Annotated in this window: 114 protein-coding genes, 2 tRNA genes, 1 other RNA gene and 1 pseudogene (2 of these 118 only partly in view); 60 read left to right on the forward strand and 58 right to left on the reverse strand. The window is 67.4% G+C overall.

Translation table 11 applies throughout. The features are described 5' to 3' along the window. On the forward strand, nt 1-1,578 hold the 3' portion of the coding sequence (locus EV138_RS14355; RefSeq protein ID WP_133979449.1) for a monocarboxylic acid transporter. Its footprint begins 63 nt before the window's first position; only the last 1,578 of its 1,641 coding nucleotides appear in the window; the start codon falls outside the window, past its left edge; the stop codon is at nt 1,576-1,578. A gap of 53 nt (nt 1,579-1,631) precedes the next feature. On the opposite strand, the gene EV138_RS14360 is transcribed toward EV138_RS14355, so the two are convergent. Beyond that, nucleotides 1,632-2,276: a winged helix-turn-helix transcriptional regulator gene (locus EV138_RS14360; RefSeq protein ID WP_133979450.1), complete on the reverse strand. Its 645-nt coding sequence runs from the start codon at nt 2,274-2,276 to the stop codon at nt 1,632-1,634. 55 nt (nt 2,277-2,331) lie between these two features. On the opposite strand from EV138_RS14360, the gene EV138_RS14365 reads away from it, so the two are divergent. From EV138_RS14365 to EV138_RS14375, 3 genes are all read left to right on the forward strand, one after another. After that, nucleotides 2,332-2,769, forward strand: a complete 438-nt coding sequence (locus tag EV138_RS14365; protein WP_133979451.1) for a pyridoxamine 5-phosphate oxidase — start codon at nt 2,332-2,334, stop codon at nt 2,767-2,769. Between the two features lie 148 nt (nt 2,770-2,917). Beyond that, on the forward strand, nt 2,918-6,523 hold the full coding sequence (locus tag EV138_RS14370) for a discoidin domain-containing protein (protein WP_133979452.1): 3,606 nt from the start codon (nt 2,918-2,920) through the stop codon (nt 6,521-6,523). Nucleotides 6,524-6,678: 155 nt separating this feature from the next. Next, nucleotides 6,679-7,191 (forward strand): hypothetical protein, encoded by a 513-nt coding sequence (locus tag EV138_RS14375; protein ID WP_133979453.1) that lies wholly within the window; start codon nt 6,679-6,681, stop codon nt 7,189-7,191. Nucleotides 7,192-7,340: 149 nt separating this feature from the next. On the opposite strand, the gene EV138_RS14380 is transcribed toward EV138_RS14375, so the two are convergent. After that, on the reverse strand, nt 7,341-8,339 hold the full coding sequence (locus tag EV138_RS14380; protein WP_238158136.1) for a winged helix-turn-helix domain-containing protein: 999 nt from the start codon (nt 8,337-8,339) through the stop codon (nt 7,341-7,343). Nucleotides 8,340-8,478: 139 nt separating this feature from the next. On the opposite strand from EV138_RS14380, the gene EV138_RS14385 reads away from it, so the two are divergent. Beyond that, on the forward strand, nt 8,479-9,474 hold the full coding sequence (locus tag EV138_RS14385; RefSeq protein WP_238158137.1) for an SMP-30/gluconolactonase/LRE family protein: 996 nt from the start codon (nt 8,479-8,481) through the stop codon (nt 9,472-9,474). Nucleotides 9,475-9,477: 3 nt separating this feature from the next. Here EV138_RS14385 and EV138_RS14390 read toward each other — a convergent pair whose 3' ends face one another. Beyond that, entirely contained in the window at nt 9,478-10,098 is a 621-nt protein-coding gene (locus tag EV138_RS14390; RefSeq protein WP_133979454.1) for an NAD(P)-dependent oxidoreductase, read from the reverse strand. Between the two features lie 79 nt (nt 10,099-10,177). Between EV138_RS14390 and EV138_RS14395 the strand changes: the two genes are divergently transcribed. Next, nucleotides 10,178-10,552: a winged helix-turn-helix transcriptional regulator gene (locus tag EV138_RS14395; RefSeq protein WP_133979455.1), complete on the forward strand. Its 375-nt coding sequence runs from the start codon at nt 10,178-10,180 to the stop codon at nt 10,550-10,552. 32 nt (nt 10,553-10,584) lie between these two features. Here the strand turns inward: EV138_RS14395 and EV138_RS37275 are convergent, their stop codons facing one another. Continuing rightward, on the reverse strand, nt 10,585-10,731 hold the full coding sequence (locus EV138_RS37275) for a hypothetical protein (RefSeq protein ID WP_166678592.1): 147 nt from the start codon (nt 10,729-10,731) through the stop codon (nt 10,585-10,587). Nucleotides 10,732-10,834: 103 nt separating this feature from the next. Here EV138_RS37275 and EV138_RS14400 point away from each other — a divergent pair, with 103 nt between their 5' ends. The 3 genes from EV138_RS14400 to acs all read left to right on the forward strand — a co-directional run bounded on the left by EV138_RS14400 (nt 10,835) and on the right by acs (nt 13,935). Continuing rightward, nucleotides 10,835-11,272: a MarR family winged helix-turn-helix transcriptional regulator gene (locus EV138_RS14400; protein WP_202866714.1), complete on the forward strand. Its 438-nt coding sequence runs from the start codon at nt 10,835-10,837 to the stop codon at nt 11,270-11,272. Between the two features lie 76 nt (nt 11,273-11,348). After that, nucleotides 11,349-11,771 carry a hypothetical protein gene (locus EV138_RS14405; RefSeq protein WP_133979456.1) on the forward strand — a complete coding sequence of 141 codons (423 nt, stop codon included), beginning with the start codon at nt 11,349-11,351 and terminating at the stop codon, nt 11,769-11,771. Between the two features lie 229 nt (nt 11,772-12,000). Continuing rightward, nucleotides 12,001-13,935 carry an acetate--CoA ligase gene (gene acs, locus EV138_RS14410; RefSeq protein WP_133981908.1) on the forward strand — a complete coding sequence of 645 codons (1,935 nt, stop codon included), beginning with the start codon at nt 12,001-12,003 and terminating at the stop codon, nt 13,933-13,935. Nucleotides 13,936-14,101: 166 nt separating this feature from the next. On the opposite strand, the gene EV138_RS14415 is transcribed toward acs, so the two are convergent. Together EV138_RS14415 and EV138_RS14420 are read right to left on the reverse strand one after the other, a co-directional pair. Beyond that, nucleotides 14,102-14,923 (reverse strand): hypothetical protein, encoded by an 822-nt coding sequence (locus EV138_RS14415; protein ID WP_133979457.1) that lies wholly within the window; start codon nt 14,921-14,923, stop codon nt 14,102-14,104. Nucleotides 14,924-14,933: 10 nt separating this feature from the next. Further along, a complete protein-coding gene (locus EV138_RS14420; RefSeq protein WP_238158138.1) occupies nt 14,934-16,352 on the reverse strand; it encodes a hypothetical protein in 1,419 nt (472 codons plus the stop codon). 141 nt (nt 16,353-16,493) lie between these two features. Between EV138_RS14420 and EV138_RS14425 the strand changes: the two genes are divergently transcribed. Further along, entirely contained in the window at nt 16,494-16,934 is a 441-nt protein-coding gene (locus EV138_RS14425; protein ID WP_133979458.1) for a hypothetical protein, read from the forward strand. 57 nt (nt 16,935-16,991) lie between these two features. Continuing rightward, nucleotides 16,992-17,660: a sugar isomerase domain-containing protein gene (locus EV138_RS14430; RefSeq protein ID WP_133979459.1), complete on the forward strand. Its 669-nt coding sequence runs from the start codon at nt 16,992-16,994 to the stop codon at nt 17,658-17,660. 15 nt (nt 17,661-17,675) lie between these two features. Here EV138_RS14430 and EV138_RS14435 read toward each other — a convergent pair whose 3' ends face one another. Beyond that, nucleotides 17,676-18,434: a GntR family transcriptional regulator gene (locus EV138_RS14435; RefSeq protein ID WP_133979460.1), complete on the reverse strand. Its 759-nt coding sequence runs from the start codon at nt 18,432-18,434 to the stop codon at nt 17,676-17,678. Between the two features lie 333 nt (nt 18,435-18,767). Here EV138_RS14435 and nhaA point away from each other — a divergent pair, with 333 nt between their 5' ends. The 5 genes from nhaA (at nt 18,768) to EV138_RS14460 (ending at nt 23,131) form a co-directional block, all read left to right on the forward strand. Further along, a complete protein-coding gene (gene nhaA / locus EV138_RS14440) occupies nt 18,768-19,985 on the forward strand; it encodes a Na+/H+ antiporter NhaA (protein ID WP_133979461.1) in 1,218 nt (405 codons plus the stop codon). Nucleotides 19,986-20,041: 56 nt separating this feature from the next. Then, nucleotides 20,042-20,440, forward strand: a complete 399-nt coding sequence (locus EV138_RS14445) for a phage holin family protein (RefSeq protein WP_369410787.1) — start codon at nt 20,042-20,044, stop codon at nt 20,438-20,440. 110 nt (nt 20,441-20,550) lie between these two features. Beyond that, entirely contained in the window at nt 20,551-21,348 is a 798-nt protein-coding gene (locus tag EV138_RS14450; protein ID WP_238158422.1) for an alpha/beta fold hydrolase, read from the forward strand. A 36-nt stretch (nt 21,349-21,384) separates the two neighbouring features. Further along, nucleotides 21,385-21,954, forward strand: a complete 570-nt coding sequence (locus tag EV138_RS14455) for a YbhB/YbcL family Raf kinase inhibitor-like protein (RefSeq protein WP_133979464.1) — start codon at nt 21,385-21,387, stop codon at nt 21,952-21,954. 37 nt (nt 21,955-21,991) lie between these two features. Beyond that, entirely contained in the window at nt 21,992-23,131 is a 1,140-nt protein-coding gene (locus tag EV138_RS14460; RefSeq protein ID WP_133979465.1) for a hypothetical protein, read from the forward strand. A 56-nt stretch (nt 23,132-23,187) separates the two neighbouring features. Here EV138_RS14460 and EV138_RS14465 read toward each other — a convergent pair whose 3' ends face one another. The 6 genes from EV138_RS14465 to EV138_RS14490 all read right to left on the reverse strand — a co-directional run bounded on the left by EV138_RS14465 (nt 23,188) and on the right by EV138_RS14490 (nt 27,992). Further along, nucleotides 23,188-24,360, reverse strand: coding sequence for a MarP family serine protease (locus tag EV138_RS14465; RefSeq protein ID WP_133979466.1), 1,173 nt, complete (start codon nt 24,358-24,360; stop codon nt 23,188-23,190). Further along, complete coding sequence (locus tag EV138_RS14470; RefSeq protein ID WP_133979467.1) at nt 24,357-25,139, reverse strand: NUDIX hydrolase; 783 nt, start codon at nt 25,137-25,139, stop codon at nt 24,357-24,359. Before EV138_RS14470 ends, EV138_RS14465 begins: the two co-directional genes overlap by 4 nt. Continuing rightward, complete coding sequence (locus tag EV138_RS37630) at nt 25,136-25,747, reverse strand: TlpA family protein disulfide reductase (RefSeq protein ID WP_238158139.1); 612 nt, start codon at nt 25,745-25,747, stop codon at nt 25,136-25,138. Before EV138_RS37630 ends, EV138_RS14470 begins: the two co-directional genes overlap by 4 nt. Continuing rightward, nucleotides 25,744-26,511, reverse strand: a complete 768-nt coding sequence (gene nth / locus EV138_RS14480; protein WP_133979468.1) for an endonuclease III — start codon at nt 26,509-26,511, stop codon at nt 25,744-25,746. Before nth ends, EV138_RS37630 begins: the two co-directional genes overlap by 4 nt. Before the next feature lie 55 nt (nt 26,512-26,566). Then, nucleotides 26,567-27,172, reverse strand: a complete 606-nt coding sequence (locus EV138_RS14485) for a response regulator transcription factor (RefSeq protein ID WP_133979469.1) — start codon at nt 27,170-27,172, stop codon at nt 26,567-26,569. Between the two features lie 151 nt (nt 27,173-27,323). After that, nucleotides 27,324-27,992 carry a TetR/AcrR family transcriptional regulator gene (locus tag EV138_RS14490; protein ID WP_133979470.1) on the reverse strand — a complete coding sequence of 223 codons (669 nt, stop codon included), beginning with the start codon at nt 27,990-27,992 and terminating at the stop codon, nt 27,324-27,326. Between the two features lie 243 nt (nt 27,993-28,235). Between EV138_RS14490 and EV138_RS14495 the strand changes: the two genes are divergently transcribed. The 3 genes from EV138_RS14495 to EV138_RS14505 all read left to right on the forward strand — a co-directional run bounded on the left by EV138_RS14495 (nt 28,236) and on the right by EV138_RS14505 (nt 29,531). Then, on the forward strand, nt 28,236-29,066 hold the full coding sequence (locus EV138_RS14495; protein WP_202866716.1) for an NAD(P)H-binding protein: 831 nt from the start codon (nt 28,236-28,238) through the stop codon (nt 29,064-29,066). Between the two features lie 12 nt (nt 29,067-29,078). Next, nucleotides 29,079-29,279 (forward strand): hypothetical protein, encoded by a 201-nt coding sequence (locus tag EV138_RS14500; RefSeq protein WP_133979472.1) that lies wholly within the window; start codon nt 29,079-29,081, stop codon nt 29,277-29,279. Nucleotides 29,280-29,348: 69 nt separating this feature from the next. Continuing rightward, nucleotides 29,349-29,531 carry a hypothetical protein gene (locus tag EV138_RS14505; RefSeq protein ID WP_133979473.1) on the forward strand — a complete coding sequence of 61 codons (183 nt, stop codon included), beginning with the start codon at nt 29,349-29,351 and terminating at the stop codon, nt 29,529-29,531. Between the two features lie 13 nt (nt 29,532-29,544). Here EV138_RS14505 and EV138_RS14510 read toward each other — a convergent pair whose 3' ends face one another. Beyond that, nucleotides 29,545-30,063 carry a PadR family transcriptional regulator gene (locus EV138_RS14510; RefSeq protein WP_133979474.1) on the reverse strand — a complete coding sequence of 173 codons (519 nt, stop codon included), beginning with the start codon at nt 30,061-30,063 and terminating at the stop codon, nt 29,545-29,547. 107 nt (nt 30,064-30,170) lie between these two features. On the opposite strand from EV138_RS14510, the gene EV138_RS14515 reads away from it, so the two are divergent. The 4 genes from EV138_RS14515 to EV138_RS14530 all read left to right on the forward strand — a co-directional run bounded on the left by EV138_RS14515 (nt 30,171) and on the right by EV138_RS14530 (nt 33,417). Continuing rightward, nucleotides 30,171-30,725 (forward strand): DUF3159 domain-containing protein, encoded by a 555-nt coding sequence (locus EV138_RS14515; RefSeq protein ID WP_133979475.1) that lies wholly within the window; start codon nt 30,171-30,173, stop codon nt 30,723-30,725. A 28-nt stretch (nt 30,726-30,753) separates the two neighbouring features. Then, the gene (locus EV138_RS14520; protein WP_202866717.1) at nt 30,754-32,115 is read left to right on the forward strand and encodes a carotenoid oxygenase family protein; all 1,362 of its coding nucleotides are present in this window, start codon (nt 30,754-30,756) and stop codon (nt 32,113-32,115) included. Continuing rightward, entirely contained in the window at nt 32,112-32,579 is a 468-nt protein-coding gene (locus EV138_RS14525) for a pyridoxamine 5'-phosphate oxidase family protein (protein ID WP_133979477.1), read from the forward strand. The genes EV138_RS14520 and EV138_RS14525 overlap by 4 nt, the downstream gene beginning before the upstream one ends. Before the next feature lie 160 nt (nt 32,580-32,739). After that, nucleotides 32,740-33,417, forward strand: coding sequence for a Crp/Fnr family transcriptional regulator (locus tag EV138_RS14530; protein ID WP_112241576.1), 678 nt, complete (start codon nt 32,740-32,742; stop codon nt 33,415-33,417). A 1-nt stretch (nt 33,418) separates the two neighbouring features. Here the strand turns inward: EV138_RS14530 and EV138_RS14535 are convergent, their stop codons facing one another. From EV138_RS14535 to sp36, 4 genes are all read right to left on the reverse strand, one after another. Further along, a complete protein-coding gene (locus EV138_RS14535) occupies nt 33,419-34,201 on the reverse strand; it encodes an MBL fold metallo-hydrolase (RefSeq protein ID WP_133979478.1) in 783 nt (260 codons plus the stop codon). Further along, nucleotides 34,198-35,031, reverse strand: coding sequence for an NUDIX hydrolase (locus tag EV138_RS14540; RefSeq protein WP_133979479.1), 834 nt, complete (start codon nt 35,029-35,031; stop codon nt 34,198-34,200). The genes EV138_RS14535 and EV138_RS14540 overlap by 4 nt, the downstream gene beginning before the upstream one ends. Before the next feature lie 73 nt (nt 35,032-35,104). Then, the gene (locus EV138_RS14545) at nt 35,105-35,566 is read right to left on the reverse strand and encodes a RidA family protein (protein WP_133979480.1); all 462 of its coding nucleotides are present in this window, start codon (nt 35,564-35,566) and stop codon (nt 35,105-35,107) included. Next, nucleotides 35,563-35,724, reverse strand: a complete 162-nt coding sequence (gene sp36 / locus EV138_RS37280) for a Sp36 family protein (protein ID WP_012918129.1) — start codon at nt 35,722-35,724, stop codon at nt 35,563-35,565. The genes EV138_RS14545 and sp36 overlap by 4 nt, the downstream gene beginning before the upstream one ends. Nucleotides 35,725-35,798: 74 nt before the next feature. Between sp36 and bagA the strand changes: the two genes are divergently transcribed. The 4 genes from bagA (at nt 35,799) to EV138_RS14565 (ending at nt 43,047) form a co-directional block, all read left to right on the forward strand. Next, nucleotides 35,799-36,749: an ATPase BagA gene (gene bagA, locus EV138_RS14550; RefSeq protein ID WP_133979481.1), complete on the forward strand. Its 951-nt coding sequence runs from the start codon at nt 35,799-35,801 to the stop codon at nt 36,747-36,749. After that, entirely contained in the window at nt 36,746-37,870 is a 1,125-nt protein-coding gene (gene bagB / locus EV138_RS14555; protein WP_133979482.1) for an ArsA family ATPase, read from the forward strand. Before bagA ends, bagB begins: the two co-directional genes overlap by 4 nt. Nucleotides 37,871-38,006: 136 nt before the next feature. Continuing rightward, complete coding sequence (lon, locus tag EV138_RS14560) at nt 38,007-40,358, forward strand: endopeptidase La (protein ID WP_133979483.1); 2,352 nt, start codon at nt 38,007-38,009, stop codon at nt 40,356-40,358. A 304-nt stretch (nt 40,359-40,662) separates the two neighbouring features. Beyond that, nucleotides 40,663-43,047 carry a penicillin-binding protein gene (locus tag EV138_RS14565; protein WP_133979484.1) on the forward strand — a complete coding sequence of 795 codons (2,385 nt, stop codon included), beginning with the start codon at nt 40,663-40,665 and terminating at the stop codon, nt 43,045-43,047. Between the two features lie 563 nt (nt 43,048-43,610). Here EV138_RS14565 and EV138_RS14570 read toward each other — a convergent pair. Continuing rightward, nucleotides 43,611-44,078, reverse strand: coding sequence for a GatB/YqeY domain-containing protein (locus EV138_RS14570; RefSeq protein WP_133979485.1), 468 nt, complete (start codon nt 44,076-44,078; stop codon nt 43,611-43,613). 26 nt (nt 44,079-44,104) lie between these two features. On the opposite strand from EV138_RS14570, the gene EV138_RS14575 reads away from it, so the two are divergent. From EV138_RS14575 to EV138_RS14595, 5 genes are all read left to right on the forward strand, one after another. Continuing rightward, the gene (locus EV138_RS14575; protein ID WP_133979486.1) at nt 44,105-45,049 is read left to right on the forward strand and encodes a metallophosphoesterase; all 945 of its coding nucleotides are present in this window, start codon (nt 44,105-44,107) and stop codon (nt 45,047-45,049) included. Between the two features lie 24 nt (nt 45,050-45,073). Then, nucleotides 45,074-45,147 (forward strand) — tRNA-Pro (locus tag EV138_RS14580). A 67-nt stretch (nt 45,148-45,214) separates the two neighbouring features. Then, nucleotides 45,215-45,853 carry a lipoyl(octanoyl) transferase LipB gene (gene lipB, locus EV138_RS14585; protein ID WP_133979487.1) on the forward strand — a complete coding sequence of 213 codons (639 nt, stop codon included), beginning with the start codon at nt 45,215-45,217 and terminating at the stop codon, nt 45,851-45,853. Between the two features lie 139 nt (nt 45,854-45,992). Further along, nucleotides 45,993-46,496 carry a hypothetical protein gene (locus EV138_RS14590; RefSeq protein ID WP_202866718.1) on the forward strand — a complete coding sequence of 168 codons (504 nt, stop codon included), beginning with the start codon at nt 45,993-45,995 and terminating at the stop codon, nt 46,494-46,496. Continuing rightward, entirely contained in the window at nt 46,489-47,190 is a 702-nt protein-coding gene (locus EV138_RS14595) for a carbohydrate-binding family 9-like protein (RefSeq protein ID WP_133979488.1), read from the forward strand. The genes EV138_RS14590 and EV138_RS14595 overlap by 8 nt, the downstream gene beginning before the upstream one ends. A gap of 63 nt (nt 47,191-47,253) precedes the next feature. Here EV138_RS14595 and EV138_RS14600 read toward each other — a convergent pair whose 3' ends face one another. The 3 genes from EV138_RS14600 to EV138_RS14610 all read right to left on the reverse strand — a co-directional run bounded on the left by EV138_RS14600 (nt 47,254) and on the right by EV138_RS14610 (nt 50,318). Beyond that, a complete protein-coding gene (locus tag EV138_RS14600; RefSeq protein WP_133979489.1) occupies nt 47,254-48,009 on the reverse strand; it encodes a class I SAM-dependent methyltransferase in 756 nt (251 codons plus the stop codon). A gap of 154 nt (nt 48,010-48,163) precedes the next feature. Continuing rightward, entirely contained in the window at nt 48,164-48,955 is a 792-nt protein-coding gene (locus EV138_RS14605; RefSeq protein WP_133979490.1) for a class I SAM-dependent methyltransferase, read from the reverse strand. Between the two features lie 172 nt (nt 48,956-49,127). Then, nucleotides 49,128-50,318 carry a hypothetical protein gene (locus EV138_RS14610; RefSeq protein WP_238158140.1) on the reverse strand — a complete coding sequence of 397 codons (1,191 nt, stop codon included), beginning with the start codon at nt 50,316-50,318 and terminating at the stop codon, nt 49,128-49,130. Nucleotides 50,319-50,600: 282 nt separating this feature from the next. On the opposite strand from EV138_RS14610, the gene EV138_RS14615 reads away from it, so the two are divergent. From EV138_RS14615 to EV138_RS14630, 4 genes are all read left to right on the forward strand, one after another. After that, complete coding sequence (locus EV138_RS14615; RefSeq protein ID WP_133979491.1) at nt 50,601-51,098, forward strand: hypothetical protein; 498 nt, start codon at nt 50,601-50,603, stop codon at nt 51,096-51,098. 283 nt (nt 51,099-51,381) lie between these two features. Then, nucleotides 51,382-52,170, forward strand: a complete 789-nt coding sequence (locus tag EV138_RS14620; RefSeq protein ID WP_133979492.1) for a CoA transferase subunit A — start codon at nt 51,382-51,384, stop codon at nt 52,168-52,170. Between the two features lies 1 nt (nt 52,171). After that, on the forward strand, nt 52,172-52,801 hold the full coding sequence (locus tag EV138_RS14625) for a CoA transferase subunit B (protein WP_133979493.1): 630 nt from the start codon (nt 52,172-52,174) through the stop codon (nt 52,799-52,801). A 206-nt stretch (nt 52,802-53,007) separates the two neighbouring features. Next, a complete protein-coding gene (locus tag EV138_RS14630) occupies nt 53,008-53,910 on the forward strand; it encodes a carbohydrate kinase family protein (RefSeq protein ID WP_238158141.1) in 903 nt (300 codons plus the stop codon). Nucleotides 53,911-53,917: 7 nt separating this feature from the next. On the opposite strand, the gene EV138_RS14635 is transcribed toward EV138_RS14630, so the two are convergent. Beyond that, nucleotides 53,918-54,601 (reverse strand): NUDIX hydrolase, encoded by a 684-nt coding sequence (locus tag EV138_RS14635; protein ID WP_238158142.1) that lies wholly within the window; start codon nt 54,599-54,601, stop codon nt 53,918-53,920. 83 nt (nt 54,602-54,684) lie between these two features. On the opposite strand from EV138_RS14635, the gene EV138_RS14640 reads away from it, so the two are divergent. The 5 genes from EV138_RS14640 (at nt 54,685) to EV138_RS14655 (ending at nt 59,580) form a co-directional block, all read left to right on the forward strand. Beyond that, the gene (locus EV138_RS14640; protein ID WP_133979495.1) at nt 54,685-55,677 is read left to right on the forward strand and encodes an SPFH domain-containing protein; all 993 of its coding nucleotides are present in this window, start codon (nt 54,685-54,687) and stop codon (nt 55,675-55,677) included. After that, complete coding sequence (locus EV138_RS14645; protein ID WP_133979496.1) at nt 55,674-56,549, forward strand: NAD(+)/NADH kinase; 876 nt, start codon at nt 55,674-55,676, stop codon at nt 56,547-56,549. The genes EV138_RS14640 and EV138_RS14645 overlap by 4 nt, the downstream gene beginning before the upstream one ends. A gap of 75 nt (nt 56,550-56,624) precedes the next feature. Then, nucleotides 56,625-57,431: a hypothetical protein gene (locus EV138_RS37285; protein ID WP_166678593.1), complete on the forward strand. Its 807-nt coding sequence runs from the start codon at nt 56,625-56,627 to the stop codon at nt 57,429-57,431. Between the two features lie 126 nt (nt 57,432-57,557). Further along, nucleotides 57,558-58,130: a TetR/AcrR family transcriptional regulator gene (locus EV138_RS14650; RefSeq protein WP_166678594.1), complete on the forward strand. Its 573-nt coding sequence runs from the start codon at nt 57,558-57,560 to the stop codon at nt 58,128-58,130. Then, nucleotides 58,114-59,580 (forward strand): apolipoprotein N-acyltransferase, encoded by a 1,467-nt coding sequence (locus tag EV138_RS14655; RefSeq protein WP_133979498.1) that lies wholly within the window; start codon nt 58,114-58,116, stop codon nt 59,578-59,580. The genes EV138_RS14650 and EV138_RS14655 overlap by 17 nt, the downstream gene beginning before the upstream one ends. On the opposite strand, the gene EV138_RS14660 is transcribed toward EV138_RS14655, so the two are convergent. Together EV138_RS14660 and EV138_RS37995 are read right to left on the reverse strand one after the other, a co-directional pair. Next, nucleotides 59,507-60,451, reverse strand: a complete 945-nt coding sequence (locus EV138_RS14660; protein ID WP_133979499.1) for a phosphotransferase family protein — start codon at nt 60,449-60,451, stop codon at nt 59,507-59,509. The two genes, EV138_RS14655 and EV138_RS14660, sit on opposite strands and share 74 nt — an antisense overlap. Before the next feature lie 17 nt (nt 60,452-60,468). After that, nucleotides 60,469-60,774 carry a trypsin-like serine protease gene (locus EV138_RS37995; RefSeq protein ID WP_238158143.1) on the reverse strand — a complete coding sequence of 102 codons (306 nt, stop codon included), beginning with the start codon at nt 60,772-60,774 and terminating at the stop codon, nt 60,469-60,471. Between the two features lie 398 nt (nt 60,775-61,172). Between EV138_RS37995 and EV138_RS14670 the strand changes: the two genes are divergently transcribed. Further along, on the forward strand, nt 61,173-62,165 hold the full coding sequence (locus tag EV138_RS14670; RefSeq protein WP_133979500.1) for a helix-turn-helix domain-containing protein: 993 nt from the start codon (nt 61,173-61,175) through the stop codon (nt 62,163-62,165). 48 nt (nt 62,166-62,213) lie between these two features. On the opposite strand, the gene EV138_RS14675 is transcribed toward EV138_RS14670, so the two are convergent. Together EV138_RS14675 and EV138_RS14680 are read right to left on the reverse strand one after the other, a co-directional pair. Further along, the gene (locus EV138_RS14675) at nt 62,214-63,317 is read right to left on the reverse strand and encodes an aspartate-semialdehyde dehydrogenase (protein ID WP_133979501.1); all 1,104 of its coding nucleotides are present in this window, start codon (nt 63,315-63,317) and stop codon (nt 62,214-62,216) included. Beyond that, nucleotides 63,314-64,582: an aspartate kinase gene (locus EV138_RS14680; protein WP_133979502.1), complete on the reverse strand. Its 1,269-nt coding sequence runs from the start codon at nt 64,580-64,582 to the stop codon at nt 63,314-63,316. The genes EV138_RS14675 and EV138_RS14680 overlap by 4 nt, the downstream gene beginning before the upstream one ends. A 190-nt stretch (nt 64,583-64,772) precedes the next feature. Here EV138_RS14680 and EV138_RS14685 point away from each other — a divergent pair, with 190 nt between their 5' ends. Both EV138_RS14685 and EV138_RS14690 read left to right on the forward strand, forming a co-directional pair. Next, on the forward strand, nt 64,773-65,108 hold the full coding sequence (locus EV138_RS14685; protein ID WP_133979503.1) for an ArsR/SmtB family transcription factor: 336 nt from the start codon (nt 64,773-64,775) through the stop codon (nt 65,106-65,108). Between the two features lie 99 nt (nt 65,109-65,207). Continuing rightward, nucleotides 65,208-65,750 (forward strand): dihydrofolate reductase family protein, encoded by a 543-nt coding sequence (locus EV138_RS14690; protein ID WP_133979504.1) that lies wholly within the window; start codon nt 65,208-65,210, stop codon nt 65,748-65,750. Nucleotides 65,751-65,754: 4 nt separating this feature from the next. On the opposite strand, the gene EV138_RS14695 is transcribed toward EV138_RS14690, so the two are convergent. Beyond that, a complete protein-coding gene (locus EV138_RS14695) occupies nt 65,755-66,972 on the reverse strand; it encodes an MFS transporter (RefSeq protein ID WP_238158144.1) in 1,218 nt (405 codons plus the stop codon). Nucleotides 66,973-67,073: 101 nt separating this feature from the next. Between EV138_RS14695 and dinB the strand changes: the two genes are divergently transcribed. Together dinB and add are read left to right on the forward strand one after the other, a co-directional pair. Continuing rightward, nucleotides 67,074-68,276, forward strand: coding sequence for a DNA polymerase IV (gene dinB / locus EV138_RS14700; protein WP_133979506.1), 1,203 nt, complete (start codon nt 67,074-67,076; stop codon nt 68,274-68,276). Nucleotides 68,277-68,318: 42 nt separating this feature from the next. Beyond that, nucleotides 68,319-69,329, forward strand: a complete 1,011-nt coding sequence (gene add / locus EV138_RS14705) for an adenosine deaminase (protein WP_133979507.1) — start codon at nt 68,319-68,321, stop codon at nt 69,327-69,329. Here the strand turns inward: add and EV138_RS14710 are convergent. The 7 genes and pseudogenes from EV138_RS14710 to EV138_RS14740 all read right to left on the reverse strand — a co-directional run bounded on the left by EV138_RS14710 (nt 69,314) and on the right by EV138_RS14740 (nt 77,782). After that, nucleotides 69,314-69,970, reverse strand: a complete 657-nt coding sequence (locus tag EV138_RS14710) for a hypothetical protein (RefSeq protein WP_133979508.1) — start codon at nt 69,968-69,970, stop codon at nt 69,314-69,316. The genes add and EV138_RS14710 overlap by 16 nt on opposite strands. Before the next feature lie 10 nt (nt 69,971-69,980). Then, the gene (locus EV138_RS14715) at nt 69,981-70,625 is read right to left on the reverse strand and encodes a DUF5063 domain-containing protein (RefSeq protein ID WP_112241637.1); all 645 of its coding nucleotides are present in this window, start codon (nt 70,623-70,625) and stop codon (nt 69,981-69,983) included. Further along, nucleotides 70,618-71,217: a recombination mediator RecR gene (recR, locus tag EV138_RS14720; RefSeq protein ID WP_112241639.1), complete on the reverse strand. Its 600-nt coding sequence runs from the start codon at nt 71,215-71,217 to the stop codon at nt 70,618-70,620. The genes EV138_RS14715 and recR overlap by 8 nt, the downstream gene beginning before the upstream one ends. A gap of 133 nt (nt 71,218-71,350) precedes the next feature. Beyond that, a pseudogene (locus EV138_RS38660) lies at nt 71,351-71,635 on the reverse strand (YbaB/EbfC family nucleoid-associated protein); the annotation flags it as partial. Nucleotides 71,636-72,006: 371 nt separating this feature from the next. Beyond that, entirely contained in the window at nt 72,007-75,189 is a 3,183-nt protein-coding gene (locus EV138_RS14730) for a DNA polymerase III subunit gamma and tau (protein WP_439648985.1), read from the reverse strand. 50 nt (nt 75,190-75,239) lie between these two features. Continuing rightward, the gene (gene rfbA / locus EV138_RS14735; RefSeq protein ID WP_112241643.1) at nt 75,240-76,118 is read right to left on the reverse strand and encodes a glucose-1-phosphate thymidylyltransferase RfbA; all 879 of its coding nucleotides are present in this window, start codon (nt 76,116-76,118) and stop codon (nt 75,240-75,242) included. A 38-nt stretch (nt 76,119-76,156) separates the two neighbouring features. Beyond that, nucleotides 76,157-77,782, reverse strand: a complete 1,626-nt coding sequence (locus tag EV138_RS14740) for a long-chain fatty acid--CoA ligase (protein WP_166678595.1) — start codon at nt 77,780-77,782, stop codon at nt 76,157-76,159. A gap of 150 nt (nt 77,783-77,932) precedes the next feature. Between EV138_RS14740 and EV138_RS14745 the strand changes: the two genes are divergently transcribed. Together EV138_RS14745 and EV138_RS14750 are read left to right on the forward strand one after the other, a co-directional pair. Continuing rightward, nucleotides 77,933-78,391: a MarR family winged helix-turn-helix transcriptional regulator gene (locus EV138_RS14745; protein WP_133979511.1), complete on the forward strand. Its 459-nt coding sequence runs from the start codon at nt 77,933-77,935 to the stop codon at nt 78,389-78,391. A 12-nt stretch (nt 78,392-78,403) separates the two neighbouring features. After that, on the forward strand, nt 78,404-78,802 hold the full coding sequence (locus EV138_RS14750; RefSeq protein ID WP_133979512.1) for an SRPBCC family protein: 399 nt from the start codon (nt 78,404-78,406) through the stop codon (nt 78,800-78,802). Nucleotides 78,803-78,959: 157 nt separating this feature from the next. Here EV138_RS14750 and EV138_RS14755 read toward each other — a convergent pair whose 3' ends face one another. Then, nucleotides 78,960-80,132, reverse strand: a complete 1,173-nt coding sequence (locus EV138_RS14755; RefSeq protein ID WP_133979513.1) for an acyl-CoA dehydrogenase family protein — start codon at nt 80,130-80,132, stop codon at nt 78,960-78,962. Between the two features lie 55 nt (nt 80,133-80,187). On the opposite strand from EV138_RS14755, the gene EV138_RS14760 reads away from it, so the two are divergent. Both EV138_RS14760 and cpt read left to right on the forward strand, forming a co-directional pair. Further along, nucleotides 80,188-81,057, forward strand: a complete 870-nt coding sequence (locus EV138_RS14760) for an alpha/beta fold hydrolase (protein ID WP_133979514.1) — start codon at nt 80,188-80,190, stop codon at nt 81,055-81,057. Nucleotides 81,058-81,115: 58 nt separating this feature from the next. After that, entirely contained in the window at nt 81,116-81,649 is a 534-nt protein-coding gene (gene cpt / locus EV138_RS14765) for a chloramphenicol phosphotransferase CPT (protein WP_202866719.1), read from the forward strand. 168 nt (nt 81,650-81,817) lie between these two features. Here cpt and nadE read toward each other — a convergent pair whose 3' ends face one another. After that, entirely contained in the window at nt 81,818-82,633 is an 816-nt protein-coding gene (gene nadE, locus EV138_RS14770) for an NAD(+) synthase (RefSeq protein ID WP_133979515.1), read from the reverse strand. 125 nt (nt 82,634-82,758) lie between these two features. Continuing rightward, nucleotides 82,759-82,855: signal recognition particle sRNA small type (gene ffs, locus EV138_RS14775), an RNA gene on the reverse strand. Nucleotides 82,856-83,010: 155 nt separating this feature from the next. On the opposite strand from ffs, the gene EV138_RS14780 reads away from it, so the two are divergent. Beyond that, on the forward strand, nt 83,011-83,832 hold the full coding sequence (locus EV138_RS14780) for a TIGR03620 family F420-dependent LLM class oxidoreductase (protein ID WP_202866720.1): 822 nt from the start codon (nt 83,011-83,013) through the stop codon (nt 83,830-83,832). On the opposite strand, the gene EV138_RS14785 is transcribed toward EV138_RS14780, so the two are convergent. Beyond that, complete coding sequence (locus tag EV138_RS14785; protein ID WP_133979516.1) at nt 83,821-84,807, reverse strand: GNAT family N-acetyltransferase; 987 nt, start codon at nt 84,805-84,807, stop codon at nt 83,821-83,823. The genes EV138_RS14780 and EV138_RS14785 overlap by 12 nt on opposite strands. After that, nucleotides 84,804-85,439, reverse strand: a complete 636-nt coding sequence (locus EV138_RS14790) for a CatB-related O-acetyltransferase (protein ID WP_133979517.1) — start codon at nt 85,437-85,439, stop codon at nt 84,804-84,806. Before EV138_RS14790 ends, EV138_RS14785 begins: the two co-directional genes overlap by 4 nt. A 229-nt stretch (nt 85,440-85,668) precedes the next feature. Here EV138_RS14790 and EV138_RS14795 point away from each other — a divergent pair. After that, nucleotides 85,669-85,756, forward strand: a tRNA-Ser gene (locus EV138_RS14795). Nucleotides 85,757-85,902: 146 nt separating this feature from the next. Here EV138_RS14795 and EV138_RS14800 read toward each other — a convergent pair. From EV138_RS14800 to EV138_RS14840, 9 genes are all read right to left on the reverse strand, one after another. Then, entirely contained in the window at nt 85,903-87,225 is a 1,323-nt protein-coding gene (locus EV138_RS14800; RefSeq protein WP_133979518.1) for a tyrosine-type recombinase/integrase, read from the reverse strand. Between the two features lie 13 nt (nt 87,226-87,238). Beyond that, nucleotides 87,239-87,466, reverse strand: a complete 228-nt coding sequence (locus EV138_RS14805) for a helix-turn-helix domain-containing protein (RefSeq protein ID WP_133979519.1) — start codon at nt 87,464-87,466, stop codon at nt 87,239-87,241. 56 nt (nt 87,467-87,522) lie between these two features. Then, complete coding sequence (locus EV138_RS14810) at nt 87,523-88,866, reverse strand: DUF3631 domain-containing protein (protein ID WP_202866721.1); 1,344 nt, start codon at nt 88,864-88,866, stop codon at nt 87,523-87,525. After that, nucleotides 88,863-89,744, reverse strand: a complete 882-nt coding sequence (locus EV138_RS14815) for a bifunctional DNA primase/polymerase (RefSeq protein ID WP_238158145.1) — start codon at nt 89,742-89,744, stop codon at nt 88,863-88,865. The genes EV138_RS14810 and EV138_RS14815 overlap by 4 nt, the downstream gene beginning before the upstream one ends. After that, a complete protein-coding gene (locus EV138_RS14820; protein WP_133979520.1) occupies nt 89,741-90,112 on the reverse strand; it encodes a hypothetical protein in 372 nt (123 codons plus the stop codon). The genes EV138_RS14815 and EV138_RS14820 overlap by 4 nt, the downstream gene beginning before the upstream one ends. Nucleotides 90,113-90,286: 174 nt before the next feature. Then, nucleotides 90,287-92,488, reverse strand: coding sequence for a cell division protein FtsK (locus EV138_RS14825; protein ID WP_133979521.1), 2,202 nt, complete (start codon nt 92,486-92,488; stop codon nt 90,287-90,289). Between the two features lie 2 nt (nt 92,489-92,490). After that, complete coding sequence (locus EV138_RS14830; RefSeq protein WP_133979522.1) at nt 92,491-92,742, reverse strand: hypothetical protein; 252 nt, start codon at nt 92,740-92,742, stop codon at nt 92,491-92,493. A gap of 2 nt (nt 92,743-92,744) precedes the next feature. Beyond that, the gene (locus tag EV138_RS14835; RefSeq protein ID WP_133979523.1) at nt 92,745-93,602 is read right to left on the reverse strand and encodes an ABC transporter permease; all 858 of its coding nucleotides are present in this window, start codon (nt 93,600-93,602) and stop codon (nt 92,745-92,747) included. Then, nucleotides 93,602-93,853, reverse strand: a complete 252-nt coding sequence (locus EV138_RS14840; RefSeq protein ID WP_133979524.1) for a DUF6284 family protein — start codon at nt 93,851-93,853, stop codon at nt 93,602-93,604. Before EV138_RS14840 ends, EV138_RS14835 begins: the two co-directional genes overlap by 1 nt. A 562-nt stretch (nt 93,854-94,415) precedes the next feature. Here EV138_RS14840 and EV138_RS14845 point away from each other — a divergent pair. Then, a complete protein-coding gene (locus EV138_RS14845) occupies nt 94,416-95,261 on the forward strand; it encodes a DUF5919 domain-containing protein (RefSeq protein WP_202866722.1) in 846 nt (281 codons plus the stop codon). Beyond that, nucleotides 95,258-96,061, forward strand: coding sequence for an inositol monophosphatase family protein (locus tag EV138_RS14850; protein ID WP_133979525.1), 804 nt, complete (start codon nt 95,258-95,260; stop codon nt 96,059-96,061). Before EV138_RS14845 ends, EV138_RS14850 begins: the two co-directional genes overlap by 4 nt. A 972-nt stretch (nt 96,062-97,033) precedes the next feature. On the opposite strand, the gene EV138_RS14855 is transcribed toward EV138_RS14850, so the two are convergent. From EV138_RS14855 to EV138_RS14865, 3 genes are all read right to left on the reverse strand, one after another. Continuing rightward, nucleotides 97,034-98,554, reverse strand: coding sequence for a YopA family protein (locus tag EV138_RS14855; RefSeq protein WP_133979526.1), 1,521 nt, complete (start codon nt 98,552-98,554; stop codon nt 97,034-97,036). A 127-nt stretch (nt 98,555-98,681) separates the two neighbouring features. After that, the gene (locus EV138_RS14860; protein WP_133979527.1) at nt 98,682-99,284 is read right to left on the reverse strand and encodes a hypothetical protein; all 603 of its coding nucleotides are present in this window, start codon (nt 99,282-99,284) and stop codon (nt 98,682-98,684) included. A 716-nt stretch (nt 99,285-100,000) separates the two neighbouring features. Beyond that, nucleotides 100,001-101,161: a helix-turn-helix domain-containing protein gene (locus EV138_RS14865; RefSeq protein WP_133979528.1), complete on the reverse strand. Its 1,161-nt coding sequence runs from the start codon at nt 101,159-101,161 to the stop codon at nt 100,001-100,003. 100 nt (nt 101,162-101,261) lie between these two features. On the opposite strand from EV138_RS14865, the gene EV138_RS37290 reads away from it, so the two are divergent. Then, nucleotides 101,262-101,423, forward strand: coding sequence for a hypothetical protein (locus EV138_RS37290; RefSeq protein ID WP_166678596.1), 162 nt, complete (start codon nt 101,262-101,264; stop codon nt 101,421-101,423). Between the two features lie 693 nt (nt 101,424-102,116). After that, nucleotides 102,117-102,668: a dihydrofolate reductase family protein gene (locus EV138_RS14870; protein WP_133979529.1), complete on the forward strand. Its 552-nt coding sequence runs from the start codon at nt 102,117-102,119 to the stop codon at nt 102,666-102,668. A 181-nt stretch (nt 102,669-102,849) separates the two neighbouring features. Here EV138_RS14870 and EV138_RS14875 read toward each other — a convergent pair whose 3' ends face one another. The 5 genes from EV138_RS14875 to EV138_RS14895 all read right to left on the reverse strand — a co-directional run bounded on the left by EV138_RS14875 (nt 102,850) and on the right by EV138_RS14895 (nt 107,067). After that, complete coding sequence (locus EV138_RS14875) at nt 102,850-103,605, reverse strand: hypothetical protein (RefSeq protein ID WP_133979530.1); 756 nt, start codon at nt 103,603-103,605, stop codon at nt 102,850-102,852. 147 nt (nt 103,606-103,752) lie between these two features. Then, nucleotides 103,753-104,445 (reverse strand): 4a-hydroxytetrahydrobiopterin dehydratase family protein, encoded by a 693-nt coding sequence (locus tag EV138_RS14880; RefSeq protein ID WP_133979531.1) that lies wholly within the window; start codon nt 104,443-104,445, stop codon nt 103,753-103,755. A 65-nt stretch (nt 104,446-104,510) separates the two neighbouring features. Beyond that, complete coding sequence (locus tag EV138_RS14885) at nt 104,511-105,494, reverse strand: GlxA family transcriptional regulator (protein ID WP_133979532.1); 984 nt, start codon at nt 105,492-105,494, stop codon at nt 104,511-104,513. Between the two features lie 45 nt (nt 105,495-105,539). Continuing rightward, entirely contained in the window at nt 105,540-106,409 is an 870-nt protein-coding gene (locus EV138_RS14890; RefSeq protein ID WP_133979533.1) for an alpha/beta fold hydrolase, read from the reverse strand. Nucleotides 106,410-106,527: 118 nt separating this feature from the next. Then, complete coding sequence (locus tag EV138_RS14895; protein ID WP_133979534.1) at nt 106,528-107,067, reverse strand: TMEM175 family protein; 540 nt, start codon at nt 107,065-107,067, stop codon at nt 106,528-106,530. Between the two features lie 302 nt (nt 107,068-107,369). On the opposite strand from EV138_RS14895, the gene EV138_RS14905 reads away from it, so the two are divergent. Together EV138_RS14905 and EV138_RS14910 are read left to right on the forward strand one after the other, a co-directional pair. Continuing rightward, nucleotides 107,370-108,002, forward strand: a complete 633-nt coding sequence (locus tag EV138_RS14905; protein WP_133979535.1) for a TetR-like C-terminal domain-containing protein — start codon at nt 107,370-107,372, stop codon at nt 108,000-108,002. Continuing rightward, nucleotides 107,999-108,628 (forward strand): 4a-hydroxytetrahydrobiopterin dehydratase family protein, encoded by a 630-nt coding sequence (locus EV138_RS14910; protein ID WP_133979536.1) that lies wholly within the window; start codon nt 107,999-108,001, stop codon nt 108,626-108,628. The genes EV138_RS14905 and EV138_RS14910 overlap by 4 nt, the downstream gene beginning before the upstream one ends. A gap of 37 nt (nt 108,629-108,665) precedes the next feature. Here the strand turns inward: EV138_RS14910 and EV138_RS14915 are convergent, their stop codons facing one another. Then, nucleotides 108,666-109,337: an aminoglycoside phosphotransferase family protein gene (locus EV138_RS14915; RefSeq protein WP_202866723.1), complete on the reverse strand. Its 672-nt coding sequence runs from the start codon at nt 109,335-109,337 to the stop codon at nt 108,666-108,668. 590 nt (nt 109,338-109,927) lie between these two features. On the opposite strand from EV138_RS14915, the gene EV138_RS38400 reads away from it, so the two are divergent. Both EV138_RS38400 and helR read left to right on the forward strand, forming a co-directional pair. Then, nucleotides 109,928-110,053: a hypothetical protein gene (locus EV138_RS38400; protein ID WP_255513693.1), complete on the forward strand. Its 126-nt coding sequence runs from the start codon at nt 109,928-109,930 to the stop codon at nt 110,051-110,053. 196 nt (nt 110,054-110,249) lie between these two features. Next, nucleotides 110,250-112,129 carry the 5' portion of an RNA polymerase recycling motor ATPase HelR gene (gene helR / locus EV138_RS14920; protein ID WP_133979537.1) on the forward strand. Its footprint extends 283 nt past the window's final position, so the window shows 1,880 of its 2,163 coding nt (coding positions 1-1,880); the start codon lies at nt 110,250-110,252; the stop codon falls past the right edge of the window.

Raw genomic sequence — 112,129 nt, forward strand, 5'->3', positions numbered from 1 at the left:
CTGTTCACCGCGGTCGTCGCCGTGACGCTGTACATCACCTGGTGGGCGTCACGTCAGAACAAGACCACGGCCGACTACTACGCCGGCGGCCGCTCGTTCAGCGGTGCGCAGAACGGCCTGGCCGTGGCCGGCGACTACATGTCGGCGGCCTCGTTCCTGGGCATCTCCGGCCAGATCGCGCTCTACGGGTACGACGGCTTCCTCTACTCGATCGGCTTCCTGGTGGCGTGGCTGGTGGCCCTGCTGCTGGTCGCCGAACTCCTGCGCAACTCCGGCCGGTTCACGATGGCCGACCAACTGGCCTTCCGGATGAAGCAGCGGCCGGTCCGAACTGCCGCGTCCACCTCGACGATCGTCGTGTCGATCTTCTACCTGCTGGCCCAGATGGTCGGCGCGGGCTCCCTGGTCGGCCTGCTCCTCGGCGTCAAGAGCGAAGGCCTGAAGGCCGGCGTGATCGTGCTGGTCGGCGCGCTGATGATCGTCTACGTGACGATCGGCGGCATGAAGGGCACCACCTGGGTGCAGATCGTGAAGGCCGTGCTGCTGATGACCGGCACCGTGCTGATCACGTTCCTGGTGTTGCTGAAGTTCGACTTCAACCCGTCCAAGCTGCTCGGTGCGGCCGCGGCTCACTCGGGCAAGGGCGAGGCGTTCCTGCAACCGGGTCTGCTGTACGGCAAGGACCTCACCGGCCAGATCGACTTCCTGTCGCTGGGCCTGGCACTGGTCCTCGGTACGGCGGGTCTGCCGCACATCCTGATCCGCTTCTACACCGTGCCGGACTCCCGGTCGGCCCGGCGTTCCGTGCAGTGGGCGATCGGCCTGATCGGTGCGTTCTACCTGATGACGCTGGCACTCGGCTTCGGGGCCGCGGCCTTGCTCGACACCGGTAAGGGCAGCGCGGTGGCCGCCTCGAAGGGCAACACCGCTTCGGTCCTGCTGGCCGAGGTCGTCGGTGGCGGATCGGGCTCGGTCGGCGGCGCGATCCTGCTCGCGCTGATCGCGGCCGTTGCCTTCGCCACCATTCTCGCGGTGGTCGCCGGGCTGACGCTGACCTCGGCGTCGTCGTTCGCCCACGACCTGTACGTGAATGTGATTGCCAAGGGCAAGGTCACCGAGCGGGACGAGATCCGGGTGGCCCGCTTCGCGGCGATCGGGATCGGCGCGGTCGCGATCGGGCTGGCGATCCCGGCGCAGAAGCTGAACATCGCGTTCCTGGTCGCACTGGCCTTCGCGGTGGCGGCATCGGCGAACCTGCCGGCGTTGCTGTTCAACCTGTTCTGGAAGAGGTTCAACACCTCCGGCGCGGTCTGGAGCATCTACGGCGGACTCGTCTCCGCCGTAGTACTGGTGGTCTTCTCGCCGGTCGTGTCGGGCAAGCCGACGTCGATGATCACCGGCTCCGACTTCGCCTGGTTCCCGCTGTCGAACCCGGGCATCATCTCGATCCCGCTCGGCTTCATCTTCGGCGTGATCGGCACCTTCGCCGGTCGCGACAGGTCCAGCGAGCTCCGCTACAACGAACTCTCCGTCCGCGCCCTCACCGGCGCCGGCGCAGAAGGCGCCGCCAAGCACTGAGCAGCTCCGCCCGACGCCCGAAGAACCAGCCCGGTTCTTCGGGCGTCGTTCGTTCAGGCCGGTGCCGGGCCGATGCGGAAGAAGTGGGCGAAACGGTCGAGGTCCGCGGCCGTTCCGCTCGTCTTCAGCAGACCCGTCTTCAAGGCCTCGGCGCCGTCGATCGCGCCGGTGAGCAGCGGGCCGATCGGGCCGAACGCCTCCACCACCGTCGCGCCGTCGAGCGGTCCGATCTCGACGGTCAGGTCGTCCCGGTCGACGATCGCGTGCACGACGATCTCACCGAACCGCAGTTCGTACTTCGCCTTCTGCTTGCCGGGCTGGAAAGTACTGCGCAGCGCCATCACCAAGATGTCCGGGGTGACGATCTCGTCCGGCCTCAGTTCGCCCAGCGAACGGGCGCCCCACGCGCCCAGAGCGAGGACGACCGGCTCGAGGTCCGCGCCGTACGGCGTGAGCTCGTAGACGATCGCGCCCGAGGGACGGGCCTGGACCCGGCGTTCGACCAGACCGGCCTGCTCGAACTCCTTCAGCCGGGTGGCCAGGACGTTCGTCGGGATCTTCGGCAGGCCCGCGCGCAGGTCGGTGTAGCGCTTGGGGCCGACCAGTAGGTCGCGGATGATCAGCAGCGCCCAGCGCTCCCCGACGAGTTCGAGGGCGCGGGCGACCCCGCAGTACTGGCCGTAGGTCTTCGTCGTCATGGCCGTAAGCATACTCCACTTGACAGATCATGCTTGTTTTTGTGAAGCTCAGTGCATGGCAAAGATGACTGAGCAAGAGCGCGAAGAGTTCCTGGCCGCCCCCCATGTGGGCGTCCTGAGTGTGGCGGGCGCGCCGGGGCGGCCGCCGACGAGCGTGCCGACGTTCTACGCCTACGAGCCGGGCGGCGAGATCACGATGTTCACCGGCACGCAGCGCCGGGCACCGAAGCGGATCGACCTGATCAAGGCCGCCGGCGTGGTGACGCTCGTGGTGCAGCGCGAGGAGATGCCACCGGCGTACGTGACCGTCGAGGCCGAGCTGGTCTCGGTCGGCAAACCGACGCCGGAGCAGATGCTCACCATCGCCCGGCGGTACATGCCGGAGGAGCACGCGCAGGGGTATGTCCAGACCGAGCTCGGCGACCCGGAGAACATCGTCACCTTCTTCACTTTCCGTCCGACGCGCTGGTTCAGCTCAGACACCTCCCGCTGAACCGTTGACGCCTTCGTAGTGCTGCCGTAACAATGAGCCAGCGCTGCGCAAGAAGTTGACAAACTCTAAGAAACTTTCAGAGCAACGATGCAATTTCTTGGCAGCTGGATCTCCTCACCACCCGCCCACCAGGAGAGGCCCGGATGCCATGAGAACCAAACCCCAGAAGTGGCGGCTGCTGGCCGCGTTGCTCGCCGGCAGCCTGGCGCTGTCGGCCGGCCCGATGATCTCCGCGGCGGGGCTCTCGCCCGGAGCCACCGCCTCGGCCGCCGTGCCGGCCGGGCCCAACCTCGCCGCGGGCAAGGCTGCCTCGGCCAGCAGCAGCACCCAGAACTACACCGCCGGCAACGTCACCGACGGCAACCAGGGCAGCTACTGGGAGAGCGCCAACAACGCCTTCCCGCAGTGGGTCCAGGTCGACCTCGGCTCCGCGGTGAGCACCAACCAGGTCGTGCTGAAGCTCCCCACCTCGGGCTGGGGCTCGCGCAACCAGACCCTGGCCGTCCAGGGCAGCACCGACGGGCAGAACTTCAACGACCTGTCCGCCTCCGCGTCGCGGGCGTTCAACACCCCGAACAACACCGCGACGATCGACTACGGCGCCTCCACCGCGCGGTACATCCGGATCCTGATCACCGCCAACACCGGCTGGCCCGCGGGCCAGTTGTCCGAACTCGAGGTCTACGGTCCCGCGACCGGTGACACCCAGGCTCCCACCGCCCCGGGCAACCTGGCCTTCACCGAACCCGCCGCCGGCCAGATCAAGCTCACCTGGACCGCCTCGACGGACAACGTGGGCGTCACCGGGTACGACGTGTATGCGAACGGCGCGCTCCGGACCACCGTGGCCGGCAACGTGCTGACCTACACCGACACCCAGCCGGCCAGTACCGCGGTCAGCTACTTCGTCCGCGCGAAAGATGCCGCAGGCAACCAATCGCCGAACAGCAGCACGGTCACCCGGCCCGGCAGCGGCGGCCCCGGCACGAACCTCGCGCTGGGCAAGCCGATCACCGCGTCCGGCTCGGTCTTCACCTTCGTCGCCACCAACGCGAACGACGACAACGTGCAGACCTACTGGGAAGGCAATGCCAACCCGGCCACGCTGACCACCCAGCTCGGCGCCAACGCGGACCTCAGCTCGATCGTGATCCGGCTGAACCCGGACTCGGCCTGGGGTAACCGCACCCAGACGTTCTCGATCCTCGGCCGGGAGCAGAGCGCGACCACGTTCACGACGATCGTCGGCTCCGCGTCGTACAACTTCAGCCCGTCGACCGGCAACACCGTCACCATCCCGGTCAGCGCGCGAGTGGCCGACGTACGGCTGAACTTCACCGCCAACACCGGTGCCCCCGCCGGCCAGGTCGCCGAGCTCCAGGTGATGGGCGTCCCCGCCCCGAACCCGGATCTGACCGTCTCCGGTGTCTCCTGGACGCCGACCGCCCCCGTCGAGACCGACAGCATCACGCTGCGCGCGACGGTGAACAACTCCGGCAACGCCGCTTCGCCGGCCTCCGACGTGAACTTCTACCTGGGCACCACCAAGGTCGGCACGGCTGCCGTTCCGACGCTGGCCGCCGGAGCTTCGACGACAGTCACCGCATCGATCGGCTCCCGCGATGCGGGCAGCTACCCGGTCAGCGCGAAGGTCGACGAGGCCAACTCGGTCATCGAGCAGAACGACTCCAACAACACGGCCAACAGCGCATCGCCGCTCGTCGTCACCCAGGTCGCGAGCTCGGACCTGATCGCATCATCGGTGAGCTGGAGCCCGGGCAACCCGGCGGCCGGCAACACCGTGACGTTCTCGGTCGCCCTCAAGAACCAGGGCAGCATCGCCTCGGCGTCCGGGGCGCACGGGATCACGCTCACCGTGCTGAGCGGCAGCACCGCAGTAAAGACTCTGACCGGCTCGTACTCCGGTGCGATTGCCGCAGGCGCCACCGCTCCCGCGGTCAACCTCGGCACCTGGACGGCTGCGAACGGCCGGTACTCCGTCCGGGTCGTGCTCGCGGACGACGCGAACGAACTGCCGGTGAAGCGCACCAACAACACCAGCGAGAAGCCGTTGTTCGTCGGCCGCGGCGCGAACATGCCGTACGACCACCTCGAAGCCGAGGACGCGTCCGTCGGCGGCGGCGCGACCGTGATCGGCCCGAACCGGACCATCGGCGACCTGGCCGGCGAAGCGTCCGGCCGGAAGGCGGTCACGCTGAACTCGAACGGATCGTTCGTCGAGTTCACCACCCGGGCGAGCACGAACACGCTCGTCACCCGGTTCTCCATCCCGGACTCGTCCGGCGGCGGCGGGATCGACTCCACCATCAACGTGTACGTCAACGGCACCTTCCACAAGGCGTTGCCGCTGACCTCGAAGTACAGCTGGCTGTACGGCGCCGAGTCGGGCCCGGGCAACTCGCCGGGCGCGGGCGGACCGCGGCACATCTACGACGAGGCGAGCATCATGCTCGACTCCTCGTTCCCCGCCGGTACGAAGATCAAGCTGCAGAAGGACCCGGCGAACACGACCAACTACGCGATCGACTTCGTCGACACCGAGCAGGTCGCCCCGATCGCCAACCCGGGCGCCGGATACGCCGTACCGGCCGGGTTCTCCCAGCAGGACGTGCAGAACGCGCTCGACAAGGTCCGCCAGGACAGCACGCTGACCGGTGTCTACCTGCCGGCCGGCGACTACCAGACGTCGGGCAAGTTCAACGTCTACGGCAAGCCGATCAAGGTGGTCGGGGCCGGACCTTGGTACACCAAGTTCCACGCGCCGTCGGCGCAGGAGAACAGCGATGTCGGGTTCGACTCGCAGTCGAGCGCCAACGGGTCGACGTTCAGCGGATTCGCGTATTTCGGCAACTACACCTCGCGGATCGACGGGCCCGGCAAGGTGTTCAACTTCGCCGGTACGTCGAACATGACGATCGACAACATCTGGGTCGAGCACATGATCTGCATGTACTGGGGCGCGAACACCGACAACTCCACGATCAGGAACTCGCGGATCCGGGACACCTTTGCCGACGGCATCAACATGACGAACGGGTCGGCCGGCAACACCGTCAGCAACAACGACGCCCGGTCCACCGGGGACGACTCGTTCGCGCTCTTCAACGCCGTCGACAACGGCGGCGGCGAGGTCCGCGACAACGTCTTCGAGAACCTCTCCGCGACCCTGACCTGGCGGGCGGCCGGCTTCGCGGTCTACGGCGGCACCAACAACATCTTCCGCAACCTCTATGTCGCGGACATGCTGGTGTACTCCGGGATCACGATCAGCTCGCTCGACTTCGGCATCCCGATGAACGGCTTCGGCGCCACCCCACCCACGGTCTTCCAGAACGTCTCGGTGGTCCGCGCCGGCGGCCACTTCTGGGGCAACCAGACCTTCCCGGGGATCTGGATCTTCTCGGCCTCGAAGATCTTCCAGGGCATCCGGGTGTCCGACGTGGACATCGTCGACCCGACGTACTCCGGGATCATGTTCCAGACCAACTACGTCGGCGGCCAACCGCAGTTCCCGATCGCCGACACCGTCCTCACCAACATCACCATCTCCGGCGCCCGCAAGAGCGGCGACGCCTTCGACGCCAAGTCCGGCTTCGGCATCTGGGCCAACGAACTCCCCGAACCCAACCAGGGCCCCGCCGCGGGCACCGCCACCTTCAACAACCTCACCCTCACCAACAACGCGGTAGACATCCGCAACACCACAACAACCTTCACCATCACCCGCAACTGATCCCAGGCTGAACAGACGGCGGCCGCCGGAGGTCCACCCCCTCCCGCGACCGCCGTCTTCATCTGCCCCGCCCTGGCCCCCAAATCCCCAACAAAACAACGCATCCCCCATGACACGGTTTCCCTTTGCATTCCGCGCTCCTGGGGGACCCACCAATGCCGATCCACGTCTTCGTCGACGAAACCAAGTCCAAAGGCCTCCTCATGGCCGCGGCCCGCTGTCCCGCCGACGACGTCGCCGTCAACCGCAAAGCCCTCCGTGCCCTCCTACTTCCAGGCCAGGAGCGCCTGCATTTCAACAACGAGAACCCGACCCGCAGGAAGAAGATCCTCGAGTTGATCGCCGGATTCCGAATGTTGGTAGACATCTACCAAACAGATCGCGCTACAGCGGCCAACCGGAGTCGGTGCCTTCAGGCGATAGTGCGAGACAACGCCGAGGTCGCTGAGCGACTGGTGATCGAACGGGACGAGCCGAACGTCGACAGCGATGGCCGCGCTCTCCGCGCAGCCAGCAGCGAGTTCGATTGCCGGAATCTGCGATGGGATCTACTGGCTCCCAAAGCGGATCCGTTGCTCTGGGTGCCGGACGGGGTCGCCTGGGCCTGGATGCGAGGCGGCGACTGGCGGCGCAGAGTGGCGGCGTACTGCGAACAACGGGAGCTATAAAGCGCGAGACCCGGCACGCCCACCGTCCGGTAGGCTTCCGGGTCCACTTCCGGAGGACTCTTGTCCCCAGGCATCGACAACTCTACCTGCTGAACTCTCGGAAGTCTGCTGGGCGGCCGGGGCAGATTGATCTGCCCCCGCATGCCCGCTCAGCGCGGTAGGTGGGTGATGTGGCGGGTTGGGGTGGGGGTGGTCAGGAGGGGGTGGGCGGCGGGGGTGAGGGAGTGGTGGGCTGTGCCGGCGGTGCGGTGAGTGGTGATGAGGCCGGCGTTGCGGAGTACTCGGGCGTGTTCGCTGGCGGATGCCAGGGAGATGCCGGTGCGGCGGGCCAGTTGGGTGGTGCTGGCCGAGGCGGTGAGGGCACGGAGTACGGCGGCTCTGGTGCGGCCGAGTAGGTCGGCAAGCGCGTCTGTGGTGTCGTCGGTTTCGTCGGCGACCGGGAGTTCGGCGCAGGGGTAGACGAGGACGGGTCGGCGATGAGGGAGGTCGAGGACCAGGCACTCGGCGGTGAACGGCGACGGGTAGAGCTGGAGGCCGCGGCCGTCCAGGTGAGCGTCGTAGCGGCGCCCCTCGTCCAGTCCGTACGTCGTCAGTGTCGGGGCGTCCCAGGTGATGTCGGGATGCAGGCTGCCGAGCAGTTCGTCGATACCGCCGTGCAACAGCGACCGCGAGCGGATCGCCAGGTCGGCACCGTGGCGGCGCTCGAGTTCCGCTGCTCCGGGAGCGAGTACGTGCTGATGAAAATCCCGTACCGCGTTGCCGAGGGCGCGCCGTGATCCCGCGCGACCGGCCAGCAGACCCTGCATGAACTGATCGGTTTCAGCCGGCAGCCAAGGCCCGAGCTCGTCCTGCACCAGCTCCGTCGGCGCATCCATCAACACTTCGAGCGCCGCGTCCAGTCCCGGCGAGGAGACCTCAGGCGTCAGGAAGTCCGGGAACTGTCCGCCCGGTGCGATCAGCTTGAACAGCGGCCGCATCGACGGCCGGATCAGCGGTACCGCCTGACGCCGCCAGCGTCGCGCGACCGGCGGGATCGCCCGGTCCCCCAGCGCACGCGCGGCCAGCGCCGCCTCCCACAGCGGCTCCGGCTCGACCGGGAACGTGATCCGGGCGAGATCGGCAGGCGTGAAGTGGATCCGGATGATCACCCGCCCGATTCTGCCCGCCGAGAGGCCGCACCGACAGACCACCCGGGCCGGCTCAAGAACTGAGGAGCTACGAATTGAGCGCTTCGGGTGTGGCCGAAACCGGTCGAGGTGGCCGGCCCGTCGCGTCGACGCTGGTGCGATGAAGCCTCGACGCATCGCGACCGCCGCCGCCCTCAGTGCCGCCATCGCCGTAGCTGTCCAACCCCCAGCCGCCCAGGCCGGCCATCCCCACCGCCCCAGCACGTACGTCGTTTCCACCGTCCCCGGCGATACCCCAGAAGGCATCGCCGTCACCAGCAGCGGCACGATGTACGTCACCAGCGTCGGCACCGGCGCCGTCTACCGCGGCTCGACCAGGCAGCCGAATCTCCGCCCCTGGCTCCCAGCCGGCAGCGACGGCCGTACCTCGGCGACAGGCATCCACGTCGACCGCTGGGGCCGGGTCCTCATCGCGGGCGCCAGCACGTCGAAGCTCTACCTGTACGACGCCCTCGGCCGGCTCCTCGCCGTACGAGCGGCTCAGGAAGGCTCGTTCCTCAACGACTTCGCCATCACTGCCGATGCCGTCTACGTCACCGACTCGGCGCACAACCAGGTCTGGCGAGCCCCTCTCACCGCCCGCGGCCTGGGCGAACTGAAACCCTGGCTGACCCGCGACAAGATCCAGCCCACGCCGTACTTCCTCAACGGCATCGTCACCGACGGCCGTACCCTCCTCGTCGGCGAGCAGGGCCAGGACGTCACCTACCGGATCGACCTGCGCTCCCGCCAGGTCAGCACCCTCACCATCACCGGCGCGAACGGCATCCTCTCCGGCGACGGCTACCTCCTCGAAGGCAGCCGCCTGTACGCCGTCTACAACGCCGGCGGCGGGAAGTACGTCACCCGCCTCGCCTGGCTCAACCGCGACTGGACCGCGGCCCGCATCCTCGCCGACTCCCAGCCCGCCGCGGCCGACACCACTCCCACCACGTTGGCGAGAGATGCCGGCCGCCTGCTGTGGGTGAACAGTCAGCTCGACGCGGCGCCGGGCACCCCGCCGTACACGGTCTCCGTCGTTCCCGAACTCCAGACCGCCACCAAACCGGCCGAAGATGTTGCCTGCAGCAAGAATCTGTGCTCGGTCGGTTGGTGAGCGCTACGAACCGACCCCGAGCTTTCCCCGGTGATGCGCGGGCCGGTCGATCTCGTCGAGCAGCGCGATTGCGAAGTCGGCGTAGGAGATGAGGTTGGTCGCGTCGGCCGGCAGTACGCGGTAGTTGCCGGTGCGGGCCGGGTTCACGTGGTTGAAGTCGCCGGCTGGGGCGATTGACACCCAGTCCAGTGCGGAAACACCGAAAACGTTTGCCGCGGCTGCGTGGGCCAGGTAGAAGGAGCGGTACTCCTGTGGGTAGGACGGGGTGTCCATCAGCAGTGCCCCGGATTCGGTAGGCAGGATCGAAGCCAGACCGACCCAGAGCAGCCGCGGTACGTCGGCCTTGGTCAGCCCGTCGACCAGCGACCCGGCGGCCGAGGTGAAGAACGCGGCCGGATCGGTGCCGGCCCCGTCGTACACGGCCGCGACGACCGCATCGTGGCCCTTGCTCAGTCGCTCCACGTCGGCGGCCGACGTCACATCACCCGCGACCAACCCCGGCAGGTCGGCGTACCGGCTGGGATCGCGGACGACCGCGGTCACCTCATGGCCGCGACTCCGCGCTTCCTCGACGACGGCACGCCCTGCTCTGCCGCCTGCTCCGAAGACCAGCACCCTGCTCATCTGAACCTCCTCGAACGGTTGGTGCTGCGACCGTAGGCGGCGCCCTGGTTACCGATCGGATACTCGCTAGGCTGGTCAGATGGAGCCGTTGCGCGCGGACATGTTCGAAGAGATCTGCCCGTCGACCCTGAATCCGATCCGGTTCGGCGGCGACAAGTGGGCCGGCCTGGTGATCCGCTGCCTCGAGGACGGCCCCCGCCGGTACTCCGAACTCCGCGTCCCCTTGCACCGGGTGACCGCGAAGGTGCTCACCCGGTCACTACGCCTGCTCGAACGCGACGGCCTGATCCGCCGCACGGAGTACGCCACCCCGGTGCGCCGCGTCGAATACGCCCTGACACCTCTCGGCCGCAGCATGCTCGATCCTCTGCGGGTCGCCTGCGAATGGACGGCCGACCACTGGGACGAACTCCTCGACGCGCGCGAGTCGACCGCAGCGGCAGGAAACGAGTAGGCCGCGCTCTCCCCCTCAGAGCGCGACCCGGCTCACCAGCGCGGCTGGGGAAGGAACTGGGTCCTGGTACGGCGTACGCGGCGTTCGCGGGCGTGGACGCGGCGGCGCGCGGCACGGGAAATTCGGCGCTTCGGCTCCGGTGCCGGTTGCGCGGCGACCGGCTCGGTCTGCTGGTACATCGTGGCTCCTTCCTCGAACGGCAACGAGGCTGGGATGCACGAGATGGTCGATCGGTTCCCGCCGATCGGGATCGTGGGGAGCGCCAACGACTAGGGTGAGGGCGTGGACGAGAAGACGCCAAGCGTGTTGTTGACGACGCCGAGTTGGTTGCTCACCCAGACCGCGATGCATGCGCAGCGGATCGTCGCCGAAGCGTTCGCCGCCGAGAACTCCCGGGGCTATCACTTCCGGCTGCTCGCCACCTTGACGGAGTTCGGCCCGTCCAGCCAGGCCGCGCTCGGGCGGCACACCGGGATCGATCGCAGCGACATCGTGGCCACGGTCAACGAACTCGTGGCGGCCGGCTACGTCGAGCGTTCGCCCGATCCCGCTGACGGCCGCCGCAACATCATCACCCTCACCACCGCGGGTAAGCGCCGTCACCGGCACCTCGGCGAGCTGGTCGAGACCGTCCAGGACGAGATCTTCGCGCCGCTGTCCGCCGGCGAACGAGCGACGCTAGCCGGCCTGCTCGCCAAGGTCCTCGCGCATCACAGCTGAGCAATCCTGCTAAGTCATTGGCGTGGCCAACGAATATCTGTATTGTTGGCGTCACCAACGATTTGAGGAGAACCCCATGACCCTGACCTTCGGCCCGCAGCTGGTCGGCCAGACCGAGAAGACCCTGCAAGCACTTCTGCGCCAGGCCCTCGACGGCACCGGCCTCGACGAGCGGCTCTGGGTCACGCTTCGGCTCGCCAACCAGCCGGACGACTCAACGCTTCGCGCTCGCGTCGCGGACCTGGCGCAGTTCGGCGACGCCGACAGGCTCGTCACCACCTTGGAGCAACGAGAGCTCGTCGCGAACGACGCCCCGACCGCCGCCGGACAGGCACTGCTGGACAGCGTCCTCGCCAGATCGGCGGAACTGAGCGGCCCGATCTGGACCGACATCCCCAACGCCGACGCCGCCGCTCAGGCCCTGACCGAACTCCTCACCCGAGCCCGAGCCGCCCTGGCCCGCACCGCTCGCGCCCGTCCGGCCGAGACATCCGACTGACCGGCCCCGCGGCTTGCTCCCCGTGCACCGGTAAGTCATGTGACGCCGTTCACGAATGGACCCGTTCGGCGCAGATCGGGGGCGACTGGGCGACGCACCAGTACCACGGCTGGTCCGGCATTGGTAGAAAGGGGATCGGGCGCGCTTCCGGCGTACCGACAGCTTTCAACGAGGAGTCCGCGACGTGACCAGTTCAGAGTCCCCCCAGTCCGAGGCCCTGTCGAACCTGATGCACGAGGAGCGCCGCTTCGAGCCACCGGCCGACCTGGCCGCGAACGCGAACGTCAAGGCGGACGCGTACGACGCCGCCGCGGCCGACTTCGAGGGGTTCTGGGCAGAGCAGGCCAAGCGGCTGACCTGGGCGGTCGAGCCGACCGAGACCCTCGACTGGAGCAACCCGCCGTTCGCCAAGTGGTACGCCGACGGCAAGCTCAACGCGGCGTACAACTGCGTCGACCGGCACGTGGAGAACGGCCTCGGCGACAAGGTCGCGTACTACTTCGAGGGTGAGCCCGGCGACACCCGCGAGATCACCTACGCCCAGCTCAAGGACGAGGTCAGCAAGGCCGCCAACGCGCTGCTCGAGCTGAACGTCAAGGCCGGCGACGTGGTCGCCATCTACATGCCGATGATTCCCGAGACCGTCGTCGCGATGCTCGCCTGCGCGCGGATCGGCGCTCCGCACACCGTCATCTTCGGCGGCTTCTCGGCCGACGCGCTGAAGGGCCGGATCCTCGACTGCGACGCGCGCGTGGTGATCACCTCCGACGGCGGGTACCGCCGCGGCGCCCCGGCCGCGCTGAAGCCGGCTGTGGACACCGCGCTGGAGGACTGCCCCGACGTACGGAACGTGCTCGTGGTGAAGCGCACCGGCCAGGAGACCGCGATGGTGGACGGTCGCGACCTGTGGTGGGAGGACTTCGTCGCGAAGCAGTCGACCGAGCACAAGCCCGAGGCGTTCGACGCCGAACACCCGCTGTACGTCATGTACACCTCTGGGAGCACGGGCAAGCCGAAGGGCATCCTGCACACGACCGGCGGCTACCTGGTGGGTACGTCGTACACGCAGTGGGCCGTCTTCGACCTCAAGCCCGACACCGACGTCTACTGGACCGCGGCCGACATCGGCTGGGTCACCGGCCACAGCTACATCGTGTACGGCGCGCTCGCCAACGCGACCACGTCGGTGCTCTACGAAGGCACCCCGGACACCCCGCACCAGGGCCGCTGGTGGGAGATCATCCAGAAGTACAAGGTCTCCATCCTGTACTGCGCGCCGACGGCGATCCGGACGTTCATGAAGTGGGGCAAGGAGATCCCGGCGAAGTTCGATCTCTCGACGCTGCGCGTGATCGGGTCGGTCGGTGAGCCGATCAACCCGGAGGCGTACATCTGGTACCGGGAGAACATCGGCGGCAACAAGGCGCCGGTCGTCGACACCTGGTGGCAGACCGAGACCGGGATGCACATGATCTCCCCGCTGCCGGGTGTCACCGCGGGCAAGCCGGGCGCGGCCATGAAGGCGATCCCCGGTGTCAGCGTCGACGTGGTCGACGACGCCGGCAAGTCGGTGCCGGACGGCTCCGGCGGCTACCTGATCATCGACAAGCCGTGGCCGGCCATGCTGCGCACGCTGTGGGGCGACGACGAGCGCTACAAGGACACATACTGGTCGCGCTTTCCGGGTGTGTACTTCGCCGGTGACGGCGCCAAGAAGGACGAGGACGGCGACATCTGGCTGCTCGGCCGGGTGGACGACGTGATGAACGTGTCCGGTCACCGGCTCTCCACCACCGAGATCGAGTCGGCTCTCGTCTCGCACCCGAAGGTGGCCGAGGCGGCCGTCGTCGGCGCGTCCGATCCGACCACGGGTCAGGCGATCGCGGCCTTCGTGATCCTGCGCTCCGAAGCAGGCGACGGCGGACCGGACGTGGTCCAGGAACTCCGCAACCACGTCGCCAAGGAAATCGGACCGATCGCCAAACCGCGCCAGATCATGGTCGTCGCCGAACTCCCCAAGACCCGCTCCGGCAAGATCATGCGCCGCCTCCTCCGCGACGTCGCCGAAAAGCGCGAGGTAGGCGACGTCACCACCCTCGCCGACTCCACAGTCATGGACCTCATCAAGACCAACCTCGAATCCGGCAAGTCGGACGAGGACTGACGTTTCTGGAGCCGCGTGGGAACCTCCCCACGCGGCTCCTTCGTCGCACGAGATGAGGTCACCCGCGAGGTGCGTCACCTCGTGGGTGGGCCGGCTTCGGTCGGAGCTGACCACGTATAGCAATCAGCCTGTACGCCGACCGCTCGGCGTACAGGCTGGTTGTGGGTCAGTAGCGGACGATGCCTTGCGAGCTTGTCTTGTTGCCGTCCCAGTCGCCGACTACCGGGAGGTCGCCGGTGTCGCCGTAGCGGATGGATTCTGTGGTTTCGGTGGGGTCGATACCGCTGACCCGGAAGTAGAAGGTGGCGTTGGCGGGGTTGAAGAGACCTGGTTCGTCGCGGCCGTCGCCGTTCCAGTCGCCGATGAGCGGCTTCCAGTACGGGTCGCCGTAGTGGATCGAGCGGGTGGTGCCGTCGGGTAGGCGGAGGTCGAACGTGGCGGCCGAGGCCCGGTAGACGCCGACGTCGGTGACGCCGTCGCCGTTCCAGTCGCCGGTCAACGGCAGCTGGTACGGCGTACCGAAGGTGACGCTGGTCGTACTTCTATCGGCCGCGCGCTTGGTGAAGGTGCCGGTCGACGGTGTGTAGGCGCCGACCTCGTCGGTGCCGTCGCCGTTCCAGTCGCCGACGAGCGGACGGTCACCAACGTTGCCGAAGGCAATGGTGACCTGGCCGACGCCGCCGGTGAACGAGTTGGTGAGGAAGAACTTGCGCTCGTCAGGGCTGTACGCCGCCGGGCTGTCACCGCCGGCGCCGTCCCAGTTGCCGGCCAGTGGGACCATCGGAGTGTTGCCGTAGGCAAAGGCCGGGATGGTCGCGGTTCCCGAGGTCCTGCTGTTCGACAAATACCAGGTGAACGTGCAGATCGCGGCAGCCTTCTCCGGCTTCGCAGCGACGTGCGAGAAAACATTGGGCGCGGCGATCACGGCAGCGGCGACTGCGCCCGCGACGCCGGCGGTGATCATCTGACTGAAGAGTTGAGTACGCATCTCGTCCCCCTTACGCGTCGAGCCGGTAGAGGGCCGCGGCCCCGGGCGCCAGAGTGGCGACGACCTTGGTCCGGTCCGCCTGCGCGACGTACGCGCGGGTCGCCGGGTCGAAGAGCGAGACCTTGGTGACAGTTGCCTGGTTCAACGTCACCGTCGTGGTCGCGCTGGTGTTGTATTGACGATTGGCGACCAACAGCCATCGGGTGCGAGCTGCATCGGTAGGCCGGAACCGTCCGAGCACGGCCGCGCTTCCCGACGTACCGCTCAGATAGCTGTCCGGTGTGAACCCGGCCGCGCCTGCCGGTGGCGTCTCGTTGGCGTGCACTGCCAACTCGGAGACCAGCGGTTTGAGTTCGACCCCGACCTGGCTGAGCCAGCTGGTGTTGATGGTCTTGGCGGCCGTGTAGAGCGGGGTGAGTGTCCCGTCGGCCGTGGTCAGCGCGCGGCCGAAGCCTTCGCCGCGGGCCGGATCGGGCTGCCAGTAGGTGAAGTACTGAATGCCCTTGCAGCCGTAGGCAAGGCTCGTGTTGATCTGCCAGAGCAACTCGGCGGCGGTCGGGAACCGATGGCCGTTGTACTCGACGCTCTGCACGAACGTCCAGGTCGGGATGTTCGCGCGCAGACCCTCGGAGCGGATGATGGCCCAGTTCGCGAAGTACTGCGTGTCCTCACCCGACGTCAGCAGCGGATACCGGTCGAACGACAGCATCGGCGGATGCACCGTGTCGACGAACTGCCGCACGAAGCTCTGGTACCCGCTGCCACTGCCAGGCACGAGGTTCGAGTACGGCGTGTAGTCCGGCGCCACCTCGCGTGCCACGGCGAATGCCTTCGCCAGCGAGGGAAAGCGGCCGGCCGGCGGCTCGTCGCCGAGGCTGAACCCGGCGAACGAACCGAAACCGCGATACCGGTTCAGCGCATCGGTCGCCAGCTTGCGCGCGTCCGCGGTCGTGATCGACATCGGCACCGACCGGTCGTCGCTGATCGTGAAGCGCGAAGCGAGGTTCTGTACGTCGGGGTCGCTGGCCACCAGCACCTTCAGGCCGACCTGGTCTGCGATCGCCAGCGACTGGCTCAGGATCGCCGAGTCGTCGACGTAGTTGCCGGTGATCAGGAAGGTGAACCCGGCTTCGCGCATCTGGGCGTACCGCTCGACCGTGGTCGCATAGGGATGCGGCGGCCAGTACAAGCCGATCGGGAACTCGGCGCCGCCGACCAGCGGCAGGTCGGCGCAGGACGCGCTCACCGCGGCGGGCGCCTGCGCCGAGGCCGGTGCGGCGGCCGCGTCGGATCCGTCGGTCAGCCGGCGGGCGAACGGGACGGGCGCTGCCGCGAGGGCTCCGATGACGGCGCCCCGCAGTACCGCCCGCCGGCCCACCCCCTGGGCGGCTCGCACACCGTGGAACGGCGATCGATCAGGAATCATCATGCTCCCTCTCTGTCTGGTCACGACGGTCACCAGAACAACTCACCCGCTGACACAGGGCAATGCCTTTCGGCCAGAACGAGTGAACGGTCCCCGGCCAGTTCCGGACACCTGATGAACACTGCGGGCGTTAGGCTGCGCGGCATGACCGTCCTGCTGGTGATCGTGCATGCCGGGTTGGCCGCGGCCTGGGTGGGCGGGATGGCGTATTCGCTGTTCGTCGTCCAGCCGAAGCTGAAGAAGTTCTTCGGCGCCGACGAGGAGGGTCGCGAGGCCCTCACCGCAGTGATTGCCTCAGGCAACCGTTACAAGGTGCTCGGGCTGATCGCCGCGATCGCGCTGACCGGCATCGCCCTGCTCCTGCTGGACCACGACCACTGGTGGATCCACCTGGTCAAGGCCGTCCTGCTGCTGACCGCGACCACCATCTTCTGGTACGTCTCCTGGCGCCACTGGCCGCGCCGCGTCTTCGCCACCGCCGCCGAGCGCCCCGCCCTCCAACGCCAGCTCTACCTCCTCGCCGGCACCATGCTCACCCTCACCGCCACCGCCTTCGCCCTCGGCATCACCGCCGGCCACCTCTGAGGATTGGTCTACTCGGGTTCCTCTCGCTTCAGGGGCCAAGGTGGCTAGGGTGCGGGGATGGGTGGTGCGGAGCGGTTTCTGAGTGGGGCGTTGGAGTTGGCGGCGAAGGCGGCTTCGTCGCAGCTGGACGCCGTACGGGAAGCGGCCGCGCTGGTGGCCGATGCGGTGGTGGAGGGCAAGCAGTTCTGGGTGTTCGGGACCGGGCACAGTCATCTGATCGCCGAGGAGCTGTACGGGCGTGCCGGTGGGCTGGCCGACGTACGGGCTGTGCTCGAGCCGGGCGTGATGCTGCACGAAGGGCTGCTCAAGAGTTCGCTGCTGGAGCGGCTCGGTGGGCTCGCGGACGTGTTGCTGGAGATCCATGACGTGCAGGCCGGCGACGTCGTGCTGATCGCGTCGAACTCCGGGCGCAACGCCGTACCGGTCGAGTTCGCGATCGGTGCGCGGAAGGCCGGTGCGAAGGTGATCGCGGTGACGTCGCTGGCGCACAGTACTGCGGTCAGTTCACGAGCGCCCAGTGGTCAACGGTTGTTCGAGGTCGCCGACGTGGTGATCGACAACTGCGGTGTGCCGGGCGATGCGTTGATCGACGTGGCCGGCACCCGGACCGGCCCGACCTCGACGCTTGTCGGCGCGCTGCTGGCGCAGGCGCTGGTGGTCGAGGTGGTCACCGTTCTGACCGATCGCGGTCAGGCGCCGAACGTGCTCCGCAGCCTGAACGCCTGATACTTGATCACGCGCTCACGTGGCGCGATAGGCGACGGTGATGTCGTAGCGGTCCGACCGGTAGATCGACCGGCCGAACTCGATCACCTCGCCGGACGCGGTCCGGGGCGCCGATGTGATCAGCAGGCACGGAACCGTGGGCTCGATGCCGAGCAGTTCGGAGTCGGCCTGGTCCGGCGGCGCGGCCACGATCGACGCCGACACCATGCCGAGGGTGACTCCCCAGCGGCTCGACAACGAGTCGTAGAGCGAGAGCTCGCCCAGGTCGAGCTCCTCCAGCCCTGGGTAGCGCCGCAGGGAAAGCGCGGTCCGCTCGACGGCCATCGGCTCACCGTCGGCGGTACGCAGCCGCACGAGGTGCAGGACGGGCGTACCGACCGGCTCCTCCAGCTCGCGGGCGAGGTCCTCGTCGGCGGTGGCGACGCGGTGCTCCAGCACCTTGGCGCCGGGCGTGATGCCGCGGGCCCGCATGTCCTGGCTGAACGAGGAGGTGAGCATCCGGGCCGGTCGCGGCTCAGCCACGAAAGTGCCGCCGCCGGGACGACGGGCGGCGAGGCCCTCGGCCACTACCCGGTCCACTTCCTGCCGCACGGTCATCCGGGCGACCCCGAAGCGCTCGGCCAGCACGCGCTCCGACGGCAGCACGGTACCGGCCGCCAAACTGCGGGTGAGGGTCTGCAGGATCTCGCGGATCTGGTCACCCTTCGGCCGGTCCGCGCGGAGCTCCGTGGGGAGTTCGGCGAGGTCACCGGGGTTGTTCCTTGGGCGGGCCATGAGGTCAGTATCCCTGGGAATCTGCCCGGCAAACCGGTTGCCGGGGATCGCGTGCGGCTGGGTGATCGAGACTGTTCACAAATCTGAACCGTTCAGCCCGACACTACTGTCCAGCTCCCCAGCACGGCCAGTGACCATTCTGGCCCTCGGGGCCGGTTCTGACGACAGGACCCGCGGAAAAGTTGCTCTCCGGACAGAATCTCACCAGCCGTGCCTGAGCAGCCGCTGACGGTCAGCGCCAAGACCCGGTAGAGTCTCGGGAGAGCTTCGGCTCGGTGTGCCGGGAAGTCTGGTCGGCGATGTTTCCGACGACCCCGAGCGAAGGGTGCCGTGATGAGCCCCGTCAACCGTCTCCTCCAGAAGCGCCGCGTGTTCCCGCGGGTCCTCGCGAGCGAACGGGCGTTCCTGGCCGGCACGCTGCGCGCCGAGACCACCGGCGGCCTGCTGCTGCTCGGCGCGGCCGTGATCGCGCTGATCTGGGCGAACTCGCCCTGGCAGGACAGCTACCACCACCTGCGCGAGGCCCAGCTCGGCCCGTTGACGGTCGAGGCCTGGGCGGCCGACGGCGCGCTCGCCCTGTTCTTCTACCTGGCCGGCGTCGAGCTCAAGCGCGAACTCGTGGTCGGCACCCTTTCGCGCTTGAGCGAGGCGGTCGTCCCGGTGGTCGCGGCCGTCGCCGGAATGGTGCTGCCGGCAATCATCTACCTGATCGTCAACCTGACCTCGTCGGCCGGCCGGCCGTCGGGCTGGGCGGTGCCGACGGCAACGGACATCGCCTTCGCCCTGGCCGTGCTGGCGATCGTGGGCTCCTCACTGCCGAGCGCGTTGCGGGCCTTCCTGCTGACGCTGGCCGTCGTCGACGACTTCGGCGCGATCCTGATCATCGCGGTGTTCTTCTCGCACGGTTTCCACCTGCTGGCGCTGCTCGCGGCGGTCGCCCTGATCGCGGTGTTCGCCCTGCTGCAGCGGTTCAGGATCCGTACGCCGTTCCTGTACGTGCCGGTCGCCTTGGGTGCCTGGTGGTTCATGCACGAGTCCGGGGTCCACGCCACGATCGCCGGAGTCGCGCTGGGGCTGGCGACCCGCGTGGTGCCCGACCCGGCCGAGAAGAAGTCGCCGGCCGAGCGGGTGGAGCACCGGCTGCGCCCGTGGTCTGCCGGCCTCGCGGTACCGGTGTTCGCGCTCTTCGCCGCAGGGGTCACGTTGAACGGCAACGCCGTACGGACGATGCTGACCGATCCGGTGGCGATCGGCGTGGTCGCCGGGTTGGTGGCCGGCAAGGCGCTCGGTGTGTTCGGCGGCTCCTGGCTGACGGCCCGGTTCACCCGGGCCGAGCTGAACTCCGACCTCGCCTGGCGCGATGTGGCCGCTGTCTCGGTGCTGGCCGGGATCGGGTTCACCGTCGCGCTGCTGATCGCGCAGCTCGCCTTCGGCGACGACACCGCCCAGATCGAGCGGGCGAAGGCGGCGGTGCTGATCGCTTCGCTGCTCGCCGCATTGCTCGCCGCAGCGCTGTTGTTCCGCCGCAACCGCGCGTACGCCGAGGATTGAGCCGGGGGTACCCGCTAGGGTCGGGACACGGACCCTTGGGAAGGAGTGCCATGTCGATGGGGCAGAACGAGGATGAGCCCACGATCGGGCAGCTCGTCGCCGATGCCAGCCGGGATCTGTCCAGCCTGGTCCGCAGCGAGCTGGAGCTGGCCAAGACCGAGCTGAAGAAGACCGCGATCGCCGCCGGAACGGGCGCGGGCCTGTTCGGCGCCGCCGGCTTCCTGGCCCTGCTCGCGATCATCCTGCTGTCCATCGCCGCGGCGTACGGCGTGAGCGCGCTCGGGCTGCACCCGGCGCTGTCGTTCCTGATCGTTGCCGTCGTCTACCTGTTGATCGGGGCCGCGCTGGTGCTGGTCGGCAAGCGGCTGATCGGCAAGGCGAAGGGACCCGAGCGCGCGATCGAGACCTCGAAGGAGTCGGTCGAGGCGCTCAAGTCGATCGGCAAGGGCGACTGAGCCCGGCCGGCGTCTCGGATCTGCTGGTCGACGGACCCTGGTCGCATTCGCTGGTCGCAGCCAACGGGGCCAGGTTCCACGTCGCCGAATGCGGCGCCGCTGACGATCCCCTGGTCCTGTTCCTGCACGGCTTCCCGGAATTCTGGTGGGCGTGGCGCCACCAGCTGCCCACCGTCGCCGCGGCCGGCTACCGCGCTGTCGCGATGGACCTGCGCGGGTACGGCGCCAGTGACAAGACTCCCCGTGGCTACGATCCCTTCACCGCCGCAGCCGACGTCTCGGGCGTCATCAGGTCGCTGGGCGCAACCGATGCGGTCGTTGTCGGCCACGGATGGGGCGGCTTCGTCGGTTGGTCGACCGCCGTACTCGCACCGCGGCAAGTGCGAGCACTGGCGGCAGTGTCGGCCCCCCACCCACTGATGCTGCTGCGGTCGGGGCAGCCGCGAGCTGTCGCCCGGGCCGGCTGGTTCCAGCTCCCGATCCTGCCCGAGCGCCGGTTGCTCGCACAGGGCGGCATCCACATCGAAGAGCTGCTCCGAGACCTGTCCGCTCCCGGCGGCGACTTCCCTGACGCCGAGGCGTCCCGGCGATACCGAGCGGCTCTCCAGGTCTGGCCGGCGCCGCACTGCGCTCTCGAGTACCACCGGTGGTTCGCCCGATCCCGTCTGCGGTCCGACGGTCGCCGGTACTCAGCACAGATGCGTACGCCGATCGCAGTGCCCGTGCTCCAGGTGCACGGGGCCAAGGACGGCGCCGTTGCCGCCACGAGCACCCAGACCCCGGCTGCGCTGATCACCGGGCCGCTGCGCCACGAAGTACTGACTGGTGCTGGACATTTCCCGCACGAGGAGGACCCAGCTCTCTTCACCCGCCTGCTCCTCGACTGGCTCGATGTCCCCGAGCGGTAATCACACTGACCGTCGGTCCGCCGCTAGCTTTGAGGAGTGAATCGCAAAGCGCTTGCTGTCGGTGTCCTGCTGCTCGGGCTGGCCGGCTGCTCGAAAGACCCGAAGACCGACGGCGGCCATCCACCGGCCGTCGCCGACAACGGGCAGTTCGCCGTACTGGCCGGTGACGGCTTCCACTCGGACGGCAGCTTCGATCCGCGGATGACCTGCGACGGCTCGGGTGACTACTCGCCCCCGCTGGTCTTCCGGCATGTCCCGGCCGGTACCGCGGAACTGCTGCTGTCGATGGTCGACGACGACAAGACCAGCCCACAAGGCGATCCGCTGATCCACTGGGTGCAGTGGAAGATCCCCGCCACCGCGACCGGGCTGGCCGAGCACACCGAGCCGCCCGGAGCCCGCGAAGCCCTCAGCGACCTGGGCGAAGCGACGTACAACGGCCCTTGCCCGCCGGCCGGCCAGACGCACCACTACCGCTTCACGTTGCTCGCGCTGTCCAAGCCGATCGACCTGCCGAACGGTACGGCGGCTCGCAAGGTACTGGAGGCCGCCGAGCCACTCGTGACGTCGACCGCTGACTTCGTCGCCACCTACAAGCGCAGCTGAGAACTGCTGCACCGGTCGGCTGCCTAGACTCGGCGGAGTGACTGGCACCAGGTTCCGGCTCGGCTGGGAGATGCGGCTCGATCAACTGACGCTGGCGATCGACCTGGCGTTGCTCGGGCTGGGGCTGGCGCTGACCGGGGCACTCGTGCACTGGCACGGCTGGCTCGCGCACACGTTCGGCATTCTGCTGATCGTCATCGGCGCAGTCCTCTGCCTGGTCGACGGTGTCCGGCTCCTCGGCTGGCGAACCTTGATCTGGCCCCGATCGCTGCGGCTGGACGAGCAGGGGATCTCCGACGACACCAAGAAGGGTCGCGGCTTCCGCGTCGACTGGGCCGACCTCAAAGCCCTCGGCGTGATCGACGACTCCGCTCGTCCCGGCCTGCTGCTGGTGTTCTTTCCCCAGACACGCAGACCGGACCTGAGCCCGTACGCCGGGTTCGCGCCCGCCGATTGGCCACAGCCGGTCGCGTCGCCGATCCCCCGGCGTACCGGCGTCGTCGAGGCGATCGTCGCCGGTACGCCCGCGAACTGGCAGAAACACGAAAACGGTCCCGGCTGGGCTGCCCTGATCGTCGCGCCCGGTGAACGAGCCGAAGCGATCCCGTCGCCGCGGCCGGCGAGACCGCAGCAGCGGATCGACGTGGGCACGGAGCTCGCCTGGCAGGCGCTGGTCGGCGGGGCGCTGGCCGGCCTCCTCGGCGTACTGGCCTATCTCGCCGCGTTCGACGTCCTCGCCGCGACCGGGGCGACCGCGACCTTCCTCTTGGTCGGCACGCCGTTCCTGTTGATCGGACTGGCGACGCTGCTGAGCATTCCGGTCGTCGTACGCCGCCGGTGGGTCGTGATCGACGAGGAGGCCTTCACCTGGGCCGATCCGGCCGGGACCTCGTTCACGATCGGGTGGAACGAGTTGGCGAGTGCCTCCCTCGAGATCGTGACCGTCCCGTCGGCATCACTCAGCCGGCATGCCGTCCACCTCTGTCTGGTGCCGGCGGACGAAACCGAGTTCGCCGCTCGCCATCCTGAGCTGTCGAGGAACGACGGTCGCTATGTACTGCGGCTGGGTGATGTCGTCGGACCGGCCAAGGCCATCGCGGCCGCCTGCCAGAACTCCGCACCCAGCGGCCTCTGGCAAGGCGTCGCCGAGCGCACGGGAACGCTCGGCATCACTTGATCAGCGCGATCGTCTGCGGGGTCGCCTTGATCACGTGCGACTGCGAGGTCACCTGATCATGTGCAACTGCGGGTCGAGACTTCCTGAGTGGCCTTCAACCCCGCGGTCGCGTCGGCGGCGACCTGCCCGGCGGTGAGGACGTAGCCGGTCCGGTTGTCCTCGACCGAGGCGGCGAAGACCACGCCGTACACGGTGCCTCGGGGGGAGAGCAGCGGGCCGCCGGAGTTGCCGGGGCGGACCGAGGCCCAGATGGAGAAGGCCCGCCGGGTGACGGTCTTGTCGCCGTAGATGTCCGGGCCCCGAAGCCGTTCCTCCGAACGGATCCGGGCCGGCTCCGCGTCGAACGGGCCGTTCTCCGGGAAGCCGAGCACGACAGCCGCTGCGTCGGCCTTGCCGGCCTCGTCGAACTTCAGCGGCGTGGCGTTCAGCTTCGGCACGTACAGCACGGCGATGTCCACGCTGGGATCGAACAGCACCACGGTCGCGTCGTACGACTTGTCGCCCACCTCGACCTTGGGATTGCCGACCCCGGCGACCACGTGCGCGTTGGTCATCACCCGCTGCGGCCCGTAGACGAACCCGGACCCTTCGAGCCCGCGCGAGCAGTTCGCGACCCCGGTGATCTTGGCGATCCGGCTGCGCGCATCCCGGACCGCGGGCTGCCGCGCGATCGCCGCGTCCGGCGGCTGCGTGTCGCGAATCCGCTCGGGCACGAACGGGTCGAGGAACCGCGGGAACAGATCGGTGTTGACCACGTCGTTGAACGCCTGCAGCGCCTTGTCGGCGCTGCCCGGCAACGCCTCGTCGACCTTCGCCAGCACCGCCGAGCCGCGGACCGCGGAGGTGACGCTGGGGATCCGGGCACCGCTGACCGCGACGCCGAGCACCCAGGCGACGATCAGCACCGAAACCGCGGCCAGTACGGCGCCGCCGAGCGCGTCGACGGCCTTCACCGGCTTCCAGGAGATCTTGTTGCGCAACTTCGACCCGAGGATCGCGCCGACGGTCCGCCCGATCGAGGCGAACAGCACGACCAGCACCAGGGCGGCGAACGACACCTCGACACTGGGCGAGAACCGGTCCAGTACCCGCGGTACGCCGTACACGCCGATGGCCGCGCCGGCCATCAGCCCGACGGTGGCGCAGGCACCGAGCACGAACCCCTCGACGTACCCCGAGATCGCCACCAGCAGCGTCACCACCAGCAGCGCGTAATCGAGACCGCTCACTCCATGTCCTCCGGATGCCCCAGGTCGTGCTCGATGGCCGTCAGGCGGCGCATGTCTGCCGACCTCCGCCCGTCACTCCGCCAGGCCAACTCGACCAGCCGGTCGGGCAACGGTACGACGTTGGCCGGGTCCCAGTCCCGCGCCCAGCCGCCGAGGGTGAGCATTTTGTCCAGCAGCCCGGCCGTGAACCCCCAGATGTAGAGGTCGCCCACGGTGAACGCGGGCCCGGTGAAGCCGGAGGGGTGCAGGCAGCTGATCCGGTTCGCCGGATCGGCCAGCGCGTCGATCGAGACCCGGTGCACCGAGGCGACCTCGGCCGGGTCGACCACCGCCACCGGTGACGGCTCGCGCCAGTACCCGAGCACGGGCGAGACGCCGAAGTTGCTCACCGGCACCCAGAGTGCCGGCCAGACAGCGAACACGTCGACACCGGCCGGATCCAGCCCGGTCTCCTCCTCGGCCTCCCGCAACGCGGTCCGGATCAACCCCTCCACCCCGGTCCCGTCGGCCTCGTCCACCCGGCCGCCCGGGAAGGACATCTGGCCGGCATGGGATCGCAACGTCCACGCCCGCTCGGTCAGCAGCACGTCGGGCTCGTTGCCCGCGGCATCCGTCTCGTTGCCATCAGCAAGCAAGATCAGAACGGCGGACTGGCGCACGCTCGGGTCGTCGGGCGGGAGGAACCGGGACAACTCCACCGGGTCGACCTGCTTCGAGGCCGCCGCCAACGGCTGAAGCCACCCGGGCAGCGGCACGTCGTACGTCGTACTGGTCTTCACCAGCTCACTCCCAGCTTCTCCTCGACCAGTTGGTCCAGCTCCTGCTGGGACTTGAACGCTCCGTAGTGGATGTGCACCAGCGCGCCCTTGGCGTCGACGAAGGCGGTCAACGGCGGCCCGCCGATCTTGAACGGGACCCGGGTCTGCTTGTCGGAGTCGACCAGATGCGGATAGTCCAGCTTCTGCGCGGTCGCGAATTTGACCGCCTCGTCCGCCCGCGGGTCGTCGTAGTCGATGCCGATCAGCTTCACCTTGCCACCGGCCTTCTTCTGCAGCTCGGCCAGGTACGGCGACTCCTGGCGGCACGGCGGGCACCACTGCGCCCAGACGTTGATCACCAGCGGACCCCGCAGATCCGCGAGCCGGACGTCGGGACCGTTGCCCAGACACGGCAGGCTGACGTCAGGCAGCCCATTGGTCACCGGCGGCCGTGACGGAGTACTGGGACACGACACCAGTTTCTGCGCCCCCGCAACTGTCCTGGCACTGCTGGTCCCGGCCGCACCAGGCCCGGCCGCCTGCTGGTCCCCGCAGCCCGCGAGCACGGCCAGCAGGACGAGCGCCGCGAGCACGGCGTACCGGCGTACGGGAGGGCGGGGGTGGTTCACGCCGGGACCTTGACCAGCTTTGCCGCGAGGTCCGGGTCGGTCGGGCCGGTGCCGAACGAGGGACACCATTGGGCGATCGGGCAGGCGCCGCAAGCAGGCTTCTTGGCGTGGCAGCGGCGGCGGCCGTGGAAGATCAGCCGGTGCGACAGCATGGTCCAGTCCTTCTTCGGGAACAGGTCGCCGATCACGTGCTCGGCCTTGACCGGGTCGGTCTCCTCGGTCCAGCCGAAGCGGCGGATCAGCCGGCCGAAGTGGGTGTCGACGGTGATACCGGGAACCCCGAAAGCGTTGCCCAGGACGACGTTGGCCGTCTTGCGGCCGGTGCCGGGGAGCTTGACCAGCTCCTCGAGCTTGTCCGGCACGACCCCGTCGTAGTCGTCGACGAGCGCCTGGCCGAGCTTCATCAGGCTGTTGGTCTTGGCGCGGAAGAAACCGGTCGGCTTGAGGATGACCTCCAGCTCCTCCCGGTCGGCCTCGGCATACGCCTTGGCGTCCGGGTACTTCGCGAACAGCGTCGGGGTCACCTTGTTGACCATCACATCGGTGGTCTGGGCCGACAGGATGGTGGCGACCAGCAACTCCAGCGGTGTGGTGAAGTCGAGCTCGCAGTGAGCGTCGGGATACGTCTCGGTGAGCACCTTGTGCATCTTCCGCGCCCGCCGCACCAACTGGCTGTGCGTCTCCCCGGCGAACACCGGCGCTTTCCGGGGCAGTTTCAGAGGTACCGCGGAAGTCGTCAGGGCCGCGGCAGGCTGGATCGGCATGCAGGCCAGCCTACGTGCGGGCACCTACAGAAAAATCCTCGTCCACCCGCCGCAGTCAGATCCAGCCCGCGTCGACGGCGATCCGGATCGCGTCGACCTGGGTACGCGCGTGCAGCTTGGCGACGATCGAGCTCAGGTAGTTGCGCACGGTGGCGGTGGAGATGAACAACTCCGCCCCGATCTGCTGCGCCGGGGAGCCGCTCGCCGACAGCCGCAGTACGTCGATCTCGCGCGGCGTCAGCGGGTTCGGCGGGAGTTTCAGTGCGGCGGCCGCCACCTGCGGATCCACCACCTGGATCCCCGCCACCACCTGCCGGATCGCGTCGGCGAGTGCCTGCGGCGAGACGTCCTTGCTGAGAAAGCCGCCGGCCTGCGAGGTCAGCGCCCGGCGCAGGTTGGCGGGACTGCCGAACGCGGTCAGGATCAGCGTCGCGCAACCGGGCAACTGCTCGCGGAGCGCGACAGCCGCGGTCAGACCGTCCTGGCCGGGCATCTCGATGTCGATCACCGCGACGTCCGGGCGCAGGTCGAGCGCGGTCGGCACGATCAGGTCGCCGCAGAAGACCTCGGCCACCACCTCGAAGTCCGGCTGCTGCTCGAGCAGGTTCCGCAGGGCGGCCCGGAAGAGCTTCATGTCGTCGGCCAGCAGTACGCGGATCAAGGCCTCCTCCTGCACGCGGCCCTGGCCTCACCCGGGCGTGACAGATTCACAGCCGAGAAGGTGATCACGTCTCTGTCCCCAGGTCCGCCGGGACCGCAGACTCTGAGCAGACATCGTTCGAGAGCGGGAGACTGCCGGGTGCGCGTACAGATCATCGGTCGGCCGGGGTGTTGAGGATGCCGTTGACGAGGACCTGGATCGCCCAGCGGTCGCGGTCGCCGGCGGAGAACAAGGCGTCGCCCATCGAGGTGAGCAGTGGATAGCGATCGGCCGGCAGTTCGGCGTACAGCTTGCGCACCTCGGCGATGTGGTCGGCCTCGTTCATCTTCTTGGTGTTGTAGGCGGCTTGCTCCGCACCGGCCACGGTGATGTGCAGGTAGAGGAGGTCGACCGCCCAGGCGGCGGTCTTGTCGTCGAGACCACCCTCCTTGAGCAGGGCGAGCATCCGGTCCATCACCAGGAGCGCGTTGAGGCCGGTCGGGATGCCACCGAGGGCGACGAGCGCCAGGCCCTCGTGCCGGCTCATCGCTTCGATCGAATTGGCGACCAGGAGCTGAAGGCGCTCCTGCCAGGAGCCGTCGGTCGGTAACCGGACCCGGCCCAGCGCCTCGTCGAGCATCGCGGCCATCAGGTCGTCGCGGTTCTTCACGTAGACGTAGAGGGACGCGGCGCCGGTGTCGAGGACCTGGGCCACCCGGCGCATGGTCAGCGCATCCAGGCCTTCGCGGTCCAGCACCCGCAGACCGGTCCGGACGATCACGGCACGGCTGAGTGGAGCCTTGGCAGGCCTGGCTCGGCGGCTCACTGGTTCGGCGCTCACGGACCAGAGGCTACTACCGAACACTGTTTGACACGAACGTTGTTCGCTACTTATCGTTGACGAACAGTGTTCGTCACGATCACCGTTCGACTCGCTCATCGCCGGCGCGCTGCACGGCGGCGACTCGCTCGTGCAAGGGCCCGGCTCCAGCTACGCGCTCGCCCTCGGCGTTCCGAGTTGCCGCGTGGCCTGGCTGCTCCCCCGACAACTCCCGCCCAGCACCACTGACTCTCAAGGACCATCATGATTCTCGTCACCGGCGGCCGCGGCGCGGTCGCCACCCACCTGACCACCCAGCTCGTCGAGCACGACCACGCCGTCCGTGTCGCCTCGGCCGATCCCGGCAAGCTCGATCCACCCCCGGGTGTCCCGGCGATCAAGCTCGACCTGACTGATCCGACGACCTTCGCAGCAGCCCTGGCCGGGATCGACTCGGTCTTCCTGTACGCCTCGGCGGCGCACATCACCGAGTTCGTCGCCGAGGCGGAGGCCGCCGGCGTACGGCACATCGTGGTGCTGTCGACCGCGGCGGTCCTCGGCCCCGACGCCGGGACCGACCACCTCGCGAAGTCACACCTGGACGTCGAGAACGCCGTCCGGACATCCTCGATCGCCACGACGATCCTGCGGCCCGGCTCGTTCGCGGCCAACGCCGGCGCCTGGGCCTGGTCGATCAAGTCCGGCCGCCCGGTCAGCCTGCCGTTCCCCAACTCGCACAACGATCCCATCCACGAACGCGACGTCGCCGAGGCTGCCTTCGTAGTGCTGACCGAGCCGCGGTTCCAGCAGCGTGAGTACATCCTGAGCGGTCCCGAATCGCTCACGTTCGCCGAGCAGATCGACCAGCTCGCCGCTGCCACCGGCCGGACCATCAGCATCGAGCAGGTCACTCCCGAGTACTGGAAGAAGGCGATGGCCGACTACGTCCCGGAGCCGTACGCCGACGCGCTGCTCAACTGGTGGAAGTCCAACGACGGCAAGCCCGTCCAACTGACCGGCACCGTCGAAGAACTCACCGGCCACCCCGCCCGTTCCTTCGCCACCTGGGCGCAGGACCACCGCAACGACTTCTGAGATCGGACACCCATGCGAATCCCCCGAAAGATCCTGGCCACCGTCGTGCTGGCGGCGACAGCGGCCGGCTTCACCACCGTCCCGGCCGCCGCGGCCGACAGTGCCTACCTGTCGCAGAACAGCTACCTCGACAACTACGCGCCAGTGGGCTCCGCGCCGATCTGCGTCCAGCGCAAGATCTACCTTGCCAAGGGCAACTACCTCTGGTCGTAATTCGTCGACAGGCTGGTCGAATGGAACTCGCGCACCATCTACCTGAGCGCGGGCACCTACACCTGGACCGTGTGCATCCAGGTGGTCGGGAAGTACGCATACAACGTCTCGCAGTACCAGGAGACCAGCAGGCTGCGGAATCCGGCGGGCGGCGAGGCGACCCCGTTGTCCGCCCTCAACTACCTGGGCAGCAGCACCGGCGCCTCGCGCACGTACAACTGGGGATCGGAACTTCTGCCGCTCGACAGCTGAGCCTCGCGGGCGCTTACTTGCTCTTGACCTGGGTGAGCGCCCAGCGGGCCCAATCCCGTTGCATCGCGGCGAAACGCCGGCCGTACTCCAGTGCGATGCGGCCGTAGACGGACAGATCGTCGTCGTCCCAGTCGATCGAATCGTCCAGAGCTTCCAAGTTGGCGTGCAACTCGGCGGCGTGGGCCGCCTGGCCGTCGAGGTAGTCGCGGGCCTGCCGGGGTGTGAGGACGCCGAGGAAGAACACCCTGAGCAGAACATCGCTCCGAGTGGTGCGCTGCGGCTCGGTCTCGGTCAGCCAGCGGCGCAGTTCGGCCAGGCCGGGATCGGTCAGCGTGTACTCCTTGCGGCCGCGCGGGCCCTGCTCGGAGACCACGATCAGACCGGCGTCGGCGAGCTTCGCCAGTTCGCCGTAGATCTGGCTCTGGGTGGCCGGCCAGACGTTGGCCAGCGAGGTGTCGAACGTTTTCAGCAGGTCGTAGCCGCTGGCGGGATGGTCGACCAGCAGCCCGAGCAGGGCGTGACGCAGGCTCATACCGAGCAGCTTACCTTCCACTCTTGACATGTCCAGAGTTGACCTTCTACTTTTGACATGTCGCGATCGGAATGTCCGATCGGCCGCCACCTAGGGAGCACACCCTCATGTCGTACTTGCGGACCTTCGCCCCGTGGATCGTCTACGCGCTCATCCCGTCCGCGCACTGGAACTGGGCGGCGCTGATCGCCCTGGTCCTCTCGATCGGCCTGGTCGCCCAGCAGACCCGCGCCGGCCGCACCCTCGACGCCCAGATCATCGAGCTCGGGTCGGCCGTCTTCTTCGCCGCCGTCACCGTCCTCGCCTTCACCAGCCCGGACAGCGGACTGCACCCCTACACGCCGGCCCTTTCGTCGGCCACCCTCGCCCTGATCGCCGGCATCTCGCTGGCCGTCCGCAAGCCCTTCACCCTGGGCATCGCCAAGCAGACAACGCCCCGCGAGTTCTGGGACCAGCCGCTGTTCGTCCGAACCAACGTGATCATCACCGCCGTCTGGACCGCCTGCTTCGCCGTGACCGCGGTCGCCCTCGCCGCCCTCGCGGACTCCGGCTCGACAGCCCGGACCCTCGTCCAGGTCGCCGGCTTCGTCGTACCGATGGTCTTCACCCTTCGCTACGTGGCGCACATTCAGGCCAAGGCCGCCCAGCTCCGGACCCACTGAAGCCCTTCCCGAGGAGATCGGACCTGTCGTGCACACCGCTCCCGCACCGCACCTGGCCGGCAACTACGCACCCGTCGAAACCGAACTGACCGCCTACGACCTGCCGGTGACCGGCCGGATCCCGCCCGGGCTGACCGGCTGGTACCTGCGCAACGGTCCCAATCCGCACGATGCTGCCTCCGGCCACTGGTTCTTCGGCGACGGCATGATCCACGGTGTCCGGATCGAGGCGGGCCGGGCGGTGTCGTACCGCAACCGCTGGGTCCGTACGTCGACCTTCACCGACGGCGCCAAGGTCAACGACATCGACGGCACCCTGGATCTGACGGCGGGTACGGCGAACACCCACGTCGTACGGCATGCCGGCCGGACACTGGCCCTGGTCGAGTCCTCCTACCCGTACGAACTGACCTGCGAGCTGGACACCGTCGGTTCGTACGACTTCGGCGGCAAGTTGCACACGGCAATGACCGCGCACCCGAAGACCTGTCCGGCCACGGGTGAGCTGCACTTCTTCGGCTACAGCCTGACCGCGCCGTACCTGACGTACCACCGGGCGGACGCGACGGGCGAGCTGGTGATCAGCCGGCCGGTCGACGTACCGGCCGCCACGATGAACCACGACTTCAACCTCTCCGCGAACCACGTCGTCTTCATGGATCTGCCCGTCGTCTTCGACCTGGAGACGGCCCGCTCGGGCGGCGGCATGCCGTTCCGCTGGAACGACGGGTACGGCGCGCGCCTCGGCGTACTGCGGCGCTCGGACCCGTACGGCGAGGTTCGCTGGTTCTCCATCGATCCCTGCTACGTCTTCCACACCCTCAATGCTCACGACCGGACCAGCCCCGACGGCCACGAGCAGATCGTCCTGCACGTCATGCGCTACCCGGAGCTGTTCCGCAAGGACGGCAAGGATGCGCAGCACGCGACCTTGTGGCGCTGGACCATCGACCTGACGACGGGCACCGTCCGCGAAGAGCAGTTGCACGACCGCCCGGCCGAGTTCCCGCGCATCGACGACCGCCTCGCCGGCCTGGATTCCCGGCACGGCCACGCCACCGTCTCCCGGACTCCCACCGGGGCTGTCTCGCAAGGTGCACTGATCCGGTACGACCTGCACGACGGGGCGGTCACGGCGCACGAGTTCGGCCCGGGCCGTACGCCGGGCGAGGCCGCCTTCGTTCCTGCCGACGACCGTCCCGGTGGTGACGGCTGGCTGATGACCTATGTTTACGACGCCGCCTCCGACACCAGCGATCTGGTGATCGTCGACGCCACCGACCTGGCCGCCCCGCCGGTGGCGACGATCCACCTCCCGGTCCGGGTGCCGTACGGGTTCCACGGCAACTGGCTCGCCGATCAGCCCTTGACCAACGGGAGACTCACATGACCGACGACGAAGGCGGCCCCGCGCCGCGCGTGCTCGCCGACGAGGCGCTGTCCGCTCTGCTCATGGAGCAGCAATTCGGCGTACTGGCCACCAACAAGCGCAGTGGGCACCCGCATCTGACCACGATGCTCTACAACTGGGACCCGGCCGCGCGGATCGTCCGGTTCTCCACCACGGCGGACCGGGTCAAGGTGAAGCAGCTGCGCAACGACCCGCGCGCAGCGTTGCACGTCTCGGCCGCCGATCACTGGTCGTTCGCCGTGGCCGAAGGGGAAGCCGAGATCTCGGACCTGACCACGACACCTGGTGATGCCGTCGGCAAGGAACTGCTCGCCATGCTGCCGGCGGAAGCCCAGGCCGGTCTCGGTCAGGCGTTCTTCGACCAGCTCGTCGCCGAGCGCCGGCTCGTCATCCGGCTGAAGGTCAGCCGCCTGTACGGCACGGCTCTGGACGTCACCGGCTAGCGCCTGACAGTGCCCTCCCGGCGCGTCCCGACAGGCCTACGTGGCGGTTCGGCTACCCGAGGGGCTACGGTTTTGGGGCGACCGGGTGGTGATGACCTGGCGCCGGGCCGGCTCGTAGCTGGTCCGAACGTACGTGGTTTAGGTCCGAGGAGGCCCATTCGTGGACGCCGCAGTGCTCCGACAGGCACCGCTGTTCAGTCAGCTCGACGACGACGCAGCCGAAGCGCTCGCCTCGTCGATGACCGAGAGCCGCCTGCGCCGCGGCCAGGTGCTGTTCCACGAAGGCGACTCCGGTGACCGGCTGTTCGTCGTGGTGGAGGGCAAGGTCAAGCTCGGCCGCACCTCGGCCGACGGCCGGGAGAACCTGATCGCCGTCCTCGGCCCCGGCCAGATGTTCGGCGAGCTGTCCCTGTTCGATCCCGGACCGCGCTCCGCGACCGTCACGGCCGTCACCGACGCGTCGCTGATGTCGCTGACCCACGACGAACTGCTCCGCTGGCTGGACGGTCGCCCGGCAGTAGCGCGAGGTCTGCTGCTGCAGCTGGCGTCCCGGCTCCGCAAGGTCTCCGACGTGGTCGCCGACCTGGTCTTCTCGGACGTACCGGGCCGCGTCGCGAAGGCCCTGCTCGACCTGGCCAGCCGCTTCGGCCGGACCGCCGACGATGGCGTCCACGTCCACCACGACCTCACCCAGGAGGAGCTCGCCCAACTGGTCGGCGCCTCCCGCGAGACCGTCAACAAGGCGCTCGCCGACTTCGCGTCCCGCGGCTGGGTCCGGCTGGAGCCGCGCTCTGTCGTCCTGCTGGACGTCGACCGCCTGCAGCGTCGCGCCCGCTGACCTAGCCGTTCAAGTAGTCGAGCTGGGCGCGCACCGAGCGCTCAGCGGCCGGCCAGAGGATCGGGTCCACGTCGGCGTAGACGTGGGCCACGACGGCTTCGGCCGTCTTGTGGCCGTGGGCAACGGCTTCGCGGACCTGGGCGAGGCGTTCACGGCGGTGGTTGAGATAGAAGGACAGGACCGCGCCCGGATCCTCGATCACCGGGCCGTGGCCGGGCAGCAGGCGCTCCACGCCGGCGGGTGAGTTCGCGAACGCACGAAGGCTTTCGAGCGACTCCAGATAGGGGCCCAGGGCACCATCCGGGTGCGCCACCACCGACGTACCGCGGCCGAGGACCGTGTCGCCGGTCAGCAGGGAACCGTCGTCGGGCAGCCAGAAGCAGACCGAGTCCATCGTGTGCCCGGGCGTCGGCAGTACTTCGATGCGCAGGCCGTCCGCCCCGATCACGTCCCCTTCGGCCAGGCCGTGGGCGTGGTCGGTCGGGATCCGGAAGGCCGGGTCGACCGAACGGACCGGGCAGTTCGCCTGCGCCGCGAACCAGGCAGCGCCTTCGGAGTGATCGAAATGCCCGTGCGTCAACAGCACCAGGTCCACGGTGGCGGGCGCGACCGCTTCCAGTACTGCGCGCAGGTGCTCCTCCAGCATCGGCCCGGGATCCACCACGACGGCCCGCGAGGACTCCGGCGCCCGCAGGATCCAGGTGTTCGTCCCGTCCAGCGTCATCGGACCCGGATTGGCGGCGAGCACGCGGGTCGCGTACGGCGTGACTACTTCGGCGGTCATGTCGTCTCCAGGTAGACCAGGTCGTCGTCCTCGACCCGGATGGTCGGCTGGATCGCCCGGATCTCGCGACCGGCAGCAGCCGCCAGGGCATCCGCGACCGCGGCGTACGGGATCAGGTCGCGGCAGCACAGGTATGTCGGCGGGAGCATCAGCAACTCGCCCGCTTCGACAGCCCGGACGGCGTCGGCCGGGCGCAGCCAGGCGACCTGGTCGGACTCGCTCGTCACGTCGCGGGTGATCTGGCCGGCCGGGAGGGCCGCGACGAAGAAAGCGGTGTCGTAGCGCCGGGGCTCGAACTCAGGGGTGATCCAGTGCGCCCAGGCGCCCAGCAGATCAGCACGCAGTACCAGGCCCCGCCGGTGCAGGAAGTCGGCGAATCCGAGCTCGCGGGACTCCAGGGCGACCCGGTCGGCCTCCCAGTCGTCGCCGGTGGTGTCGGCCACGACGGATTCGGTGGACGGGCCGGCGAGCAGAACGCCGGATTCCTCGAACGTTTCCCGTACTGCGGCGGCCACGTACGCCGCGGCCGTGTCGGGCGGGCAACCGAGTCGCTCACCGAACCAGGCAGGCGGCGGCCCCGACCAGGAGTCGGCGATGCTCGAATCCGTGGGGTCCACCCGGCCGCCGGGGAACACGGTCATCCCGGCGGCGAACGCCATCGACTGCTGGCGCCGCAGTAGATAGACCTCGGGACCGTCGGCGGTGTCGCGCAACAGGATCACCGTCGCAGCCGGACGCGGCCCGGCCGGCGTGCGGCGTTCGCGCGTGAAGGCGAGCGCCTCGGCGGCCATCCGGCCGGAGAGGAGTTGTGATTTCAGGTCCCGGACCATGGCACCTCCGGCTCGGACGGTCGACGCCCTGCCTGGTCCACCTGGTCCAGGCAAGGCGTCGTCGGTACGTCGGTCAGCTGACCTCGACGATCAGTTCGACCTCGACCGGGGCGTCCAAGGGCAGCACCGGTACGCCGACGGCGCTGCGGGCGTGCTGGCCGGCTTCGCCGAAGACCTGGCCGAGCAGCTCGGAGGCGCCGTTGGCGACCTGCGGCTGGCCGGTGAAGTCCGGGGTCGAGGCGACGAAGGCGACGACCTTGACGATCCGGGTGATGTTCGCCAGGTCGCCGATCTCCGCCTTGATCGCGGCCAGGGCGTTCAGCGCGCACTGCTGGGCGCAGTCGACGCCGACGGCGGGATCGACGGAGTCGCCGTTCTTGCCGGTGGCGATCAGGCTGCCCTCGCGCAGCGGGAGCTGACCGGAGGTGTAGACCAGGTTGCCGGTCCGTACCGCGGGCACGTACGCGGCGACCGGCTTGGCCACCTCGGGCAGCTTCAGGCCGAGCTCGGCGAGCTTCTCCTCGGGGTGGCTCATGATTCGGTGATCTCCCGCTTGAAGTAGGCGACCAGGTTCTCCGGGTTGAGGCCCGGGACGACCTGGACCAGCTCCCAGCCGTCCTGACCGAAGTTGTCCAGGATCTCCTTGGTCGAGTGGACCAGCAGTGGCGCGGTGAAGTACTCGAACTTCTTCATGAGATGGACTCTAACCGGCTCCACGGTGAGAGTGCTGTGCGCAGTGGCTACTTCGGGGGTCCTACGCTGGGGGCATGGCGAGGCTGCATGTGGTGACCGGCAAGGGCGGCACCGGGAAGACGACAGTGGCCGCCGCCATGGCGCTCGCGCTGGCCGACGAGGGCAAGCGCGTCCTGCTGGTGGAGGTCGAGGGGCGGCAAGGGCTCGCGCAGCTGTTCGACGTACCGCCGCTGCCGTACGTCGAACGCCGGATCGCGGTCGGCCCGGCCGGTGGCGAGGTGTACGCGCTCGCGGTCGACGCCGAGGCGGCACTGCTGGAGTACCTCGACATGTACTACCACCTCGGCCGCGCCGGGAAGGCACTCGACAAGGTGGGCGCCGTCGACTTCGTCACCACGATCGCCCCGGGACTGCGCGACGTCCTGCTCACCGGCAAGGTCTACGAGGCCACCCGGCGGAAGGCGCACGGACGGCTCGCGTACGACGCGGTCGTGCTGGATGCTCCGCCGACCGGGCGGATCGGCCGCTTCCTCAACGTCAACCACGAGGTGGCCGGGCTGGCCAAGGTCGGCCCGATCCGCAACCAGGCGGACGCGATCATGGGCATGCTCCGCTCCGACGTGACCCGGGTGCACCTGGTGACGCTGCTCGAGGAGATGCCGGTCCAGGAGACACTCGACGCGGTGCAGCAACTGGAGGCGATCGACCTGCGGATCGGGTCGATCGTGGTGAACATGGTCCGGCGGAGTCCGCTCGACGACGAGACGCTTGCCCTTGCGGTGAAGGAGAAACTGCCCGCCGCCGAGTTGACCCGCGGACTGAAGGCCGCCGGCATCACCGCAGGCAAGGAGATGGTGACGACCTTGGCCGCGGAGGCACACGACCACGCCGTACGGGTCGGGCTGGAACGGGAGAACCGCGACCGGATCGATGCCTTGGGCAAGAAAGTGACCGAGCTGGCGTTGCTGCCGGACGGGATCGACCACGGCGCCCTGTTCGACCTCGCCGAGGAGCTGCGGTCATGAGCACGCTGGATCTCGATGCCCTGATCGACGACCCGCAGACCCGGATCATCGTTACCTGCGGTTCGGGCGGCGTCGGCAAGACGACGACCGCGGCCGCGTTGGGACTGCGGGCCGCCGAGCGCGGCCGGAAGGTCGTCGTACTGACGATCGACCCGGCCCGGCGGCTGGCGCAGGCGCTGGGACTGACCGAACTCGACAACACCCCGCGCGCCGTCGCCGAGGTGGACCCGGCGAACGGCGGCCGGCTGGACGCGATGATGCTGGACATGAAGCGCACCTTCGACGAGGTGGTGCTCGCGCATGCCACCCCGGCGAAAGCCGAGCAGATCCTCGCGAATCCCTTCTACATGGCGCTTTCCTCGTCCTTCGCCGGCACCCAGGAGTACATGGCGATGGAGAAGCTCGGGCAGTTGCACAAGCAGGCCGAGCGGACCGGCGAGTGGGACCTGATCGTCGTGGACACCCCGCCGTCGCGGTCGGCGCTGGACTTCCTGGACGCGCCCGAGCGACTGGCGTCGCTGCTGGAGGGGCGGTTCCTGCGGTTGCTGCTGGCGCCGGCTCGTGGGCCGATGCGGTTGATGTCGGCCGGTGTGAATCTGGCGATGTCGGTGATGAACAAGGTGCTCGGCGCGCAGGTGCTCACCGACGTACAGACTTTCGTTGCGGCGTTCGACACGTTGTTCGGCGGGTTCCGGGAGCGAGCCGACAAGACAGTGGCTCTGCTGCGTGAGCCGCACACCGCGTTCCTGGTGGTGGCGGCGCCGCAGAACGACGCGCTGCGGGAGGCGTCGTACTTCACCGAGCGGCTGCGCGCCGAGAAGATGCCGCTGGCCGGCGTAGTACTCAACCGAGTGACCACCACGCACGTGCCGGAGTTGTCGGCCGAGCGTTCGCTGGCTGCGGCCGAGAAGCTCGAAGAAGCCGGCAAGTCGGAACTGACCGCCGCCGTACTGCGGTTGCACGCCGACAAGATGCAGCAGGTCGTCAGCGACCGTAAGCGCGCCGACCGGTTCCACCGCGGCCACAGGTCGATCCCCACCGTCGACGTCCCGGCCCTCCCCGACGACATCCACGACCTCACCGGCCTCCGCACCATCGGCGAGCTCCTCACCGCCTCCTAGATCTCGGGTCACCGGCCCTTTACCGCTGAGAATCGGCTTTTCACCCTCAGCGAACGCCTCGATCGGGCGGGAATGACCAGGTGGGACCGCTGGTTGAGCCTGTCAGACTCAATTTTCGATCTGAGGGTGTGACAGCGTGACTGAGACGTTGAATCTTCCTGTTCTGCCGCTCGACGACGTCGTGGTCCTGCCTGGAATGGTCGTGCCGGTACGGCTGGCCGACACCGAGGCGCGCGCCGCCATCGATGCCGCGCAGGCCTCCGGTCAGGACCAGGTCCTGCTGGTGCCGCGGCTGGACGGGAAATATGCCAAGGCCGGGACGCTCGGTGAAATCGAGCAGATCGGCCGGCTGCCGGGCGGTGCCCAGGCAGCGGTCATCCGGGGTGTCGCCCGGGTCCAGATCGGTGCGGGGACCACTGGTCCCGGTGCTGCTCTCTGGGTCGGCGCGACCGTCCTCGACGAGACCACGAACGACAAGTCGGGCGAACTGGCCCGCGAGTACAAGCAGTTGGTGACCACCGTTCTGCAGCGCCGCGGAGCCTGGCAGGTGATCGACTCCGTCAAGCAGGTGAACGACCCGGCGGAGCTGTCCGACCTGGCCGGCTACGCGTCGTACCTGACGAACGAGCAGAAGAGCTGGCTGCTGGAGACGCCGGACGTGTCCGAGCGGCTGGCCAAGCTGATCGGCTGGGTGAAGGACCACCTCGCCGAGCTCGAGGTCTCCGAGACGATCCAGAAGGACGTCCAGGAGGGCATGGAGAAGCAGCAGCGGGAGTTCCTGCTGCGCCAGCAGATGGCCGCGATCCGCAAGGAGCTGGCCGAGCTGGACGGCAAGGCCGAGTCCGAGGAAGAGGACTACCGCGCCCGCGTCGAGGCGGCCGACCTGCCCGAGCACGTCCGCAAGGCCGCGCTCGCCGAGGTCGACAAGCTGGAGCGGACGGCGGAGCAGTCCCCCGAGGTCGGCTGGATCCGGACCTGGCTGGACACAGTCCTCGAGATGCCGTGGAACGAGCGGACCGAGGACGGCTACGACCTCCGTGAGGCCCGCGCGATCCTGGACGCGGACCACGCCGGTCTGGACGACGTGAAGGAGCGCATCACCGAGTACCTCGCCGTACGGCGCCGCAGGGCGGACCGCGGGCTCGGGGTCGTCGGTGGACGCCGCAGCGGCGCAGTACTGGCCTTGGTCGGTCCTCCTGGCGTGGGTAAGACCTCGCTGGGCGAGTCCGTGGCCCGTGCGATGGGCCGCAAGTTCGTCCGGGTCGCACTGGGTGGTGTGCGGGACGAGGCCGAGATCCGCGGTCACCGGCGGACGTACGTCGGTGCGCTACCGGGCCGGATCGTCCGGGCGATCACCGAGGCCGGTTCGATGAACCCGGTGGTGCTGCTGGACGAGATCGACAAGGTGGGCGCGGACTACCGGGGTGACCCGACGGCCGCCCTGCTGGAGGTGCTCGACCCGGCCCAGAACCACACCTTCCGGGACCACTACCTGGAGGTCGAGCTGGACCTGTCCGACGTGGTCTTCCTGGCCACGGCGAACGTGCTCGACTCGATCCCCGCACCGCTGCTGGACCGGATGGAACTGGTGCAGCTGGACGGGTACACCGAGGACGAGAAGGTCACCATCGCTCGCGACCACCTGCTGCCACGGCAGCTGGACCGGGCCGGGCTGGGTACCGACGAGGTCAGCATCGACGACTCGGCGCTGCGGTTGCTCGCGGGCGAGTACACCCGGGAGGCCGGCGTACGGCAGCTCGAACGGTCGATCGCCCGCGTACTGCGGAAGGTGACCGCCAAGCTCGCCCTGGGCGAGGAGTTGGGGACGCTGGCGATCAGTGCGGGAGACCTGAAGGGCTACCTGGGTACGCCGAAGTTCACGCCGGATTCGGCTGAGCGTACTGCGCTGCCAGGTGTGGCGACCGGTCTTGCGGTCACCGGTGCCGGTGGTGACGTGCTCTTCATCGAGGCGTCACTGGCGGACAAGGAGACCGGTCCGACCGGAGTCACGCTGACGGGTCAGCTCGGCGACGTGATGAAGGAGTCGGCGCAGATCGCACTGTCCTACCTGCGGTCGCACGGTGCCGAGCTCGGGTTGCCGGTCGGGGACCTGGCTGAGCGGAACACGCACATCCACGTTCCGGCGGGCGCTGTCCCGAAGGACGGTCCGTCGGCGGGTGTCACGATGACGACGGCGCTCGCGTCGCTGCTGTCGGGACGGCCGGTCCGCTCGGAGGTCGCGATGACCGGTGAGGTGTCGCTGACCGGACGGGTGCTCCCGATCGGTGGCGTGAAGCAGAAGCTGCTCGCGGCACACCGGGCCGGGCTCACCACGATCCTGATCCCGAAGCGCAACGAGCCGGACCTGGAGGACGTGCCGGAGTCGGTGCTGGCGGAGCTGACGGTTCACCCCGTGAGCGACGTACGCCAGGTGCTGGAGCTGGCGCTCGAACCGGCCCAGGTCGACGCACGCCAGTTCGCCGCCTGAGCAAGTCCGGTACGGCGTTCGCCGGCTGAGCCGGGTCGGTAAGTCCGGCTTCGGCTGAGCCGGGTCGATGAGACAAGACCGGCTTCGGCTGAGCCGGGTTCGTTCGACGGCCGGTCGGGTCCCTTGACGGGGCTCGGCCGGCCGTCGTCCTTTTGGATGAAATTCGGCCGGCCCGGGTGCCGGCAGGCCGTAGTACGGGCCGGTTTTCGGGCGCTCCTGACGCCTGGGAGCGCGCTGGGGTTGACGTGAGGTAGATCACGTTGCCGAATTCGGCGTGGCTCTTAGATCACGTAGTCTTTTGCGCATGCGCGTAAGGGAGAAAGGCGATCGTGGCGTCGTCCAGTCAGTGGTCCTGTTCCTCGGAGTGAGCGTGCTGTCCGGCGCTCTCGCCGCCGGGCTGGCGATCCCGTTCGCGGGGCTGGCCGGGTTCGGCACCGAGAAGACGGCCGAGACCCTGCAGGACCTGCCGGTCGAGCTGAAGACCGACCCGCTCGCGGTGAAGAGCAAGATGGTCGCCGCCGACGGCTCGCTGATCGCCGACCTGTTCGAGCAGAACCGGATCCCGGTGAAGCTGGGCCAGGTGGCGCCGATCATGCGCAAGGCGATCGTCTCGATCGAGGACGACCGGTTCTACCAGCACGGCGCCCTGGACGCGAAGGGCACCTTGCGCGCGCTGATCCGCAACCAGAGCGACGGCGGCGTCTCCCAGGGTGGATCGAGCATCACCCAGCAGTTCGTGAAGCTCAGCCTGATCGAGAAGGCGCGCACCGAGGCTGAGGTGAAGGCCGCCACGGCCGAGACCTACCAGCGCAAGATCGCCGAGCTGCGCTACGCGGTGGCGGTCGAGAAGCAGTTCTCCAAGGACGAGATCCTGGAGAAGTACCTGAACCTGGCGAACTTCGGCGACGGCGCGTACGGCATCGAGGCCGCGTCGCAGCACTACTTCTCCGTGCACGCCTCCCAGCTCAACCTGCAGCAGGCCGCGATGCTGGCCGGCCTGGTGAAGAACCCGACCGGCTACGACCCGACCAACTCGCCCAAGCGCGCGAAGGACCGTCGCGACGTGGTGATCAACCGGATGAAGGAGCTCAACGTCGTCACCGCCAAGCAGGCGGCCGACGCGATCCGCACCCCGGTCATCGACCCGAAGAAGCTGCAGAAGGTCCCGAACGGCTGCGCCAGCGGCAGGTACCCGTTCTACTGCGAATGGGTGATGTCGAAGCTGGTCGACAGCAAACTGTTCGGCAAGACCAAGAAGGACTCCGAGCACTACATCAAGACCGCCGGCCTGACGATCAAGACCGGCCTCGACCCGAGGATCCAGGCCGCGGCGCAGGCGTCCATCAACAAGAACGCCAAGCCGACCGACCAGGCGATCTCGGCGGTCACGATCGTCGAACCGGGCACCGGCATCGTCAAGGCGATGGCCCAGAACCGCAAGTACGGCGGCGGCAAGAACGAGACGGCGTACAACTACAACACCGAGAAGTCGTACGCCGGTGGCTACGGCGGCTTCCAGAACGGTTCGACGATGAAGGCCTTCACGATCGCCGCCGCGATCCAGAAGGGCTTCCCGACCACCCACCGGATCAACTCGCCGGACACGCTGGACCTGAGCAACGCGAGGTTCCCTACCTGTGACGGATACACCCAGGCAGGTGACGACTACCACCCGAAGAACTCGACCAAGGGCGGCGGCGACCTGACCATGGTGCAGGCTGCCCAGCACTCGACCAACACCTACTTCCTGCAGCTGTCCGAGCAGGTCGGGCTCTGTCAGATCGCCAAGGTCGCTGCGGCACTCGGCATGAAGGACGGCCAGACCGGTGACCCGCTGCAGCAGGTGGTGTCGATGACGCTGGGCGTCGGTCTGGTCACCCCACTGATGCTGTCCAACGCCTACGCGACCTTCGCCGCGCGCGGCAAGTACTGCGTACCGGTCAGTGTCACCGCCGTGCTGAACTCCAGCGGCAAGCCGATCGGCAACTTCGGCCCCAACTGCAAGCAGGTGATCGAAGCGAAGGTCGCCGACGGCACCACCTATGTGCTGAACAAGGTGCTGGAGCCGGGCGGTACCGGCGCACACCTGAAGTTCGGCCCCAGCGACCTGGCCGGCAAGACCGGAACGATCAACGACAACAAGGCGGTCTGGTTCTCCGGGTACTCCAGCAGGCTGGCCGCCGCCTCGGTGGTGGCCGACGTGCACCCGACGTCCAGGACGCTGGTCGGCCAGACACACGACGGCAGCGAGCTCAGCTTCTCCGAGGTCTCCGGCTCCGGCGTCGCCGGACCGATCTGGGAGGACGCCATGAGGGGCGCTCTCAAGGGCCTGCCGACCACCCACTTCACCCAGCCCGACGACAAGACCGTCCGCGGCGACGTGAAGGACATCCCCTCCGTCGTCGGCCTGTCTCCCCAGGACGCCACCACCAAGCTCCAGGAAGCCGGCTTCACCGCCCAGGTCGCCCCCGGCCTGGTGAAGTCCGGCGAACAAGCCGGCACCGTGGCGTGGACCAGCCCCCGCCAGAGCGACGGAGCCCCCGAGGGCTCCAACATCACGCTCTACATCTCCGACGGCACCAAGGGCCAGCAACCACCGAACACCCCGATCACCCCCGGTGGCCCAGGCAAACCGAAGCCGAACTGCCCACCTTGGAACCCGAAGTACCCCAACTGCGGCGGCCGCTGACCTCCGCACACCGGTTCGAGTCAGCCGGCGAGTTGGCGCGCCCGCTTCGCGCCTCCTTCGTCGGCACTCGACCCACCCCGGGACGCCGCTTCTCCGTCGCGGCTAGAACGGCATCGCGGCCCGCGCTCGTCGCAGTGCCTCACAGGGTTGGCGCTCGCGCCACCACCGGGCGCTCCGGGACTCCCAACGCGGGAGGCTCGGGTCCTCGACGGCTGGGGTGCTCCGACGCAAGGGTGCGGCGTCTCGGGGCGGGTTGGTCCAGCCCGACGCAGAAGAGGCGAACCGGCGTACGTCCGCGACGAGCCGAGTAGTCGAACACCCCCGCGGCACCCCCGCGCAGTTTCAGCCGCGACGCAGGAGCGGCGTTCCGGGGCGGGTGGGTCGAGCCCCGACGCAGGAGGGGCGAAGCGGGCGGCACCCCACCCGCGCTGAGCTCAGTACCCGAACGACGGGCAGCACCCCGCGCAGTTTCAGCCGCGACGCAGGAGCGGCGTTCCGGGGCGGGTGGATCGAGCCCCGACGCAGGAGGGGCGAAGCGGGCGGCACCCCACACCCGCGCCGAGTCAGCCTGCGAGTTGGCGTTTGACCTCGGCTGAGACGGCGCCCCCATCCGCTTTGCCCTTGACCTTCGGCTGGAGCGCGCCCATCACCTTCCCGATTCCACGAGGACCGAGTTCGGCCGCGCCGGTTTCGGCGATGGTTGCGGTGACGAGGGCGGCGATCTCCTCGGCGGTCAACTGCTCAGGAAGGTACTCGGCCAGGATGTCCGCCTCGGCCTGCTCCTTGTCGGCCAGCTCGGCCCGGCCTGCCTCGCGGTACGCCGTCACGGACTCCCGGCGCTTCTTCGCCTCGGCGGTCAGTACGTCGAGTACCTCCGCGTCGGACAGTTCGCGGGCCTCCTTGCCGGCCACCTCCGCCTTCGTCACGGCCGTCAGCGCCATCCGCAGGGTCGACTTGCGGATCTCGTCGCGCGCCTTGAGGGCGGCGGTCATGTCGTCGTGCAGGCGCTGCTTCAGTTCGGAGTTGGACATGTGCACGATTGTGGCAGGCTGGTGAAATGAGTTTTACGGGGCTTGCCGCCAGGACGTTGAAGACCACGGCCGTCGTCGCGGGCGTCGGCGCGGCCTGCGTCGCGTACGCGGCCGGGGTCGAGGTCCGCTGGTACACCTTGCGCCGCTTCACGGTTCCGGTGCTGCCGGCCGGCTCCGACCCGGTCAAGGTGCTGCACCTGTCCGACCTGCACCTGATGCCGAACCAGGAGCGCAAGATCCGCTGGGTCAACGAGCTCGCCCAGCTGGAGCCCGACCTGGTCGTCAACACCGGCGACAACCTCTCCAGCCCGCACTCGGTGCTGCCGCTGCTCCGCGCGCACGGCGCCCTGCTGGACCTGCCCGGTGTCTTCGTGTTCGGCTCCAACGACTACTGGAAGCCGCACTTCAAGAACCCGGTCAACTACTTGCTCCCGGCCCAGAAGCAGCGGCACAAACCCCACGGCCCGAACCTCCCGTTCGAGGAGATGCGCAAAGCCTTCACCGACGCCGGCTGGGCCGACCTGAACAACGCGAAGACCACCCTCAAGGTGAACGGCCTGCGCCTGGACTTCGCCGGCACCGACGACCCGCACATCAAGCGAGACCGGTACGCCGAGGTCGCGGGCGAGGTGGATCCCACGGCGGACCTGTCGATCGGGGTCACCCACGCGCCGTACCAGCGGGTCCTGAACGGTTTCGTCGGCGACGGGTATCCGCTGGTCCTCGCCGGGCACACCCACGGCGGCCAACTCGCGGTACCGATCTACGGCGCCCTGGTGACGAACTGCGACCTCGACACGTCCCGGGTGAAGGGTCTGACCAGCTGGGGTCACAACGGCCGCCAGGCGGCGTTGCACGTGTCGGCCGGCCTCGGCACCTCGCCGTACGCGCCGGTCCGTTTCGCCTGCCGGCCGGAGGCGACCCTGCTCACTTTGGTGCCGCGGATTAACCCGATTTCGTCCCAGCGGTAGGCGCATGTAAGCTAACGCCGACTTCGGGCTGTGGCGCAGCTTGGTAGCGCGCGTCGTTCGGGACGACGAGGTCGCAGGTTCAAATCCTGTCAGCCCGACAGATGAGGGTGGTGGCCATTCGGTCACCACCCTCGCTTCATTTCGCGGCCGTTCTAGGCTGGCGTCGTGAGTGTGATTCAGCGAGTGGATCTCGGCGAGGTCGAGTACGAGGTTGCGGCCAAGGAGATGACGACGTGGGTCGCCGAGCGGACCGAGGGTGAGGCCGCGGACCGGTTGTTCCTGCTGAGTCATCCGCCGGTGATCACGTACGGCCCGCGCACGTCTCTGGCCGACCTGCCCGCAGAGGCGGCGGCGATCCCGACCGCTGCCGTGGACCGCGGTGGCTTCGCGACGTACCACGGACCTGGGCAGCTCGTCGGCTATCTGGTCATCGACCTCAAGCGCCGCGGTGTGGCGGACGTGGTCCGCTGGGTCGAGAACGGCCTGATCGAGGCGCTCGGGTCGCTGGGGTTCCCACTGATCCGGCGCGAGACGCCCAGAGGCGCGAGCAGTCTGGTCGGCGTCTGGACCGAGGACCACCGCAAGCTGTGTTCGATCGGGATGCGGATCAGGCGGGGCATCACCAGCCACGGGTTCTCGATCAACCGCGACCCCGACATGAGCGTCTTTCACACATTCACGACCTGCGGCCTGCACGACGTGACGATGACGTCGCTGGCCGAACTGGCCGCTGAGACCGGCGTCCCGGTACCGACGGACGAAGCCCTCCGTACGGCGGTCGCCGCGTCCCTGGGCGCCGCCTGACTCGCCGTCCTGCGGTCGCCCGTTACCGCTGCGCTGAACGCCACCTGACTCGCCGTACGCCGGTCGCCGCCTGTGCGCCTGCTGAGCTCGTGACGCGGCCGTCGCGTCGTCGTGGGTCGGATGTCGATAGCCTGCGGACATGGGTGACGACGTGAGCGAGGCCGACGAGGTCGGGCACGGGATGCCGGCCGACCTGGAGGAAGCGCTCGAGGAGGCCGACGCCGAGGCGGCGGAGGAGACGGACGAAGGGCGGTACGACGCTCCGCCGTTGCCGCCGCTGCTGATCCTCGCGGTGGTCGGGCTGCTCGCCGGGTTCGTCACGATCGCCTGCATCTGGCTGAGCGAGCAGGGCTGCGACCGGGTCCGCGATACGCCGAACTGTGGCGCGATGGGGTTCCCGCTGCTGATCCTGACCGTGGTCGTCACGATCGTGCTCGCCGCCCTGGCGCTCACCAAACTCGCGATGCCACATCCGCGGCTGGTCGCGTTCCTCGGCGTGATGTTCATGCTCCTGATCGTGTTGGCCTTCCTCACGGACCACCTGTCGTCGACGTGGAGCCTGCTCGTCCTACCGGTGTTGTCCGCCGTCACCTTCCTTGTCGCACACCTGATCGCCGGACGCTTGGAGCGAGCCGATGCCTGAACTCCCCCGCTACAAATGCCTCCGCACCACCGCAGTACCGAACCTCGACGGCACCCTGACCGACCCCGCCTGGGACACTGCGCCGTGGACCACCGACTTCGTCGACATCCGCGGCGGCGACAGCCCAGCGCCCCGGTTCCGGACCCGCGCGAAGCTGATGTACGACGACGAGTTCCTGTACGTCGGCGGCCAACTCGAGGAGCCGCACGTCTGGTCGACCATGACCGAGCAGAACACCTACTTGTACGAAGAGAACAACTTCGAACTGTTCCTCGACCCCGACGGCGACGGGCTCAACTACTACGAGCTGGAGATCAACCCGCTCAGCACGCTGTGGGAACTCACCCTGCCGAAGCCGTACGACGACGGCGGCGTCGCGGTGAGCCCGACAAACCTCCCCGGCCTGCGTACCGCAGTACACATCGACGGAACCCTCAACGACCCGTCGGACACTGATGCTGGCTGGTCGGTCGAGCTGGCTCTGCCCTGGACCGACCTGGCCCAGTACAACCAAGGCAAGCCCCACCCGGACGCCGGCGACGAGTGGCGAATGAACCTCATGCGCATCGAGTGGAACCACTCAGTTGTGGACGGCGAATACCGCAAGGGGGACGAGCAGGACTTCTGGGTCTGGTCCCCGCAGTACGTCGTCGACATGCACAAACCCAGCCAATGGGGCGTACTGGAGTTCTGAGCGCCCGCCTCGCGCCTCCTGCGAGCAACCGCGCGGTCCGGCCAGGGACTGTGAGCCCGTTGTCTATACCTTGCTCGCCACCACCATGTAGTTCTCGGCCTCAGGGTCGTACGTGCTCCTTTCCGTCCGGAGTCCGACCTGGTGCAACTCGGCTGTGAGTTCGTCGTATCGGTAGGGCCAGCACGACAGCAGTTCCGAGCGGACAAGAACCGGGCCGGCCGCATCAACTTGGGCGACCGCGATCTCGATGTGGTGCTCCTCCTCCCACTGTGACGCAATCTCCCAGCGGTAGACCACGACGGCATTGCGCCCGTTCCGGCGGACAAGACGGTCACTGATGTCCAGCCGGGAACCTCTGGCCCGCACGAGTTCCCAGGTGCGGGAGGTGAGTACCAAGCGCCCCCCACGGCGCAGAAGCCGTGACATCGACTCCAGAGCAGCAACCCTTCCTCTCGCACCCACGGCATGGTGCAGCGAGTTGCCAACGCAGAACACCATGTCGAAGGTGCCGTCAGCGAAATGGTCGGGCAACTCTTCCCAGTCCGCCCGCACTGTCCGGACAGGTGCGCCGAATTCCTCAGCCAACGCCGCAGTCCGGCGAACCATCGCTTCGCTGGCGTCAGTTGCGACCACCTGCAGGCCAAGACCGGCCAGGCCGACCGCCAACTGTCCGGTTCCGCACGAACAATCGAGGACGTGAGCGTTCGACGGCAGGAGACTGAGGACGTCGTCGAACGACGCAGCGAACTCGGCCGGGGCCAGCTTCGCATCCGAGATGAGCCACTCGTACACCTCGGCAAGCGCGTTATAGCTCGTCACAACTACTACCTCCGACACGGGGCAGACTCACGGTTGCACCTCAGTACATCAACGGAGCAAGTCGGTTCACCAATGGTTTTGCCAGGGCAACCCGCCCTGTCATGCCGCTCTGCATGCGGCGCCGCACGCTACTGCCGCGCGGCTGGTTGGTTGCTCACGCGACCTTTGTGCCGAGGAGGGCTCGTACCGGGACCTGCTCGATGTACGGCCGATAGGGACGAAGCACTTCCCGGAGCTCCGCTGCGAGCTGTGGACGCTCCTTGGGCGAGGGAAGGCGGTCGACCGGTAGCGCGCTGTAGATCCCGCCGAGTAGGTGATCGAAGTCGAGCTCGTCGGCATAGTCGAGCTCCACCTTGCTGACCTCGAAGCCATTGGCCGTCAGGCTCTGGCGATAGCGTTGTTGCGTTGCGTTGTCGGTGCCGCAGCTGTTGGCTGGACGCGTGCCGAACCAGTCGGACAGCCATTCGCGTAACGCCCGTGACCAGTCCGAGTCCTGCAGCCACAGCGGGATCCCGTTGGCCACGACCATGACACCGCCTCCAGGACGCAGGAGCGGACCGACCGCGGCAAACAGCGCCTCATGGTCCATCCAGTGCAGTGCTTGTCCGATCGTCACAGCACCAACCGACTGTTCAGCCAACAGCGATCGCAGCAGCGGAAGGTCGGAGTCGCTGCCGACCATCCACGCCACATTCGTGACGCCCTGGTCCTGGGCGGCTGAGCGGGCGCGGGACAGCATGTCCGGTTCGGGATCGACCCCTATCACGGCCCGGACATGCGGGGCGATCGGTGTTGCCAGTTGCCCCGTGCCACAACCGAGATCGATCACGAGATCGTCGCTCTTCAACGAGAACGCATCGACACACGCGCCGATCAACCCTGACGGATAACCGCGGCGGTATCGGTGATACAGATCAGCAATTTCGCCGCCGAACCCCAGATCCATCGTCTCAGAATGCCTTTCCACGTCGATGATCCGGCAGGGCTTCTGCCACCGGCATAACGCCTGTCGGCAGTTCTGGAAGCTGACCGCTGACCGTTCCACCACCGGGTCGGCACCATCAGGCCCGAACTCACACCCATCGGCCGCGTGCAACCCACCTCATGACCGAGGAGAGCTAGCGGCTCAGTTTCGCTCCCAGGAAGAAGATTCCCGGCTGGGTCTCGAAGCCGTCGCTGGGGTTCGACTTCAGCGTCGACCTGGCGATGGTCAGCGTGCCGGTCCGGTCGTTGCTGACGAAGAAGATCGCACCGCCGCCCTCGTTGGCGTGGTTCTCGCGGATCACGGTGCCCGTGACGTTCACGGTGAACGTGTTGCCGTCGGTGTAGATCGCGCCGCCCGAGCCGCCTCCGGGGGTGCCGGCCTTGGCCGGGTTGGCGCCCCGGCCGATCGCCTGGTTGCCGGTGAACACGCTGTTGAGCACCGTCCACGAGACGCCGATGCTGCTCAGCGCGCCGCCGTTGGAGCATCGTCCGCCGGTGAAGGTGCTGTGCACGACGTACACCGGCCGGTTCTCCGACTGCGACAGCACCCGGATCGCCGCGCCGCCCAGGTCGGCGCCCGTACTGTCGCAGCGGTTGTCGGTGAAGCGGGAGTTCACCACCTTCAGCCGCCCGCCGCGGACGAAGATCGCCCCTCCGCCGCCGCCCTCGGCGGTCTGGCCGGTCGCGTTGCCGCGGGTGAACGTCAGGTTCTGCACGGTCAGCCGGGGCGTGGGCTGGTCCTGGCAGTGCGAAGTGGTGAAGCGCTGGGCCTCGTCGCAGGTGTTCTGGTAGAGAATGCGGCGTTTGCCGCCGCCGCTGAGCGTCACCAGGCCACCGCCGTCGAGTACGACGTCCGGACCGTGGTCGTTGCGGACCTTGGCGGTGGCTTCCATGGTGATCGTCACCGGGGCCGGCCCGCAGTTGAAGGTGATCACCCCGCCGGCTGCCACGGCCGAGACCACGGCCGCCGACGTACAGCCGGCCGGCGTGCCTTTGCCGACGACCCGGTCGGGCCGTCTGGTGTCGACGGCCTGCGCCGCGGCGGGGACCGTGGCGTCACCGCCGGGGTTGCCGGGGCTCGGGAGAGCCTGCGGTCCCCTCGATGCAGATGGGCTGGGCGTGGGTGATGAGCGGGGTGTCGGCGGCGCCGAGACCGAGGCGGACACGGGGGCGGGTGACGACGGGGACACAGACGCCGGTGCCGAGGCGACCGGCGTGGACGCATCGGACGCCCGCGGCTTGGCCGTGGCATCGTCGCCGCAACCGGACAGAGCCAGAGCGCAGATCACGGTCACGGTCACGGCGGGGAAACAGGGGGATCGCACCGCGCAATGCTAGGTGCCAACGGGCAATGGCAACAGTGCTTCGACGACAGCCCGTCGGGCCGCGATTGACCTCACCTCATACGTCGCTGGCGAACCTAACGCATATGCCTGCTATCCCTTGATATGAAGGGATAACAGGAGGTCGGTGGCCGCCGTACTCACCGCGGCCGCTGTTCGTCGCGGGCGCTGTTCCACTGCTCCGCGCCGAGGAGCAGGTGCTCGAGGCGATCGTCGGCAGCCGGATACCGCGCAAGTACAGCTACGCCCGGAGGGGATCGACACATGGTGATGGGAAAACAGGACATCGGCGCCTGGGACGCGGAGTTCTATCGTTCCGGCCAAGTGGTCTTCGCGGTCCGGCGCGCGCTGGCCTTCGGCGGGCTGGTCATCGCGCTGACGCTGGCCGGCATTCCGGTCGTCTCGGTCGTCCGGGACCTCGACACCCGCGGCACTTGGTTCACGATCCGGGTGGCGCTCCTCGCCGTACTCCTCGCCGCCTGTAGCGCGCTCGCCGTCCTGGCCCTCCTCGGCCACCCGCGAGTGACCGTCAACGCCAGTGGCATCCGCTTCGCTTGGTGGCGGCAGATCCCGTGGTCCGAGTTCGACGGCACGACTCTCGTCAGGCCCACCAGCAGCAGCCTCGCCGCCCCCTACTTGACCATCACCTCCACTCGCGGCACCAGACTCCACATCCCCCAAAGCAACGTCGAAGACCTCGGCGCCTTCGCCGCCTGGCTCACCAAACTTCACACCCAACACCAGTTGAAGACCAACAGCTGAGCGGCTTGGTTCGGGGCCGAATCCGCAGCTAAGTGGGCACACTTCCCCCGGCGATGAGCTCAGTACGCGAACAACTGGCGGCACCCCCCGCGCGGTTTTCGGCCGCGCCGCAGGAGCGGCGTCCCGGGGCGGGTGGGTCGAGCCCCGGCGCAGGACGGGCGAAGCGGGTGCACTTCCACGCAGTACGAGAAGTTGTGGTTCGGCCCACAGTGGGTGAGTCTCGCCGGATGTGCGGGTGCTGGTTAGAGTCGAGCGGACACTCGAACTGCAATGGAGCAGCCTGATGGACAAGACGTATGAGTCGCCGCGGGCCGCGGTCGACGACATCGGTGACGGCGCGAGCCTCGCGGTCGGCGGCTTCGGGCTGTGCGGCAATCCGATGGAGCTGATCAGCGCGTTGCACGCGAAGGGGGTGAGCGGGCTCAGCGTCGTGTCGAACAACTGCGGCGTCGACGACTGGGGGCTCGGAATCCTGCTCGCGGACAAGCGGATCGCGAAGATGACGTCGTCGTACGTCGGGGAGAACAAGGAGTTCGCCCGGCAGTTCCTCTCCGGCGAACTGGAGGTGGAGCTGACCCCGCAGGGCACGCTGGCGGAGAAGTTGCGCGCCGGTGGTTGCGGGATCGCCGCGTTCTTCACGCTCGCCGGCGTCGGCACCCAGGTGGCCGAGGGCGGCCTGCCGCAGAAGTACAACACCGACGGCACGGTGGCGAAGGCCTCGGAGCCGAAGGAGACCCGCGAGATCAACGGTACGACGTACGTGCTGGAGGACTCCATCACGACGGACTTCGGCCTGGTGCACGCGCTGAAGGGCGACACGCACGGGAATCTCGTCTTCGACCGGAGCGCGCGCAACTTCAACCCGCTGGCCGCGATGGCCGGCCGGATCACGATCGCGCAGGTCGAGGAACTGGTCCAGCCTGGTGAGCTGGACCCCGACGAGATCCACCTGCCGGGCGTCTTCGTCCAGCGAGTGGTTGCCGTCGGCAAGGATATCGAGAAGCGGATCGAGAAGCGCACGGTGCAACCCCGCGAGGCCTACGAGGCCGCCCGCGAGAAGATGGAGGCCTGAGATGCCGCTCACCCGTGAGCAGATGGCCGCCCGGGCCGCGTCGGAGCTGGAGGACGGTTCGTACGTCAATCTCGGCATCGGCCTGCCGACGATGGTCCCGAACTACATCCCCGACGGCGTCACCGTCGTGTTGCAGAGCGAGAACGGCATCCTCGGCGTCGGCCCGTACCCGGTCGAGGGCGACGAGGACCCGGATCTGATCAACGCCGGCAAGGAGACCGTGACGACGTTGCCGGGGGCGTCGTTCTTCGACTCGTCGCTGTCGTTCGGGATGATCCGCGGTGGCGCGATCGACGCGGCGATCCTTGGTGCCATGCAGGTGTCGGCCAAGGGCGACCTGTCGAACTGGATGATCCCGGGCAAGATGGTCAAGGGGATGGGCGGCGCGATGGACCTGGTCCACGGCGCGAAGAAGGTGATCGTGCTGATGGAGCACGTCGCCAAGGACGGTTCGCACAAGATCCTCGAGGAGTGCGACCTGCCCTACACCGGTCGCGGCGTGGTCAACCGGATCATCACCGACCTGGCCGTCCTCGATGTCACCGACGACGGCCTCAGGCTGGTCGAACTGGCCGACGGCGTCACCTTCGAGGAGCTCCAGGAGAAGACCGGCGCCCCCATCAAGCAGTGAGTCCCACTCCGACGGCCGCCCGGTGAGCACCCGGGCGGCCGTCGTACGTCCGCACCACCGCCCGAGCACCCGACGTGTCTGAGAACACGGTGGGGCGATGCCAACCTCAGTGCAGGGTCAAGTCGTCCCACGAACATGGGCGCGGTCTTGTGGTGGACGGTTGACTGTGCGGGAATGAAGCGGGCGAGTGGGGACAGGTGGTAGGCGTGGATGTGTTCGTGATCGGTGGGGTGGGTGTCGACACGATCGTGCGGGTGCCGGAATTGCCGTTGCCGGACCGGGAGACGATCCCGGTGGCACCGATCGAGTCGTACGTCGGGCACACCGGGCACGGTGTCGCGCTGGGCTGCCATCGACTCGGGCTGGACGCGGCGATCGCGGATGTGATCGGTGACGACGACGAGGGCGACCGGATCCGCTGGACCTACCAGAGGCTCGGCATCCCGTTCACCTCGGTCGTCACACCCTGCGGCACCCGGCGGTCCGTGAACCTCGTCTCCCCCGACGGGCGCCGCGTCTCCCTGTACGACCCCCGCCGGCCGCAGTACGACGGATTCAAGGTGCACCCGGATCTTTGGCGCCCGGACCTGACCCGGACCAGGCACGTGCACGTCTCGATCATGGATTTCGCCCGGCAGGCTCTGCCGGATCTTGCGATGGCCGATTGCTCGATGTCCACCGACCTGCACGACTGGGACGGCGTCGACGACTACCACCGGGACTTCGCGACGGCCGCCGACGTGGTGTTCGTGTCGGCCCAGGCGCTCCCGGACGACGCGATCGGCTGGATCTTCACGCACGGCCGGGCCCAGGCCGTGGTCGCGATGGCCGGTGCCGACGGGAGCTATCTGCACGTGGCGACCGAGAAGCCGGTCCACATTCCTCCGGTCGAGATCCCGGATCGGCCGGTCGTCGACACCAACGGCGCCGGGGACGCCTATGTCGCCGCCTTCCTGGCGACCTGGCTCGATGGCCGGAGTTGGCGGGAGGCCGCTGAGGCGGGTTCGATCGCGGGCGCCTGGGCGTGCGGTTCGCACGGCACGCACACCGACCTGATCACCGCCGAACAACTGATGACCCTGATCCTCAAGGAGCTGTCCACCGACTGACGGCTGGTCACCCGCGCGTGAGCGGTGGGTGCAGGAACGTCGCCGGGCCGCGACGGAAGAGTTGCGCGGGCCGCCCTCCGTCGCGGGTGGTGGTCGTGCCGAGCGGTACGACGAAGCCGTCGGTCTTGGTCGCCTTGCGATGGAAGTTTCGCGGGTCGAGCGGCGTACCCCAGACCGCTTCGTAGATCCCGCGCAGTTCCGAGATGGTGAACTCGTCCGCGCAGAACGCCGTCGCCAGCGGCGAGTACTCCAGCTTCGCCCGAGCCCGCTCCACCCCGTCGAGCAGGATCCGGTGATGATCGAACGCGAGCCGTCCCGGATCAGCCAGTACTTCGTCCGCGGGCACCCAGCTCGCCGAGGCGGCGTCGGTGCCGGCGATCGGCGCCGGTAGATCCGGAACCAGCGCCAGGTACGCCACGCTCACCACCCGGCCCCGGGGATCACGGCCGGGTTCGCCGTACGTCGCGACTTGCTCGAGGTGGATCCGGTCGGACACCAGCCCGGTCTCCTCGGCGAGCTCGCGCCGGGCCGCGGCCTCCAGGTCTTCCGCCGGCCGGACGAAGCCACCGGGGAGCGCCCAGCGGTCCTTGTGCGGCTCGATGCCGCGCCGGATCAGCAGCACCTGCAGGGAGCCGTCGCGAACGGTCAGGATCACCAGGTCGGCGGCGACGCCCATCGGCTCGAAGTCCATACCGACGTACCTTAATCGTCACCTTGACGAAAAGCGATCCGGACCCTTATCGTCAAAGTGACGACAAAAGAGGAGACAGCGACATGGCGGACATCACCAGGTTCCGGTTCATCAGCCACCTACGGGCCAACCCGACCACCCACGTGCGGCACCTGCGCAACGGGAAGCTCGCCCACGACGGAGCCGGCCAGGCCTTCTGGTTCCGGGCCCTGAACTCGTCCCTGAGCGAGATCCCGATCGACGACCGGGAGCAGCCGCTGCTGTTCCACGGGCGGACGGTCGACTTCCAGGACGTAGTCGTGCAGGCCACCGTGACCTACCGGGTGATCGACCCGGCCCTCGCCTCGACCAGGCTGGACTTCGGCATCGACCCGGACACCGGGTTGTGGCGAGCGACGCCCCTGGAACAACTCGGCGGCCTGCTGACCGAGCTCGCGCAACAGACCGCGCTGGACCTGCTGGCCCGGATGACACTGACGCAGGCACTGTCCGAGGGCATGGCCTCGCTCCGGCTCGCAGTGAGCACCGGCTTGCGCGAGGACCAGCGGCTGACGGGAATCGGGATCGGCGTCGAGGACGTCCGCGTGGTCGCGGTACGGGCGGAAAGCGATGTGGAGCGGGCGCTGCAGACGCCGACGCGCGAGATGGTGCAGCAGGCGGCCGACAAGGCGACGTACGAGCGGCGCGCGATGGCCGTCGAGCGGGAGCGGTCGATCGCCGAGAACGAACTGCAGAACCAGATCGAACTGGCCCGGCGTGAGGAACAACTGGTCACCCAGAAGGGCCAGAACGAACGCCAACGGGCGACCGAGGCCGCCGCGGCCGGACGGATCGAGACCGAGGCTTCGGCGTCCCGGCGGCGCCAGTTGGCCGAAGCGGATGCGGATGCGAAGCGTGTCCTGGGTGCGGCCGAGGCTGCCGCGGAGAAGGCCCTGCTCGAGGCGTACGCCGACCTGAGCCAGGGCACGATCCTCGCGCTCGCCATCAAGCAGGGCGCGCTGCCGGAGATCGGCACGCTCAACCTGACGCCGGATCTGATCACGCCGCTGCTCGCGAAGCTGGCGAACCAGGAATGAGCCTGCCACCCCGGGCCGTGGTGGTGCACCGGGCGACCGAACTCACCGAGCTGGTCGCCCGGCACGGCACCCGCCAGCAGGCCGGCTTCTTCCTGACCAGCCGCGGCCGCGACCTGGCCGAACTGGATGCGCGGCACCAGGCCCAGCAGCAGGCTCTCGCGACGGTGTCGGCCGCGATTCCGCTGGACTGGCGCCGTGCTGTTGCCGAGCGCAACGACCTGGACCGGTTCGTGTTCGGGCCGGAGGATCTGGTGATCGCGGTCGGCCAGGACGGACTGGTGGCCAACGTGGCGAAGTACCTGGACGGACAGCCGGTGATCGGGGTCAACCCGGAGCCCGCGCGCAACCCCGGCGTACTGGTTCCGCATGAGCCTGACGCCGTACTGGAGTTGCTGCACGGGTTCACCGTCGAGGAGCGCACGATGGTTGCCGCTAGCACCGATGACGGACAGAAGCTGCTGGCTTTGAACGAGGTGTACGTGGGACATCGGACGCATCAGTCGGCGCGCTACCGGCTCGCGTCCCCGGAGGGTCTTCAGGAGCGGCAGTCGTCATCGGGTCTGCTGGTCGGCACCGGCACAGGGTCAACGGGGTGGTGCCGCTCAGCCTGGCAGGAACGGCACTCGACGCTGAGGCTGCCGGGTCCGACCGATCCCGCGCTGTGCTGGTTCGTGCGCGAAGCCTGGCCGTCACCGGCGACCGGGACGGCTTGTACGGAAGGTCTGCTGGCCGCAGCCGACCGGCTGACCGTGACGGCCGAGTCCGACCTGGTCGTCTTCGGCGACGGGATCGAATCCGACACCTTGTCGCTCAGCTGGGGCCAGCGCGCCGAGATCGCGATCGCCGAAACCCGCCTCCGACTGGTCCGCTGAGCAACCACAGCAAATCCACAGCCCGGATGCCGCGAGGTCGGCCGTGGTGACCGCCTGGGCTCTTACCGTGGGCTGATGACTTGGTTACTGGCTGTGCTCGGTGGTGGTGGGGTGGCCCTCGCCGGCCGCTACGTGTGGGACCGGCGCGCCGCCAAGCGAGGTGACGCCGCCGAACTCGAGCAGGTCAAGAAGCTGGCCGACGAGGACGTGACGCTGCTCGGTGAGGAGCTCGCCCGGCTCGGCGCCGTCGTGGACGGCCTGGACCTGGATGCGGAGACCCGGGTCGACTACCAACGCGGACTCGACGCCTATGAGGAGGCCCAGCGTGCGGTGGGCGGGATCAGCTCGGCCGACACCGTCAGTGCGGTGACAGACGCGCTGGCGGCCGGACGGTACGCGATCGTCTGTGTCCGGGCGCGGGTCGCGGGCGAGCCCGTTCCCGAGCGGCGAGTGCCCTGCTTCTTCAATCCCCAGCACGGCCCGTCGACGACCGACGTGATCTGGAACCAGCCTGCTCGCGGCACGCGCAAGGTGCCGGCGTGTGCGCAGGACGCGGCGCGCCTGAAGGAGGGTGACGACCCCGAGGTGCGGTACGTCGTGATCGGCAACCGCCGGGTGCCGTACTGGGAGGCCGGCGCCGCGATCGCGCCGTACGGGCGTGGGTACTTCGGCGCCGGTGCCGGGGCCAGCTATGTCGCGCTCGCCTCGTTCCAGACGCAGACCGACGCCGCCGGAGGCTGGGGCTGGAGCGGCGGACACGGCGGTGGTCATCACGGCGGCGGGCACGGCGGCTTCGACGGCGGTCATGGCGATCACGGCGGCTTCGACGGAGGCGGGCACGGCGGCGGGCATGGTGGCGGGGACGGCGGGGGTCACCACTGACGCGTCGCCGCGCTCCGTTGCACCGATGAGCCCTCCGACCCCGTTCCGGGTCGGGGGGCTTTCTCAGGGGTGAGCCGGGGTTATTCCACCTATACGGCGTATAGGTAATTGCGTTGAATGATGTGCATGACCACGAAGGACCGGATTGTCGCCGCCGCCAGTTGGCTGCTCACCGAGAAAGGCGCCGACGGCGTCAGCATGCGCCGGGTCGCCGCCGCGGTGGGGATCACGCCGATGGCGATCTACCAGTACTTCCCGGACCGGGACGCCTTGCTGCACGAGGTGGCCGACGCCGCGTTCGCGGAACTGATGGCACGCTGGGCGGCGGAGCCGCGCAGTACGGCGGCGGACGCGCGGCTCCGGGAGATGCTCGTCGATCACGTCGACTTCGCGCTCGCGCAGCCGCGGCTCTACGCGTACATGTTCACCGAGCGACGCGACCAGGCCCGGCAGTTCCCGGCCGACTTCAAGGCCCGCAAGTCGCCAACCTTCACGCTGCTCGCCGACGCCGTCGCGGCCGGCGTGGAGCAGCAACTCTTCCGTGACGACGACATCTGGGAGTCCAGCCTGATGATCGCCGCCTTCCTGCACGGCTTGATCCAGCTCTACCACGGCGACCGGATCGGCATGCCCGCCGGCGATTTCCGCGCCCTCTGTCTGAGCCTGGGCGAAAGGATGATCGATGGACTTCGTCGCTGACCACCCCCGCCGGTACGCCGTACTGGCGATCCTGCTCACCGCCACAGCCCTGTACTTCGGGTCCGGGCTGACCACCATTCCCGCCCTCACCTGGCTTGCGCCCCTGCCCGTCTTCCTGCTGGCGCCGCACGTGAGCGGTCGCCTGGCAGCGTTGACCGCCTTCGCCGGCTGGTCACTCGGACTGGCGAACCTCTGGCGTTATCTCCTGCAGGACCTCGAGCTTCCACCGCCGACACTCAGCTTCCTGCTGCTCCTCGCCGGCGTCTTCACTGCAACCGTCCTGTTGTTTCGCGCCTTGGCAGTGCGACGCCGGTTCTTCCTTGCCGCGTTGGCGGGACCGGCTTGCTGGGCGGCCTGCGACTTCGTCGTCGCCACGGTGTCACCCCATGGGACGTTCACCAGCCTTGCTTACACCCAGGCCGAGGTACGGCCAGTCGTTCAGCTCGTTTCGCTGACCGGGCCCTGGGGAATCTCCTTCCTGCTCATGCTTCCCGCCGCCGCGCTGGCGATCCTCTTCGCACCCGGCATCCAGCGACGCGCCGTACTCCAGGTCTCGATCAGTCTCGCGATGGTTGCCCTAGGCACCATCGGGTACGGCGCCTGGCGGCTGAGCGACTCCCCGAGCGCCAACCCGCCGATCCGGATCGCTGTGGTGTCGGCCAACACCGACGACGACTCGAACTGGACGACGCCGGGAGGTCCTTCGATCCTGAGGAACTACACGCGCGCGATCAACGAGGCAGCTCGCCAAGGCGCTCAGGTCGTCCTCCTGCCGGAGAAGATCATCGACCTCCAGGCCTCGGCTCTCCCCGGCTTGTCGGCAACCTTCCAAAAGCTTGCCACAAGCAACAAAGTGACACTCGTCGTCGGCCTGACCGTCTTCGGCGACCAGGGCAACGACTACAACCGCGCACTGGTGTTCTCGCCGGCCGGCGGCGCACCCACGGCGTACGACAAACACCACCTGATCCCCGGGCTTGAGCCGTACGCCTCAGGTGATCAGCTCGGTCTGCTGGACGGTCCGGCCGGCGAGCGGTGGGGCGTGCTGATCTGCAAGGACCTGGACTTCCCTGCTCTTTCCCGCCAGTACGGCAAGGCGGACGTCGACCTGCTCCTGGTTCCCGCCCTCGACTTCGACAACGACGGCTGGCTGCACAGTCGGATGGCCCTGCTCCGCGGCGTCGAGAACGGCATCCCGATGGCCCGCGACGGCAGCAAAGGCCTCCTGACCTTGACCGACCAACACGGCCGCGTCGTCAGCGAACGACCCGCCGCCTCCAACCAGTCAGCCACTCTCATCGGCACCCTGACCCCAGGCATCGCGCAAACGCCGTACACCCGTCTGGGCGACTGGTTCGCCTACCTCTGCGTCCTCCTCACCGTGGGCTGCTGCTGGTCAGCGCGACCACGACGTCGACGTTCGAGCGGACATCCTCCCAGCGCCCTTTGAAGGCGCAGTACGCGATGGCGTCGAGCCCGATGTGGAGGAGGTACGCATGCAGGCGCTCCCGCAGGTTGACCGGGGCTGACCCGGAGGCGGTCCAGTGAGCCGACAGCTCGGACCTGATGTCGACGGCGGCCCACTCCGGGTACCACGGCCACCAGTAGATCAGCCACGCGGCGTCGTAGAGGCTGTCGCCGTACAACGCATTGCCCCAGTCCAGGACCGCAGAGACACCGCCGTCAGCGCAGAGCACGTTGCGGTTCAGCAGGTCGCCATGAATCAGCCGGCGTTCGTCAGGCAGGTAGGGCGCAAGTGCAGCAAGTGCGCTCAGCCCGGCCTCGACCGGCTCGATCCCGAACTCGGAGCGGGCCAGCGCCGCGCGCCACCCAGGAACCCGGTCCGTCTCTGTCCCGATCGCCAGCAACGCCTCGGCCCACGTCCCGTACGGCGCTCGCCCGTCCGGGCTCCATCCCCCGTAGCCCTCCGTCCCAACGAGCTCGACGCCGCCGATCTCGTCGAGCACGGTCAGCAAGCTCGGCAACAGCTGTGCCATCTCAGCGCCGGAAAGGTCGTCGAGAGCGATCCCGTGCGCGCGAGCGGAGACCGCATAGTGCCAGCCCTCGAACTCACCCCTGGCGAGGACTGTCGGCACCGGCAGGTCGGGAGCGGCAAGGCCGGCAACGACCTCGTCCTTGGCGAAGTCCGTTCCGTGCTTGCCGACCCGCACCACCACCTGTGCACCGTCGAGAGTCAGCTCGTACGCCTGCGACCACTCACCGGCTGCCAGCGGCTCGGGTTCGGTCGCTCGTACTCCGAAGGTCTCACGCACCAGCCGTTTCGCGAGTTCGAGCTGCGGGTCGACAGCGTCAGCAGACACAGCAGGATGCTAAAGCGCTACCGCCATTCTTCAACCGGTACGACGGTCTTGTTGCCGGTGGAACCCGCGCAGTGCGCGGCGGTCAGCACTAGCTGATTGGTGGACATCGCACCACCACATCCCATGGACAGCCTCACCATCCACGGAAACTCACCTAGCGCCGCGCGGGTTCCACCGACGACTCGGGGGCTCGGATCACCTTGGGCGGAGGTGGTCCGGGCACTCGCCGAGTGGGCCGGCACGATGACCAGGGCGGCGGTCATCGCACCCAAGAGGGCGGTCTTCACAGCAGCAGTCACAAGCCGGGGCAGACTCAGACGCATCGGGTGTCTCCTCATCGCCTCACGATGGAGTTGCACAGTTTGTACACCCTCCAGCACAGCCGGTGATGGCACTGGAGTGCGAGGGCACCGATGCGCCGGGATTGAGACCCAACCGAAACGGGGGTCGCTGACGGCAAAGAGAACTCACGCCAGAATTGGAACAGCAGCCCGGCGGCGCTCAGGTGGTCCGTCGCCGGGCTGCTGGACCTCAATTCTCGCTCACAACTGCGCAGAAATGGTGGCCAGATGGTGACACGGCACAAGAATGCTGACGGAACAACAATTATCGCTCGGTGCACCTGCCGGGATACGGACAGTGCTCACAAGGTGTTGCAGCCCGTCTTACCCTGGACTGGCGGTAGCCGCCAGTGACCGCAGTGGGGAGGGAGGGAAGAGCCATGAGCTCGACCGACACGGAGCGTGCCGACCACTTACGCGTGCTCGGCCTCAGCGACGACGAGATCCGGGTCTACCAGCATCTGCTCCGGACGGGACCGTCCTCGGTCACGGAGCTGGACGAGGCCGTGCCCGACCAGGCGGCCGGGATCGAGAGCACCCTGGGCGGACTGGTCACCGCCGGCCTGGCCCGGCGCTCCGGAACAGACCACTCGAGGTTCCTGCCGGTGCCACCCGACGCCGGTCTGGAGGCGCTCACCCTGCGCCGCGAGTCCGAGCTCAAGCAGGCCAGGATCGAGGTCCTGAACGCGTACGACGAGTTCCGCCGGACCGTGCACAACGAGTCCACCACCCACCTGATCGAAGTGGTCAGCGGTACGGCGATCGTCGAGCGGATCAACCAGATCAAGGGCAGTGCACAACGCGAGATCCTCGCCATCGACTCCCCGCCGTACTACCTCGGCGCGGGGCCGAACCAGATGGAGATCGAGCAGCTCAACCGCAACGTCGCGTACCGAGTGGTCTACTCGCCCGAGTCCGTCGAGGTGCCCGGCTACCTGACCGAGAACATCCTGCCCTGCGTGGAAGCCGGCGAACAGGCCCGCGTGCTGCCCGACGTACCGGCGAAGCTGACGATCATCGACGGCTCGATCGCGTTCGTGTCGATGTCGGTGCGCGACACCGACGTGAACCGGTCCCTGCTGATCATCCGGCCGAGCAGCCTGCTCACCGCGCTGATCGGCATGTTCGAGCTCTGCTGGCGTAACGCGCTGCCGTTGCACGCGTCCGTCGGCACCGAGGACGACCGGCTGGAACCGATCGAACGCCGGCTACTGGCCCTCCTGGCGACGGGCGCAGCAGACGACACGATCGCCCGCACGCTGGGTATCAGCCGCCGTACGTTCTTCCGTTACCTGGAGCGACTGATGAATCGCACCGGCGCGAGCACCCGCTTTCAATTGGCATTGCACGCGGCCCGGGAGAACTGGCTCTAAAAGAATGGGACCCCGGACAAATAGTCCGGGGTCCCAGCACATTTGTTCTTACTTGGCCGCGGTGAATTCCTTGGCGACGACCTCGGCGATCTGAGCGGTGTTCAGTGCGGCACCCTTGCGCAGGTTGTCACCGCAGACGAACAACTCCAGCGCCTGCGGGTCGTCCAGCGACTTGCGGATCCGGCCGACCCAGGTCGGATCGGTGCCGACGACGTCGGCCGGCGTCGGGAACTCGGCCTCGGCGGGGTTGTCGAACACGAGTACGCCGGGCGCGTCCCGTAGTACCTCGCGGGCCTCTTCCACGTCGACCTCGCGGCCGAACCGGGCGTGCACCGACAGCGAGTGCGTCGTGATCACCGGGACCCGCACGCAGGTCGCCGACACCTTCAGCTCCGGCAGGTTCAGGATCTTGCGGGACTCGTTGCGAACCTTGAGCTCCTCCGACGACCAGCCGTCGTCCTTGAGCGAACCGGCCCACGGTACGACGTTCATCGCCAGCGGCGCCGGGAACGGCCCGAGCGCGTTGCCGATCACCCGGCGTACGTCGCCAGGCGTCGTCCCCAGTTCGCGATTGCCGGCCACCTTCATCAGCTGGTCGTAGAGCGCGTCGATGCCTTCCTGACCGGCACCCGAGGCCGCCTGGTACGACGCGACGATCAGCTGCTCGAGCTCGTACCGGTGGTGCAGCGCGCCCATCGCGACGATCATCGACAGCGTCGTGCAGTTCGGGTTCGAGATGATGCCCTTCGGCCGGTTGCGGGCCGCCTCGGCGTTCACCTCGGGCACCACCAGCGGGACGTCCGGGTCCATCCGGAACGCGCCGGAGTTGTCCACCACGACCGCCCCCTTGGCCGCCGCGATCGGCGCCCAGTGCAGCGACACCTCGTCCGGTACGTCGAACATCGCCACGTCGACGCCGTCGAAGGCGTCCGCGCTGATCGCGACCACTTCGACTTCCTCGCCGCGCACCTTGAGCCGTTTGCCTGCCGAGCGCTCCGACGCGATCAGACGGATCTCACCCCAGACGTTCTCCCGGGTGGAGAGCAGGGTGAGCATCACCGTGCCGACGGCTCCGGTCGCGCCGACCACCGCCAGCGTAGGGAGTCCCGTGCGGTCCTCGGTCCGATCCAGCGTTGCGCTCACAGGGGTCACCGTCCTGTTCCTCCGTAGACGACAGCTTGGGTGTGCTCGTCGTCCAGGTCGAATGCGGTGTGCGCCGCGGTCACGGCGGCGTCCACCAGGTTCTCGTCCACTACCACCGAGATCCGGATCTCCGAGGTGGAGATCATCTCGATGTTCACACCGGCGTCGGCCAGGGCGGAGAAGAACTTCGCCGAGACACCGGGGTGCGAACGCATCCCGACGCCGATCACCGACACCTTGCCGATCTGGTCGTCGTACAGCAGTTGCTCGTAGCCGACCTCGTCCTTCATCCGGGCCAGCGCGGACATCGCCCGGGCGCCGTCGGCGCGGGGCAGCGTGAAGGAGATGTCGGTCCGGTTGGTGGCGACCGCCGAGACGTTCTGCACGATCATGTCGATGTTGGTCTCGGCATTGGCGACCGTCTCGAAGATCCGGGCCGCCTCACCCGGCTTGTCGGGCACGCCGACCACGGTGATCTTGGCCTCGCCACGGTCGTGGGCCACGCCGGAGATGATCGCCTGTTCCATGTTCTGAATATCCTTCGCATCGACGACCCAGGTGCCTTCCTTCTGGGAGAAGGACGAGCGCACGTGGACGGGGACGTTGTAGCGGCGCGCGTACTCCACGCACCGCAGGTGCAGGACTTTCGCACCGCAGGCAGCCATCTCGAGCATCTCCTCGTAGGAGATCTTCGGGATCTGCTTGGCGGCCGGCACGATCCGCGGATCCGCGGTGAAGATGCCGTCCACGTCGGTGTAGATCTCGCAGTAGTCCGCCTCCAGCGCCGCCGCCAGCGCGACCGCGGTGGTGTCGGACGCGCCGCGACCCATCGTGGTGATGTCCTTGGTGTCCTGCGCGACGCCCTGGAAGCCGGCCACGATCGCGACGTGGCCCTCGGCGAGCGCGTCCTCGATCCGGCCCGGCGTGATGTCGATGATCCGCGCGTTCCCGTGCGCCGCGGTGGTGATCACACCGGCCTGCGAGCCGGTGAACGACCGCGCTTCGTAGCCGAGGTTCGCGATCGCCATCGCCAGCAGCGCGGCGGAGATCCGCTCACCCGAGGTGAGCAGCATGTCCAGTTCGCGCGGTGGCGGCAGCGGGGAGACCTGCTTGGCCAGATCCATCAGTTCGTCGGTGGTGTCGCCCATGGCGGAGATGACCACCACCACGTCGTTCCCGGCCTTCTTCGTCGCGACGATCCGTTGGGCCACGCGCTTGATGCAATCGGCGTCAGCGACCGAAGAACCGCCGTACTTGTGCACGACGCGTCCCACAGAGCAGCTCCTCATAGCTTGAATCCCCAGCGGCAACACTGGTTGCGGTACGCCGTGCCGCGCTGCACAAGACGTAGTCGTTCGGGGTCATTCTAGCCGTGAACGCGCGGTTGTCTGCGGGCTGACCAGCACCTGGTCGGTCCCGGGCAGACCACTTGTTCATATAAGTGAAGACTGAAATAGTGAGGTCATGCACGCCTTCGACATCCTCGGCGACCCGGTCCGCCGCCGGATCCTGGAACTGCTGGCCGACTCCGAACTCCCGGCCGGCAGCATCGCGAGCACGATCGGGACCGAGTTCGGCATCAGTCAGCCCGCCGTCTCGCAGCACTTGCGCGTACTGCGTGACAACGGTTTCGCCACCGTCACCGTCGACGGCACCCGCCGCCTGTACGCCGTCGCGCCCGGCCCGCTGCAGGAGATCGACGCGTGGCTGGACCGCTACCGCAAGTTCTGGACGAACCGCCTGGACGCCCTCGACACCGAGCTGCGCCGAGGCCGCCGGGCCGCTCCGAAGGACGCTTGAAGCCGCCCCAAGAAAGTTTTCGCGCAGAATGTCGATCTGCCGGTCGACCGGTCGACGCAGCGGTGAAGGCAACCAGCCGACACCGATGAGGAGACCACCATGAGGAAGATCGTCGCCAGCCTGTTCATCTCACTGGACGGAGTGGTGGAGGCGCCGGAGACCTGGCACTTCCCGTACTTCAACGACGAGATGGGCGCTGTCGTCGGCTCGCTGTCCGAGACCGCGGACGCCATGCTGCTGGGTCGCAAGACCTATCAGATGTTCGCGGGCTACTGGCCGAACGTCGGCCCGGACGAAGAGATGGCCGCACAGATGAACGAGACGCCGAAACTGGTCGTCTCGACCACGCTGGACAAGGTCGACGAGTGGCAGAACTCGACGCTGCTGCAGGGCGACCCGTTCGAAGCCCTGACCGCACTGAAGAACGAACCGGGCAAGAACCTGAACGTGGTCGGCAGCATCACGCTGGTGCGTTCACTGCTCCGTGCGAAGGTGCTGGACGAGCTGCAGCTGCTCGTCCACCCGATCGCCGTCGGACACGGCCAGCGGCTGTTCGACGAGGGCGAGACCCAGCCACTCGAGCTGGTCTCGAGCACCACGTTCAGCACCGGCGTACTGCACACCGTCTACCGCCCGGCCTGACCACTCAGGTCGCGACCGCTGCCGCCGCCTCGGGGACCGATTCCTCCGAGGCGGGGCGGTTGGGCGGGATGCGGATCAGGGTGATGGCGGCCAGGAAGGTCAGGACGCCGGCGAGCACCCAGACATACTCGACGCCGAGCGACTCGACGACCTGCCCGGCGACCGAGGATCCGATCGCGCCGCCGACCATCCCGGCACTCACCATCCAGCCGAAGACCTCCGTACGCACCGAATCCGGCGTGAGCGCGCCGAGCCGCTCGTACAGAGCACCGACGGTCGGCGCCAGCACGCAACCAGCAAGCAGCAGGCCGATGCCGAGAGTCACAGAGGAACGGGTGGCGAAGACGCACGACAGCATGCCTAGCGACACGAGCAGTGCCCGCCGCCAGACGTACGAGTCGCGCTTGCCCGGCAGGGCACCCATCACGAGTCCGCCGAGCAGGCTGCCGATCGCCCAGACGGTCTCCAGGACACCGGCGATCAACCGGTTGCCATGGTCGTCGGCGAACGCCACGATCCCCAGCGAGACCGACGCGAACGAGGTGACCGACAGCCCGAACGCGAGGATCAGTGGCAGGCGGTGCCGATGCCACAGCAGCTGCGGAGCTGTCAGCCGCGCACCTGTCGACTCGTCATGGGCCAGCGCCGGCGGCTGACGCAGTCCGAACCACCAGATCGACCCCGCCGCCAACAGAGCAGCAGCCAGTACTCCGGCGCGCGGGCTGAAGAAGCTGACCGTCACCGCGCCCAGCATCGGCCCGACAGAGAAGAGCACCTCCTGCGCAGTCGCATCCAGCGCGTACACCGTGCGCAGCTGCGACCCTTTGACGAGTCGTGGCCATGCAGCTCGGCAAGTAGCCGTCACGGGCGACACAACGACCCCTGCGATTCCGGAGACCACCGGCATCAGCTTGTACCAGTCGGAGGGCAGCAGTGCGAGCACAGCCATCGCCACGCCCCAGGCGACCCCGGTGCCGATGACAACCCACCGGCCGCCTCGCCGGTCGGCCAGCCTCGACCAGATCGGCCCGCCGACCGCCATACCGATCGAGTAGGAACCCGCGACGACGCCCGCCCAGCCGAAGTTGCCGGCGGCGTCCTTGGCCAGGAAGGAGACCGGGATCAGCGCCGCCATCACGGGGAGCCTCGCCAGCAGCGCCGCGCCCATCAAGGTCACGACAGGCCGGTTCCTCCACAGCAGGCGGTACATCGACAGGTCCATAGCTCGCATTCTGTCCTGTCACACGGACAGTGCGCCTCAGCATTTCTCCCTAGTCGCGGCACTGGTGATCACTAGTGAGACGACTGTGATTATGCGAACATATGTTCGTGTCGTCGGGCCTGGAGGCGGATATCCTGCATGCCGACCTGGACGCGTTCTACGCGTCGGTCGAGCAGCGCGACGACCCGCGCCTGCGCGGCCGGCCCGTGATCGTCGGCGCCGGGGTCGTGCTCGCCTGCAGCTACGAGGCGAAGGCCTACGGCGTCCGTACGGCGATGAACGGCGGCCAGGCGCTCCGCCGATGCCCCGGCGCCATCGTGGTCCCGCCGCGCATGTCGGCGTACTCCGAGGCCAGCAAGGCTGTCTTCAAGGTGTTCGAGGACACCACGCCATTGGTGGAGGGGCTGTCGATCGACGAGGCGTTCCTCGATGTCGGCGGGCTGCGCAAGATCTCCGGCGCCCCGATCGACATCGCGCGGCGGCTGCGCGCCGAAGTACTGGCTCGCGTCGGCCTGCCGATCACGGTCGGCGTGGCCCGGACGAAGTTCCTCGCGAAGGTGGCCAGTGGCGTCGCGAAGCCGGACGGGTTGCTGGTGGTGCCGCCGGACGAGGAACTGGAGTTCCTGCATCCGTTGGCGGTCGAGCGGCTGTGGGGCGTCGGCGAGGTGACCGCGGAGAAGTTGCGCAACCGAGGGCTGCGGACGGTCGGCGACGTGGCGATCCTGCCCGAGGCGGCGTTGATCGCGATGCTCGGCCGGGCCTCCGGGCGGCACCTGCACGCACTGGCACACAACCGGGATCCGCGCCCGATCGAAGTCGGCCGCCGACGGCGCTCGATCGGCTCCCAACGCGCGCTCGGGCGATCGCCCAAGTCCGCGGAGACGCTGGACGCCGTGCTGGCCGGGCTGGTGGATCGGGTCACCCGGCGGATGCGGTCGGCCGAGCGGGCCGGGCGGACGGTCACCCTGCGGTTGCGGTTCGACGACTTCAGCCGGGCGACCCGGTCGCATACGTTGCCGCAGGCAACTGGTCAGACGCGGGCGATCCTGGTCACCGCGCGCTCGCTGATGGCGGCGGCCCGGCCGATGATCGAGAAACAAGGCATCACGATGGTCGGCATCTCGGTCGGCAACCTGGAGAACGAGAAGACCGTGCAACTCGCACTGCCTTTTGACAAGGCCGCCAACGACGAACTGGACTCGGCCCTGGACGGCGTACGGGACAAGTTCGGCTCCAATGCCATCACTCGGGGCACCCTGTTGGGGCGTGATCAAGGGCTCGCCGTACCGATGCTTCCGGACTGAGTTTCCCTTTGTTTTCAAGGGGTTCTGGACTAGAGTGACTCAGTGGAGAGCCGAGATCTGCGACTGCTGCCGAAGGCCGAGCTTCATCTGCATCTGCTGGGGGCACTGCGAGCGACGACGATGGCGGAGCTGGCCGCCGCTGAAGGGATTTCGGTGCGGGATCCGCGGCTCTTTGCGGACTTCGACGAGTTCCAGCAGTGCTTCCAGGACGCCTTCCGGCTGACCGCGGCGCGCCCGGAGAACCTCCGCCGGATGGTCCGCGAGGTGATCGCGGACGCCGCGGCCGACGGCGTGGTCTGGGTCCAGCCGCACTTCGACCCGTTCTTCTACACACCGCTCGGCAGCCCGGACCAGGTGATGGAGATGGTGCTGGACGAGGCCGCCTCGGCCAGCCGCGAGTACGGCGTGGGCTTCGGGCTGACCATGGCAACCTCGCGGCACGCCGAGCCTGAGGTCGCCGAAGAGCGTGCGCGGTTCGCAGCACGCTATGCGGGCCGTGGTGTTCACGCGCTGGGGTTGACCGGCAACGACACCGTCGCACCGGCCGCTGTCTTCGCGAACGCCTTCAAGATCGCGCGCGACGCCGGGCTGACGGCTGCGCCGCACGCGGGTGAGCTGGCCGGGCCGGAAAGCGTGCGGGCCGTCGTCGAGGAGCTGGGCGCCACCCGGGTCGCGCACGGCATCCGAGCCGCCGAAGACCCCGCAGTACTGGCGTTTCTGGTGGAGCGGGAGGCCACGCTCGACGTGTGTCTGACCTCGAATGTCCTCCTCGGCGTGACTGCGTCGATCGAGTCGCATCCGCTGCCGACTCTGTTGGCGGCCGGTGTGCGTTGCTCACTCGGCGCCGACGATCCACTGATGTTCGACAAGGGCCTGTACGACGAGTACTCGCTGGCCCGGACCGAGCTCGGGCTGTCCGACGAGCAGCTGGCCGCAATCGCGCGGACCTCGCTGGAGACCAGCGACGCTCCTGCCGACCTGGTGGCGACCGGGCTGGCCGGCATCACTGACTGGCTGCGGGCGGATGACCAGCTGGTTCAGGAGCGCGGGTAGCCGATCTCGGCGATCTCTTCGGTGAGGTCGGCGAGGCGTCGTTCGGGGTTGAGCGAGGTCACGACGTACTCGCTCAACGGCATCAGCGCGTAGACGTACCGGACTGCTTCGAGATCGAGCGCGCGCTCGTAGTAGTCCTCCGCGAACGTGAGGTAGGCCTCCGGGCGCGAGTCCATCACGAGGTCGAAGAGATCCTCCGCCCCGTCGTCGCTGACGTTCTTCACCGGCCCACAGGACCACTCGGCGTCGTCGGTCCGGCGCCAGAAGCACGTCGTCACCAGCCGCCGCCCGTCCTCGTCGGCGAACGCCGGTTCGTCCATCGCCTGGTGGAACTCCGCCGGCAAGCCGTCGAACATGCCCGGCCAGGTATGCCCGAACTCGTTCCGGTAGGGCGACATCGACGACTCGTGCTCGAACCCGCGCGCGTAAACACCGTCGGGCGAGAAGACGATCGAGTACGCGTCGCCGGACCCGTTGTTCATCAGGGCCGCCTCTTCCGTCTCCGACCAGCGCGCGTCGAACACGTAGTACCGGCTCTGGGGATCCTCACACAACACCAGATCCAGCACCGCCAACGCCCGGCTGACCCGCCGGACGGTGGCGATGTCCGGCAACTGCCGGATCAGGTCGTGAACAGACACAGCCCGCTGCTCAGCGGCGCTGAACGACTTCTTCGGCTACCTCGACCAACTCGCGGTCCGTGGCCTCGGTCTCGGCGTCGTGGGCCGGCTCGAGGCGATCGTGCGCGATCAGGGACTGGATGGCCCGCAGTACCGCGCTGGCCGCGGCGCCCCAGGTCGACACGTACGAGAACTGCCACCACCACAGCGCCTCGACGACCCGGCCGGCTTCGTAGTGCGCGAGGCCGTGCACGAGGTCCGTGGCGATCGCGGTCAGATCGTCGGAGAGCCGGTTAATGGTGATCTCGGGCGGTGCGGCGTACGGGTCGAAGACCTCGGCGTACTCGTCGAGACCCTCGAACAAGATCGCCAGCCGGTCGCGCATCGCGTCCAGATCCGGGTCCGGACCGGCGTCGCTCTCGAACCGCTCCTCGGGTACGAAGTCCTCGAACGCCCCCAGCCGGCCGCCGGCGAGCAGCAACTGGCTCACCTCGAGCAGCAGGTACGGCAGCGAGGCGAGGCCCTCGTCGACGCCGTCCTCGTCCGGCTGCGCCGCGATGTCGCGCACCGAGATCAGGAAGCTCTGCACCTGATCGGCGATCTGTTCGGCGAACTCGGTCAGGTCCTCCGAGTCGGTGGCCAGAGCAATCTCAGCAATATCGGTTGATTCAGTCATCGATCGATCGTCGCCCTTCAAACGCCCGTCCGAGTGTGACCTCGTCGGCGTACTCGAGGTCACCGCCTACTGGAAGTCCACTAGCCAAACGGGTGACGCGCAACCCCATGGGCCGGAGCAACCGGCTCAGGTAGGTCGCTGTCGCCTCACCCTCCAAGTTCGGATCCGTGGCCAGGATGATCTCGGTCACCTCACCGCTGGCGAGCCGCTGCATCAGTTCCCTGATCCGCAACTCGTCCGGTCCGATCCCCTCGATCGGCGAGATCGCACCGCCGAGGACGTGATAGCGGCCGCGGAACTCGCGGGTCCGCTCGATCGCCACGACGTCCTTGGCCTCCTCGACCACGCAGATCAGCGCGAGGTCGCGACGCGGGTCGCGGCAGATCCGGCACAGCGTCTCCTCCGAGACGTTGCCGCAGATCTCACAGAACTTGACCTTCTCCTTCACCTGCACCAGCACGTGCGCGAGCCGGCGTACGTCGGTCTCGTCGGCGGCCAGCAGGTGGAACGCGATCCGCTGCGCGGACTTCGGGCCGACGCCGGGGAGCCGGCCGAGCTCGTCGATCAGGTCCTGGACGGCTCCTTCGTACACGTCAGCCCGGGTTCTGACCGGGCTCGCCCGGACGGGTGAACCCGAGCGGACCGCCGGTGCCGCTGGTGCCGCCCTGCGACGGACCGTCGTCGAGACCCGGCAGGCCACCGCCGAGACCGGGCAGGCCACCGCCGCCGAGACCGCCGGCCAGCGGGCCCATCGCCCGGGCCGCGACCTCCTTGGCGTTCTCCGAGGCGTCCCGGACCGCGGCGACGATCAGGTCGGCCAGCGTCTCGGTGTCGTCCTTGTCGACCGCCTGGGGGTTGATCGTCAGGCTGAGCAGCTCACCGGTGCCGGACACCAGCGCGGTCACCAGGCCGCCACCGGCGGTGCCCTCGACCTCCTGGTTCTCCAGGTTGGCCTGAGCTTCCATCAGCTGGCTCTGCATCGCCTGCGCCTGGGCGAGCAACTCGGACATGTCGAAGCCCCCGCCGCCCTGCGCCCCGCCACCGTCGAACACCGCGATCTCCCTGCTTTCGGTTGACCCGAGCCTATCCGGTCCCGCGGACAACCCCGGCGCGAGCCATCGTACCCGCGGAAACCGATGAGTCTCCCAAGCCTTCTCCACAGGTTGTGGACACCTTTATCCACAACCTGTGCACAACCCCATCTCCCTCAGCGGCCGCCCCTACCCCCACAAGCCCACAGCCCATCCCCACCCCCTGTGGACGACGACCTTCTCCGACCGGCCAGCTCCCCGCGACCTGTCCCCGGGCTTCCCCGACCCCCGCCAGCTCCCCGCGTCCCCTCCCCGGCTTCCCCGACCAGCCCTACGTGATGGAGCTTGGGTCAGTTGGGTTCTTCGGTGATGATCTGGGCGCCGAGGGCATCGCGGAGGAGGTCCGTGTGACTGCGCGAGTCTTCTTCGAGGACGACGTCGTCCTCACCGATCGCCTCGGCTTCTTCCTCAGGGGTGAGCGGCGCCTCGTCCATCGGCCGGGCGGCCGCGCGGCTTGCCAGCTCAGCGGCTACGGCTGCTTCAGCCGCTCGGCGCTTGCTTGCGGCCTGTTCGCGGCGGGTATCCGGAGATTCAGGCGTGGCAGACGGCGCCGGCGGCCCACCCGCCTGCTGACCAGCCTGTACTACGGCAGCATCGCCCGCCCGATCCTCTACTGCCACCCCGCCCCGCGGACCGTCGTACTGATCAGCTCCGGCACCACCCGCCTGGCTCCCGAGCTCGCCGGCCGCCTGCCGCTCACCTGCCGACTGCCCCTGAGGTGCGCCGCCCACGACATCCTGCGACCGACCAGAGGACCCGTTCTGCGGTACGCCGACCGCTCCGTCCCCAGATCCGCCGAGGCCCACCGCGGTTCCCCCAGGTGCGCCATACTGCCCACCCGACACCTGACCCGCCGACCCACCGGCTACACCTGACGCCTGGCCGCCTGGCCCACCGGCAGCACCCGACGCCTGACCGGCCGACCCACCGACCACACCTGACGCCTGGCCGCCTGGCCCACCGGCAGCACCTGACGCCTGGCTCGCTGACCCACCGGCAGCACCCGACGCCTGGCTCGCCGATCCACCGGCTGCACCTGACACCTGGTGGGCCGGCACGCCTGAGGCGCGATTGGGGGCGCCCCCAGGCGCTTGGTTCCCCGAGGCGCCCGCGGCGGGGTTCGCGACGCCGCCAGGCGTTTGGTTGCCGGAGGCACCCGCGGCGGGGTTCGGGGCGCCGCCTGGAGTTTGGCTCGCAGGATCGCCTGCCGGGTAGCCGGAGCCGTCGCCGGCTGATCCACCGTGACCTGCAGCTCCGTGGGTGTCGGGCGCTTGGCCGGTCGGTCCGTCGGCGCCTTGATCAGAACCGGGCGATGAGTAGCCGCCTGCCGAGGAGTGCGCTTGGGGCGCGCTCGGCGGTTGATACTGACCGCCGGACGCGGGTGGAGAGTCCCAGGAAGACGGGCTGCTCGGTGGACCGGGAGGCGGTGAAGCCGGGGAACCGCCGCCTGGATCGGCGGACGGGTCGACGACCGCTTCGACGCGGCGGGTCAGGCCGATGGTGTCGATCATCGCCTGCCGGAGGATCTCGTCGCTTCCGGAGCGGGCGAAGCTCTCCCGCGCCCCGGCGTTGACCAGACCGAGCGTCAACGTCTGTTCGTCGATCGCGATGACCTGGGCGTTCTGGCTGAGCATGATCCAGGCGAACCGCCGCTTGCTCTTCACCGCTTCGAGAATCTCCGGCCACAACCGCCGGACATCAGCAAGCCCGACCGACCCCGACGACGCAGGTACGGCGGCCGCCGCCGGAGCCGCCGCCTGGGCAGCAGGACTCGACGCAACGGGAGCAGCCGGAACAGTCGAAGCCGCCGCCGCAGCATGCCCAGTAGCCTGCTGCGCCGCAGCCGACTCATCCGGCCAAGCCCCCGACCGCCCACGGTCCGCACCGACTGAGGGGGTTTCGCCTGTGCCATCCGCAGGCTCGCCGCCCCCAGCGGTCCCAGCGATCGAAGATCGGCTATCGGGACCGGTAGCCTCCGCCCTGCCTGCCCGCTGCCCCCCGTCCGCCGTCTGACCACTCGCAGTGGACCGACCGCCGTTCGTCTCCTGATCGCCGGCCGCCTCACGACCGCTTGGCTGGGGAACGGCTTGGCTGGAGGCCGCCGGGTTCGCGGCTGGTGCCTGGACCGGCGCGTCGGCGTTGCTCCCAGGGCTGGCTAGTGGCTGCGTCGGCTGAGCAGCTACCGGCGGCGCGGCTGCTGCATGTGCCACCGGCGCCGGAGCGCCCGTAGTACCGGCTGAGGCTGGAGCGCCCGTAGTACCGGTTGGGGGTACGCCGATGGTGAGGCGGCGTTCCATTCGGTCCAGGCGGGCCTGGATACCGTTGGTGGAGTCGTCGGCGCCGGGGAGCAGGACCTTGGCGCAGATCAGTTCGAGTTGGAGGCGCGGTGCTGTGGCGCCACGCATCTCCAGCAAACCGGCGGCGACGATGTCGGCGGCGCGGGTCAGTTCGGCCGGGCCGATCCCGGCTGCCTGGGTCTGCAGTCGCTCGCCCTGGTCCTCCGCCGCCTCGATCAGTCCGGACGCCACGGCGTTCGGTACTGCGGACAGGATCACCAGGTCACGGAGTCGCCGGAGCAGATCCTCGGCGAAGCGCTTCGGGTCCTGACCGGTCTCGATCACCTTCTCGATGGTCTCGAAAACAGCCCGGCTGTCATGCGCCGCGAACCCGTCCACGCAGGCATCCAGCAGCGAATCCGGCGTGAAGCCGAGCAACTGGACCGCGAGCCGGTAGGTGACGCCCTCCGCGTCGGCACCACCGATCAACTGGTCGAGCACGCTCAGCGAGTCCCGCACGGATCCGGCACCGGCGCGAACCACCAGCGGCAGCGCGGCCGGCTCGATCGTCACGCCCTCGGCCGTGCACAGCGTCGCCATGTAATCCGCCAGCGCCTTCGGCGGCACCAGGCGGAACGGATAGTGGTGCGTCCGGGACCGGATCGTCCCGATCACCTTGTCCGGCTCGGTGGTGGCGAAGATGAACTTGAGGTGCGGCGGTGGCTCCTCGACCAGCTTGAGCAGGGCGTTGAAGCCCTGCGTGGTCACCATGTGCGCCTCGTCGATGATGTAGATCTTGTAGCGGCTCTCGACCGGTGCGAAGAACGCCCGCTCGCGCAGGTCGCGCGCGTCGTCGACACCACCGTGCGACGCGGCGTCGATCTCGATCACGTCGATGCTGCCGGGGCCGCCGCGGGCCAGGTCGGTGCAGGACTTGCAGACGCCGCACGGCTCGGCGATCGGGCCCTTCTCGCAGTTGATCGCGCGGGCCAGGATCCGGGCGCTGGTGGTCTTGCCGCAGCCGCGCGGGCCGGAGAAGAGGTAGGCGTGGTTCACCCGGTTGTTGCTCAGAGCGTTCCGCAGGGGAACGGTGACATGGTCCTGCCCGATCACCTCGGAGAACGTCTCCGGGCGGTATCGGCGGTACAACGCTAGGGGTGCTTCCACGACCGCAACCCTAGCGCCGCCCACGGACAAATCGTGCCGAGGCCGTCACGACCCCGGGGCGAGCGGATCCCCGGCCAGGATCAGGGCAGCTGGCCGGGTTCCTCGAGGAGGCCGCGGAGGTAGTTGCCGTAACCCGACTTGGCCAGCGCGTCGGCACGTTGCAGCAGGCCGGCGTCGTCGATGAAGCCGCGGCGCCAGGCGATCTCCTCGGGGCAGCTGATCTTCTGCCCCTGCCGCACCTCGACGGCCCGGACGAACTCACCGGCCGACATCAGCGAGTCGAACGTCCCGGTGTCCAGCCACGCCGTACCGCGCGGAAGCACCTCGACCTGGAGCCGGTTCGCCTTCAGGTACACGTCGTTGATCGACGAGATCTCCAGCTCGCCCCGGGCCGAGGGCTTGATGTCCTTGGCGATCTCGATGACGTCGCTGGAGTAGAAGTACAGCCCCGGTACGGCGTAGTTGCTCTTCGGCTCGGCCGGCTTCTCCTCGATACTGAGCGCGCGTCCTTCCGCGTCGAACTCGACCACGCCGTACGCGCTCGGGTCGGCGACCCGGTACGCGAACACGACTCCGCCGTCGACCTCGTTGAACGTCTGCAGCCGGAGACCGAGCCCAGGGCCGTAGAAGATGTTGTCGCCCAGAGCCAGCGCGACCGGCTCGGAGCCGATGAAGGACTCACCGATCAGGAAGGCCTGCGCGAGTCCGTCCGGGCTCGGCTGAACGGCGTACGAGATGCTCATCCCGAACTGCGACCCGTCGCCGAGCAGACGCTGGAACTGCGCGGCGTCGTCCGGGGTGGTGATGACGAGCACCTCGCGGATGTTCGCCAGCATCAGGGTGGACAGCGGGTAGTAGATCATCGGCTTGTCGTACACCGGCAGCAACTGCTTGCTGGCCGCCATCGTGAGCGGATGCAGTCTGGTGCCGGAACCGCCGGCCAGGATGATGCCTCGCATGCGAACGCACCCTACCGATATCCGGCGGTCAGGCCACATCAGCCCAGGTGATAGTCCGCGAACCGGGTCCGCAGATCTTTCTTCGAGAACTTGCCCACCGACGTCTTCGGCACCTCCTCGATGAACTCCACCGCGTCCGGTAGCCACCACTTGGCGACCAGCGGCTCGAGGTACGCCAGGATCTCCTCCGACGTCGCCGTCGCCCCTTCCACCAGTACTACGCACGCCAGCGGCCGCTCGTCCCACTTGGGATGCGGTACGCCGATGACCGCCGCCTCCTTGATGGCGGGGTGACCCATCAGCAGGTTCTCCAGTTCCACCGAGCTGATCCACTCGCCGCCGGACTTGACCAGATCCTTGGTCCGGTCGACCAGCCGCACCGATCCGAACTTGTCGATCGCCGCCACGTCGCCGGTCTTCATCCAGCCGTCCTCGGTGTTCAGCTCGACCCCGTCGTCCGGCCGGTAGTACTCCGCGGCGATCCACGGCCCGCGGACCTGCAGCTCACCGGTCGCCTCGTCGTTCCACGGCAGCGGCGTGATCGACCCTGGCTCGACGATCCGGACCTCCACGCCGGGCAGGGGAAGGCCCTGCCGCGCCCTGAGATCTGCCTTCTCGTCCTCAGGCAGATCCGCATAGCGAGCCGGCACATGCGCTGCTGTGGCGACCGGACTCGTCTCGGTCATGCCCCACGCCTGCAGGATCGGCCTCCCCAGCTTCTCCCGGAACGCCTCGGACAACGCCTTCGGTACCGCGGAACCGCCGCACGGGATCCGCCGGAGTTTCGGCAACTCGACCCCGTCGAGCAGCGGAAGCAACCCTTGCCAGATCGTCGGCACCCCGGCCGCCAGCGTGACCTCGCGCTCCTGCAGAAGCTTCAGGATGCCCGCCGGGGACATGTCCGGTCCGGGGAACACCAGGCTTGCCCCGGCCATCGGCGCCGCGTGGGCCAGACCCCAGGCGTTCGCGTGGAACATCGGCACCACCGGCATCACCGTGTCGGTCTCGGTCAGCCCGATCCCGGCATTGGTGAGCACCCCGATCGAGTGCAGCCAGGTGGACCGGTGGGAGTAGACGACACCCTTCGGGTTCCCCGTCGTACCGCTCGTGTAGCACATGGCCGCAGCCTGGTTCTCGTCCTCGACGTGGAAATCGACCGGCGCGGCAGCCGCGAGGAGCTCCTCGTAGTCGTGGAACCGGTCGTCCGCCGGCACCTCCACCCCGGCGGCGCCGGGCGGCAGGTCGTCCATCACCACGACGTGCCGGACGAGCGGCAGCCGTTCGAGCAGCGGCAGGAAGAGGCCGAGCAGCGACCGGTCGACGAAGACCACCTCGTCCTCGGCGTGGTTCGCGATGTAGACGACCTGGTCGGGGAACAGCCTGATGTTCAGGGTGTGCAGGACCCGCCCGGTGCACGGCGCCGCGAAGTACAGCTCGAGGTGGCGGCCCGAGTTCCAGGCGAAGGTGCCGACGCGTCCGTCCGCGCTGATACCCAGCGTGTCGAGCACCCCGCCGAGGCGTCTGGTGCGCTCGGCCCATTCGGCGTACGTCGTGAGGGTGGGCGCGGGCCCGCCCGTATAGACCGTCTTGTCCGGGTAGTACTCCTCGGCCCGGCGGAAGATGGTGTCCAGGGACAGCTGGTAGTCCTGCATCAGACCCTTCATGGACCCACAATGCCAGTCCCGGTGTCAGGTTGGCCATGACCGCGTTGTACACCGTGTCTGCACTCAACCCGCCCTGAATCGGCCCTCGTTGCCTCCAACCTCCTTCCACTAATAATTGACACGACATACGTGTCGTGTAATCTATTTCTCATGAAGGCGGCAGAAGAGCTTCGGTACTTGGTGCTGGCGATCCAGCGCGAGGGCAACCGGCTGCTTGCTGCCGAGCTCAAACCGCTCGGGATCACACCATCACAAGCCGAAGTCCTCCGTGTTCTTCGTGATCACGGGCCGCTGACGCTCAACGCCCTCGGCGACCTGCTGGTGTGCGAGACCGGCAACAGTCCCAGCCGGCTCGTCGACCGCCTGGTCGCCCGCGGACTGGTCCAGCGAGACATCGACCGGGTGGATCGTCGGTATCTCGCGTTGAGCCTGACCCGGCAAGGCAGAGCTATGTGCCGCCGGATCGTCGCAGCTGAAGACGTTCTGCACAGAACCATCGACCGACTCGTCCGAGGCCGGCAGGCCGAGGTGACCCTCCAAACGCTGCGAGCTGTCGCCGGCGCCTTTCCGGCCGGCGAAGCACTGGCCCGCCGGCGCGCTGTCGCATAGGAGAAAACAGCCATGGAAGAAGCCGTTTCCCACATCCCCGCCGACCCGGCCGCGATTCGTCATGCGCTGCTGGACGCGCTCTCCCTGCCGGAGTGGAACGAAGCGTTCCTCGCGATCGACGGCCCGGCCGATGCTGCCGTCGGTGTTCGCTACGTACTGCGGGTGAGGCCGGGGCTGACCGGGCATCTCGAGTACACGGTGATCCAGGCGGATCGGATCGACTTCACCTGGCAGGTCCCTGGTTTCCACGAGACCAGCAGTTGGGTCCTGGGCCCGGACGGCACGGTCACGCATTCGTTCGAGCAATCCGGCCCACTGGCCGCAGTACTGCGTCCCGCCTACCGCGGCATCGCTGCCGTCCGGCTCGACCGCCTGGCGAACCGGGTCGCCCAACTGAGCCGGGCCGCCTGACCGCAGAAGCCCGGACCAGTGAAGGTCTGCCGGGACCATGACTCGGACCGCCAGCGCTCATCGATCGCCTCTTGGCCTGCCTTCTGTCGACCTCCGACCGACAGAGGGACGGCCGGGCTCGGCTGATGAGCGTCGGCGGTCCGCTTCCGCTGTCTTGTCAGCCGAAGTGGGCGCCGGGCTTGCGGTAGCCGCGGAGGAGGTCGCGGGAGATGATCAGCCGCTGCATCTCGTCGGTGCCTTCGAAGATCCGCCAGAGCCGGACCTCGCGGAACCACCGCTCGATCGGCAACTCCTTGGTGTAGCCCATCCCGCCATGGATCTGCAGCACCCGGTCCGCCACCCGGTTCACGGTGTTGGTGCCGTAGAGCTTGGCGATCGCGCTGTCGTGCTGGGGATGGCGCCCCTGGTCGACCGTCCACGCGGCGTACAGGACGAGCCAGCGAGCCGCCTCGAGTTCGACCTCGGAGTCGGCGATCATCCACTGGATCGCCTGGTTGTCGCCGATCGCGCTGCCGAAGGTCTGCCGGGTGGTCGCGTGCTCGATCGCCAACTGCAACAGGCGTTCGCAGGCGCCGATCCCACGTGCCGGGATGATGAACCGGCCCTTCATGATCCAGCGCATCGCCAGTTCGTACCCCTGTCCGACCTCGCCGAGCACATGGTCGCCAGGGACCCGCACGTCGTCGAAGTTCAGCGTCGCCGGGACGGCCTGGCCCATCGTGACGATCGGGTCGGAGGTCCAGCCGCGGTCCCGATCGACCAGGAACGCCGTGAAGCCGCCCTTCGACCCCTTGTCGGCATCCGTGACCGCGATGACGATCGCGAAGTCGGCCTCGTTCCCGCCGGTGATGAAGGTCTTCTCGCCCCGGATCACCCAGTCGTCGCCGTCACGGCGGGCCGTCGTACGGATGGCGCGGGTGTCCGAGCCGGCACCCGGTTCGGTGATCGCGAAACAGGACTTCCGCTCACCGGAGATCGTCGGCAGCAGGTACTCCTTGCGCTGCTCCTCGTTGCTCTCGAAGAGGATGTTGTCCGCCTCGCCGCCGAACGAGAACGGCACGAACGTCCGGCCCAGCTCGCTGGTGATCAGCGCCTGGTCGACGGCCGACAGGTCCATCCCGCCGTACTCCTCGGGCGTACTCAATCCCCAGAATCCGAACGACTTCGCCTTCAGCCGCAGATCCCGGATCTGCTCGGGTTCGACACCCGGCAGCCCCTCCCGCTCGCGCCGGAGCACCTCGTTCTCCAGCGGCATCAGCTCGCGGCGGACGAACTCCCGCGTCGTCTCCCGAATCGCCTGCTGTTCCTCACTGAGCGAGAAGTCGACCATCAGCGCTCCAAACAGTTGGGTACCAGTCACCCTAGGCCGATTTACTCTTCGGTACATGCTCCTGGAGATTCGCGGGACCCGCCTGTACGTCGACCGTCGCGGCACCACCGGTTCGCCGCCGTTGCTGTTCCTGCACGGCGGACCGGGCTCCGGCTCGTACGACTTCCTGTCCTTCCAGGGCGACCGGTTGGCCGCGAAGCTGGACCTGGTCGCCGTCGACCAACGCGGGGTCCAGCACTCCGATCCGCTCGAAGGGCCGGTTACCGAGGACGACCTGATCGCAGATTTCGAGGCACTCCGGTCAGCCCTCGGCATCGAGCGGTGGTCGATCCTGGGTCACTCGTACGGCGGCCGGCTGGCGCTGCGGTACGCGGCGACGCATCCCGAAACAGTCAGCAAGGTGATCTTCGAGAATCCGCCGTGGGACATGGTGCTGGCCACCAGGACGCTGGTCCTCGGTGCCCTTCCGCTGCTGCGGGAACTCGGGCTGGACGACGGCGTGGACGACCTGCTCGCGTACGACGGCCCGGCGACGGCTGAGATGTGGGACCAGCGCATCGGCGTACTGCAGCGGCTCGGCGACCGCCGGATGGAGCTCTACCTCAGCCCGGACGCGCGCGATCTGGTGCTGCCGGCGGACGACCTGCCGGCCGAGATTCAGAGCCGGGCCGGCCGGTTCGCGACCGAGATCACCCGTACGCCGGGCTTCTCGGAGTCGCTGCTGCCCTATCTCGAGCGACTGACCCAGCCCGCGTTGCTGATCAAGGGCGAACTGGACCCGGTCACCAGCCCGGAGGAGATCGCGCTCTTCCAGTCCAAGGTCCCGAACGGCACCTACCGGAATTTCAAGGGTGTCGGTCACTTCGTGCACGGGGAGGTCCCGGCGGAGTACGCCGAGCTGGTGACGTCCTTCGTCGCCGGTTAATCGGCTGCTTGCTTCCGTCCCGTTTGGCACAATCCGGACCGACCGGAAAGGCGGGCCGATGACAACGCAGGTGATCGTGCTGAACGGTGGTTCCAGCTCGGGCAAGACGGGGATCAGCCGGTGTCTGCAGGCGATCCTGCCGCAGCCCTGGATCAGCCTGAGCGTGGACGACCTCGTCGACGCGCTGCCGACGTCCGTACTCGAGGGGACCTCCGGCATCACCTTCGGCGAGCAGGGAGAGGTCGCGGTCGGCGCGGGGTTTCGTGAGATCGAGAGCGCCTGGATGATCGGCATCGCGGCGATGGCGCGAGCCGGGGCGCGGATCATCCTCGACGACGTGTTCCTCAGCGGCGGCGAGTCGCAGGATCGGGTCCGGCGGCAACTCGAAGGTCTCGAAGTGCTGTGGGTAGGCGTCCGCTGCGACGCCGAGATCGCAGCCGGCCGCGAAATCGCCCGCGGCGACCGCACCGGCGGCATGGCGGCCCAGCAGGCGGACGTCGTCCACGAGGGCGTCACCTACAACCTCGAGGTGGACACCGCCAAGGCCGAGTCCCTCACCTGCGCCCGAACGATCGCCACCCACGTCACCTGACAACCGCGTGTGCCGGCAGCACCGCGCCCAGCGCACGAGCGACCACGTGCGGCGGTAGCACCGCGCCCAGCGCACGAGCGACCGCGGGGGTGAGCGCAGCGGCGGACCCGGCGTACTGGCGTACCGGCGTACCGGCGTACCGGCGTACCGGCGTACCGGCGTACGGAATCAGACCGCGTACGGGACGGCGCGTTTGTGGGTGGTGCGGCGGTGGGTGGCGATGATGATGTCGGCGGCCGCGTCGTCGATCTGCTTGCCTTCGAGGAAGTCGTCGATCTGGTCGTAGGTGACGCCGAGCGCCTGCTCGTCGGGCAGCCCCGGGTTGTTCGTCTCCAGGTCAGCCGTCGGGACCTTGCCGGTGATCAACTCGGACGCACCGAGCCGCTCCGCGACCGCCCGCACCCGCCGCTTGGTCAGCCCCGACAGCGGCGTCAGATCACACGCCCCGTCGCCGTACTTCGTGAAGAACCCCATCACCGCCTCGGCCGCGTGATCCGTCCCGACCACGAGCCCACCACGGGCACCCGCCACGACGTACTGCGCGATCATCCGCTGCCGCGCCTTGATGTTCCCGGTGTGGAAATCGGCCCGCTCACCGAGATCAGAATGCTTGACCGAGTCAACCATTGCGTCCGTCGCCGGCTTCACGTCGACCGTCAGCGTCTCGTCCGGCTGGATGAACTCGAGCGCGCGCTGCGCGTCCACCTCATCAGCCTGTACGCCGTACGGCAGCCGCATCGCCACGAAGTTGGCCTTCCCGCCGGCCGCGCGGACCCGCTCGACCGCGAGCTGGCAGAGGCGGCCCGCCGTACTGGAGTCGACGCCGCCGCTGATCCCCAGCACGTACGTCGATGCACCGGCGCGGCGGAGCCGGTCGGTCAGGAAATTGAGCCGGCGCTCGATCTCCACGTCGACATCGAACGAAGGGCTCACCCCGAGCTCGTCGATGATCAGCTCCTGCAGGTACCGGCGGTCGTCGCTCATCAGGCTCCCTCGTCGACACGATCTGTCGCGGCCAGCCTATTTCGCCTGCTCGACAGGTGCATGCAGGCGGTCCGGTTCCCGGAATCCGCGCGGCTCATCGGGACCCTGCCCGGAAGACGTCCGGACATGAGGATTCCCCGCGCACCCGGAAGAGCTCACTTACCCTTGCTGCCTTCCGGCCCTGGGGGAGTTGGGCGAGATACCGCCACGCGGGGAACCAGCCAAGAGTGTACTGGACCCGCGCCCGCAATGAGGAATCCGGCCCCCTCCCTCTCCGCGTCACGGCTCGCCGCCGCACTGGGCCCCTACCCGCGCCGACGCCAACCCCGCGCCTCGCGTCTCATAGCGCGCTTGGGGACGGTTTCTACGCTGGCGAGGTGACCAATCTCGCGCTCGGCCGGATCGGGATCACCACCGGCCTGACCAGCTCACCCGACTCCCTCGCTGCCGCCGCGGCCGCCGAAGACCTCGGCTACCCCGCCATCTGGCTCTCGGGCGGCCCACTGCCCGGCTTGCAGACGATCACCGACCTGGTCGGCGCGACCCGGTCGATCAAGTTCATCAGCGGGATCCTCGCTGTGGACACCTACGCCGCAGACGACGTCGCGACGACGTACGAGCAACTGGAAGCCTCCAGCCCGGGCCGCTTCACCGTAGGACTCGGCGGTGCTCACGGCGCGAAGCCGCTGGCCACACTGAACGCCTACCTCGACCGGCTGACCGCAGTACCGACAGAGCGGCGTGTGCTCGCAGCGCTCGGTCCGCGGATGCTGGAGCTCGCACGCGACCGCAGCGAAGGCGCGTACCCGTTCCTGATCACCCCTGCCTATGCAGCCGAGGCACGGAAGGTGCTCGGGCCCGACAAGCTTCTCGCTGTGAGTCACCTCGTCGTACTGGAGTCGGACCCGGCGCGAGCCCGGTCGATCGCGCGCGACACGATCAGCTTCTTCCCGAAGATCCCTGGCTACGCGGCATCACTGAAACGCCAGGGCTACAGCGACAGTGACCTCGCTGAACTACCCGACGCGATGGTGGATGCCCTGGCCGCCTGGGGTACACCGGACGTGATCGCCGCGAAGCTGCAGGAGTTCCACGTAGCCGGCGCCGACCACGTAGCCATCAACATCATCACCGGCGTCACCGGTCCCCAACCGGTAGCCGAATGGCGAGCCCTGGCCCCAGCACTCCTAGCGCTCTAGGCCGCGCTGCCGCTTGAGCAGCGCGGGGATCCAGTGATCGCCGTACCGCTCCTGCAAGTCAGCCCTGCGCCAGTCGTCTCCGGTCACCACACCACGGCAGAGCGCTGACCCACACCTGCATTTCATCTCATAGGGAACACCCGTGCTGGTCCCGTAGTCGTTGGTGACCTCTTCACCCGCCGCGATGTCGCGACGCGTCTCGAGCGTCACCGCATCGGCCCACCACAGGTTCGGATCACAACTGTGGTTGCCATAGGCAATGTCTGGCCGCGGATCGGACGGCAGCACGAGATGCTCGTCGTCATCGATCGTGATGGTGTCGACCGGCGGATTCTTCAATAACTGTTGAAGTTCCGCGGTCGTCACCTTCCGCCCCGCCAACTGCGAAACCACGACACCTTTCGCGACCGGCTCGGCCGCAAACAACCCCTGCCCTTCGATCCCGGACTTCTTCACCACCAGGCTCGGATGCCCCCAAAGCAACCGCTTCTCATACAGCCGGGCCACGGATTCCAGCTTGTCGTACCGATAAGGCTTCGCTTCTCCCGTCGCCTCAAACCCCAGCCGCTGCCAGAACCCCGCAGCCTGCTCCGCATTGGTATCCACGACCGCCAACCGAAGTACCCGTATCTCGGGCCACTCCTCGATCACAAACCGCTCCACCAACTCGTACGCCGTACGCCCAGCTCCTTCGCCGCGATGCCCACCATGCACCTCGAGCAGCCCGATGAACCCGGTGTGTCCATTCGGATACCCCCGCAACAGATCAACAACCGCGACCAGTTGCTCCCCGTCCCAAAGCCCCAACACCACCTTCGCGTCCTCGGCGATCCCCTCAGGCCGCATCATCAACAAACTCTGCGCATCCGCCGCCCCCGGCGGATAACCGGTGATCCGCTCGGTATACCCCGCATCGGACTCGATCAGTTCCTGCACTGCCCCAACGTCGTCGCCGGTGATCTCAGCAAGTCTCATTCAGCCGCCTCCAACTGATCGACACTGCCGGCCATGATCGCCCGCACATTCGCGGTCACCTTCTCGACCGGCCAGTCCCACCACGCAACCGCCAGCAACCGCGCGATCTCGTCCTCCCCGAACCGTTTCCGGATCAGCTTCGCCGGATTCCCACCCACAATCCCGTACGCCGGTACGTCCTCCACCACCACCGCGCGCGCCGCCACGATCGCCCCGTCCCCGATCCGCACCCCCGGCATCACCGTCGCCCCGTTCCCGAACCAGACGTCGTTCCCCACCACGGTGTCCCCGCGCCCCGGCAACCCGGTGATCAGCTCGAAGTGCTCCGCCCACGCACCACCCATGATCGGAAACGGAAACGTCGAAGGCCCATCCATCCGATGATTGGCCCCGTTCATCACGAACGTGGTCCCTTCCCCCAACGCGCAGTACTTCCCGATCACGAGCCGCTCGGGCCCGTAGTGATACAGCACGTTCTTCGCCTCGAACGCCTCCGGATCCACCGGATCGTCGTAGTACGAGAACTCCCCCACCTCGACCAACGGGGACTTGACCAGCGGCTTCAACAACACCACCCGCTCCACCCCCACCATCGGCCGCAACACCCCAGCATCCGGCGCCGTCTCATCCATCCCCCGACCCTAGAACCCCCACCACCCCACCTCCACGCCATTTACCTCCCCCGCGACGACGGCCGCCCGTCGCGGCGCCCCAGCCCATCAATCGCCCCCACCACGCCGCCCGCGCACGCTCCGCCCACGATCACTCCGACCCGCACCACCACCCCACTGATGGCCTGCCGATCCGCCTCCCACACCCCGATTTCAGCTACACCCCTCCCCTCGCGTATCCTCTCGCCTTGGAGGATTCGCCTAGAGGCCTAGGGCGCACGCTTGGAAAGCGTGTTGGGGGCAACCCCTCACGAGTTCGAATCTCGTATCCTCCGCCAGCTTCCTAGAGGCATAGAGAGCCACGTTTCCGCAGGTCAGAGCGTGGTTCCAAGCTCTAGAGGCGAGATCGACAGAGGGGCTGGACGCTGAGCGTCCGGCCCCTCTTCATGCCTCAGGGTCTCAACGAGGGTCTCAACAGCCCCTCTCAGGCAGGCACAGACACCCCTGCCGGACCGTCGTCACGGCGACCCTTCTTCCGCTTCTTGCCCTTCGACTTCTTCCCCGCCTTGGTCTCGGGCTTCGCCCAGATCAGACCGCCGACGCGCTCGGCGATGTCCATGCGAACGACCGCAGTGACGTGCTGATAGCGCTTCACCATCGATGACGATGACCAGCCCATCACGTCCATCACTGCCCGATCGGGAACTCCGAGCAAGAGCAGAACCGTCGCGGCGGCATGTCTGGCGTCATGCAATCGGCCTTCACGAATCCCGGCCTTTGCCAGGATGTCCTTCCACTCCCGGTAGTCCATGTTCGGGCTGAGCGCCTGGCCGGTCCGCTTCGCGAAAACCCACCCCTCGTCTTTCCAGAGCTGCCGGGCCGTCACCCGCTCGGCGGCCTGCGCCTTCCAGTGCGCTTGCAGGATCTCCGTCAGCTCTGACGGCAGACCGATCGTCCGGCGTCCAGCACGAGACTTCGTCGGCGACGTCTGCGATCGTGCCAGTTGTTTCCCCGGGCAGTGGCCAGGCTTTCGCCCGCATGGCTCGTCACAGCCATGCTTGTACTTCGGACGGTTGAGGCTTCGCCGGACCTTGAGAACGCCTTTCTCTAGGTCGATGTCGGACCATTTCAATCCCAGCGCCTCGCCCTGGCGCAACCCAAGTGCGAGCGCGATTGCCCACCGCACATTGTTTCGCCGCTTTCCCGCTTCCACGAGAATCGCCTGGATCTCTTCGACCGTGTACGGGTCGATCTCGTCGTCCTCGTCCAGGTCGAGACGCGGCGGGTTCGCCTTCTCGGCTGGATTATCTGCGGTCAGTGCACCGCGCTTTTCGGCCTCTCCCAACGCGGTCCGAATCGTGCGGTGCGCCTGATGAGCGGTGCCCGCGCTCGACCCGTTGTCCTGCATCTTCGTGTAGAAGCGCTCCAGGTGCTCAGGCTGCAACCTATTCAGCTTGTGGGCGCCGAGCCCCGGAATGAGATGCACGCGCACCGCGACTTCATAGGCGTCGTACGACCCATCGCGAAGGCCCGGGCGGGCGATCGTCAGCCAGTGCGTGAGCCATTCCGCGACGGTCCACTTCTTCTTTTCGGTCCGACGAACCTTGCCGCTATCGCGCTCCTTCTCCAACTCCTGAACGCGCGCCACAACGTCTTCCTTGCGCCTGCGTTTTACGTGCGGGCGGTTGGGTGTTCCGTCGTCCTTGACACCCATCGTCACTCGGCCGTGCCAGTAGCCATCTGAACCGAAGTAGATCGATGACCGGCCGTCAGGGTTCTTGTGACGCTTGTCGTCTTCTTCGCTCACTGGGGTTCCTTTCCTAGGCGGCCTGTCGGCTATCGCGGGCGGCACCCCGAAGGCGATTGATGTACTCGGTGATGCACTCCGCAGGGATGCGCCGCAGGCGACCGAGTGGGATCGATTCGAGGTCGCCTGACTTGACGAGGGCGAAGACGGTGGTCCGGCCGATCCCGAGCTGCTGTGCGGCCTGCTCGACGGTTAGCAGAAGGGGCGCGGCGGTAAGGGTCGAATCTTCGGCGATGCTCATGGGGGAGAGATCTCCTTCGGTCCGTGCGAGTTGCTGGCTGGCTTGCGTCTGCGTAGTCATGCGCTCTCACAGGTGGCGTGGCTGTGGTTCGAGAGGGGCTGTCGGCAACCAATGCATGTTGCTTGGGCGGACAGGTGGGGGTGATCCGTCCCATCCGTCCCAACCGTCCCTTCCCAGGTCAGAGCGGGGACGGATGGATTGTCGGGACGGTTCGAACCGTCCCGGGGAAGTGATCCGTCCCCGGCGTGACCTGGGATGGGACGGTTGGGACGGTTCGGTACGGGTTCCCCCTCGGTAGTGGTTTCGGCCTCGGTTGGGCAGTACCTCGCCCAGGTGTCTGCGAAGTCGTCGCGGGCGTATCCCTTGGATTGGGTGCCGTCTTCCCAGCGGTGGTTTTTCGGAGTGATGTCGTACTCACGAAGCAGAGCGGCCAGCCGCCGAACGGTGAGCCCTCCGGGCGCGGGCACTTCAGCCCAGGGCGACTCTTCGTCGTGCCGTAGCCGTTGCACGATGACCGTTGAGGGCAGCGCCCTTGCTGCACCGAATGCCGTCCGGCAATCGATCAGGAGCCGGATCGACTGAGACGCCTCGGTCGAGTCCTGAAGCTCAGCAATCAATGTCAGTGCAGCGTTCCGAGCCCGCCTCGGCCAATCTCCGCCCGCGAGATCTGCCAGGGCAATCAACGGTTCCCAGGTGTCCGCCGCGCGGTCTTCCAGTGGCATCGCCGGGGCGGCGTTGGTGAGATCGTCCAGGTGCGCTGTGACCCATTCGTGCAGCCGGTCCCGCAGCTCGGCTAGCACCGGACCATCACGACGTACCCGATACGGATAGACGGTTTCACCGGCCGCCCGCCGACGCATCCGGATCACGGCCGCCCGGTCCTCGATCGTGTCCGGCATCATGCCGATTCCGGCGAGTGCCGCCATGGCGAAGGTTTCGATCTGCTCGACCGACCGGGAACCGGCGTCATAGCGAAGCGTCGGACGGCCGCGCTGATGACCGGCGTTGAGCAGGCCGCGCAGGTCTTCGTTGTCGCCTGCCTTGGGGCCAAAGATCGTGTCGGCCTCGTCGATCAGCAACGTCGGCGGGTCAGACGGCGTGAGGCCAATCGACCGGTACACGGCAGACGGGGAGGCGTTGGTGGTCATCAGCGGCCGGTGCGACAACCCATCGGCCATGTCCAACAGCCGCGACTTCCCACAGCGCTTCTCTGGCGCCCGGATCACCAACCGAGGCGCACAGTTCCACGCCGAAACCGCATGCGTGGCAGCGATCCACAGCACGACGGCGACACCGGCCGCCTCGCTCGGCAGTACGACGTACCGGGCAATGACGGCCCGGACCTCATCCAGCAGTTCGGCGCCGTTCATGGTCTCTCCGGTGTCGTTGGTGGTGCTCATGCGGCGATCCCTTCGTCACGGAAGCCGCCAGCGATGGCAGCTCTGATCTCTCGTGCGGTTTGGGCGGCTTGGTAGCCCACGTCGGTCAGGGCGTTGACGGCGTCGGTGTGGTCGATTGCTCCGGCCGCGACCATCCGCGCTACGCCTCTCGCAGCCCCATAGAGCGTCGTGCGGCGCTTGCCTTTAGGTGCTCGGCGTACGGCGTCCAGGTGGGCGCTGAGGAGCTTGTCCGGGTGGGAGATGCCCCCGCCCGGTTGGGTCGCGACAGCGCCGGTTTGCGGGGTGGACGAATCGGCCGGCGGGGGCGGCAGGCACGCGGCGATCAGGGCGGGGGGCATCTCTGCAGGCTCGGTCGGTCCGAGTTCGCTCCACTGATAGGGGCGGTGGGTGCGGTGGTGGATTGACGGCGGAAGGACGACGTACCCGCCGTCCGCCTTGATGTCGATGCCGGGAGATCCGGGCAGCGGCCGGGACAGCATGTGCTGTCCCGGGTGGCGGTAGTACAGGTGAAGCCCATCGGTGCCGGTGACGACTCGGAGAGTCTGGATGATGAGTCGTTCGGTGATGAGGTTGGCGAGGCTGTTCATGCCGCCGTGTGCGGGATCGACGTCGACCACCAGGACGCCGGACGCCGCGCCGGTGCGGACTGCGAGCTGACCACCCGGGACAGCGGCAACGATCGCGGCGACCCGAGCCGGATCGGTGCTTGCGGCGTAGAAGCCGTGGCAGGTCAGGTGACCACAGGTGGCCGGGTCATGAGCATCGAGCGGGCAGGCGTCGCAGTTGGCTACCGGCCGCTTGGAACGGCCGAGCATGAACACCGGCCATCCTCGCCCGGCGGCAGCGAGTGCGGCGGTCAGGGTCTGGTTGCTGGTCACTTCTTGTCTCCCTTGCTGGTCGAGTTGGTTCCGGCGCCTCGGGTGGCGCGGATGTGGTTGATGACGTGGCGCCCGAGTCGCACTCGCAGGCCGGAGCCTTCGCACTTGCCGCAGTGGCGGTATGCCTTGCCGAACGGGGATTTGAACTTGCCTTCGCCCTTGCAGCGGTGGCACTTCCCGAACGGCCAGACAGCGCAGGTGAACAGGTAGAAGGCGATGAGCCCGGTCACGATGAGTGCGACTGTCGCGGCCTGACTCGCGGTGTGGAGGGTGGCGGCGAGGTCGGCCGACAGCGGCAGTGAGCCGCTACCTGCGCCGCTACCGTGGGTAGCGCCTGTGAAGGTGGAGGTAGCGAGGGTGCTGGGCATGGAAAGCCTCCAGTGGGCTGTTTTTGGGCGTGAGGAGCCTGAGCCGCGACCCGCTACCTGCGGATATACGGCCTGGTCAGTGCTGGGTTGTGGGGTAGCGGAGCGGGTAGCGTTGCCGCTACCGGTAGCGGTGAGCGCGCTACCTAGACCGTCCCGCCACCCCAGTCAGATTGATTACGCTCCGTTGATGTTGTCGCGGCGGTTGATCGCTGCACGGATGTCATCGGCCTTGGCTCCCTTGCGGGTCGCGCCGTCGCGCTTGACGTTGACGCTGGGCACATTCAGGCCGCGTGCCTGAGCCGAGATCGCCTCGGCGGTGGTGCCCTCGTACTGCTCGGGCATGTCCTGAGCCAGCCGTCCGGCGATGGTGTCCCAGTGCGCGGCGTTGTCGCTGCCCATCACGGTCAGCACATCAGCCAGCACGTCACGCGTGGCACGCTCGATCTCTTCTCCGGCCGCCTCGCCGGTCAGCGTGCCGAGCCGTTCGCGGTGACCTCGGGCAGCGGTAAGGATCTTCTCCGCGTCGCTGTGGTCGGCCAGGAACGTCCGCACCGTGGGTGTCGCGTCGGACGCGCCGTACAGGTAGCCGACGCCCCGATATTCGTCGCCGACCGGGAGCGAGCTGGCGTCGAAGCCTTCGGCGTAGGCGTCGCCACCTAGAACGGCTTCGGAGACGACGCGGTTGCCGCAACGCAGCGCGAACCGGTTGGTGTGGTTGTCCCTGTACCGGTTGAACAACCGCGCCACGTCACCCGCGCCGACGCCGCCCGGCTTCTGCGAGCACGATTCGATGATCACACCGGCCGACGGCCCAACGGCCTGGATCCGCGACAGCTTCGCCGCGAACTCCTTGTTGACCGCCTGGTCCTCGGTCTCGAAGTAGACCTGAAACTCTTCCATCACCAGCATCAGCACCCGCAGATCCGGGTAACGCGGGTCGCGGGCCAGCTCCTCGGTCAGCTTCCCTTCCGGGCACTGGTCAACCGGCAGCGTGGTCAGGATCGAGTTCACGCGGTCAATGTGGGCAAGGATCTCGTCCAGGATCGCCCGGAAGTGCTCGATCGGGTCGGAGTCGTTAGGGTTCGGGTGCGTCCCGAAAACGATGCGGTGGGCAACCAACTTGAACTTCAGCCAGTCCGGAGAGTTCTTGCCGTCCACCACGATCAACTTTACGTACGGGTCCAGCGCGGCATGCAGAGCGATCAGGCGGGCGGCGAACGTCTTGCCCTTGCGCGGCTGGGCACCGATCAGCAGCGATGCCCACAGAAGAGACAGGTTGACCGGGTTGTCACGCTCATCGCGACCGAACTTCACCGGCCGCCACACCGAGCGCGGCTTGCAGTCCAGCATGTCCGTGCGACCCACCGGCACCGCGAGCGGGTCAGTGTCGGCCACGAACAGCGTGTGGCGGCGCGAGCTGGTTTTGTCCGGGGACAAGAACACCTGATTGACGTGCACATCAAGGCCAGAGGCGATCTTCTCGCGCGCACCTGCAACATCGGACCAGCCCTTGCCGTACGGGAGATCCACCAGCACCTGAGAGCCAGTGTTGCGGGCATCGCGCGACATCTGCGAACCGAACCGGATCTCCTGATCGGCCTTGTCCGGCTTGCCGAGTCCGGCCGCGTAGTAGGCGCGCAGCACGATGTCCGAGTTCAGCTTGCGATACCTCGGAGCAACCACCGCAGTACCGACCAGCGTCTGACCGGCCGGACGGCCATAGTGCGCCAGCGCAGCGACCGCACCGGCTCCCGCAGCCGCTAGAAGCCCTGCGGGAGCGGCGTTCCAGGCGATCGGCGCACTAACGGCCAGGGCAAGGTTCTGAGCCGCCAGAACGCCACCACGCCAAAGCCGGGTTGCCTTGAGCTGACGGTGGATCTTCTCCCACTCCCTCAGCTCGGACGCGTCTGCGGCCTTCTGCTCAAGGGCAAACGAGTTCGGCACCCACCACCACTGAATCTGGCTACGCACCAGCCGGGTGAAGCCGCGACCCGCGAACCAGGACAGCTTCGCGCCATACCAAGGCGAGCGAACCGCGTGGAACGCGGCCACATGACCCGAACGGGCCAGCGCGCGGCTGATCGTGACCCGCAGGTTCTCCGGGCGCAGGTGAACCGGGATGATCGGCAGCCGCTCCCCCACCGCGACCGCTACCGGCATGCCCGGCTTGTCTACCGGCGTCAGTACCTTGCCCGCACCCGGGTCGGTGTCGGTGTCGTCGTCCAGGGCGACTTCGTACGCCGTATCCATCCGCTCAACCTCGGCCGCTGACAGCGTCACCATTTGGCCGGCCCTCTCGGCCGACCCCTGCGCGGTGTCGTCGCGGCGGGCGCGGCGAGCGTCCAGATCGATCGGTTCAGGAATCTGCTCGGTCATGACTACTGCCCCTCACAGTTGCAAGCGGTCTTGGCGTCTACTCGGAAGGTGCCGACGTTCACGGCGGTCAGGCCCACTTCGGGGATACCGCTGACGGAGGCCACGTCCAGGGCCTTGGTGACGGCCTCGCGGTACCGCTCGGGCCAACCCGGCATCGCGGCCACGACAACCGGCTGCAGTGCTGCGAGGGCACCAATCAGGCTTTCGATCTCGCACAGGCTGAACACCGGCACGGAGCTACTGGGATCGGTCATGGTCACTTCTCCCCGGTCTGGAACAGGCGGGCGCGGAGCTGGCGGAACCGGCTCGGTATGCGGATGGGTTGTGGTCCGGCGTGGACCAGGTGGGCAAGGGCGGCGCCCATGCCGAGCACGGCGACGGGCAGGCAGGCGACAACGGTGGTGATCTGCCACGGCGCCCGGGTGACCCCGGCTGCCTCTAGCAGGTGGTAGGCGACCTGACCGAGCGCGCCCAGGACCAGAGCGGCCAGAGCCGACCACTTCGCGAACTGGCGAGCCGATGCCGGAACTTGACCCGACAGCCAGACCCGCAGCGCGAACGCGGCATAGGTCTCGACACCGATCGGCAACGTGATGGCGGAGTTGATGGTGAAACCGTCCGCGATCCCGGGCAGCGGGTGGACCACCCCGAACCCGGTCAGCGTGCCCAGTCCGACCCACCCGGACCAGACCGCGACGAACGCGGGCAGAGCCAGCAACAGCACCGGCCAAGTCCGGACCGGCCCGGCGTCCTGAGAGGCAGCCGCGGGGACCTCCTCAGACCGGGCGGAGCTGGCATCGATTCCCGGTTCTACCTGCGGCGTGACCTGCGGAGATGCCCCCGCCCCCGGCGCGAGGGGCAACTCCTCGTCACCCGCGTCAGACTCAGTCTGGAACCGATTCGGTACGGCGTGAAGGTGAGGCTCAGCGGCGGCCGGGGTGGTCTCCTCGGTGAGGCCAGCGATGACGGCGCGGGCCTTATCGGCACCGATCCGGAACTCGCTCTTGATCCGGTTCTGTGACGGGATCCTGCCCAGCTCGGCGGCGAGCTCGCGGGCAGCCGGGATCAGGTCCTCAACCGGTACCGGGTAGGTCGTGCGAAGCGGTGTACTCATCAGGCGACCTCGTCCGCGTCGATCTCGGCGCCGAAGGTCAGTTGGTGCTCAACGGCCAGGACGCGCCGCTCGGCGCGGCGGACACGGCGCCGGTCCAGCGCGGACGGCGACGGACCCGCGTTGATGTAGGAGATCTCCGCGTCCAACAGGTCCAGCTCGGCCGCGATCAGCGGCCACTCACGCTCAATGGCGGCAAGGTCTGCTGCGGTCGGCTCATCGCCAGGGACGGCCGAAAGGTAGATGATGCTCACGGGTTGTACTCCTCTGCTGAAACGGACTGGTGCGACCCAGACGCCTCGGCGGTTGCACCCGCCGGGGCGTCCCCAAGAGATGATGCGATCTCATGTTGCGCAACACAGTAGCGCTATGCGAGCGAGATGCGCAACAGGGTCGCGCTACTCTGGTGCGGTGACTGACTTACGAGACGAACTAACTGCGGCAACACGCCGTTATCAACGGACCGAAGCGGCCCACGAAGATGCTCGACAGAAAGTCATGGCGGCTGTCCTCGCCGCTCTGCGCGCTGGCATTGCACCGACCGAGGTAGAGCGGCTGTCGCCGTTCACATCTGCGTATATCCGGAAGATGGCGCGGGCCGAGGGAATCCCGCCAGCCGCACCCGGGCCAAAGTCGTACCGGCTCGACTGATTCAGCTTCGTGGGTGAGGTCTTCGACATGCCTTGAGTGTTGGCGAGATCCAGTCTCGATCTAGCCCCGCGTGTATCTCATCTCCACCGTCCGTGACCCATCTAGTCCCGTTTGTGTCTCACCCGCTTGATAGGCTCCCGACTCCGACGTCCTCTGGGGGAGGCTGTGGCTACAGAGACCGCACTGAAGGCCTTACTTCGGCAACGCCACCTACAGGAGCACCGAGCGTTCTGCCGCGAGTACGACCGCGTCGCACGAGCCATAGACCGAGAGCTAGTCGGCAGCCACCCGAGCAAGGCAACCTTCTACCGCTGGCTGTCCGGCAACCTGACCGGCCTGCCCCACCCAAACCATTGCCGAATCCTCGAAACGATGATTCCTGGCATGACAGTCCAAGCGATGTTCGAATCTTGGTCCGGCGAGAGCAGCGAACACACCCCAACTGACGGGGCGCATGCGTCCATGCCGGCCGAATTGGCGGGCGTGACAGCGGTCTACACGAGCCGCACTGAGTTCTCTCACGAGATGCCGCCTACGAAGCTATTCGATACCGCCAACGCGATCGACGCGGTCGGCCTCTCGCTCAACCTGATCTGCCAGCAATACCCCGACCTCAAGCTCCGCGCACTCCTCCGGCGCGCCTCAGTTCGGCTCCTGTTCCTCGACCCAGACGGGGAAGCAATCAAGCGCCGAAATAGCGAAGAGGGCCACGAGGAGGGGCACCTCTCAGCCTGGTCCATCGGCAACATCAATATCATGAGGCGCCTCCGGGAAGGTCTTCCGCCCGAGGCGGCCGAGCGCATCGAGCTGCGCATGTACGACGAGACAATCCGCTTCAACCTGATGTTCATCGACAACCAACTCGGCGTCATGCAGACATACCTACCAGCACTCCGCGGCCTGGACTCCCCTACGTTCCTGATGCAACGGACCGGACCAGAGGGAGCCGATCTCTACTCCGTCTACTCCCATGTCTTCACCTCACTCTGGGAACGAGGTAAACCCCTGTGACGGACCTCCACGCGCTCCTAGCCACTGCGAACGAAGCGGTCAGCAAGGCAGCCGACATCATCAGATCTCGTCAACCCGGCATGCTGACCGCCAAAGGTGACCGAGACATGGCATCAGAGGTCGACTACGCCGTCGAAAAAGCCCTCCGCAGGTTCCTCGCTGCTGCAACACCGCAAATCGGATTCCTAGGTGAAGAAGAGGGCCGCACGGCAGGCAATTCGGACGAGTTGCTTTGGGTACTCGATCCGGTGGACGGCACTGTGAATTTCATCCACGGACTGCCGATCGTGGCCGTGTCTCTAGGCCTTGTCGCCGGTGATCATTCAATTCTTGGCGTCATCGATATGCCGCTCATGGACAGACGGTACGCGGCTGCGGACGGCCTGGGCGCCACACTCGACGGCCAGTCAATCCGCGGCAGCAAGTGTGCTCGCCTCAGCGACGCCCTGGTCGCCATCGGCGACTATGCGGTGGGTGAGGCAGCGACGCAGAAGAACGTGCAGCGGCTCGCTCTCACAGCCCTCCTCGCTGCCAACGTTCAGCGGATACGCATGCTCGGCACAGCGGCAACTGACCTCGCATGGGTTGCTGAAGGCATCCTTGACGCATCGGTGATGTTCACCAACAAGCCTTGGGACACCAGCGCAGGCGTACTCATCGCCCGCGAGGCAGGCGTCCAGGTGCTCGACATCGACGGTTCCCAGCACACCTTCAACGCCAACGGAACTGTGTCTGTCGCGAAGCCACTTGCGGCAGAGTTGTTAGATCTGATTCACGAAGCGAGTGAATACAAGCAGTAGACAAACCGCTCGATACGGCACATCGCCTGAGGACAAGTTCGACTAACGAATCCTACGTCCTCCAGGGCGGCGGTCACGGCGTCCCGCAAGTTGCGAACCGCGTAGGCGACCAAAGTTGGAAGGTCTCCGCCTAGCCCATCGACGTCGCCTCGAAGTATCTCCAGGAAATGCGAAGAGTGTGGGCTCACTATCGGTCAGCGATCTCCGAAAACCTACCTCAAACGCCCTGACATCGGCCGGTCTTCGATCTCTCGCCCTCTGCTTCCTTGCTTGAAACTTTGCGGAATTCGACTCAAGTTCACCCCACAGAGCCAGCATGTCAGAAAGCCGGTCAGACCATCTTTCTAAGTGTGCATCCAACTCCGAGGCGATCGGCGCAGAAGAAAACCCCTGATCATCCACTTTCGCACGTTCAACCTCTAGCCTCGTCACCTTCTCTTGCATGAGCAAAATGACTTCGCGTAGCTTGCCCCTCCAACGCCAAAACCAAAGCGACAACCCGAGGAATCGGACTCGACGCCCTAGGTTATACAGAAAGACGACTGAGTGCGCAATCGCACCAGAATTCGCATAAGCAAGGATATTAAGCATAGGCGACAGTATTAACACACCTACACCCACCGAAACTACATTTGTAATTATGGCGGCATAGTAATCTGGTACGGCACCGTCCCTCAGAGCCAGAAGCGAACTCGGAATGAGATATCCGTAAGCGATGATAGGCACAGCCCAGGTGACCATCATGATTCGCTGCAAGACCGAGAACCGGCCGTTTCTGGACCATCGAGACATGATCGCGCGCGCCTCGATGATCTGAGCCAAGGCGAGGACTGGAAGCGTCTGGGCACTAGTCGCCCAAAAATCATGTTCTATGGCCATCCCGAGAGTATGACTCGTCATGTCCCAACTGGAGTAGCCCTCCGGCAAATTCATTGCGATCCGCATCCAAGCGTGGGCTATGACGCCCCAGGGTTAAGCCCCTCCGCTCCCAGGCGTCGTCGCCCATGGGACCAGCGTGACTGCACCCACCCACCGATTCTTACTCAACATTGAGTGATGAGTACCCGCGTATCCGATGGTATTGAGAATTGCAAGAGTAAGGTAGTACCGAGAGACCATGCTGGCCTCATACCAACTATAGACACTCCAATTGCTGGGATTCTTTTTCGTCGGGTGAATAATCTTGTTCCGCAGGAATACAGCGGTACCCAATGCGTCGCGTAGCGGTCTATTCGGCTCCGGCGGAATCGAAGCCTGTGCGACTGCTAAATACCCGAGATGGTCGGGTAGTGACATATCAACACTGCAATCCTCCAGCAATAGCCTAATCTGAGGCTCAGTGTCGAGCCGCTCGAACGCAGCGGGGCTGTGGGTATGCAATTCTTCGACAAGCCGATGGTGCGCCAGCAACTGCAAGCCAGAAATTGGCACCGCAACAGCCAACTCAGCATCCAGATCAAAATTGGCCGTAGTCAAATAGGAAATAGCATAGCGAACTATCTCCCGTTTGAACGGGTCACCGCAGTAATCGAGCATGCATTTAATCACGTCGGCAACTTGCGTCATTGCCCCGACCGGGTCGATCCATGTGGCGACCGTACGATACGGATCTACGTTTGGACCTGCCCACAACGCCCACACAGCCTGATCCTGTTTCCAACCAACCGGAAGCACCGGATTGACGGTACGTCCGCATGCGAAGGTGAATGCCAGGCGCAGGATTTCCAACAAATCCTCCGCCTCCACGGCATCAAATTTTTCTCCTGAAGTACGACTCACTTCGCCGATGTGAGTGGCACAATATCCTCCTGATTCCTTCAGAGCCTTTCTGAAATCTGGATTGCTCATATCGGAGCGCGCATCGACAACGATATCCCAGCCGCCATGACTCAAGGAGAGACGACCTCGCCAACGGTGCCATAAATTGTCTGGATCGCAGATCCAGGAACCGTCAGATGAAAACCATCCATTCGGAAGGAGGAATGTGATCCGATCTAAAGCAGAACCATCGCCTACCTCTGTTGGCTGAAGATTCTCGTCCACGTAGGACGAGCCAGACGACCTAGACCATCCTGGGTAAACATCGCCAGACGAGGGTGGGAGCGTCGACGAGGCCGGCACTACGACCTTCGGCATGTCGACCCAAACCGCATCCGAACTATCATATTGAGTGGATTTGAGCAGTTCTTTCGCATCTTGAGCCCGTTCTCCCTGTGCTACTACACGCGGATGCGGCAGCCACCGAAACTGAACGTCTCCGGTCCAGTCCGCATTCGCATCCCCGTCGAAGCCAAAATTCCCAGAATACAAAATGATTGGAGTGTTCAGTCCGGCGGCGGAATAGTAGTGTCGGGTAGCGTCAGGACTCGCATGTTCAACGAGTACATGCGAAGCGCCGGTCTTCGAAGTAAAAGTTCGCTTAACCAGACGCTTCCCGTCTATATATTCCACTTCGTCGACTATCGATGCGCTCGCATCTTTAGCGTCTGACATAATGCCTCCACTATCTGGTAAACCACCTAGGAGCCCACAAGGCTCTCCGCGAGAGCTCGCTTTCCTCACCATCGCTTGGTTGTCGGCACAAAGTTTGTCAACCTACGTCAGCCTCAACCCAGAAGCCTTATGCCGGTCCCGCCTGATTGAATCTGATCTCCGTAGAGGTGTCGATCCATATGTCGTCAGCTACTGGATCCTTCGGCGGATTCGCCGACACATACACGCGCGGCGACTCGGCGACCATCTGGACCAATGATGCGACTCCGCCAGTAACCCCTAACAGTTCCTTGCGAAGATCAGCGGCTTCCTCGGCCGCACCCGGCAGGTGCTGAGTTAGCCTCCGTTCGATCTCCATCCTGCGCGCCTGCAGACCTGCGAGCTGAGCGACGATATTCGGAAGTTCCTGTCGCGCCCGCTCCCTAGAGCGGAGGTGGCGCACCAGCGCCGAGTACTCGTCTGGGATGTGAACCAAGTCCTCCTCAGACGGCCGGGCTGGCGAATCTGCTGCCAGCGCCCTGGAGATCGCATCTAACTGCGCGCCTTGGGCAGAGATGGAGGCAGTGAGCAACTCCAGCGCGGCCTTGTCCGCCTGAAGCTCCGTGAGCCTCCGTGTCGCGTCCTGCCCTCGGTAGTTGCCGATTTCTCTAAATATCAGCACTGCTAACACCAACACGAACAAGACCCATCCCAACCAGGCGGGACCATCCGGTATATCGGGCAGATTCATCTAGCCAGTATGGGACCAGGGATTGGGTCGACTGCACCGTGGCAGTCGCAAGCCCCTTCTCAGACGCGATGAGCTGAGAGTGCTCGAGCTTTGCCTGATCGGCGTCGGAGGAACTCTGACAAGTGGCGGTGGCGATCGACCGCATCGCCGGGCTCCAGAAGGGTCTCAATGTGGGTCTCATCCGCGACCGTCCGGGGGCGTTCGCTGTGGTTCACGAACCCCGTCGGCAACGCTTAGGAGTTGGTCCCGATCTGAACTGAACGTCGGATTGCGGTCTTGGAAAGCGTGTTGGGGGCAACCCCTCACGAGTTCGAATCTCGTATCCTCCGCCACCAACAGAGGGCCGGACGCTCAGCGTCCGGCCCTTCCTGCGCCCAGCAAACCCCGCCCCGCCGGGCTCCTACGTTCGCCCGGCTCCCCACCCCCCCAGCTACGGGCTCCTCCGTCGCCGCACGCTGCCTCGCACCGAACACTCTCCCGACGCGGCGAAGTACTCAGCCCGTCTCTCTACCCGCCTGGAGTGCCAGCCCCTCGCAGCAGCACGGCCAACATCCTTGCGAAGCTCACTAAGCCGCAGCCCCAGCGCCTCTTCAGACGTCAGTCTCATCCGCATCAGTCCGGGGACGTTCATGAACGTCGAACTGGTCTGCGGCCGATGGGGAACCTCGTTGGACCATGCGTACGAACGTCGCCCGTTGGCTGTCAGCATCCGCATGTCATAGGGCTCTCAGGGCCTCTTCGAAGTTGGTTACAAGTCCCTCACTGGGGAAGCGGTGGCGTAGCTCCTGGTCGAGCTCTCCGGCGATCATGTGCAGGTGCATCTTGCTCTGGCGGCCGTTCTTGAGGCCGCTCACGCCAAGCTCGACGGCTTGCTCAAGGTCGCCCTCTCGGCCAGCGACGAAGCCGAGAGTGATGCGGCATTCAGCGATCCGCATTGGGCTCAGCTCGTAGCCCTTTGGAGTGATGTTGTCCTTGATCACAGTGCGGGCGTACCGGGCGGCTAGCTCGTCGTCTCCGGCGATTCTGTGGACATCCATTGCGTAGTAGTCCCACTTGGCGGGGTCCACCTTGAAGTGGTTGTCTGGCCGGTCCGGATACGGAAGGCGAGTAAGCATCTCCTTGCCGCTCTCCAGCAGGGTTTGCAGGTCCGATTCGCCGAGGCGCGCTTTGGCCTTCGCCTCCTGGGCGATGAGCTGCACGTGCGCACTGCTGGTCTGGGCTACAGCTTGGCCACGTTGGGCAGCGTCGACCGCCTGGCGAAACCGACCTTGTGTCAGAGCGAACCAGGCGGTCATTTCATGGGCCCAACCGGCTATTTCGGGGTGGCCGGCCTCCAGGCCTAGCTGCATGGCTGCGGACTTGGTGGACTCCGCCGCTGTCCGCATGCCGAGGTCGTACTCAACACACCCAGCAAGCAAGGCAAGCCATCCACCCGCTACTAGCAGGTCTGCATGGGCTTTGAGGCCGACTGGTCGACGTAGGAGACCTGCGACGTGCTGAAGCCAGCCGTGGGCCTCCTGGCGCAGCTCTAGGGCGTCGCGGTGGTTGTACTGGCAGCAGAGTTCTTCGATAGTCGCCTGGAGGCTCTCCAAGGTTGCCGCTGTGGTGTCGCTGGCCTGCATGCGTTGGATCAGCTCGGCCGTCTGCCACGGCGTCAGGTCGAGCTTCGAGACTGTGTCTCCTCGGGCTGCCGAGATCAGCTCACCTTTGGCCCGTAGCGCCTCGTCACAGGACCGAGCCAGATCCTCGGTCGGGGTCTTCCTGCCGTTCTCCAGATTCGACAAGTAGGAGCGGCTGTAGTGCGTTGCATTACTGAGGTCGGCCAAGGACCAACCCCGGTGCTCTCGGTACTCCCTCAGGCGATCTCCGAAGGTCACGTGGCCCAGTGTCCCCCATGCCCTTGTATCCCTGCATCCTGAGCCAGAGGGATACGCAGGAACCAGTGATCTCACCCTCTGTTGTCGTCAAGCTGAGGACATGAACGGGACATATACGGGGCGCGATGTGGACGGGGTGGAGTGGTCAGGAACCGACGTATGCGACGGCCTGCACCCGAAGACCGGCATGCCGTGCGTCCTCGGAGATCACAAGGGCTACCACCGCACCGCTGACGGCGCGGGATGGCAAGACGAGGACTGACCTCACAGTCTGGCGGGGTGTGCGTGTGAAGCCCTGAGAACCGCGCACACCCTGCCTACCAAGCAGGACACCAAGACCGGGCGAGGCGTTGGATATCCGCCTCGCCCGGTCCTCCCGGTCCCGTCGCGCAGACGAATCCAGAGAAGTCGTTGCGGCCAGTGCAATGGCCTCCACGTCCACAGCGGACACCGGAGCAACGGGACGAGACGTAGCTCAGGTGCCCGTTTCTCTACGCTGAATCGGTACGGCTGATGTGTGCTCTCGGCAACCTTCTTGAGGTACCTGCCCAGAAGGCGCAGGCGGGTCGTCTCTATCGGCTGGGGAAAACCCAACCCCGAAACGCTCCGGACGCCAACCCGAGGGCGCGCGGTCGAACTCGCGGTTGGCGAACACCTCGGCGAGCGGCTTTCCGTATCGAGGTCGGCAGATGTCTAGGTAATGAGGACGATTTGAACGGCCTCCACCTGCTGGGTGATGCCACGATTGCGGATCGCTGGGTCGCCAGCCTGTCGGTGCGCTGGCCTGCGCACCGCGTGGTTGGCTGTCTGCGTCAACCCTGACATGGCTAAGGAAGCCGAGGAGAACCGGTCCGCGATTCCTTGGGAGTCGTGTCGAATTCGGGAGCGGTCGTTCGACGCCTAGGCAGATGGCGCCCACAGGTGGCCAGTTGGCTGGAGACCACAGGAGGTCGAAGTGTCTATATCCATCCTCGACATGTCGATGTCGCTCGACGGGTACATCGCTGATCCCGACGACTTCCTCGGCGGGGAGAACGGTGAGTTGCTCCACGACTGGTTCGCTGCCGGCGGGCCTGCTGGACAGTTCGAAGCCGAGTGGAACGCCGCCGGCGCCATCCTCGCAGGGCGGCGGACCGCCGAGCTCATGGATCACTGGGGCGGTGACCACAACGGCGCCCCGATCTTCGTACCCAGTCATCGGCCGCCCGGCCCGGCCGCCCGGTGGAACTACCCGTTGGTGACCTACGTGACCGACGGAATCGAAAGCGCCATGGCACAGGCGAAGGCCGCCGCCGGGGACCGGGACGTCCAGGTGCGCGGCGGCTACGTCGCGCAGCGTGCAATCGAGGCAGGGGTGCTCGACGAGGTGCAGATCCATCACATCCCGGTACTACTCGGTGCCGGCCGCCGACTCTTCGACCTGCTGCCCTCGCTCGTCACCCTGGACATCATTCGCGTCATCGACACCCCCCAGGCCACCCACATCCGCTACCGCGTCCGCCGCTGACCGGCATGACCCTGGCGCCCTAGAGTCGACTGAAGCGGTGTACCGAGAGGAACGACAAGCCGGGGTGGCAGCACGTCGCCGAAACCTTCCCGGACGGGCCCTCAGATCTGGGAGCCGCCCCGGAGTTGATAGTCACAACAAGCCACTCAGGCAGGCGAGTAGCGGCCGCGGCCTTGGGGGATCAAGCCGAGTGGGCTAGGCGACTGACGAGGGAGCGGGCTTCGTCGAATCCTGCCGCCGGCGAATCGGCGCCGACCGCGGAGAGGACCGTGTCCAAGGTACGACGGTCGTGGGCGTACATCCCCGATTTCGTCTCCGGGCTGCCCGCCAGTAGACCGGCGACGCCGGCGGCGACCGGCTCGTTGTCGAGCAAGAGCGCGGCATGGGCCAGATGCACCAGGTCGACGTGCTGCTGCTCCAGGTCCCCGATCTCGGTGCGGATTCCCAGCGCGCCAAGAAGGAAGGGAACAGCATCAGCCGTCCGGCCGAGGGCGAGGAGGGATACACCCATCCCGCTGAGGCCATTCCCGGTCAGGTTCACGATGCCAACACTCGGCGCCAGCCCCAGCACGCGGAGAAACTCGGAATGTGCCGCTGCAGGCTCGCCTTCGCCGAGGAGGAGAAATCCAAACTCTTGCCGCGTATAGGCCTCTAGCGAGGTGTCCCCGGCAGCGAGCGCCATACTGAGGGCTGTCTCGAGGTGAGGCCGCGCAGCCTCCAGATTGTTCTCCTTGAGGCTGACGATACCGAGGAATGCGTGGGCTTTCCTCACCAACTCCAGCAGCCCCGCCGCGGTAGCCGCCGCTAACACTTCCCCAAAGAGCCGACGGGCGGGAACGACTTCATGTCGCATCTCATGCTGGCGACCCCGCCGAAACAACTCGTCGACGTACTGCCGCCCTGCAATGTCCGGGCCCGGTTCAACCTGATCCGTCACCCGACGATTGTCACCCATCGAGCTGAAGCCGACCTGATGCCCGAACCACTGCCCGCCACCCAGCCGGCTAACAGGCTAGTACTGGCGCCGGGGTCGGAAACTCCGACAGAGGACCGCGTACGTCGAGCCGGTGGGAAGTCGCCGGTTTCAGTTGTCTCGGCCCTGCCAGGTGGTTACGCAGGCTTCGTTTCCCTCCCGGTCGGCGAGCACCCAGAAGGCGGGGGCGCGCGTCGCGGACACAAGACGGCCCCCAGCTGCCAGGGCGGCTTCGACGCGCGGCGCGGCCTCGTCATGGGGAACACTGATGTCGAAGTGGATGCGATTGCGCTGCGGGCGCGGCGAATCCATCTGCTGGAACCAGATGGCCGGGCTCTGCCCGACCGGGTCGACAAGCGGATCCGCCGGTCCGTCGGCACCCGACTCAGCGGTGTAGCCCATCACCGCCTTCCAGAACGGCCGAATCCCGGCAATGTCCAGTGCATCGATCGCGATCTCCACAATCTGAACGGATCGCGGTGCCCCCGTTCCGATTTCGGGCTCGGCCCGCAACCCAGCGCTGTCCGCGGAAGCAGAGATCAGAAGCGCCAGTTCGACATCCCGCGTGGTCACCGCCGCGCGCTCCAGCGACTGCAGAGTGAAGACGACTCGATCGGGGCGGGCATCGACGCTCAGGTGCCGATCGGCGTCGTCGCCGCAAACCGCGACAGCGTCCGCTGCAAAGCCGATCGCTCGAGCCAACGATCCGACCGGGACCGACGTGCGCAAGGAGCCCAGCAAGAAGCGCCACCCGAATTCCTGGACCGCCTCAGATGCTTCCTGCCGACCCAATGTCCGTTCCATGACAGCATCCTCGCAGCCGCGCCTCCTCAGACACCTAGTACTACGTGGCGCCGGTGGCCGTGGTCTTATTCCGCGACGGTTACCGAGAAGTGCTGGCGGTAGCGTTCTGGAGTGGTTGCGAGGTGGCGGGTGAAGAGGCGGTGGAGGGTTTCGCCGTGTTTGTAGCCGACTGTTCTGGCGATGGCGGTGACGGTCAGGGCGGTTGTTTCCAGGAGACGGCGGGCTGCTTCTACGCGCAGGCTTTCCACGAAGGCGGCCGGGGTACTGCCGGTCTCGGCGCGGAAGGCGCGGGCGAAATTACGTTCGCTCATTCCTGCCCGCCGCGCCAACGCGGCCACGCTGAGGTCTTGGGCGAGATGGTCGGGTAGCCAGTTCTGTACTGCCCGGATGGCTGGGGTTCGTGCGGTCTGCACTCGCAGCTGAGCGCTGAACTGGGTCTGGCCGCCGGGCCTGCGGGTGAAGACGACGAACCCACGGGCGATCAACTGCGCCAGCTCCGGGCCGTGATCGTCCTCGACCAAGGCCAACGCCAGATCGATGCTCGCCGTGACTCCCGCCGAGGTCCAGCGGTTGCGGTCGCGGACGTAGATCCGGTCCGGCTCGACGCGCACGAGCGGGTAGCGCTCGACGAGTTGCTCAGTCGCTCCCCAGTGCGTCGTCGCGCGGTACCCGTCGAGCAGTCCTGCCGCGGCCAGCAGGAGGGAGCCGGCGCAGACCGCGGTCACCCGGCGCGAACGCCGGGCGAGCGCCGGAAGCTCCGGCACCACCTCGGCCGAGGCGGCCGGATCGTAGACGCCGAATCCTCCGATCACGATCATCGTGTCGATGTCCTCGTCGCCGTTGGCCAAGTCCTGCAGGGTGTGCTCGACGGGAATCGTCAGGCCGCCGTTGACGGTGACCGTCCCTGCCCTCGGCGAGGCCAGTACGACGCGGTAGACCGGTGTTCCTATGGCGATGTTCGCCGCATCGAAGATGTCCATCGGCCCGGCCAGTTCGATCAGCTGGATGCCGTCGTACACGACGAGCACAACGGTGCGGAGTGGGACCACGGCTCTATCGTCCACCCTGTCGATGCGTCCGGGCCGCAGAGGCGATCACTCGACCCGTCGGGCGGGATCGTCGGCGTGCTGGCGCACGAACCCGATGATCAGTTCGGCGACTCGATCGGCGTACTCCGCCTGTGCGTAGTGCCCGCCTCCCTCGACGACGGCCACCTGGCCGATGCCGGCGGGTGCGGCGGCGACGATCGCTTCGCCTTCGGCCCGCGGGTCGACGAAGTCCGGGTCCTCGGAGCCCATGATCACCAGGAGGGGACGCTTCAGTTCGGGCAGCTTGGCTTCCGCGTCGGCCGGAGTGGTCTTGCCAGTCTTCATGAACTCTTCCCAGCGGCCCGGCTGTCGCAGGGTCTCCATCAAGCCGTCGGTGTACTGGCGGTAGTCGTCGGGCTTGTGGGGGTAGGCGACGTCGAGATACGAGCGCCACATCTTCGGCGACTTCAGCAGCTGCGTCCCGACCAACCGGGCGAAGCCTCGGCGATACCGCCGTACGGCGAACAGCGCGCCGAAGTTCAGCTTCGCGACGCGGGTGAAGGGGTTGATCTCGACGATCGCGGTCACCAGTTCCGGAGCCAGAGCCGCGGCGATGGTGGCGGCGCCGCCGGACAGCGACTGGCCGACGATCACCGCGGGGCCGCCGAAGTACCGGATGACGCCGAGCAGGTCGTTGGCGACATCCGTGCGACTGATGGCGGCCTTTCCGGTCACCGAAGGCCAGTTCAGGCTGGACTCGCCGTGACCGCGCATGTCCACGTTCACCACCCGGAATCCCGCGTCGGCCAGCAGTGGCGCCAGGTGCCGATAGTCCTGCCGCCGAACGCCCATTCCGTGCGAGAGCACCACCAGCGGCCCGTCGCCGATCACGTCGTACGCGATGCGCCCGCCGTCGAGAGTCACGAACTCGGTCATTCGCCACACCTTCCTCACTGTTCGCAGCAAGTCGCGAAGCCCGCGACCAGGACGATTGAATGCGTCAGCCGCGCGTCAGTACGGCGTTCGGGCAGGAACGGTCAGACGCGTGGCTGTCTCAGTCAGAAGCTGACTCGTTCGGCAGAGGGATCCAACGGCCGGCGGTCTTGCTCGCCCCGCTGGCAACCACGGGAGACAGCAGCCAGACGAACGGGATGTTGCTGAACCACCAGGTCAGTACGGCGGTGAGCGCCCAGAACAAGCCGAAAACCACGAGCATGATCGCCTTGATCGTCAACTGCCTCCCGTCCGCGCCGGGCTCCAGTACGCCGCTGCGCACCACCACGAACAACAGGGCGGCCTGACAAAGGAGCAGCAAGGCCTCGACCCCGGCGAAGAGGCAGATGGTCAAGGGATTGTCGGCGAGGTCCCCGACGAGTGACTCTCCGACGAGCGCGGTCGGATACGGCAGCAGAACCACGAGAATCAGCAGCGGGATGTGCAGGAACATCATCGCCGGAGTGACCCGCTCGAGCTGATCGAAGACGGCATGATGCTGGCGCCACGCCGCCCACAGCATCAAGAACGCGACGACGAACGCCACGAACGAGCCGACGTTGTCCCCGAGAAACCGCCACAATTCGGAGGCCATCGCCATTCGGTCCTCCCCGCCGCCGGCCGCGCTCCGGCTTGGGGATCTCGATGACGAGCAGCGTCATGGCGATCGCGAACACCGCGTCGGTGAACATCCCCACGCGCTCAGAGGTCAGCCCGGGCGCGACTGCACGTCGTACGGCGGTGGTTGTCACAATTTCTCCTGACGGGCGGCGGGTCTGAGCGAGTTCGTACTGCGGGTCGCCGGCCGGCCGGGTTGGTCAGGCTTAGACGGAACGACTCCGTATCGACTAAAGCACGGAACAAGTCGAGACGCAACCGTTCCGTCTCGTGCTAGGGTCGGGCATGGCCAGTTCACCAGCGCGCAGGGCTCCCGGCGGGCCGGTGCTTCAGGACACCGTCACCGAGGCAATCGGCACCGCGCTGTTCGAAGAGCTCGCCGCGGTCGGCTACGGGAGGCTCACAGTCGAGGCCGTCGCCAAACGCGCCGGCGCCGGCAAGGCAGCTGTCTATCGACGCTGGCCCTCCAAGCAGGCGATGGTCATCGACCTGGTCACCCGGGTCGCGACCACCACAGCGGACGCCCCCGACACCGGCACGCTGCGCGGCGACGTACTCGAGTTTCTGTCCGCCGGCGCCAAGGCTCTGGCTCACCCACTGATGTCGCGGATCGTCCCGGACCTGCTCGCTGAGGGTTCTCGCAATCCCGAGGTGGCCGCGATTCTGCTGGAGCAAGTCGGGGGCACTCGCAGGAAAAAGGCGGCGGCGATCCTGTACCGCGCGATCGAGCGCGGCGAAATCCCCGCCGACACCGACATCGAACTCGGCCTGGACTTCTTGGCCGGCCCTCTCTATTGGCGAGTGGGAATTCTCCGCGACCCGATGGATACCGAGCGTCTCCAACGCCTCACCGACAAGGTGGTTGCCGCGATAGCCGCCGCGCCGATCTCCGACGGCGAGGTAGCTTCGCGAGCATGATGGAGCAGATTCCGGCACGGGAGTTCCATGCTGCTGATGGCGTTGAGGACTGGCGCTCGCTGTACCACCTGGTCTCGGCGCATTTCCGTACTGCGTCGCTGGCCGAAGGCGTCGCGTTCGTTGAAGAGATCGGCCGCATCACCGGGGAAGCCGAGGCGCAGTATCTCGCTGTTGACCTGAGGGCTGCCGGTGTCACGGTGTCGTTGGGACGGCGTGATGTTGCGCTGGCTCGGCGGGTCTCGTCGGCGGCGAAGGAGTTGCATCTCCGCGCCGATCCGACCGCTGTGCAGGTCGTCAACGTGACGCTCGATGTGCTTGTCGGCGGCAACGTTCTCCCGTTCTGGAAGGCGCTGCTCGGATACGGGCAGATCGGGGACGACTACCTGTTCGACTCACTGCGCCGGGGGCCGGGATTCGGCTTACAGCAAATGGATTCCGAGCGCCCGCAGCGCAACCGGATTCACCTCGACGTCGCCGTACCGCACGATCAGGCCGAGGCGCGTGTCGCCGCCGCTCTGGCCGCGGGCGGTCGTCTGGTGTCCGATTCCTACGCACCGAAGTGGTGGGTTCTTGCCGATGCCGAGGGCAACGAGGCCTGCATCGCAACGTGGCTCGGGCGTGAATAGGACGGGGTTCGTTCCGCGGCTGGAGCTTCCTTCGCTACTAGGGCGTGAGTAGCGTCGCGAGGGTGTCGGCGTAGCTGGTGAGGCGATCCAACTGGGAGCCGTTGCGGGTGATGCGGAAGCCGTGGCGGCGGCCCCAGAAGGCGCCTTCGACCAGGTGGAGTTGGGCCCAGCGCTGGGTGCGTTCGCGGTCGAGGTTCGCAGCTTCGGTGAAGATGTCGAGGAAGCGGCGTACCGGCTTTGCCAAATCGCCTGCTTCGAAGAAGGTCAGCGCGCGGACCTTGAGCAGGGCGCCGGCGTCATACGCGGGATCGCCTGCGTAGCCTTTCGGATCGACGACCAGCCAGGGCTCGCGGTCTGCCCGCAGGATGTTTCTGGCGTGGAAATCGCCGTGGACAAGGGTATCCGGCTGGATCGGCCCGAGTTCGCGGACGGTCGCGAGGGCGGCATCGACGACGTACGACGGCAACGGGTGCGGCAACTCCGTCGAATCGCGGAGCAGTTGCTCCTCCCACTCGCCGGCCCGATCTCGCAGCCGCGGCAGAGCAGGTGGCGCCGGGATTGCCAGCCGGCGGCTGAGCTCCCCTGCGACGGTCGCCACCTCGTCACTGTCTTCGACGCCCGCCAGGGTTGACGTCCGAGCCCGCTCGAGCAACATCGCGTACTGCGAATCGTCGCGCTCGTACAGCTGACTGCGGCGCCACCATTCCACGCCACGAACGCGTCGGGCTCGTGCACATTGCCGGGATGCGGAAACGACACCTTCAACGCGGCGGGACCCTGAGCCCGTCGTACCGGGACGATGACCCCGACGCCGCCGTGCATGACTTCGCCGTCTTGCGCGCATTCCCACCGGTCAAGCAACCCGTCCACAATGCTGGGCAGTTCGGCAAGCCACTTCGCGCCGCGCTCCCCTTCACGCTCGACCGTGCTCCGTTCAAACGCCCCAGGTATCCCAACCATCCGCGCACCCTAGGCGCGCCGACCTGCTTCAGAACGACTGGGGTACGCCAACTCGCTGAGGTTGAGCAGCTCTGGCATGCCCGGTACATACCGATCGACAACCACCACACCGAACCGCAGGAGCCGCACGGGGCACCACCTGCACCGGATCCAGGACGAGCAACCACCGCTTCGTTACCGAGCCCGCGACGCAGGAGCGGCGACGCAGGAGCGGCGACGCAGGAGCCGCACGGGCACCACCTGCACCGGATCCAGGACGAGCAACCCCCCTTCGCTACCGAGCCGCGACGAGGGAGCGGCGAACCACGGGGCGGGCGGGAGCCGCGACGCAGGAGCCGCGTGGCGTACCACCCGCACCCGACCGACGACGGCAACCACCGCGTCTTTCACCGAGCCGCGACGCAGGAGCGGCGACTGCGGGCGGGTGGGAGCGGCGACGCAGGAGCCGCGTGGGGGATCACCTGAGCAACATGGTTGCTGCAGGCATACAAAACAGAAGGCAAGGAGATGACTCTCCCTGCCGTGTCTAAGTTATAACGCATGGGGGGACTTGCCGCAAGGCCCCGTGGGTGGCGGAGAATCGTCGGCCGTAGCTGAATCTGCCGAACGACGGGGAGTCGCAGAGTGCGTGTGTTGTTGTCGATGTACGGGAGCCGCTGATATGACCACCAGTGCGTTCGATCTCCCGGAAAGCCTCAGCAGTAAAGCCGATCCACACCTGATCGCCCAGGACGAGCAGCACTTCGCGGCGATCAAGGAAAGCCTCGAGCAGTCCATCGCCGAGTTGACCGACCGGCTCGACGAGACCCGCAGAGCGCCCGGCGGCGAAGGCCAGGCGGCCCTCGACCGGGACCTGGAGATCCACCGGCTGACCACCAGACTGCGCACCCTGCGCAGATTCGGGCTGGACCTCTGCCTCGGCCACATGGTCAGCGCGGAAGACAACCAGGCACTGTACGTCGGACGTCTCGGCCTCACCGACAGCGACGGCCGCCGGCTCCTGATCGACTGGCGATCGCCTGCGGCGGAGCCGTTCTTCGGTGCGACCCATGCGAACCCGATGGGTCTGACCAGCCGCCGCCGGTACCGCTGGACGCGCGGCAAGATCAGTGACTACTGGGACGAGATCTTCACCGAGGACGGCCTCGAAGGACACAAAGCGTCACTCGACGACCAGTCCGCCTTCATCGCCAGCCTCGGCAGCAACCGCTCGCCTCGCATGCGCGACGTACTCGGCACCATCCAGGCCGATCAGGACGCGATCATCCGGGCGAGTTCCCGCGGCGCCCTGGTCGTCGACGGCGGCCCAGGAACGGGGAAGACGGTCGTCGCGCTGCACCGTACGGCGTACCTCCTGTACTCCGATCCGCGCCTCGGCCACCGACGTGGCGGCGTACTGTTCGTCGGTCCGCACCAGCCCTACCTGGCGTACGTCTCCGATGTCCTCCCCAGCCTCGGCGAGGAAGGCGTGCAGACCTGCACCGTCAGAGATCTGCTGCCCGAAGGCCGAACAGCACCGGACGAAACGGACCCCGAAGTAGCGCGCCTGAAGGCCACAGCGGACATGGTGAAGGCGATCGAGCCGGCGGTGAAGTTGTACGAGGAGCCGCCGACCAAGCCGATGACGGTCGAGACGCACTGGGCCGACATCTGGCTCAGTGCGGCCGACTGGGTCGAGGCGTTCGGGGCGGCAGACCCCAGTACTCCGCACAACGAGGCGCGCGACCAGGTCTGGGACGAGCTGATCACGATCCTGCTCGACAAGCACGAGGAGGAGAACGAGGACGACGACCTCTCGATCGACCTGGTGCGCAGATCCCTTGAGCAGAACGAGGATCTGATCGATGCCTTCGGCAAGGCCTGGCCGCTGATCGAGCCGACCGACCTCGTCGGTGACCTCTGGTCGGTGCCCGCCTACCTGCGGATGTGCGCGCCCTGGCTCAGCCCCGACGAAGTGAAGAAGCTGCAACGCAAGGAAGCACCGCAGGCCTGGACGACCTCCGACCTCCCCCTGTTGGACGCGGCGCGACAGCGGCTCGGCGATCCCGAGGCGTCCCGACGCAAGCGCCGGCAGAAGGCAGCCGCGGCAGCCGAGAAGGAGCGGATGGCCGACGTCATCGACAACATCATCCAGGCCGACGACGACAACGAAGGCTGGGTGCCGATGCTGCGCGGGCAGGACATCCAGAACAGCCTGATCGACCTCGGTGGCCTCCCCACCGCGGACCCAGACCTGCTCGCCGGCCCCTTCGCCCACATCGTCGTCGACGAGGCTCAGGAACTGACCGACGCGGAATGGCAGATGTTGCTGCTCCGCTGCCCGTCCAGAAGTTTCACCATCGTCGGCGACCGCGCCCAGGCCAGGCACGGCTTCACCGAATCGTGGCAGGAACGGCTCGAAAGAGTCGGTCTCGACCGGGTCGAGCTGGCCTCGCTGAGCATCAACTACCGAACGCCGGAAGAGGTGATGACCGAAGCCGAGCCCGTCATCCGCGCCGCACTGCCGGACGCCAATGTGCCGACCTCCATCCGCAGCAGCGG

This window comes from Kribbella voronezhensis, assembly GCF_004365175.1.
GTDB lineage: Bacteria > Actinomycetota > Actinomycetes > Propionibacteriales > Kribbellaceae > Kribbella > Kribbella voronezhensis.

Coding starts and splice junctions, on each gene's coding strand:
- EV138_RS14360 (WP_133979450.1), bottom strand. CDS start 2,276: ATGACGACGAAGACCTACGGCCAGTACTGCGGGGTCGCCCGCGCCCTC.
- EV138_RS14365 (WP_133979451.1), top strand. CDS start 2,332: ATGGCAAAGATGACTGAGCAAGAGCGCGAAGAGTTCCTGGCCGCCCCC.
- EV138_RS14370 (WP_133979452.1), top strand. CDS start 2,918: ATGAGAACCAAACCCCAGAAGTGGCGGCTGCTGGCCGCGTTGCTCGCC.
- EV138_RS14375 (WP_133979453.1), top strand. CDS start 6,679: ATGCCGATCCACGTCTTCGTCGACGAAACCAAGTCCAAAGGCCTCCTC.
- EV138_RS14385 (WP_238158137.1), top strand. CDS start 8,479: ATGAAGCCTCGACGCATCGCGACCGCCGCCGCCCTCAGTGCCGCCATC.
- EV138_RS14390 (WP_133979454.1), bottom strand. CDS start 10,098: ATGAGCAGGGTGCTGGTCTTCGGAGCAGGCGGCAGAGCAGGGCGTGCC.
- EV138_RS14395 (WP_133979455.1), top strand. CDS start 10,178: ATGGAGCCGTTGCGCGCGGACATGTTCGAAGAGATCTGCCCGTCGACC.
- EV138_RS37275 (WP_166678592.1), bottom strand. CDS start 10,731: ATGTACCAGCAGACCGAGCCGGTCGCCGCGCAACCGGCACCGGAGCCG.
- EV138_RS14405 (WP_133979456.1), top strand. CDS start 11,349: ATGACCCTGACCTTCGGCCCGCAGCTGGTCGGCCAGACCGAGAAGACC.
- acs (WP_133981908.1), top strand. CDS start 12,001: ATGCACGAGGAGCGCCGCTTCGAGCCACCGGCCGACCTGGCCGCGAAC.
- EV138_RS14415 (WP_133979457.1), bottom strand. CDS start 14,923: ATGCGTACTCAACTCTTCAGTCAGATGATCACCGCCGGCGTCGCGGGC.
- EV138_RS14420 (WP_238158138.1), bottom strand. CDS start 16,352: ATGATGATTCCTGATCGATCGCCGTTCCACGGTGTGCGAGCCGCCCAG.
- EV138_RS14425 (WP_133979458.1), top strand. CDS start 16,494: ATGACCGTCCTGCTGGTGATCGTGCATGCCGGGTTGGCCGCGGCCTGG.
- EV138_RS14430 (WP_133979459.1), top strand. CDS start 16,992: ATGGGTGGTGCGGAGCGGTTTCTGAGTGGGGCGTTGGAGTTGGCGGCG.
- EV138_RS14435 (WP_133979460.1), bottom strand. CDS start 18,434: ATGGCCCGCCCAAGGAACAACCCCGGTGACCTCGCCGAACTCCCCACG.
- nhaA (WP_133979461.1), top strand. CDS start 18,768: ATGAGCCCCGTCAACCGTCTCCTCCAGAAGCGCCGCGTGTTCCCGCGG.
- EV138_RS14445 (WP_369410787.1), top strand. CDS start 20,042: ATGGGGCAGAACGAGGATGAGCCCACGATCGGGCAGCTCGTCGCCGAT.
- nth (WP_133979468.1), bottom strand. CDS start 26,511: ATGCCGATCCAGCCTGCCGCGGCCCTGACGACTTCCGCGGTACCTCTG.
- EV138_RS14495 (WP_202866716.1), top strand. CDS start 28,236: ATGATTCTCGTCACCGGCGGCCGCGGCGCGGTCGCCACCCACCTGACC.
- EV138_RS14500 (WP_133979472.1), top strand. CDS start 29,079: ATGCGAATCCCCCGAAAGATCCTGGCCACCGTCGTGCTGGCGGCGACA.
- EV138_RS14510 (WP_133979474.1), bottom strand. CDS start 30,063: ATGAGCCTGCGTCACGCCCTGCTCGGGCTGCTGGTCGACCATCCCGCC.
- EV138_RS14515 (WP_133979475.1), top strand. CDS start 30,171: ATGTCGTACTTGCGGACCTTCGCCCCGTGGATCGTCTACGCGCTCATC.
- EV138_RS14525 (WP_133979477.1), top strand. CDS start 32,112: ATGACCGACGACGAAGGCGGCCCCGCGCCGCGCGTGCTCGCCGACGAG.
- EV138_RS14535 (WP_133979478.1), bottom strand. CDS start 34,201: ATGACCGCCGAAGTAGTCACGCCGTACGCGACCCGCGTGCTCGCCGCC.
- EV138_RS14540 (WP_133979479.1), bottom strand. CDS start 35,031: ATGGTCCGGGACCTGAAATCACAACTCCTCTCCGGCCGGATGGCCGCC.
- EV138_RS14545 (WP_133979480.1), bottom strand. CDS start 35,566: ATGAGCCACCCCGAGGAGAAGCTCGCCGAGCTCGGCCTGAAGCTGCCC.
- sp36 (WP_012918129.1), bottom strand. CDS start 35,724: ATGAAGAAGTTCGAGTACTTCACCGCGCCACTGCTGGTCCACTCGACC.
- bagA (WP_133979481.1), top strand. CDS start 35,799: ATGGCGAGGCTGCATGTGGTGACCGGCAAGGGCGGCACCGGGAAGACG.
- bagB (WP_133979482.1), top strand. CDS start 36,746: ATGAGCACGCTGGATCTCGATGCCCTGATCGACGACCCGCAGACCCGG.
- EV138_RS14565 (WP_133979484.1), top strand. CDS start 40,663: ATGCGCGTAAGGGAGAAAGGCGATCGTGGCGTCGTCCAGTCAGTGGTC.
- EV138_RS14570 (WP_133979485.1), bottom strand. CDS start 44,078: ATGTCCAACTCCGAACTGAAGCAGCGCCTGCACGACGACATGACCGCC.
- EV138_RS14575 (WP_133979486.1), top strand. CDS start 44,105: ATGAGTTTTACGGGGCTTGCCGCCAGGACGTTGAAGACCACGGCCGTC.
- EV138_RS14590 (WP_202866718.1), top strand. CDS start 45,993: ATGGGTGACGACGTGAGCGAGGCCGACGAGGTCGGGCACGGGATGCCG.
- EV138_RS14595 (WP_133979488.1), top strand. CDS start 46,489: ATGCCTGAACTCCCCCGCTACAAATGCCTCCGCACCACCGCAGTACCG.
- EV138_RS14605 (WP_133979490.1), bottom strand. CDS start 48,955: ATGGATCTGGGGTTCGGCGGCGAAATTGCTGATCTGTATCACCGATAC.
- EV138_RS14615 (WP_133979491.1), top strand. CDS start 50,601: ATGGTGATGGGAAAACAGGACATCGGCGCCTGGGACGCGGAGTTCTAT.
- EV138_RS14620 (WP_133979492.1), top strand. CDS start 51,382: ATGGACAAGACGTATGAGTCGCCGCGGGCCGCGGTCGACGACATCGGT.
- EV138_RS14625 (WP_133979493.1), top strand. CDS start 52,172: ATGCCGCTCACCCGTGAGCAGATGGCCGCCCGGGCCGCGTCGGAGCTG.
- EV138_RS14635 (WP_238158142.1), bottom strand. CDS start 54,601: ATGGACTTCGAGCCGATGGGCGTCGCCGCCGACCTGGTGATCCTGACC.
- EV138_RS14640 (WP_133979495.1), top strand. CDS start 54,685: ATGGCGGACATCACCAGGTTCCGGTTCATCAGCCACCTACGGGCCAAC.
- EV138_RS14645 (WP_133979496.1), top strand. CDS start 55,674: ATGAGCCTGCCACCCCGGGCCGTGGTGGTGCACCGGGCGACCGAACTC.
- EV138_RS37285 (WP_166678593.1), top strand. CDS start 56,625: ATGACTTGGTTACTGGCTGTGCTCGGTGGTGGTGGGGTGGCCCTCGCC.
- EV138_RS14650 (WP_166678594.1), top strand. CDS start 57,558: ATGACCACGAAGGACCGGATTGTCGCCGCCGCCAGTTGGCTGCTCACC.
- EV138_RS14655 (WP_133979498.1), top strand. CDS start 58,114: ATGGACTTCGTCGCTGACCACCCCCGCCGGTACGCCGTACTGGCGATC.
- EV138_RS37995 (WP_238158143.1), bottom strand. CDS start 60,774: ATGCGTCTGAGTCTGCCCCGGCTTGTGACTGCTGCTGTGAAGACCGCC.
- EV138_RS14670 (WP_133979500.1), top strand. CDS start 61,173: ATGAGCTCGACCGACACGGAGCGTGCCGACCACTTACGCGTGCTCGGC.
- EV138_RS14685 (WP_133979503.1), top strand. CDS start 64,773: ATGCACGCCTTCGACATCCTCGGCGACCCGGTCCGCCGCCGGATCCTG.
- EV138_RS14690 (WP_133979504.1), top strand. CDS start 65,208: ATGAGGAAGATCGTCGCCAGCCTGTTCATCTCACTGGACGGAGTGGTG.
- EV138_RS14695 (WP_238158144.1), bottom strand. CDS start 66,972: ATGGACCTGTCGATGTACCGCCTGCTGTGGAGGAACCGGCCTGTCGTG.
- dinB (WP_133979506.1), top strand. CDS start 67,074: ATGTTCGTGTCGTCGGGCCTGGAGGCGGATATCCTGCATGCCGACCTG.
- EV138_RS14715 (WP_112241637.1), bottom strand. CDS start 70,625: ATGACTGAATCAACCGATATTGCTGAGATTGCTCTGGCCACCGACTCG.
- rfbA (WP_112241643.1), bottom strand. CDS start 76,118: ATGCGAGGCATCATCCTGGCCGGCGGTTCCGGCACCAGACTGCATCCG.
- EV138_RS14740 (WP_166678595.1), bottom strand. CDS start 77,782: ATGAAGGGTCTGATGCAGGACTACCAGCTGTCCCTGGACACCATCTTC.
- EV138_RS14745 (WP_133979511.1), top strand. CDS start 77,933: ATGAAGGCGGCAGAAGAGCTTCGGTACTTGGTGCTGGCGATCCAGCGC.
- EV138_RS14750 (WP_133979512.1), top strand. CDS start 78,404: ATGGAAGAAGCCGTTTCCCACATCCCCGCCGACCCGGCCGCGATTCGT.
- EV138_RS14755 (WP_133979513.1), bottom strand. CDS start 80,132: ATGGTCGACTTCTCGCTCAGTGAGGAACAGCAGGCGATTCGGGAGACG.
- EV138_RS14760 (WP_133979514.1), top strand. CDS start 80,188: ATGCTCCTGGAGATTCGCGGGACCCGCCTGTACGTCGACCGTCGCGGC.
- cpt (WP_202866719.1), top strand. CDS start 81,116: ATGACAACGCAGGTGATCGTGCTGAACGGTGGTTCCAGCTCGGGCAAG.
- nadE (WP_133979515.1), bottom strand. CDS start 82,633: ATGAGCGACGACCGCCGGTACCTGCAGGAGCTGATCATCGACGAGCTC.
- EV138_RS14785 (WP_133979516.1), bottom strand. CDS start 84,807: ATGAGACTTGCTGAGATCACCGGCGACGACGTTGGGGCAGTGCAGGAA.
- EV138_RS14790 (WP_133979517.1), bottom strand. CDS start 85,439: ATGGATGAGACGGCGCCGGATGCTGGGGTGTTGCGGCCGATGGTGGGG.
- EV138_RS14805 (WP_133979519.1), bottom strand. CDS start 87,466: ATGAGCATCGCCGAAGATTCGACCCTTACCGCCGCGCCCCTTCTGCTA.
- EV138_RS14810 (WP_202866721.1), bottom strand. CDS start 88,866: ATGAGCACCACCAACGACACCGGAGAGACCATGAACGGCGCCGAACTG.
- EV138_RS14820 (WP_133979520.1), bottom strand. CDS start 90,112: ATGCCCAGCACCCTCGCTACCTCCACCTTCACAGGCGCTACCCACGGT.
- EV138_RS14825 (WP_133979521.1), bottom strand. CDS start 92,488: ATGACCGAGCAGATTCCTGAACCGATCGATCTGGACGCTCGCCGCGCC.
- EV138_RS14830 (WP_133979522.1), bottom strand. CDS start 92,742: ATGACCGATCCCAGTAGCTCCGTGCCGGTGTTCAGCCTGTGCGAGATC.
- EV138_RS14835 (WP_133979523.1), bottom strand. CDS start 93,602: ATGAGTACACCGCTTCGCACGACCTACCCGGTACCGGTTGAGGACCTG.
- EV138_RS14855 (WP_133979526.1), bottom strand. CDS start 98,554: ATGTCAGACGCTAAAGATGCGAGCGCATCGATAGTCGACGAAGTGGAA.
- EV138_RS14860 (WP_133979527.1), bottom strand. CDS start 99,284: ATGAATCTGCCCGATATACCGGATGGTCCCGCCTGGTTGGGATGGGTC.
- EV138_RS37290 (WP_166678596.1), top strand. CDS start 101,262: ATGAACGGGACATATACGGGGCGCGATGTGGACGGGGTGGAGTGGTCA.
- EV138_RS14880 (WP_133979531.1), bottom strand. CDS start 104,445: ATGGAACGGACATTGGGTCGGCAGGAAGCATCTGAGGCGGTCCAGGAA.
- EV138_RS14890 (WP_133979533.1), bottom strand. CDS start 106,409: ATGACCGAGTTCGTGACTCTCGACGGCGGGCGCATCGCGTACGACGTG.
- EV138_RS14895 (WP_133979534.1), bottom strand. CDS start 107,067: ATGGCGATGGCCTCCGAATTGTGGCGGTTTCTCGGGGACAACGTCGGC.
- EV138_RS14905 (WP_133979535.1), top strand. CDS start 107,370: ATGGCCAGTTCACCAGCGCGCAGGGCTCCCGGCGGGCCGGTGCTTCAG.
- EV138_RS14910 (WP_133979536.1), top strand. CDS start 107,999: ATGATGGAGCAGATTCCGGCACGGGAGTTCCATGCTGCTGATGGCGTT.